The sequence below is a fragment of the Telluria sp. AC161 genome, assembly GCF_979258535.1.
In genome coordinates, this window is record NZ_OZ409861.1 from 2,108,678 (window position 1) to 2,224,020 (window position 115,343).

Sequence of the window (115,343 nt, forward strand, 5' to 3'; positions counted from 1 at the left end):
TGGCCGGTGTTCATCGCGCCCAGCATGTCCATCGCTTCTTCGCCGCGCACCTCGCCCAGGATGATGCGGTCGGGGCGCATCCGCAGCGCATTCTTGACCAGCGCGCGCTGCGTCACTTCGCCCTTGCCTTCGATGTTGGCAGGGCGCGTCTCCAGGCGCACCACGTGCGGCTGCTGCAGCTGCAGTTCGGCCGCGTCTTCGACCGTCACGATGCGCTCGTTATGGTTGATGAAGCCCGAGATCACATTGAGCATCGTCGTCTTGCCCGACCCCGTGCCGCCCGAGATCACGATATTGACCTTGGCCTTGCCCAGGCCCTGCAGCACTTCGGCCATGTCGGCCGTCATGCTGCCGTACGCAACCAGGTCGGCCAGGCGCAGCGGATCGGCCGAGAAGCGCCGGATCGACATCACGGCGCCATCGATCGCCAGCGGCGGGATGATCGCGTTCACGCGCGAGCCGTCCGGCAGGCGCGCGTCGACCATCGGGCTCGACTCGTCGATGCGGCGACCCACGCGCGAGACGATCTTGTCGATGATCTTCATCAGGTGGGCTTCATCGGTGAACGTCACGTCGGTCAGTTCGAGCTTGCCGCGCCGTTCGACATACACCTGCTTGTGCGTGTTGACCAGGATGTCCGAGACGGTCGGGTCTTCCAGCAGTGGCTCGAGCGGGCCGAAGCCCAGCATCTCGTTCTGGATGTCGCGCGTGAGCATCTTGCGCTCGGCGTCGTTGATGACGACCATCTCTTCTTCGAGCAGGCGCTCGACCAGCAGGCGCAGCTCTTGCCGGATCTGGTCGCCGTTCAGGCGCTGCATGCTTTCCAGGTCGATGCGGTCGAGCAGTGCTTCGTGGATGCGGGCCTTGAGCTGGTGGTAGGCGCGGTTGTCGATCGGCCCGCCGCGCACGGCGCCAACGCGCGGCACCGCGGTGCCGGTGGTCACGCGCGTCGGTGCGCTCGTTATCGTGCTGGTGCTGGTGCTGCTGCCAAGTGCGGCGCTGCCGAGGCGTTCGCGCAGCGAAGCGGATGGGATCATGTTCATGTCGTTGGACTCCTTGAGCAGTTCGCGGGTCATGCGTCAGTTCTGCGGCGCTTGAACAGGCGCGCCATCACGCTGGCCGCGGCTTGCGGCGCCGCCTCGCCCGTCTGGCTGCGCGCCATCGTCATCAAGGCCGCGCTCAGCGGGCTGTCGGGCGCCAGGCGCGTGATTGGCACGCCCTGGTTGACCGATTTGGCCGCCGCATCGTAGTGGTTCGGCATCGTGCGCAGGTGCGTCGTGTCGAAGGCCTGCTCGAGGTCCTTGAGCTTGATGTCGCTGTTGTTGTCGTGGCGGTTCACGACGATTTCGACTTTGTCGCTGCCATATTCGAGGTTGCGGAACACGTCGAGCAGGCGCTTGCCGTCGCGGATGTACGGCAGCGTCGTTTGCAGCACCGGGTAGATCGTGTCGGCATGGTCGAGCGCGCGGATCGTCACCGGATCCAGGCTGCGCGCGACGTCGAGCACGATGAAATCGTACTGGCGGCGCGCCAGTTTGATGATCGCGTCGATGTGTTCGGGCTTGACGTCGCTGGCGTGCGCCGGATCGGACGGCGCGGCCAGCACGCTGAAGTTGGGCGTCACGGCAACCATGCTCGACGACAAAAACGACGGGTCAAGCCGGTGGATCTGGGTCGCGACATCCGACAGCGTGGCCAGCGGTTTGCTGTCCGAAACGAACAGCGACGCGTCGCCGAACTGCAGATTCATGTCGATCATCGCCACGCGCTTGGTGCCGCCGGCGGACAACGCATAGGCCAGGTTCGTCGCCAGGAAGGTCGCGCCACTACCGCCCTTGCACGAAATGAAGGCCAGCACCCTGCCCTGCGCCGCGCCCTGGCTGCCGAACTTCTCGGCGATGTGGTCGACGGCCTTGATCAGGTCAGCGGCGGCGGGCGACGCCGGCAGCACTTCGCGCACGCCGGCACGCATCGCGCGCAGCAGAAAATCCTGCGACAGGTCACCCGACAGCACGATGAACGCCATGCGCGGAAACAGGTGACCGAGCCGCTCGAGCTGGTCGAGGTCACCCTCGTCGGCGCGCGGCTGGTCGACCACCAGCAGGTCGGGAATGGCGTCGTCGCTCATCGTCGACAGGCGCGCCGGGGTGCCGGCGATCATGTCGACTTCGTCGCTGCCCGGGCGTGCGCGCAATTGGCGCGACAGCTCGATCAGGTGGCGCTCGTCGCGCGAAAGGACTGCGATTTTCATGGTGGCCTCTTACTTGTTCCCGCCGAACAGCGTGATCTCGACCTGCGGCGCGGGTGCGGCAAACGAGCCCTGGTAATTCTTGTAGGCGAGGATCGCGGTGCCGGCGTCGCTGCCCGGCGCCGACGGCGTGGCCTGGGGCGCGATGACCTGGCTGGCCATGATGCTGCGCACGGTGGTGCCGGTGCCGGCGGGCGTATCGGTCGCGCAGCCGCCCAGAAGGAGCATGCAGGCTGCGGCGAGGATGGCGGTGGTGATGGTCTTCATGATCATTTCTCTTGTGCGACAGGAGCGGCGCGGCCTTCGAGCTGGCCGCCAAGCAGGAACTCGGCGCGGGTCGGCTGCACATACTCGTCGGTTGGCAACCCGGGCTGCGACTGCATCGGCTTGGCCAGGCGCGGCGTCACGATGAACACCAGTTCGGTGCGGTCATTCTGGAAGTCGCTGCTACGGAACAGCGCACCGAGTACCGGGACATCGCCCAGGAACGGGAAGCGCTTGATGGTGCTGGTCACGTTATTGCGGATCAGGCCGCCGATCGCGAAGCTCTGGCCATCCTGCAGCTGCACCGTGGTTGCCGCGCGCCGCGTCGTAAACGATGGCAGGATCGCGGTCGCGCTGTTGTTGCTCGAACCGGGCGTGGTGATGCCGATGCCCTCGCGATTGAGTTCCGATACCTCTGGCGCCACGCGCAGGTTGATGCGCCCGCCCGCCAGCACGGTCGGCGTGAACTTCACGGCCACGCCATACTCTTTTTCTTCGAGCGTGATCAAGCCCGCACCACCGGACGAAGTCTGCGCGACGGGGATGAAGATCTTGCCGCCGGCAAGAAAGCTCGCCTCCTGCCCGCTGATGGCCATGACGTTCGGCTCGGCCAGGATCTTGACCAGGCCATCGCGCTTTTCACCGTCGATGGTCAGTTGCTTCATGCCGTTACCCACGGCGCTGACGGCGCCGGCGCCGCCACTGAGCAGGCTCGATACGGCGGCATAGGTCCAGCTGCCGTTGGTCTTTGAAAAGCCCGCCTTGGCACCAAGCTGGTCGACGAGCGACTTCGAAATTTCGGCGATCTTCACTTCCAGCATGACCTGCTGTGGCGCCGCGATCGACAGCATGTTGAGCACTTTCGCGGCGGTCGCCGAGCCCGCGGCAGGCGCCGCAGCCGGGGCACCGACGGACAGGGGCGACGGGCTGCCGGCGCCGCTGTCGGCTTGGCCGCCCGCAGCAGGCGCGGCGCTTTCCTGGAACGCTGTGGCCAGATCCACCAGCTGGCTGGCCACGCCGACATCGCTGACCATGCCCGACAACACCACGGCATTGCCGCTGGCGCCGATGCGGATATCGCGCTCGCGCGGGAACAGCGTGTCGAACTGCGCACGCAGCGCCGACGTGTCGATCGCCACGTCCAGGTCGATCACGGTCGAGCGCTTGTCACGCCCGGACACGATCAGGTTCGTGCTGCCGACGCTGCGCGCGACGATCACGACTTCGCTCGCGCCCGGGACCACGACGTTGGCGACTTTCGGGTCGCCCACCATGACGGCGCCGGCCGGCGTGCAGAAGCGCTTGAGGACGGATTTGCCGCGCATCAGCTGCAGCCGCCCATTCGCACCGCCGCGCAGGTCGATGCAGTCAGCCGCTGCGGCGCTGGTGTCGGCGGCATCCACCTTGCCGGCGGGGGCCGCATGGGCATCCAGCGTCAGCGCAACGGCGCAGGCCAGCAGGGTTTTATGAGTCAATGTGGTCATGACGGATTCTTCAATCAAAAGCTTTGCGAAGCGGCGTCCAGGCCGCGGATCACCAGGACACCGTCGCGCGGCGCGCTTGGCTGACGTGGTGCTGTAGGAGCAACGTGCGGCGCCGGATCACGCACTGGGGCCAGCGCCTTCGCCGACAATGCCGGCAGGCCGAGCACCGATTCGCGCGTGGCGCCGGTGGTGTTGGCCGGTTGCGCTTCGATCTGGTTGCGCAGCACGAGCGACAGGGAGCCGATCGAGCGGGCCAGGTCGAGCTTTTCCACTTCATTCGGGGTCAGTTCCAGCGTGACCGCATTGACGACGCGCGGCTTGCTGTCGTCGACCGCCGATTCCTGCGCCACGGCCAGCACCAGGATGCGCTCGAGGACAATCTTCGAAATCGAGCCGGCGTTCTGCGCCAGGTCGCTGTTGGTGGGCGCCAGGTTCACGAGGATGTCGACATAGTTGCCCGGCAGTGCAAAGCCGGCCACGCCGACGACGTCGTTGACGCGCACGGTCATGGCGCGCTTGCCACTGGCCACCACCGCCGACAGGCCGCCCAGCGTGCCGGCCGGCGCCAGCTTCGATTCGAGCACCGGCTCGCCGCGTGCGATGTCGCCACGCGCGATGCGGCCTTCCAGCAGTTTGATGTCGGTGATGGCGCCAGGCGGCATCGAGCCGGCGGGCCAGTCGGTCAGTTGCAGGCTGGCCGGCAGGATGCGCGCGCCCTGCCCGATATCGGCGGCGGCCACCACCACGCGGGCACCGGCCGGGCCCTGCTCGCCCATCCACTTGGCTGCCAGTACCACGGCGCCCAGCGCCAGCAGCAGCGCCACGCCGATGATCAGGATCGCTCTCGAATTACGCATGCTCATACTCCGTCGTGCCGCGTTCGCGGCGTTCTTGTGATGCGGGCCGGCCTGGGGCGCCCGCGGCAAAATAGTTATCCCAGGCCCAGTCCAGGGTGCGGCGCGACAGTTCCGGCGCGCGGTCTTCGTAGCGCGCCAGGTCGCGCAACTGGCGCATCAGGTCGCGCGGGTAGCAGGCCAGCAGCGGCACGCCGCGCTCGCGGTGGCAGGCCAGCAGGTAGTCGAACGACGCGGCGTCGAACGCCACGCCGACGCTGTCGCACGCCTGCCGGAACAGGCGCGCGTATTCGTCGGTTGACGCTGCCGGCACTTCGATCTTGTAGCCGAGGCGGCGCAGGAAGGCGCCATCCGACAAACGCTGCGGCACGAAGTTTGACGAGAACACAACGATCACGTCGAACGGCACCTGGAACGTGTGGCCCGTGTGCAGCGTCAGGTAATCGACATTGCGGTCCATCGGCACGATCCAGCGGTTCATCAGGGCTTCCGGCGTGCAGCGCTGGCGCCCCAGGTCGTCGATGATGAAGATGCCGTTGTTCGACTTGAGGTGCGGCGGGGCCTGGTACAGGCGGGTGTGCGGATCGAAGCGCAGGTCGAGCATGTCCAGCGTGAGTTCGCCGCCGGCCAGCGCAGCCGGGCGACGCACGCCGCGGATCCAGCGCCCATCCGGCGCGCTGCCGCGGTCCAGGCTCGGTGCTTCCATCACCGCCGCTTCGGTCACGCAGTGCTGCACGTTGTCGAAGAACGGAATCACTTCGCCATCGACCATCAGCGCGTGCGGCACGGCGATCGTGCCGACCAGCAGGTCGCGCAGGCGCTCGGCCAGGTAGGTCTTGCCGCTGCCGGCGGCGCCGTGCAAAAACAGCGCGCGGCCCGAATTCATGCCGGCGCCGATCTGGTCGAGCACGACCGGGTTGACGACGACACCATCGAAGGTGGCGGCCATCGCACCGCGCGTTACCTGCATATTGGCCACGCTGTGCGCCGCGACCTGGGCCACGTAAGCTGCCAGCGTGACGGGCGCCGGGCCGGCGTAGGCATTGCGGCCCAGAGCGGCCTGGGCACGCGCGCGGCCGGCTTCGGTGAGGATGTAGCACAGGTCGGCATCGGTGCCGCTGTTGCCGATGCGCGCGACTTCGCACAGTTTTTCACTGCGCAGGAATGCGATCAAAGGATCGATGACGCTGACGTTGAGTTTGGTGTGCGCGGCCAGTTCGGCCAGGCGCAACTGGCCACGCTGAAACAGGATCTTGCCCAGCAACTCAGCCAGAAAAAGGAATGGCAACCCGGTCTCGTCGACCGTGCGCGGCGCCCTGGCATCGGCCGGCGCGTTCGCTGGTGCAGGCAGGACCTGGCTCACAGCGGCAACGCCCCGTGTACGCGTAACCACAGCACGCAGCCCACAGTGGCGACCGCAATCGCGATCGCATACGGCAGGCGGCCGCTGGCCGCTTCCGGCGGCACGGTCGGCGCGGCGACCACGCCGGCCAGCGCCGAGTAGGTCGTGTGCAGCGCCATGTGATACGCGTTGGCGACCAGGCGGCGCAGATTGCGCTGCCAGGCCGCAAACACCAGCGCCAGCACGCCGCCAGCCACCAGCGTGACCAGACCGACGGTGAGGATCTGACCGGCGCCGACAAAAGCGCCGACCATCGCCAGCAGCTTGACGTCGCCGGCACCCATGAGGCGCAGCGCATACATCGGCAGCAGGATCACCAGTCCCAGCCCGAAGCCGCCCAATGACGACAGCAGCCCGAGGCCGCCCATCGGCGTGCCGAACAAGCCCGGCCCGGCCGGCAGTGCAGCGTGCAGCACGAACGCCGCCAGCATACCGGGGAACACGACGGCGTTCGGGATGCGGCGCGCTTTGACGTCATGCCACACGGCGGCGCCAAGTAGCAAACACAACATCATAAGTGGCAAGATCGTCAAGGATACACTCCGGGTAAAAAAAATCCGGCGACGGACAATCCGCGCCGGATGAGGACCGCTTGAGGCGGGCCGTGCTGTATGCAATTACGTGGTCGGGGTCTTGATGCGAGCGGCCAGGTCGTTGAACAGCTTGCTGATGTTGCCACCCAGCAGGGTCACGGCGGTGATGATGACGCCGGCGATCAGCGATGCGATCAGTGCGTATTCGATGGCGGTGACGCCGTCTTCTTCTTTGATCAGGTTTTTGATGAAGTTCATGGTGGAGCCTTTCAAGGGTCGGTATTCAATCATTAGCAGGTTGGCTTTATGCGCTCGTCCATGCAGCCATTGCCGCGATGAAGCAGACGACTGCGAGCAGAACCGAGAGAACGACATACGACATGGCCGGATTGCTGCTGCTTTCATACTGCTGTTCCGGGTTGTCTTCTCTGTCGTGCACCGTTCGCTCCTGTTCGCTTGCCGCCGTACCGCATGTCACGATACGCAGCGCATGAGTTGAATCTTACGGACCAGCAACTTTGTTGCCATCCGTCAAAACTACCTTTTTGAAAGGTACGTTGCGCCATGGCAACCCGGTACATTTGTCCTGGGTCGCCCTGCGGCGCATTCTGACGGAGCGAAAAAAGGCGATGCCTCAGGAGAGACCGTGCTTGGTGGCGTAGACGTACAACTCGAGGCGGTTGGCGACGTCCAGCTTCTGGTAGATAGTGGTGAGGTGGTTGCGCAGCGTGCGCTCCGAGATGAATGCGCGTTCGGCCAGTTCCTTGTTCAGGGCGCCCTTGCCCTGCACGATCATGCCGATCACGTCGCGCTCGCGCGCCGTCAGCGTGCCGATGCGCTCGGCCTCCGGATCGGCTTTCGGCGCCGGCGCCACCAGTTGGCCCAACAGCGCCTGCATCAGCGACTGGTCGAGCCACAACTCGCCGCCGTGCACCTTGCGCACGGCCAGCAGCACGTCGTCGGTCGGCGCTTCCTTGCTGACCACGCCGCGTGCACCGGCCTTGACGGCAGCGGCCAGCGTGCTCTGGTCGCGGTTCGCACTCAGGATCACGACGCGCGTGCTGCCATTGGCCACCAGCATCGGCAGAAAATCGATGGAACTGCTGCCTTTCAGGTCGAGGTCCAGCAGCACGATGTCCGGGTGCAGTGAAGCGCACAGGGCCGTCGCTTCAGCGCCGTCACTGGCGCTGCCCACCAGTGTGAACGACGGGCCTTCGGCCTGGATCAGGCGCTCGAGACCCCACAGCATGGTCTTGTGGTCATCCACGAGCAGGATGCGGATCGTCATGGTTTCTCCATTACGTTGTGTGGGTAGTGATCAGACCGGGATGCGGACGCGCAGCAGCGTCTGGCGCCCGTCGGCCTCGACGTCGAGCGTGCCACCCACCGCGGCCACGCGCTCGGCGATCGAGCGCGGCACGAAGGGTTTCGGCGCCTGGGCGCCATCGGACACCGGGTTGAAGATATCGATCGCCAGCTGGCCGGCGGCGTCCTCGATCACGACGCCTGCCGTGCGGGCTCGCGTGTGCTTGCAGATATTGCTGATGCCTTCGGTTACGATCTGGAACACCTCGGCCGCCATGCGGTCATTGGCCACGCCCTCGCCCTGCACCTCGAGCATCACGTCCAGGCCATAGAAGGTTTGCACCTGGCGCAACTGACGGCGCAGCGCCACCAGCAGTTCGGGTTCTTCCTGGCGCCCGCTGCGAAAACGCTGGGCGAAGTCGCGCATGTCACCGATCACGTCCGAGCACATCGCCAGCAGGCGGTCGAGCTCGGGCGCAACCGCGCTGTCTTCACCGGCACTGTTGCGGATCGCCGCCACCGCGTGGCGCAGGCCGATATACGGCTGGATCGTGCTGTCGTGCAGGTCGCGCGCGATGGTCTGGCGTTCGCGAAACGCCGCTTCGGACGCCAGCCGGTCAAGGAGATCGATGGTTTCGATGACGGGAAACGCTTGCTGCACGATGTGCTTCAAAAACGTGGCGTCGCCACGGCGCAGTCGGCTGCCGGTGACGAAGATGCGCCCACTGCCCTTGCGCAGCGGCAGCGACACGCTGACGAAACCGTCGGTATCGAGCAGGTCGGCCACGTGGCCGCAGGCGTCCATGTCCGTTTTGCACCACTCTTTTTCGCCGGTGGCCAGGCGCACCGCGCACACGCCGCCCGGCAGCAGGCGCAGCAAGCCGGCGCCGGGGCCGCGGTACAGGATCGCGCCTGGCGCCAGCGCCAGTAACGGCTGCACGTCGGCGGCATCGGGCCGGCTGCGACTGATTGCGCGGCCCGCGCGGGGATGATGGGCCGTATTTAGGATCCAGCGCTGGTGGCTGTCCTGCATCAGCAAGGTGCAGGTGGTGGCGCCGTAGTAACGCAGGATCTTGTCCATCAGCGAATCGAGCGTGTGCTGCACGCCGAAGCGCGGATTGGACAGGCGGCTGACATCGCGCAGCAGCGCCAGCCGGCGCCGCTGGTCGACCGACAGGCCGCCCCAGAACGCAATCATGTAGCCCAGCGCGAGCAGGAACGTGGCGCGCAGCAGCAGGATGTGAAACGACTGGAAGCCCTGCACGAGCATCACCGACAGGGTCACGATGCCGACCGCACCCAGGGTGAGCCTGGCGCCGGCATCGAACCCGTGGCGGAACGACGTGGCCAGGATCGCGAACAGGAAGAACGAAAAGAACGGACTGGTGCCGCCACCGGTGGCGAGCACGATCGCCCCATACCAGACGATGTCGACCCAGTAGATGTTGGGACCGTGCCAGAAGCCTGCCCGGTAGCTCGCGATGACAAGCAGTGTCAGGCTGTGCAGCACATAGCCGCCGAGCACGATCCAGGTCCACGGGCTGGAGGCGACGACGCCACCAGGGCCGATGTACAGGGTCAGCAGCGCCGAGATCGACAGCAGCACGCGCATGCCGAACACCATCCAGGCTTCTGCCTCGGGCGCGGCGGCCGATGGTGCGGCGACGGGGGGCGTGCGCCGTGCGGCGGCGATCAAACGACGGATATCCGGGTTCCAACTCATGTTGTTGCGCGCCGACAAACGCGTTGACTCCTCGCTAAAACGGTTACAGGTGGTGATTGTTGCCCTGTAGAATCCTTGAAGTTTATCGCATACGACGCCCGAACCCCCTCACAGTTGCCCGAATATGTTGTTTAAGAGATTCCAGCGTCAATCTGGCGCCACACTTGTCGAGATGGCCATCATCGCGCCGGTGTTCATGCTCGTGCTCGTGGCGATTATCGAACTCAGCATGATGTTCTTTGCCACGCTGACGATGCAGTACGCGGTGCGTGAAGGCGCGCGCTTTGCCATTACCGGCCGCGCAAACGACGGCGGGACCAGCACCCAGCAGCGCTACGCCACCGTGATCGCGAAGATCCGCGACAACTCGCTCGGCATGTACGAGCGCATGAACTGCGTCGTGTCGGTCAATGGCAAGAGCTACGCGAGCACCAGCTACAGCAACGCCATGTTTGGCGGCGCGGGCGACATGGTGGTGCTGCAGCTTAACTGTGCCTGGCCGGTGACGACGCCGCTGCTCTCGACATTCTTCACCGGTGGCAAGAACAGCTTTGCCGTCGGCGCCACCATGCGAAACGAGTATTTCTGATGCGGCACATATCGTTTGCTGTCGTCCGCCATGCACGCCGCCAGCGTGGCGTTGCCGCCGTCGAGCTGGCCCTGCTGCTGCCGATGCTGGTGGTCCTGCTGCTGTGCGCCATCGACGGCGCGCGCGCCTTGCAGGCCAATATCATCATCACCAATATCTCGCGTGAAGGCGCGAACATCCTGTCGCGCAGCGGGGCCGATCTGGACGACAGCAGCCAGGACACCATCAACGCGCTGATGGCCAGTGCCCCGCCGCTGAACGTCAACCAGCTGGGAATGATGTACATCACCCGCGTGATGGGTGTGGTGACCAATGGTGTCTCGCGCAGTGTCGTGCTGGACCAGTACCGCTGGGACGATGCCGAGCGTTCGCAAGGATTTCGCCGGAGCGGCTACGCGCCGCAGAGCAAGGTGTATGGCTGCAGCGCCTGGAGCGGCACTGGCAAATGTTCGAGCGTCAATAGTGCCTCGCGCCCGGCGACCACGATCATGACCGGCAAGCTCGATCCTGGCGAAGTCGTCTTCGTGGTCGAGACGTTCTATCGCTTCGACATGCTGGTCAGCGGTTTCACCACCGGCAACAACACCCTGCCCACGTTCGGGCCCGACCTGTATTCCATGAGTGTGTTCTGAGATGAATCCGAATCTTTCCCGTCAGCGCGGCGCGGTCGCCATCATGGTGGCCGTGTCGATGCTCGTGCTGCTCGCGGTCGTGGGCCTGTGTGTCGATGCCGGACTGGCGTATCTGGTCAAGGCGCGCCTGAATGCGGCGGTGGATTCGGCGGCGCTGGCCGGCGCACGCGCGGTCACGACCGGCAATAATCAGACCGAGCAGATTGCCAGCGCGCGCGCCGCCGCGGCCGACTTCTTCGCTGCCAATATCCCGAACAATTACCTGTTGTCGTCGCCACGGATCACCAGCACGAACGTGACCTTCAACGGCGGCGAGGCGACGATCGATGTCAAGGCCGAAGCGCCGATGCCGGTGTCGATCATGCAGATCATGAATTTCACGACGCTGACGCCGGTGGCGGCGGCGCAGACGATTCGGAATGATCTGGATATGGCGCTGGTGATCGATACGTCGGGCTCGATCGGTGCTGCAGGGCCAGGTGTGCGTGCGTCAGCCAAATCGTTCCTGAACAAATTCAATGTGACGCAGGACCGTGTGGCGCTCATCCATTTTGCATCCGGCGCAGTTGTCGATACGCCAATCGCACTGTCAGCCCGTGGCTTTAATCGTAGCGCGATGAACACGAAGATCAACAGTTTCACCTTTGAAGATGGTACCGCGTCGGTGGAAAGCATGTGGAATGCGCGCGACCAGCTCAACAAGGTACCTCAGGGTAGCCGCTCCACCATGCGCGTCATCGTGTTTTTTTCAGACGGCGCGCCGACGGCATTCGGCTCTTACCTCATCTTCGACAACAAGGACAAGGACTGCATCGAACCCGGCACCCTCGATTCGGTCAGCCCAACCTATGCGCTCGGCGACCTCAACAGCGCGTCCTTCAATTACGTCAGCGACAAGTGCCGCTTGGTGCGGAATAACAGTTACGCGGCGCGGCGGCTGCCGAACTTCTACAATGCCCACGCACCGGACTGGAAGACTGCAACGGATGTGAACTTTACAAGCGAGTTTCCGGTCGTGACCAAGGGGCCGCGTGAAGTGACTGCCGACCTGTCCGGAAACTATGCACGCAACGTCGACCGGGCGGCGCGCAATCTGGCAGAAAGCGTCGCCGCCAAAGCGCGTGAAGAAGGCATCTATGTTTTCACGCTCGGCCTGGGCGCAGCGCTGAAAAGCACGAGCGCCCACGATACAGCGCACACCGGTGAGATGGTGTTGAAGTGCATGGCCAACACGGTGGATGCGCCGCTGCGCTGCCAAACCCCGAATCAGCCGGTCGGCATGTACTGCTACGCTGCGACTGACAACGACCTGACGCCCTGCTTCTCGCGACTGGCCTCGGCGATCCTGCGCATCACCAAATAGACGCAGGGTGCCTCATCGGCACCCCGCTTTATCGAAAGTGGGGTGCGCGCGCGCACCTTCAGTGCGATGCGCACAAGTGCATTTCCGGTTCTACTGAGCGAACATCACTCACCACTCACCACCGGGAGCAGCGCGCATGAGCACATTCACCACCAGGGACGGCGTCGAACTTTATTACAAGGACTGGGGCAGTGGCCAGCCCATCGTGTTCTGCCACGGCTGGCCCCTGAATGCGGACAGCTGGGAGTCGCAGATGATCTTCCTGGCCGACCACGGCTACCGCTGCATCGCCCATGACCGGCGCGGCCACGGCCGTTCGAGCCAGCCGTGGGACGGCAACGACATGGACCACTACGCCGACGACCTGGCCGAGCTGCTCGATCATCTCGACGTGACCAACGCCGTGCTGGTCGGCTTTTCGACGGGCGGCGGCGAAGTGGCTCGCTATATCGGCCGGCACGGTACAAAGCGCGTCGCGAAGGCCAGCCTGGTCTCGGCAGTGCCGCCCCTGATGCTCAAGACCGACGCCAATCCCGGCGGCTTGCCGATGGAGGTGTTCGACGGCATCCGCGCCGCACAACTGGCCAACCGCTCGCAGTTGTACCTGGATCTGCCGAGTGGTCCCTTCTATAATTTCAACCGCCCAGGCGCGACCGTGTCGCAAGGCCTGGTCCACACCTGGTGGATGCAGGGCATGATGGGCGGCCACAAGAACACCTTCGACTCGATCAAGGCGTTTTCCGAAACCGATTTTACTGAAGACCTGAAGCAGTTCACGATCCCCACGCTGATCATCCACGGCGACGACGACCAGGTGGTGCCGATCGACGCCGCCGGCCGGGCGTCGAAAACGCTGGTGCCGCATGCCACGCTGATCGTCTATCCGGGCGCACCGCACGGCCTGACCGAGACCCACAAGGACCAGGTCAACGCCGATTTGCTGGCGTTCATCCGGGAGTAGGCGCGGCCATGCGCTAGAATCGCCCTCTTCGGTGCCGCGCGCACCAGCATTTGCAAGGTGGATTCACGTGTTTGCCGTTCTTGCCCTCGACATGGGGGCCGCCATGAAAACGCTGGTGCTCACGCTCGACCTGGTGGGCACCTTTGTGTTTGCGCTGTCCGGCGCCACCGCCGGCGTGCGGCGCCATCTCGACCTGTTTGGCGTGCTCGTGCTGTCGTTCGTGGCATCCACCTCGGGCGGCATCGTGCGTGACCTCTTGATCGGCGCCACGCCGCCGGCCGCGTTTTCCGACTGGCGCTATCTTGGCGTATCGCTGCTGGCGGGCGTGACGATCTTCTTCTGGCATCCATTCATCCACCGCGCGCGCAATCCGGTGCTGCTGTTCGACGGGGCGGGCCTCGCGCTGTTTTGCGTGGCGGGCGCGCAAAAGGCGCTCGTGTTCGGGCTGGAACCCGTGATGGCTGCGCTGCTGGGCATGTTGACCGGTATCGGCGGCGGCGTCGCGCGCGACGTACTGCTGTCGAACGTGCCGGCCGTGTTCCGTTCGGATATCTACGCGGTCGCAGCGCTGGCGGGTGCATCGGTGGTGGTGATCGGCGACGCCCTGCAGTGGCCCACGACGCCCACCGCCTGCGTCGGCGCAGCCCTCTGCTTCGGCTTGCGCCTGGCCGCGATCCGCTATGGCTGGCATCTGCCGACGGCGCGCGGGATCGAGCCGCCGGACGCCAATGACCACAATCGCGACGGCCGCTGAATCCAACCCGGCAAAGGCATGCACTACAATGGGGGCCAGCCACGCCCCCCCACTGAATCGACATGAGCGCCACCGACCTGCCCTACCGTGCCACCCTGCTCGAAGCCTGCACCTGGCTCGAACAACAGACCGCATCACCCTGGACCCTGGCACGCCTGCTCGAACACGCGGTCACGCCGTATGTCTGGCTCGACTACGACCCGGCCCATGCCGACTTGTTCGGCGATGCGAATGGCGGTTACGCGGCGCCAATCTTCTTTCAGGACGACATCGCGCGCCTGCTTGCCGGCAGCGACGACGTGTTGATGACGATGACCAAGGACGCCTACAAGATCGTGGCGCACCTGCCGCCGCCGGGTTTCAGACGCCCACTCGATGCGCTGCGGTTCCAGAAGAAGGACCTGACGCAGCTGGTGGTCAGGCTGGAACGCGAGGCCCAGGCGGCCATCGCTGCAGCGGCCGCGCCGCCACCGGAACCGAAAGCGCCGGCCGAATCGGCCTTCGGCATCAACAAGGCGCAGGTACTGGAAGCCTTTGCCGCCCATGCGCGCATGGATCTGGGCGCGGCGCTCGACCATGCCATCGGCATCTTTGGCGACGATGGCGCGCGCGTGAAGGCCAGCGTGCGCAAGTCCAAACGCAACGCGGTGTGGAACCCGGTGACGCTGGCGCTCGGCCTGCATGACCTCCACCGCGTGCCACTGGGCCCGTTACGGCGCGCGTTCCAGACCCACGATTTTCTGCTGGACTGGGAAGACGACTGGGACCAGTCGCTGCGCCTGCTGGGCAAGTAAATCAGGTCACGCGCGCGCCAGCAGGCGGCGCAGCTGCGCCGCCTGGTACGCGCCGAAGGTATCGCTGAACAGGCAGCGGATCAGCGGATCGTCGACGACGTCAACGTCCAGCAACGCTCGCTCAGCGTCGGCATCGAAACGGGCATCGTTGATGCGCATGTACATCGTGGTGAGCGACTCGCCCTGTTCGAGCGCGCCATACAGTCTGGCAGCCGGGATTTCCGTCGTCCAGCCAAGCGGGCCGGCCTCGGTCACGAGCGTGGCCACATCACCATCGAGCAGGTAATCGAAGACGCTTGCCTGGCCCTGGTGGTCGTACACCGACAGCCGCCAGTAGCGCGGGCCGTCGAAGTAGCTTGATGCTGCCTCGACCTCACCGTATTTGGCAGGTACACCCGCGCGGCAGTAATCCACGACGCGCGCCATCTGCGCTTCGCTCAGGGCCGCAAAATGCTGTGCGATCGACGCCGTTGACGGCGGCGCCGCATTGCCTTCATAAACGTAATCGACATCCTGCGGCCCCACGGGTTCGAGCCACGCCAGCGGCGCCGCCGGCTGCAGCACGGCGCCGTCCAGCCGCACGGCCGTGCCGGGATCGAGCCGCACGATCGATGCCTTTGGTAACGCCGCGCCCACCTCGCGCGTAAACTGCGCATAGGTGATCGGAAAGAACGCGCGGTTGTACCACGACCACGGCTCCTGCACGAACTGGCACGAACTGGGCACCACGTAGCGCGGTTGCAGCGCCTGAAGCTGCGCGATCCATTCGGCCGGCAGTTCGGGCGGCGCGGCTACGGCGCGCGACGGCGTGAGCACCTCGATTTCGCGCATCGTCTGGTACGGCCACAGCACCATGTCCCACGGCCCCAGTCCGACCAGCTGGGCCAGCGTGTCGTCGTCGATCCATGAATCGACGACATTGAGCACATTCTGCCCGGCCGCCTGCACCTGGAACATCGAATCGACGTCGGCGTCCATCGCCTCGCGCGGGGTCACGGTGAACGGGCCGACCGTGACCGGGGTGTTCAGGCGCAGCGGGTGCACGTGCGTGAACCCCAGCTGGCGCACCATCTCGAACAGTTCATCGAAGATGCAGTAGATGTACAGGGGCGTCGCGCGGTCCAGCAGATCGAGGCTGTCGAGCGAGCAGTGATCATCATGGAAGTGCGAGATGAAGACGGCGTCGAACCGCTGGCGGCGTATCGCCGCGACATCGAAGCGCACGTCCGGAAAGGCATGGCAGTTGCGGCTGAACGGGTTCTCGAAGATCGTATCGAAGGCAATCGTCGCGCCCTCGCAATCGAATACGTACCCTGCATGCAGGATGCGCGAAATAATCAAGCCTGGCGTCGTCATTGGTCCCCCTTTGGAGGCGGCATTCTACAGGGCGCGCTTCGGGACGGCGCTTGTTGTTGCCAAACCGACCCGCTACACTGCACCACCCCAGCGTTTCCGAAAGTAGCCGATGATCATGAGCCGCCCCGTTCCCCGCGCCCTCCTTGCCGTGTGCGCGTTGCTGGTCACCGCATGGGGCGCGCTGGCGCTGTGGTTCCAGCTCTCCAGGCCCGGCGGCTACGCCGCGATCGCACTGTGGTCGCTTGCCGGCCTGGCCGCCACCATCGCCATCGCGCGCGACCCGGGCAAGTGGCCGGGCGCCAGGGCGCTGGTCACCGGCGCCGTCGCGCTGGCCGTGCTGCTCGGCTGGTGGTGTTCGCTCACGCCATCGCACGAGCGCGTGTGGGCCGACGACGTGTCGCGCATGCTTGTCTCGCATGTCGATGGCGATCGCCTCGTGCTGCAGAACGTGCGCAATTTTGAATGGCGCACTGAAACCGACTACACGCCGCGCTGGGAGACCCGTGACTATGACCTGGCTGGCATCGTGTCGGCCGACCTGATCCTGTCATACTGGATGGGTCCACACATCGCCCACACGCTGGTGACGTTCGGCTTCAAGGATGGCAAACAGCTGGTGTTTTCGCTTGAAATCCGCAAGGAGCGCACCGAAACGTTCTCGGCGGTCGGCGGCTTCTTTCGCCAGTTCGAACAGGTCATCATTGCCTCGGACGAGCGCGACCTGATTCGCACGCGCAGTAATGCACGCGGCGAGCAGGTCTACCTGTACCGCCTGCGCGCCACGCCCGGGCAGCTGCGGGCCGTGCTGCTGGCTTACCTCGAACGCGCCGACGCATTGCGCCGCCAGCCCGAGTTCTACAACACGCTCACCAGCAACTGCACAACGATCCTGTACGAACTTGCGCACCGCATTGCACCCGACCTGCCGCTCGACTACCGTTTGCTGGCATCGGGCCACTTTGCCGAATACGCGTACGACCAGGACGCACTGACACCGAACGTGCCGTACGCGGTGCTGCAGCAGCGCGGCCACATCAACGCGCGGGCGCGCCAGGCCGATATCGATGGCAGCGATTTTTCGCACGCGATCCGTGTCGGGGTGCCCGGCATTCGCTGAAGGCTACCGCGCTGGCTCTCGCAATAGTTGCCGCAAGTCAAATCAGGACCGAAAGCTTCCACTAGTATCGACCATGGTCGAATGCGACGAGGGGGCAACCATGGCTGGGCACTACAAGCAATCGCGCAGGTCGGCGACAGGCAGCGTCGCAGTCGAGATGGCGCTGATCCTTCCGCTGTTCCTGATCCTGCTCGCCGGGCCGCTGTACATCGCCCGTGCTGCATGGTTTTACAGCGTGGGGCAGAAAGCGGCGCACGATGCGACGCGCTATATCGCGACCGCGACGCAGGCCGAACTGCGCACCGGTGGCGGGGGCTTCAACGAAGCACGCGTTCCCGCGATTGCCCGCTGGATCGCCCAACAGGAACTGGGCGAAATTGTGCCATTTACCGATAGCATTCTCATCACGATTCTATGCGACGGCGACAATTGCGGTCTGCTGACGCCTGTCAGGGTTCGCACCGCCGTGCGTATCGGGTTGCAAGATAATCTTCTCGGCAGCCTGACGGTGGACTACCTTGGTTCTACAAATATGACCTTGTCAAGCGAAGTCACGATGCGCTATGTCGATCGTTAAAGCCGCTTGCCCGACACGCCAGTACCTGAAAGGCGCGTCGCACCGCACAAAACAGACCGGCTCAATCAGTGTGATGTTCGTTGCCGCCCTGATCATCATCTTTGGGTTTCTCGCCCTGGCCCTCGACCTGTCCCTGCTCACGCACCGCAAAATGGAGCTTCAGAATGTCGCCGACACCGCTGCGTTGTCGGCAGCCCACGAACTTGACGGCACCCCAAGTGGCATCACGAAAGCACTGGACATGGCGTCGAACCGCTTCCTGCAAGGTGCCAACCGATTCACCTACAGCTATGGCAAGGCGACGATGACCTGGTCGGATACTGCCATCGAATTCGCCCGCAGCCCGTCCGGCCCGTGGCGCCCGGTCGGCGACGCCATGACAAACCCTGTCGATCTGCTGTATGTACGGGTCGATACTGCAGGGCTGGATACCGAATACGGAACGGTCGCCACCCTGTTCCTCTCGACGTTCACGGATCTTTCTGACGCCTTCACCAGCGCCCGCTCCGTCGCCGGCCGCTCTGCCATCAAGGTCACGCCGCTTGGCATCTGCGCCATGCGTGACGAAGCCCACCGCAACCATGGAGGCGAACTGGAGGAATTCGGGTTTCGCCGGGGCGTGAGCTACAACCTGCTGGACCTGAACCTGCCCGGCGCCACCACCGGTCAGACCTTCATCGTCAATCCGGTTGCGCAGGCCATGCCCATCACCGACGTCGCGACGCTGGCGCCGTTCGCCTGCACCGGTACGCTGGCCATGTCACGGCTGTCCGGTGGCACGGTCAAGGTATCGCCATCGTTCCCGATCGACAAGCTCTGGCAGCAGCTCAATTCCCGCTTTGGCATCTACGGGACGGGTGCTACCGCATGCGATGCCCGCACGGCGCCCGCCGACACCAATATCAAGGAATTCACCTTCAACGGCGGCACCCCCTGGATGGGCGCGACGCCCGCGCAGCAGTCGGCCACGCTGTTGAATACATCCGACCGCCGGTGGACGGTTGCCGGCCCCGACACGGCGCCGGCCGGCACACTGGCCGCACAATTTGGCCCGCTCTGGTCGTACGCAAAGGCGGTTCCGTATGCAGCATATGTCAGTGCGGGCGCGCCGGAACCGGCAACCGGCTATCCAACCTATGGCGTCACTGCATGGAGTACCCTGTACACACCGGGTCAGCCGACCACCTCCTCGACCACGCCCTATCCCGAGACCGCGGAAACGCCCACGCCCTACTCGTACACGACCGGCACCCAATTCTTCAAAAACCCATCGGGAAGTAACAAGAGTCTCGCCAGGCGCCGGGTTCTGCACCTGCCCTTGCTCGCCTGCCCGGTCACTGGCAGCGACGCCACGGTGCGTGGCATCGGCCGATTCTTCATGACCGTTCCCGCCACGCAGACCTCCCTGTACGGCGAGTTCGCAGGCCTGGCGACCGAGCAGTCCCTGGGCACCCGCGTTGTCCTGTACCCTTGACGGATGGACCTGACATGACCCGCCAATCGCCAACGCGGCAACGTGGTGTCGCCGCCGTCGAGTTCTCCGTGGTGGCCGTGATTTTTTTCATGCTCTTTTTCGGCATTGTCGACATCATCCGCGCACTCTATATCTGCAATATTCTGCAGGAGGTGACGCGGCGCGCGACGGCGCTGGCCGTCAATACTGACTTCACCGATGCGGCGGCGATGGCGCGGGTGCGCACGCAGGCCGTGTTTCGCACGACACCCGGCATGCTTGCATTTGCCGATCCCATCTCCGACGCCCACGTCAAGATCGATTATCTGCAGATCCCGGCGACGGCCAATCCCGTCCCGATCGGGACAGGAATGCCGGCAAGTCCCCAGCAAAACCGGATCAACTGCACGTCCAATCCCAATGCAGCGAACTGCATCCAGCTGGTCCGGGTGCGGATCTGTTTGCCCGGTGGCGCCAGCGATGTCTGCGATCCAGTGCCATACCAGCCCCTGGCGTCGTTCGTCCCGTTTTCATTCGGCCTTCCCAGTGCGACCACGATCGCCCGGGCGGAGACCCTGGGGATGCCGCCCGGCGTGCCAGTGCCGGCCGGCGGCGGCGGCGGGTAGCGCTTACAGGTCGTCGGCCGCTGTGGCGCCAGCCACACGGGAAATCGCGACCCGCGCAATGCGGCGCTCCTCGACCGCGACGACCTCATAGCGCCAGCCATCGAGCTCGATGGCCTGGCCCGGTTCGGGCATCGAGGCGAAGCGCGCCAGCAGAAAGCCGGCCAGCGACGTGTAATCGTCATCGCCCACCAGAGAATCGGTCTCGAGCACTTGTTCCAGCTGGTGAAGGTCGGCCGCGCCATCGGCTTCCCACAGGTCAGGGCCCAGCGGCCGGATGGCCAGTTGTTCGTCCTCGTCCGGGAACTCACCGGCAATCGCCTCCAGGATGTCCACCGGCGTCAGCAGGCCCTGGACGATGCCGAATTCGTCGGTGACCAGCACCGGCTGGCCGTGGGCGCGCTTGAGCGTCTCCATCGCGCCCAGCACACCGGCTGTGTCGGGCAGCAGGATCGGCGCGCGCAAGATGCCGCCGTCGGGCGCGGCGTCGATGCGCCCGTGCAGCATCAGCGCGCTGACCAGGTCCTTGGTGCGCGCAATGCCCACCAGCTGGTCCAGCTGGCCGCGAGCGACCGGCATGCCGCTGTGGGGCGATGCCTGCAACTGGCGCAGGATCGTGTCGGCATCGTCGTCCAGGTCGACCCAGGTGAGTTCGGAGCGAGGCGTCATGATCGAGCGGATCGACCGGTCGGCCAGCGCCAGCACGCCGCTGACCATATTGCGCTCCTCGGCGCCGAACGCTTCCGGCTCGGTCACCGGCTCGGCCTGCGGTTCGGCATCGGCATCCACGTGCGCCCGCTTCTTGCCGCCCATCAGGCGCAGCACCGATTCGGCAGTGCGGTCGCGCAGCGGCACGCGCGCTTCCTGCTTCAGGAAGTTACGGCGTGCAAACTGGTTCAGCGCCTCGATCAGGATCGAGAAACCGATGGCCGCGTACAGATAGCCTTTCGGGATATGGAAGCCCAGGCCTTCGGCAACCAGCGACAGGCCGATCATGAGCAGGAAGCTCAGGCACAGCACGACGACGGTGGGATGCGCATTGACGAAACGCGTCAGCGGCTTGGAAGCCAGGATCATGACGCCGATCGAAATGATCACCGCGGCCATCATCACGTACAGGTTGTCGACCATGCCGACGGCAGTGATGACGGCATCGAGCGAGAACACGGCGTCGAGCACGACGATCTGCGCGACCACGGCGCCAAAGCTCGCATACACCCGCGACTCGGTCTGCACGTGCGTGACGCCTTCCATGCGTTCATGCAGTTCGACGGTGGCCTTGAACAGCAAGAAGACGCCGCCCAGCAGCAGGATCAGGTCGCGGCCGGAAAACGCCATTGACCCGAGCGCAAACAGCGGCGTCGTCAGCGTGACGAGCCACGAGACGATCGTGAGCAGGCCAAGGCGCATCAGCATGGCGAGCGACAGGCCGATCAGGCGCGCCTTGTCGCGCTGGTGCGGCGGCAGTTTGTCCGCCAGGATGGCGATGAAAATCAGGTTGTCGATGCCCAGGACGATTTCCAGGACAACGAGCGTGAGCAGACCCGCCCAGATGGTGGGGTCGAAAAGCCATTCCATGTATTACCTCTTGTTTGAATCAGTATGAACGTGCAGCTGCATCACGCCGCAAAGGCGCGCAGCAGGGACATGCCGCAAAAGCGGCACAGGCAGGCCGTCACACCGCGCGCGGGGGCTTGAACAAGGGGTGCCAGGATCGGCTGGCATGGGACAGGAATGGGGGTGCGGGCGCGCCGCCGCGCACATCGGCCAGGCGCAGCGAGAGCTCTTCGTTGATGGTGTCGTGCACGTCGGCGCCGGCCGGCGGTTCATCGGGATCGATGTCGCAGCTGGACTGGCAGTCGTAATTATCGGGCAGGTAGGCGTCGGCGAAGACGGGTGCGGACGTCGGCTGCACCACTGGCGCGGCGTCGGCAGCGCGCTGCGCTGGCGCGGGCGGCAGCATCGCGGATGCGGCCATGGCCAGGGCAAACATGTTCAGAGGGAGCAGCAGAATCAGGCAGATGACGAATACTCGTCTCATAGATAGGAGGGAACTGCAGCGGAGAAGTCAATGACCCGCTCATTCTAGCATGGCCCGCGCACGCCATTCGTGCGCGCCACACGCACGGCAACCCTCTTGTACAATGGCCGCCACCTTACCCACCGGCCCTGCCGGGAAGCACCCGATGCACACATCTGCCCAGCGCATGAGCGCGCTGCTCGACTATCTCGTCGAGCAGGCCAAAGACATAGACCCTTCCGCGTTCACACTCGCGAAAGTCACCGAATTCAAGAAAACCTTTACCGACCTGGCGACGCTGCCGTGGATCGAATTCAACGTCGAGACCGAGCAGGATGACCTGTGGCTGCGCGTGCATCGGCTCGAGTCCACATTGCCGCCGCTGCTGGCCGATCCGGCGCTGGCGCCCTATCTGCTGATCGGCGCCGACCCGTCCGGCAATCCGCCGGCGCTCAATGACGCCACGCTGGCAGACGCCCGCCATGAAGACGCCGCGCATGCCACCGATGACCAGGCGAAGCAGCGCGTTGAAGAACGCGATGCAGAGCGCCGCGCCCGCGCCGCGCAGGGGCTGGCTGCCTACCTGCCGCCTTGGCAGGAGTGGGCGGCGCGCGAGCGCCCGCGCCGCCAGGTGATCACGCTGTATGCGGACCTGTTCGCGCTGAAGGCCCGGCTCGAATCCGAAGAAGCGGCGCGCCCGCTGGAACTGGTCTGGGGCATGGGCCTGTCGTCGTGGCAGATGCGCACCCCGGCGCCTGTCGACTTCCATTACCCGCTCATCACGCAGGCGCTGGAAATCGACATCGACCCGACCTCGCACGCCATCGGCCTGCGGCCCCGCCAGCTCGACGCGCACCTGGAACTCGATGCATTCGCGGCCTGCGGCGTGCCCGGTATCGGCGACGTCGAACGCGCCGCGCGCAGCCTGCTGGCCGCACGCGGCGACAGCACGCTCTCGCCGTTCGCACCCGAGATGATCGAGCCGATCCTCAAGCTGATCGCCGGCCAGGTCAGCGCCGACGCGCGCTACGACATGGCCGCCACGCAGGCGCCGCCCGCAGGCGAGCGCCTCGTCGTCACGCATGGCTGGGTGATCTTCGCCCGGCCGCGCGCGACCCACTTCCTGATCGACGACATCGCGCGCCTGAAAGACCGCGTGGACGATGCCGACGCATTGCCGGACGGGCCGCTGAGCCTTGTCACGCCACCCGGCAGCGCGGTGCTCGAACACGAGCCGATCGCGTTTCGCGGCCTGTCCGGCGGCGCCGTCAATGCCGGCGAGCCGCGCGAGCTGTACTTCCCGCTGCCATACAACCGCGAGCAGGAAACCATCGTCCAGCAACTGGAACGTTCGCCCGGCGTCACGGTCCAGGGCCCGCCCGGCACCGGCAAGACGCACACGATCGCCAACATCATCAGCCACTACCTGGCCTCGGGCAAACGCATCCTGGTCACATCCAAGGGCGAGCCGGCGCTGAAGGTCCTGCAGGAGAAGATTCCCGAATCGATCCGGCCCCTGACCGTCGCCCTCCTCTCGGGCGACAAGGAAGGCATGCGCCAGTTCCAGGCATCGATCGAAGCCATCATTCACACGCTGTCGCATCTGAACCCGCAGCTCGAGACCGAGGCGATTGCCGCGTGCCGCGTCGCGCTCGACCGCGCGCACGCCGAAACCGCCGCCATCGACACCCGCATCGACGAGATCGCGCATGCCCAGCTGGCCGCCGTCAGCGTCGACGGCGTCGAGATGCGCGCGCAGAAGATGGCCGAACTGGTCATCGACGGCAGGGAGCGTTTCGGCTGGTTCGACGACGATTTGTCACTGGCACCGCACCACGCGCCGCCGTTCGGCGATGAACAGGCGATGGGACTGCGCGAGGCGCGGCGCCGGCTTGGCGTTGACCTAATCTACTGCAATGCGCGGCTGCCCGCAGCCGATGCCCTGCCGACGCCACCGGCCATCGGCCGTCTGCACGACACGCTGCTGGCCATGCGCGACATCGAGCGCGACGAAGCCAGTGGCGCCCTGCCGCCACTGCGCGCGACCACGCCCGACGTGTTTGCCGCCGCCCAGGCGTTGCAGACGGCACTGACCGGCGCGATTGCCACCGCCGCCGAGGTCGAGGCTTCGGGCGTCGACTGGGCGCACGCCGTGCGCCTGAAATCCCGCCAGTCGCAGTTCGTCACCGAGCGCGGCGCGTTCGAGGCGCTGCTCCCCGAGATGGATGCGCTGCTGCGCGCACGCGCCGAATTCATGCAGCGCCCCGTCACGGCGCCGACCGAAGCACTCGGCAATCCAAAAGCTGTCGACGCCATCAACCGCGCGGTCGATACGGGCAAGCCGTTCGGCCTGCTGTCATTCGGCGGCGGCGACGTCAAACAGCAAATTGCCGCGATCCGCGTGGCCGGCCTGGCGCCAGCCTCCAGCGACGACTGGGCCCACGTGCAGCGTTACGCCGCGCTGCAGAACCGCCTGCACTCGTTCGCCGTGCGCTGGAATGCGTTTGCGCCCGACCTGTCGCTGCCGGTCCTGGTGGCCGACGTGGCGCAACTTCGCGCCATCGAGCAGATCCTGACCACGGCCCGCGCCGCGCATGCCCAGGCAACCACGCACGACGTGCAGTTACCGAGCCTGGCCCAGGCCGTGTTCAGCCAGCCGCCGACGAACGATCTGCTGGGCCGCGAGGCCGATCTGCTGCGCGTGCGCGACTACCTGGCGCGGCACCTGGCACGCGCCAATCTCGAACAGGCCCGCACCGCCATGGCCGCGCTGCATGGCTTGCTGGCCGGCGCCGATGGCCCGGTCGGCGTGCGTCTGCGTGAATTCGCCGGCCAGACGCTGGGCACACCTGGCCTGGCGGCCGACACAGTCAGTGCCGACTATGCCGCCCTGCTCGCGGAGCTGCGCCGCATCGCTGCGCTGGCGCCCGACCTGGCCACCGTGCGCGACCTCGCCGAGCAAGTGGCGCAGCATGGTGCGGCGCAGCTGGCGACACGCTTGACCACCATCCCGGTCGACGCCCACGGCGACGACGCCGTATTCCCGGCGCGCTGGCGCGATGCCTGGACCTGGGCACGCCTCAAGAGTTACCTCGACGGCATCGATGCCCGCGACGAGATGCTGGGCCTGGCCGAGCGCCGCCACGAACTCGAACGGGGCCTGGCGCGCCTGTACGAGCAACTGGTGTCGAAATCGTCCTGGCTGGCCACGCGCCGCCTGGCCGGCCAGAACGTGCTGAGCGCACTGGAAACCTACCGCACGTCGATGCGCAAACTGGGCAAGGGCACGGGCGTGAATGCGGGCCGCTACCGACGCGACGCGCAGGAAGCGATGGTCAATGCACAGGCCGCCGTGCCGTGCTGGATCATGAGCCATGCCCGCGTGTCCGAAACGCTGCCGGCCAACCTTGGTGCGTTCGACCTCGTCATCGTCGACGAGGCCAGCCAGTCCGACCTGTGGGCGCTGCCGGCGGTCCTGCGCGGCAAGCAGCTCCTCGTGGTTGGCGACGACCGCCAGGTCTCGCCCGAAGCGGGCTTTGTTTCGGCTGCCAAGATCACCGACCTGCGCCGGCGCTTTCTGGCGGGCCAGCCATTCGAAGCGGTGCTCACGGCCGACATGTCGCTGTACGACATCGCCTCGACCGTGTTTGCCGCCTCGAAGGTCATGCTGCGCGAGCATTTCCGCAGCGTCGCGCCCATCATCGCCTACAGCAACCGCGTGTTCTACAAGGGCTTCATCCAGCCGCTGCGCATTCCCAAGGCGTCCGAGCGGCTCGATCCGCCGCTGATCGACGTGTTCGTGGCCAACGGCTACCGCGAAAACAAGGGCTTGAACCGCCCCGAGGCCGAATTCATCGTGGCCGAAATCGACGCCATCCTGCGCGATCCCGCCTATGCCGGGCGCACGCTGGGCGTGGTGTCGCTGCTGGGGCCCGAACAGGCGCAGCTCATCGACAAGATGGTGCGCTCGCGCTGCGACATGGCCGAACTGGTCAAGCGCAACTTTGCCTGCGGCGACGCGCGCCTGTTCCAGGGCAGCGAGCGCGATATCATGTTCCTGTCGATGGTCGCCGACAGCAAGCAGCACCACGCGCTGTCCGGCGTGCAGTTCGACCAGCGCTTCAACGTCGCCGCCTCGCGCGCGCGCGACCGCATGTACCTCGTGCGCTCGGTGAAGCTCGAAGAACTGTCCACGCTCGATTTGCGCCGCACGCTGGTCGAACACTTTGCCAAGCCGCTCGAAGCCAATGAAGAAGCCACGAGCCTGATCGAACTGTGCGAATCCGGTTTCGAGCGCGACGTGTACACGGAGTTGTTCGAGCGCGGCTACCGCGTCATTCCGCAAGTGCCGGCGGCCGGCTACCGCATCGATATGGTGGTGGAAGGCGCGCACGACCGGCGCCTGGCGATCGAGCTCGATGGCGACGACTTCCATGGGCCGGACCGGTGGCAGGCCGACATGGGCCGCCAGCGCGTGCTCGAACGGGCCGGCTGGACCTTCTGGCGCTGCTTTGCGTCGACCTGGTCACTGCAGCGCGCGACGATCCTGGCCGAGCTGCTGGCGCGCCTGACGGCGATGGGCATCGAGCCGCTCGGGGGCATGGCGCGCACGCCGCTGCTGGTTGAGTACCGCGAATGGGGACGTGACGCGCTTAGCGAGGAAACGCCACCGTTACCACACAGCCTTGACCATCTGCCTTCCGGGCAATCATGACCGTAGCCCCGTGCTGATCGGCGATCTGGCGCACGATGCTCAGGCCCAGGCCGGCGCCCGACTTGCCACCGGCCTGTAGCCGGTAGTAGGGACGGAACACGTTTTCCGTTTCTTCGTCGGGCACCGGGTCGCCATCGTTGGATACGCGCAGCAGGCATTGGCCCTCGCTGCAGTCGATGGCCACGTCGATGTCGCCGCGCGCCAGGCCATGCCGGGACGCGTTCTCGATCAGGTTGCGCAGCAGTTGCTGCAGCCGGTACGGGTCGCCCTGCACGCTGCAATCGTGCGTTGCGGACAAGCCGAGTGACTGGCCGCGCCGGTCGAGCAAGGGTTCCTGCAGCGCCATCACGTCGCGGCAGACTTCGGCCAGCGAGACCTGGCGCTGCAACTGCATGTCGGTGCCGGACGCCAGCCGGCTGAACGTCAGCAGCTGCTCGGCCAGCTGCGTCGTGCGCTCGAGCGCCCCCACCGCCTCGCCAAGCGACGCTTCGCACTCGGCCTGATTGGCTGCACGCAGCGCGTTTTGCACATGCAGCTGCACCGCTGCGATCGGCGTGCGGATCTCGTGCGCCGCCGCATCGATGAATTGCTGCTCACGCTCGAACGCCGCAGCCACCCGCTGCAACAGGCTGTTGAGTTCATCGACCACCGGCGCCAGCTCGCGTGGCAGGTCGGGCAGTTCGACGGGCGCAAGCGACTCCGGCTCGCGCCGGGCGATGGCGTCGGCCAGCGTGCGCAGCGGCGCCAGGTTCGTCGCCAGCACCAGGTTGACCGCCAGCACCAGCAGGATGCCGCCAATGATGACGGGCGCCAGCACCGACGCGCCGAGCTGCTCGACCATCTCTTCGCGTACCTCGTCCTTCTCGGCCACGACCACCCACACATGGCCCGATTTGAGTGCGAACACCTGCCACAGGGTCTCGCCCAGCAGCTTGCTGGTATAACCTGCCGCCAGGGGCCCGAGCGGCGCTTCGGGCGCCGACGCCGAGCGGGCCAGCAGGTGCCCTTCGGCGTTCCAGACCTGGAACGCGATCTTGTGTTCGTAAGGATGACCATACGGCGTTGAGCCGCCCGAGTGGCCGAGCCGCCGCGGAATCGGGACCACGATGGGCGCGCCGATGGTGGCGGTCTCGAGCTGGTGGGCCACCAGAGTCTCGAGCACGCGCGCAGAACTGGCCAGGCGCGCGCTGAAAAATTCTTCGGACTCGTAGCGGGCGAACCAGTGGGCGGCCAGCGAGATACCCCCGAGGATCAGGAGCATGCACGCCATCGTGCGAACGATCAGGCGCTGGCGGATCGAATAGCGGCGCCCGCTCATGTGGCAGGATTGCCGATGCGGTAGCCAAGCCCGCGCACCGTCTTGATCAGCTCAGGATCGGTCTTGCGCCGCACATGGTGCACGTAGACGTCGATGGCATTGCTGGCCACGCCCTCGCCCCAGCCGTACAGCGACGCTTCGAGTTCGCTGCGGGTAAACACTTTGTTGGGCTGCTCGACGAGCCGCCTGAGCAGCATGAATTCGCGGTGCTGCAGATCGATCGGCTGGTTTTTCCAGCTGACCGCCATGCCCGCGAGATCCAGTGCCAGGTCGCCAAAGCGCAGCTGGTTGACCGACAGGCCGGCACGGCGCCGCTCGAGCACCCGCACCCGCGCCAGCAATTCGTCGACATCGAACGGCTTGATCAGGTAATCGTCGGCGCCCAGGTCGAGTGCGACGATCCGGTCGCGCACCGCATCGCGCGCCGACAGCACCAGCACCGGCACGGCGTTGCCGGCGCGCCGCACCCGTGCCAGGACGTCGATGCCGTCCAGGCGCGGCAGGCCAAGGTCGAGGATGGCCAGGTCGAACGCATTGTGCTCCAGCGCGGCGACCGCCGCCACGCCATCGCCCACGTGTTCGACCGTGTAACAGGCCCGCCCGAGGGCGAGCTTCAGGCCCGATGCCAGCGATTCGTCATCTTCGACAAGTAGTATTCGCATCCCGCGCGTCTCCAGCAGCTTGTTATTTGCGCTTGGCCGCGACCTGCGCCAGCAACGCTTCGGCTTCGGCACGCCGGCCTGCATCGGCCAGCTTGCGGCCAGGCCGCGCCGGCGCCTGCAGCGCCTTGCGCAGGCAGCGCTCGGCGCCGGCAAAATCACCCTGACGGTATAAAAAGTCGCCCAGGAAGTAGTTGGCGTCGATACCGTCCGGGTTCAGCGCCAGCCCCTGCTGCAGGTACTCGCGCGCCTTGTCCTTGTCGCCAAAGCCGATCGGCCACCCCGGCACCTGATAATACAGGCTCCCGAGGCTCGTGTACGCAGAACCGCCCAACGCCTTCGGGTCGGCCTGCAGCGCCGCTTCGAAATCCTTCTTCGCTGTTTTGGCCAGGCCCAGCGCGCCCAGGCCGCCCTTGGCGCCGGCGTGACTGGCCACAACGATGCCATGCCAGATCAGCACGCCGGCGCTGTCGGGATAGCGCGACAGCACCGTGTCGGCTTCGGCGCTCAGCGCCTCGAATGCGCGCTCCTGCCCACCGGCGGGCGCGCCGTACTTCACTTGTTCCCAACGTTGTTGCAGCGTACTGACGGCGTCGTCGGCGGTTGCGGCCAGGGCAACGTTAAAGGCTGCCATGCCCAAGACGAATGTGGTGAGTGTGCGATGCGCTATTTTCATGATGACCTCGGTTGTGCGCGCCGGACTGGCGCCGGCATGTGTTTGCGAATGACAGGTAACTGGCCGCGGATGGCCCGGTCGGGCAAGGCAGGCAGCAGGTGGTTGAGCAGGACCAGCAGCGCTTCCTTCAGCCCCGGCTTGTGCTCCCACGCCGAGCCTTCGATGAACGCGCATAGCTGGCGCGCCACATCGGCCGGCTCGTCCAGCGCCACGCCCATCTCGGCATTCATCGCCTCGACCGGGCCGGCATTGATCGGCGTGCGGGTCGCGCGCGGGATGAAGTGCCGCACCTCGACGCCGGTATCGGCCAGCTCGCGCCGCAGCGCCTGCGTGAAACCGCGCAGGCCGGCCTTGCTGGCGCAGTAGCCGGCAAACCCGGGGTAGCCCAGATAGCCGAACAGCGAGCCGACATTGATGACCTGCGCGCTCGATGCGTTGCGCAGCTGGGGCAGCAGACGCTGCGTGAGCAGCATCGGCGCCAGCAGGTTCACCTCGAGCAGGTTGCGCAGCGCCGCCGGATCCTGGCTCTGGAACGCATGGAAGTCATTGATGCCGGCGTTGTTGATCAACAGATTGACGCCACCCAGCTCGTTCGCTGCCGCGACCACGGCATCGAGCGTCGCTGCTTGCGTGGCGTCGCCCACAACAATGCGCACCAGGTGCGGCCCAAGCCGTGCACGCAGCGTCTCGAGCACGCCGCGGTTGCGGCCAACGAGGACCATCGACGTGCAATACGGCGCCAGGGCCACCGCAAGCGCCTGGCCAATGCCCCCGCTCGCGCCGGTCAGGACCAGCAGCCATTTCATGTGCGCCATGCTAGACCCCGGCCAGGCTGGCGCTGCGCTGCGGCAGGCTGCGGAAGATGTCGCCGTACAGGCGATACATCATGCGCGCGCTGTGGATGATCGCCTCGCGGTCGGCGGCCCGCTCGACCCGGTTCATCAGGCTCACGAAGAACGCGACATGGGCCAGGTCGAGACTGCCGTGCGACGTCAGGTAGCTGAACGCGGCATCCGGCAGATCCAGGCGCAGCTGGATGGTCTGCGCGGCCTGCGTCGCCAGCGCGGTGCTGGTGCCTTCCAGCACGTGCACCATGCCGAAGAAGCCGATCGGGTTGCCGCGGTCGATCCCGTGGTAGGCGTAGGCCACCATCAGTTCGGTCGCCGGCAGCGGCCGTGAATTGCGCGCCAGCGTCGGGTCGCCGCCACAGGCAGCGATATCGGACAGAATCCACTCCTCGTGGCCGATTTCTTCTTCGATGTATTCGGCGATGGCCTGGCGCAGCCACCCTTGCTCGTCACCCAGCCGGCTGCCGCATGCCATCATCAAAGGAACCGTGTGCTTCACGTGGTGATACGCCTGCGTCAGGAAGGCCACGTACTGGGCCAGGTCGATGTCGCCCGTCAGTGCCTGCTGTATCAGCGGCGTGCCAAGCAGTTGCTGGCGCTGGGGTTCGGTGTGCTGACACAGGATGTCGTAGAACTGCATACATTGCTCCTTCAGGACTGGTAAATTTGTTCGATGTGCGCCGCGCAGCGCAAGCGCGCCGTGTCGCGCCGCAGGCGCCCGTTGACGGTCGCGGTGCCATCGGCTTCGCTGAACGGCGTGGTGCGGAACCACGCGCCGATGCGCGCATAGTCGGGCAACTCCCGGTTGACCCGTTCGACGGCGGCGTCGATCACCGCATCCGGCGCATCCGCCTGCAGCGGCACGATGGCCGCCGCCAGGTAAGCGCGCGCGTCGCCGACCACCATCGCCTGGGCCATGACGCCCGTGCCGAGCAACAGCGACTCGGGCCACTCGGGCGACACGTTGCGCCCGTAGGCGGTGACCAGCACATTGTTCTTGCGCCCGTCGATGTGCAGGTAGCCGTCGGCATCGAGATGGCCGATGTCGCCGGTGCCCAGCCAGGTGTCCTGGCCAGGCGCGTGGTCTCCGGAAGCCTGGCCCAGATAGCCCGCCATGACACCACCACCGACTTCGATCTCGCCGTCCGGCGCGATGCGCACGCTGCGATTGGGCAGCGGCTTGCCGGCGCTGCCGATCCGCGCCTGCCCCGGCAGATTGAGCGACACGACCGAGCCGCACTCCGACAGGCCGTAGCCTTCGTACACGGGGAAACCCCTGGCCTGCGCCGCCTCGATCAGCGCCTTGGGCGTTCTTGCCCCGCCGACGGCGATGAACTTGAGACTGGCAATGCGTGGATCGTCCGGCCGGACCGCTGCCACCAGCGCCTGCAGCATCTGCGGCAACAGGATCACGCTCTCGGCGCGCGTGGCGGCAATGGCGGCAAGGCAGACGCCGGGATCGAACGACGCCGCGCCGCGCAGACCGGTCATGGCCAGCGGCAGACTGATATTGCGCGCGCCCGACAGCATGGCCGTGTAGGTACCGGCGATGTTTTCAAGCAGGACCGACAACGGCAGCAGATTCAGATGGCGCCGGATTTCTAGGCCTGCCAGCGCGTCGGCCAGCACCTGCGCCAGCGCCCACTGCTGGCTGGAACCCAGGCACACGCCTTTTGGCTGGGCCGTGGTGCCCGACGTGAACGTCACTTTCTGCACGCCGTGCGGCACGGTACCCGGCAATCTGGCGCCCGCATACAGTGACAAGGCGCCGGGGGTGGCGACCGCCATGGTGTAGCCCAGCGCGCCGGCCAGCGCCGCATCGACGCAGAACAGGCCATCGACGGCGGCCTGCGTCAGCGCGTGGCGCCACTGGGGCGGCGTGAAGAACGATGGCAGCGGCACCAGCGTCATGCCCGCCTCGTGCACCGCCAGGTCGATGGCAATCCATTCGGGACCGTTGTCGGCCAGGATCGCCAGCGCAGCGCCCGGGCGGAACGTCGCGCGCAGCATCTGCGCCAGCGCCTCGACGCGCTCGATCAGCACGCTGGCGCTCCAGCTGCCGTGCGCGCCTTCCAGCACGGCGCCGCTTGCGGTGAGATTAGCGCGCCAGTTGATCATGACCGAATCCAATATTGCCGAACATGACTTGCGGATGGGTGGCGTAATAGCTGCCCCATGCCCCCTGCGCCTGCCCCAGGCGCGCCGGGTCGGCGTCCGCCAGCACCGACGGCGCCAGCCGCAGCCGCGCAAATGAATTGAGCAATGCGCGCGTGGCGGTGAACGTGACCCAGACCAGGCCCTGGCAATGCAGCTGGTGCGTCATGGCCACGATCAGGGCGCGCGCGGCGCCCGCATCGGTACTGGCCAGATTGCCCACTTCGACGATGCTGCCGCGTGCGACCGGCCGGCCGGTGCGTACGCCGATTTCGTTCTCGACCGGGCCGTCCAGATAATGTTCGAGAAACAGCCGGCCTTCGCCCGCCAGCGAATAACCGAGCGCTGCCACCCAGCGCCCGGCGCTGTCGCGGCAGCCGGCGAGCGTATGGCAAAAATGCTGCAGCGTGGCGCCGTAGACGCGGGCAAACTCGGCAGCGATGAAGGCTTCGAGCGATGCGCGTTCCGGATGGTCCGGCGCCACGAGTTCAAGAGTGCGCCCGGCCCCGGCTGCGGCGGGTGGCGTGGCGCTGGCGCGAGTCGCGCATGGCATGGTGGTCGACACTGGTCACTCCTTTTGTTGTTCCCATGGCGAAACTTATGGGGGCAACATTAAGGCCAGATTAATCGACGCTGGCAGTGCGAAGGGTCAGCGGGACAGCGCCCGGGGCCGGTGCTTAGCGCCAGGTGCTGTCGGCCCCCGCATCGAAGACGAGAAAGCGCGACGGCCCATCCCTGAAATTATTATCCGAGGCGATCACCAGCGAACGGTGGCCGTTGGCCAGCCTGGGCCCCCATGCCATCGCCTCGTAATTGTCGGACCACCCAGCCGGCAGCTGCGCGTTGCCCAGCAACCGGCGTTTGACGGCCGGCCGCACGCCGGCGGCAATCGGCGCGTCCGGGTCGAGCACGGTGGCGCCCTGCAGGTCGACGTCGTACACGCGCACATCGAACATGAAATCCTGCGCCGTCTGGCGCCCGGCGCGCTCGATCACCAGCAACCGGCGCGGCCCGATGGCCAGGATCTCGGCAATGCCGTTTTCGCTGTAACCGCCCGGGCGGCCCGGCGGCAACACCGGCTCGAGCCGGTATGCGTACTGCGCCAGGATGCGGCCCTGCCGGTCCAGCAGACTCAATCGCGTCAACGCGCCCTCGCCCGGCGCCGACGCCTGGCCGTCCTGGATCAGCGCACCTTCCATCGCCAGCCACAGGTGCTGGCCATCGGCACTGAAGCTCAGGCCCTCCGGGCCCGCATTGCTGCGCCCACCGGCTTCTTCATCGGGCTGGATCTGCAGCGCTGGGGGAAATGGCGGCGCGCCCAGGGGAGTGCCATCCATGCCGGTGCGGGCCAGCAGCATCGGCGAGCGTGCGGCGCGATCGCCTTCGCCGGCAAACCACAGACTGCGCTCCAGCGGATCGATGCGCAGCGTCTCCAGATCGGCCACCTGCCCGGGCTCGCCGCGCCGCGCATACGGCGCGCCGCCAGCCTGCACCAGCGGTTGCATGCCGGTGATCTGCACGCCCGCGACGCGTTGCGCGTCGTAGTCGATGCGGGCGCGATAGAAACGCGTCGGGCCATGCACGCCCCGATCGTCGCTGATGATGAGCCATTGCCTGGTCATGCTGTCGTAATCGATGCCGGACAAGCCCCCGACGCGCGTCTCGCCGACGCGCATGTCACCTGCCAGTTGCGCGGTGCCGATCAAGCGCAGGTTGGGAGAAGGCGTGCTGCAGGCAGTGAGCAGCAGCGCAGCAGAAATGGCGAAAAGCCGGCGAATGAGGGTCATGGCGGTTTGCGAAAATTCCGGCGTATTCGCCGGCAAACGGCCATTATCCCTCAAGCGCCGGCCCTGCCGCCAGCCCGCCCTGCCTTACATCCTGAAGCGCAGGCTCACGCCATACGTCGTCGGGTTATACCGGATATCGCGCGGCTGGTACTGCCCCAGCGAGCTTTCATACTTCGTGCGCGTCAGGTTGATGGCGTCAAATTGCAGCGACACGTTGTCGTTGATCTCGTAGCCGATGCTCAGGTCGACGAAGGTCGCAGCCTTGACCACGCGGTCCTGGCCGAACGGGGCTTCGGCGATCTGCTCGACATAATCGCCCCGGCGCGTGGCGGCCAGGCGGCCGGTGAAGCCGCTGCCTTCGTACAGCAGCGCAAAGTTGTAGCTCTGGCGCGAAACGCCGGTGAGCGCCGTTGTCGTGAACTGGTCGCTGTCGAACGCCGTGCGTGACTGGTTGTCGCCATCGATGTACGTGGCATTGAACTGCGCACCCAGGCCGCTCCAGGCGCCCGGCAAAAAGTCGGCAAACTTCTGGATGCCGAATTCAGCGCCGCGCAGGCGGCCCTTGCCCGAATTTTGCGGGCGTGTCACGCGATACAGCTGACCGTCAATCGTTTCATCCTGCGTGAAACTTTGCTGGTAGCCGTCGATATCGCGGTGGAACAGCGCGATCTGCGCGTAACCGTTTTTCTTGAAGTAGTACTCGAGCGTGGCGTCGAGATTGGTCGATTTGGTCGGCTCCAGCAACGGATTGCCGGCCCCGCCGCTGCCCGCCACGTTGACCGTCGGCGCAATCAGGGACAGCGACGGATTGAGCGCGCCGAACTCGGGCCGCGTGATCGTCTTGCCGACCGACAGGTGCGACTGCAGGTTCTCGCGCCAGCCGATTGTCGCCGTGGCGCTTGGCAACACATTGGTTTCCGACGTCGACTGGTCGATGTCGGTGATCACGTCGCCAATGCGGCTCTGGCCGCGCAAGTCGCGGTTCACGCGCACGACGCGCACGCCGGCTTCGCTCTTGATGCCCACGCCAGCGATCTCATGGTCCCAGCGCCCCGCCGCATACAGCGTGACGTTCTTTTCTTTCTGGTCGAACGCGCGCGCCGGGTCTTCGGCAATGCGTCCGCTGGCCAGGCCATAGCCACTGCGCACCGCGTCGGCCTGGTCGATCAGGAAGTCAGCCGAGGGTGCACTCCAGGCGCCACCCAGGCGATCCAGCCCCGGCACCAGATGCTGGAAGGCCGGGCCGAAGGCGCCGATCGGCGTCGGCCGCGCGCCGGTAAAGTCGGCATGCCCTTCGGCGCCGTGGTAGCTCGCCTTGCGCGTCGACAGCCGCACGCCGCCCAGCAATGCTTTGAAGGCGCCATCGCCGGGCACGCGGTACACCGCGTCGGTGCGCCACTGCAGCTGGGTGCCGGCCTGCTCGTTCCAGTTCTGCACCATCCCGCGCAGCACATAGGCGTTCGGGTCTTGCAGCACGTTGGCGTTGCCGCCCTTGGTGATGGCATTGAAGCCGCCATGGCCGTCGGCGCCATACGCGTACACATTGGCGCTTACGCCAGGCGCCTGCTGGTCAACGATCAGCGTGTCGTTGACGAATTTCGAGCGCGTGTAGCCCACCTGCGACTCAACCGACAGCGGGCCCTCGAGGTACTTCAGGCCCAGGTTCAAGTAGTGCGTGGCGGTACGTTCGTTCTGGCCCCAGGTGCTGGTGGCCGTGTACGGCTCCCAGTCGTTGGCGCCGCCGAACTGCGCGGCCGGCGCGGTCGCCGACAGGATCGGGCAGATGACGCCCAGCGACGTCGCGCAGCCATTGGACTGCTGGCCCAGCGTCACGCCGCTCAGGCGCGGGGCCGAACCGACATTCGAGAACGCATAGTTGACGGCGTTGCGCCCCTGGTAACCCATGCCCAGGTATTGCGCGGTGGCCGTCGTGCGCGGATTGATCTTCCACTGGAAGGCGCCGTGCACGCTCTGGCGTTCACGCGCGCCTTCGTTGTAGGTGCCGCCGATATGCGGCAGCTGGCCCAGTACCTCGCCAGGGGCGAGCGGTGCAAACGGCGCCGATTCGCCCAGGCGCGTGGCGCTGCCGTCGGGGCGCACCGAGAACACGTTCGACGGGCGGTCGTTGTACTGCACCGGATAGGCCCAGTTGTCGCGGTTGACGGCGACGTCGAACAGCGCGCCCATCTCGCCAAAATCGGTGTCCCAGCGATTGCTGACCAAAAAGCCGCCGCCCGGGCTGTGCTTGTCGGCCGTATTGCCGCTGCCGTTGATCTGGTTGACGCGGTCTTCGACGTAGCCGGTGGCCACGAAGCCCTTGGCGTCGAACGGTGCGCGCAGGCGGATATTCACGGCGCCGGCGATGCCGCCTTCAAACTGGTTCGCGGTGGCCGATTTGTAGACTTCCATGCCGCCGATCGACTGCACCGGCAAATCCTGGTACGCCAGACGACGCCCGGCCGCAGTGAAGATCTCGTTGCCGTCGAGGGTCGTGGCGACGTCGGGCAGGCCGCGGATGGTGACGTTGCTGGTCTCGCCGCGATCGCGCCCGACCTGCACGCCCGCCACGCGCTGCAGCGCGTCGCCCGCATGGCGGTCGGGGAACTTGCCGATATCGTCGGCGTTGATCGCATCGACCACCTGCGCTGCATCGCGCTTGATGTCCTCGGCCGAGCGCAGGCTCTGGCGCAGGCCCGTGACCTTGATGACGGTGGGTGCGACTGGCGCTGCCTGGGCTGCATCAGCAGGTGCTTCCGGCGCTTGCGGGGCCGGCGTCTGTGGTGCCGGGGCCGGCGAGTCGGTGACGGCCTGCGCGAAGGCTGGTGCGCCATACGAAGACAACAGCATGATGGCGGCACATACCGGCGTGAGGTTCAAACGGCGCATTCGTTCTCCTGAAGTCTGCATGGATCGGGCGCGCCGCGACCGGCGGCGCCTGAAATGTGTCTTCATAACGCAGCATGATGCCATCCAGTTGACATAAATACACCAGAAAAATTTCTCTCGGATTGATTCGCTGGTGAAATGTGAGAATGTGCGAATAACGGACACACGGCGCTGACTATACTGGGCGGATATGTACTTACGTCCGCTATCGTTGTCATCTTCCGAGAATCGCGTCCTGGGCATCGGCGTGGCCATGCTGCTGCACGCCGCCTTGCTGGCCGCATGGCAGGCAAGCCGCCAACGAGCGCCCGAAGACGAGCGACAGGCGGTCTTCACCCAGTGGATCCAGGTGCCTGACAGCAGGCCGCAGCCTGCCACACGTGGTGTCCCCGCTCCCGCGGAACGCAGGCACGTCACTATCGAGGCACCCGCCGCCCGGACTAACCAAGCGGTAGCGTTGGGCATCGAACAGCCCAGCGCCGAGCCGGACGTCGCCCTGCCAGCCGGTGGTATTGACGTGACGCGTGTCGAAGGGGGCGCGCGATTGAGCGTCGAGCAAGCCCTGCGCGAAGCGGGCGCCATCGAGCGCACGCTGCGCAAGAGCAGCAAGGCGTATATCGTCGCGCCACCGGACAGCCCGCAGATCCGCATGGCCCGCGGGTTTGCCGAGGCGGCCGCAGTCGCGCCGGGCCGCTGGTACGAAGCGCCCAAGATCGTTGAACTCGTCAATGATGGCGGCGACGGCGCGCGACGCACGCGCGTTGTCACGGCTGGCGGTATTTATTGCATCACCGAGCGCTCCCCGGCCACGAGCATCGACATGATCGAAAAATTCGGCAAACAGAGGATCACGAACTGCGGGCATGAACACGAGCAGCCTGTCAATGCGCAGGAATGGCGTACCGCGCGCGATTGATGCTGACCGGGCCGCGGGTCAACCCGACGTCTTGATGTCCTCGAGCGACTTGCCGGCGGCAAGCCATGCCTTGACCCAGGCCGGTTGACGGCCGCGACCGCTCCATTGCTGGGCAGGATCATCGGGATTGGTGTAGCTGACGGCAGTAGCGGCCGGCTTTCCTGAGGCCGGCGCTTTGATCGCCAGTACCTGTTTCTCGCTCAGGCCGGCATTGCGGGCGATATGGAGGATCTGTTCGCGCGCCTTGCTGATGCTGAGGAAATGGTGGGTTTTGAGCGCATCGTTGACCTGTTCTTCAAGTGCGCGAAGTTTGGCCAGCGAATATTTGGAGAGGTCTTGCATGGTTGCAGGTTGCTTTAAGGTGGATGAAAACAGCACCCTAACATGCCGGGCCACCTGTTGGCGACCCGATCGGATGCTGCTCATCGTTCCTACTGCAGGCGAACCGCCACATCGAACAGCCACGTTCGGCGAATTTCCACCACATCGTACTGGCGCGCCAGCGCCGGCGGGAACGGTCCATAGGGCGCGTGACTGGCAACGATCTGACGGATTGCCTCGTCGACGGCAGGCACGCCGCTCGATGTCACGAACGTCACCCGCTCCACCGAACCGTCACTGCGCACGGCGACGGTCACGAGCGGCTGCCGGTGCGGCTGCCTGACGATATCGCGCACGGCGTTCAGGCTCATGTTCAGCTCGATCTTGCGGCCCATGGCTTCCGCGTACGCCACGAGGTCGGCGTTGGCGTCGGCACGGCCCATCAACCACCCGCGACGCTGCCCGCCGGCGGCGTCACGCTGTGCGGCCTCCTGGTTCAACTGCCGGCCGATCGCGCGCAGGCGCTCTTCACGCTGCGCTTCCTGCGCGCTTTGCACCGGTGCCGCCGGCGTTTGCGACAACGGCGCGAGGCGTCCTGCTTCCTGCTTGATCGCGTCCTGGCGGGCTGCTTCCTGACGTGCTGCTTCCTGACGTGCTGCTTCCTGACGTGCTGCTTCCTGTTGGGCCAGTCGCGCTTGCTCCTGTCGGGCCGCTTCAGCACGTGCAGCGTCAAGACGGGCTTGTTCCTGACGCGCCGCTTCCCGTTTGGCCTGTTCCTGCCGGGCGACTTCTGCGCGGGCAGCCTCACGCTGGGCCGCCGCATTGCGGTTCGCTTCCTCGAGGCGCTGTGCATCGGCACGTTCGGCGTCGCGTTGCGCCGCCTCGGCGCTGGCCAGCGCGTCGCGCGCAGCTTGCTCGCGTGCTTGTGCTTGTGCTTGTGCCTGTGCCTGTGCCTGTGCCTGTGCCTGTGCCTGTGCTTGTGCCTGCGCTCGTGCTGCCAGGTCGGCAGTCCGCTGCTGTTCAGCCGCTACGGCTGCCGCTGCGCGCGCGGCCTCGCGCTGAACAACCTGCTGGCGCACGCGTTCTTCCTCGATCGCCGTCTCCCGCTTGTCGTCATCGAGCGCAATGATGCGTGCACCCGCCGCGTCGTCGTTCTGTAGTGTCGGCGCTGGCGCTGGCTGGATCCTGGTGACCGGCGCTTGCGGTACCGAGGGCGCAGGCGCGGTTGCTGCTGGAACGGCTGGCGGCGTCTGCTGGCTCGCGGCGACCGGTGCTTCAGCCTTCGCCACGGGTGCGGGCGGCGGCGCTGGTGCTGCGGCTGGTGCTGCGGCTGGCGCCGGCGCCAGCCTGACATTCAATTCAGTCGCGGCCAGGCGCCGCTCTTCCCACGGCATGCGCAATCCTGGGAGCCCGAACACATCGCCCTCGAGCGGAATGCTCAGCAGCAGAGCGTGGATCACCAGGGATATTAGCAGTGCCAGGCGCATTCGCCAGGAAAAAGCAGGCGTGTCGGAAGGGGTTCTCACATTGTCGGATCGGTCGGGGTCGGCGTGATGGAGGCGAGTTGCCAATGGTGCAAGATCAGCGGCGATGCTATCACACCGCTGACGCCGTCGCCACGCGCCCTGAACACGACCGACCTGTGGCACTATCGCTGCTGACGCCACGGCAGTGCGGCGCAATCGCCCGGTATTGCCCCCTAAAAGCGAAGGACCGTCTTCATGCCCCGGATATCCCACGTCGTCGGCACCAAAACGTATTGGTTCGCCGATCTGCGCGACCTGCTGGCCAAGGCCACGCCCGCGCGCTCGGGCGACCATCTCGCCGGTGTTGCCGCAGGCAGCGCCGAAGAGCGCGTCGCCGCGCAAATGGCGCTGGCCGACCTGCCCTTGCGCACCTTTCTGAACGACGCCGTCGTGCCGTACGAAGCCGATGAAGTCACGCGCCTGATCATCGACAGTCACGACGCTGCCGCGTTCGCGCCGATTCGCCACCTGACCGTGGGGAGTTTCCGGGAGTGGCTGCTGGGTGACGCGGTCGACGGGCCCGTGCTGGCGCGCGTCGCCCCTGGCATCACACCCGAGATGGCGGCAGCCGTATCGAAAATCATGCGCATCCAGGATCTGGTGCTGGTAGCACGCAAGTGCCGCGTGATCACCCGCTTTCGCAACACGATCGGCCTGGCCGGTACGCTGTCGACGCGTCTGCAGCCGAACCATCCTCTCGACGACCTGTCGGGCATCGCTGCCAGCCTGTTCGACGGCCTGATGCATGGCAGCGGCGACGCGGTCATCGGCATCAACCCGGCCACCGACAATGTCGCGCAGGTGGTCAAGCTCGTCACGATGCTGGACGATGTCATCAGCCGCTACGAGATTCCCACCCAGTCGTGCGTATTGACGCACGTGACCAATACGATCGAGGCGATCGGGCGCGGCGCGCCGGTCGACCTGGTATTCCAGTCGATCGCCGGCACGCAGGCGGCCAACGCCAGCTTCGGCATCGACCTGGCGCTGCTCGGCGAAGCCCGCGCCGCTGCCCTGTCGCTGGGCCGCGGCACGGTCGGCAACAACGTCATGTATTTCGAGACCGGCCAGGGCAGCGCGCTGTCGGCCAACGCCAACCACGGCGTCGACCAGCAAACCTGCGAAGCGCGCGCGTATGCCGTGGCGCGCGAGTTCGACCCGCTGCTGGTCAACACCGTGGTGGGCTTCATGGGGCCGGAATACCTGTACGACGGCAAGCAGATCATCCGCGCCGGCCTGGAAGACCACTTCTGCGCGAAGCTCCTTGGCCTGCCGATGGGGTGCGACGTCTGCTATACCAACCACGCCGAAGCCGACCAGGACGACATGGACGTGCTGCTGACGATGCTGGGCGCGGCCGGCTGCACCTTCGTGATGGGCATTCCCGGTGGGGACGACATCATGCTCAATTATCAGACGACGTCGTTCCACGATGCGCTGTATGCGCGCCGCGCGCTCGGCCTGCAACCGGCGCCCGAATTCGATGCGTGGTTGCGCGCACTGGGTATTTTCAAGGGCGCGGGTCAAGCCGAGCTGGGGCGGACCGTGCCCCCGGCATTCCAGCGCGCGCTGCTGCAGTCATCCTGAGGTTGCTTTTATGTCCGATTCGACCGACGACTTTGATGCCGTCCCCGCACCCTGGCAAGCCTTGCGTAAATTCACGGACGCCCGCATTGCGCTGGGCGCCGCCGGCATCAGCCAGCCGACAGCCGCACAGCTCGACTTCCAGCTCGCGCATGCGCGGGCGCGCGACGCGGTCCACCTCCCCCTCGACGTTGATGCGCTCATGCCTGCACTGCAGGCAGCGTGGCCGCACGCCGGCCCGCCCCTCCTGCTGCACAGTGCTGCTGCCAATCGCAACGTCTATCTGCAGCGGCCGGATCTGGGGCGGCGGCTCGATGCGCCATCACGCGCGATCCTGGCTGATATCGACGATGGCAACCGCCCCGTTGACCTGGCGATCGTTGTGGCGGATGGCCTGTCGTCACACGCGATCGCGCAGAATGCCGCGCCCTTTCTGGCAGCACTGCATTTGCAGCTTGCCGCCGAAGCGTGGACGCTGGGTCCGCTGGCGATCGCCCAGCAAGGCCGCGTGGCCGTGGGCGACGAAGTCGGTCAATTGCTGGGGGCGAAGATCGCCGTCGTGCTGATTGGTGAACGGCCGGGCCTGAGTGCACCGGACAGCATGGGCATCTACATGACGTGGGGGCCACGCGTCGGCCTGACGGACGAGCGCCGTAACTGCATCTCGAACGTCAGGCCTGCGGGGTTGGGTTATGCCCAAGCCGCCGCCCGGCTGCATTATTTGCTCGGGCAGGCGCAGCAACGGCAGTTGAGCGGCGTGGCACTCAAGGACGAGACGACGCAGGATGACGTGCTGCCGGGTGGCGGCGGGCCGGCGTTCCTGCTGTGACTTTTCGAAACAGATGTGACGTTTTGGAAATTGCTGCAACCACTGGCTGTGAATGGCGGAGGCAACTAATCCTTGCTGATGTTAACTAGCCGGATTAAGTTCTGCTTTCGGCCAAAACCAGCCGGTCGAGATTGGCAAAAATTCATGCTCACGGTGCGCTTCCGGCGAATCGCTCGTCAAGGAATCTGACTGTTAATGAAAACTCTAAAAGAAATACTTTCGCCACCTGCGATTTGCGCTGAGGAGGACCGGCAGGCGTGGGCCCGCGTCGAAGAACGTCTGGGAACCCGCCTCCCTGCCGATTACAAAGCATTTATCGATGCGTTCGGGTTAGGATCAATTGATTCTTTCATCTGGATTTTTTCGCCGTTTACTCGCAACCAGCATGTCAACCTGGAGCGTAAACTGGAGGTCGTTGGCGATGTCCTTGCACAGTTGGCCCAATGCGGTGAACAGATCCCATTTCTCTATTTCCCAGCGTCGGGCGGTTTATTTCCTTTTGGATCGACCGACAATGGGGATTCCCTTTACTGGAAGACAGACGGCGAGCCTGACTTGTGGCCGGTGGTCGTGAATGAAGCGCGCGGTCCGCATTGGGAAATGTACAACCTTTCTATGACAGCGTTTCTATCGCAGGTTCTTAGTGGCAAGCTTGTTTGTACCGTATTCCCGGATGACATTCCCAGTCACTCGCCAACATTCAAGGCTGCGGACGACGCATGATCGGTAACGCGCCGTGCTCAAGCATGCCGACTGGTCACTCCGGGTCGGATGCGGCGTACCGCGCCGGTCCCTGCTTTTCATGTTGTCAACCTGGTATGCTTGACCGATAGGCCGGGTTCGGCCAGAAGCGGTCATTCACAAGATGCACAAATAGGCTTGGATACTTAATGTTGCATAACTGGTTTTTCTTGATCGAACCTCGTAAGGAGACATCAGCCGAGCTTGCTCAGCGCCTTACAGAAGATGAGCTTTTGCTTTGCTGTTCGTCTCAAGTAATGAGTCACGAATTTGGTGATAAGTCCGCCTGGACAGAGGCCAGCATACGAGCGGTTGTGAAGCTTGCTTATCTTGCGCAGACATTAGAAATCTTTCAAGACGAAAACAAGCGCGCTCACATATTCGGACTAGCAGATATTTCCGAAGCAGTATTCGACCGTTGGTGGTCGTTGAAACAAGTCGAGTACCTTGGGCGAGCCGTCGAGTCGAGTCAGGAACTACTATCCTTTTCGAGCAACCTGCAGGCAGGCGAGAACCCAGTAGTTGCAAGGTGGCTGGAACAAGTGCTGGCTAAATGAATGCAAGGTCCGCTGCAGGTAAGGTCCGGTATGGGTCGAAACCGGAAGTTCGGATGCCTTGCGGCTTGAGGCGGTCGGCCTCCTAAGTGGACAGGAAATAGAACGGAAAGCAATGGGGCGATTGCTGCCTGTCGTGACAGTCCGTCACTTGCAAGCGGCCATCCCTTCGGGACGCAAGACCCGGATAAATCGCTCTAGACGTGTCGCAAACTCCGCGCCCCGCCCATTGCTCAACCGGGCTAGTGTGCCGGCCTCGATGCTAAAGCCACAGGTCAGCACACTTAGTTAAAAGCGTCTGCAGGAAGAGCGGTAAATCGCGCGGCGATAGCTGTTCTAGCCAGTTTCAGGCCCCGCCACGGCGTTTCACGTTGAGGTACATGTCGCCGCATCCATCTCACTGGCGTTAGCTCCGAGCAAAGCGTCGTCGGCGAGGAAGAATGTGTATGCTTAGCAGGGCGTTGCGGCGTGCAGTTGGCCGAAGTGCCTTTTTTCTATCGCGAACACGGGAGGTTTTGAATGGAATCGAGCCGGCTGGAACAATTGGAGCAGGGTTTGCGCAACGTGCTGCGCCTGATCGAGCGCGACGAGACGGGACAATCCGGCGAACTGGCGCGCGAGCACCCGGCCGCGCGCGCCGCCGAGGAATGCGAAGTGATGCTCCCGGAGCCGCTGACCCTGGCCGCGTTATCCGAGACTGTGCGCCATAAAATCGACACGGTGCAAGTGCTCCTCACCCGCGCGCGCGAACACGAGCAGTTGCAGCCGGACGCGCAGCTGGCCGCCGATGAGGGCTACATGGTTAGCACCGACGAGCTGGCAGACGCCAAGGCGGCGCAGAAGGGTTGAGGATCGCCAGGAATGATCATCGCCGCCTCGATTCACCTTATCGTACGATTTCCGTCTCTTCCTGTAGAGGCTTTTGGCTGAGCATCAAGATCGTTGTCGCGTGCAACGAGGCTGGCATACGAGCCCGGTTGAGCGGTGGGCGGGCTGAACGATAAAAAACAGCGCATCCTCAAAGAAGCGGCCGAAATTCTCTCCGTTTTGGCGACCCGGTTCGACGGCGCGGGGAAGGAAAGGAAGAAAGTGCTCGACGCAAGGGGGCAATGGAAGTGAAGGTACGCGCAGCCATGCAAGGAAACTTTGCTACGCTCACTTCCGTTCCGGACCACGTGGCATTCGTTGCCACGCCTTCGGAATATCAGATCAGGAATTTGCTCACGTTCGCCGATCTGAAGGATGCCATCAAGTAAAACGGCGTCTGTGACAATCCGTAGATTTTTCCGTTTTGCAAGCTGCTAACCTAGTGCGACAGGCCGCTTTCGCCCAAAGGCGGACCATCGAGCATGAGAAAAATTGACCAAATTACTGATCTTTATCAGGGAAAATCAGAGGTTCGACGTTGAGCTTACAATCAACGCTATCGTGGCCATGAATGGCGTAAGAAACGCCAAACGTGGAAACTTCATCGGCGCGGTCTTCGAGTATGAGTACGGCTGTGCAGGAACGATCATGGTCATCCGACTGAGCAAAGAAGCGGAAACCGTCACCGCTGAGTCTCTCGACACTTGCGCCTTATCTTTTGCGCTTGAATTACAGAGAGCGCTTGCGGTAGACCTACGTGCCATCGACATGGAATACAGCTTCAACGTAGCGCTCCGTGCTTTTCAAACTGTCGAGCAATTAAGGCAAGCGGTCTCTGATTGACTGTCCGCTAAGGGTCGAAAGCTGCCGAACACTGTGCGGCCAAGATCGGCCAGTAACAGTCGCTTGCAACCGCTTGCGTTGCAAGTTGTAGAACTAGAAATGAATAATGGAGACTGCACATGCACGGCCCAAGCCCAGACACGGTGTATCCGATGGATGGTTTTCCTCAGATCTGCTTCCTGAAAAACGCCGTTACCCGTCCGAACATCGAAATCGGCGACTTCACGTATTACGATGATCCCAATGGCGTAGAAAACTTCGAAAATAACGTGTTGTATCACTTCCCTTTCATTGTGGATCGGCTAATCATCGGTAGATTTTGCGCAATCGCGCGTGGCGTCAAATTCATCATGAATGGCGCCAATCACCAGATGAGTGATATCTCAACCTTCCCGTTCTTCATTTTTGGCAACGGTTGGGAAGTTGCTCGTCCAGCTGCGGGCGAACTTCCGTACAAAGGCGATACCATCATCGGCAACGATGTATGGATTGGTTACGATGTATTGATCATGTTTGGCGTGACAATCGGCGATGGCGCCATCATCGCTGCGCGTTCGGTGGTCACGACCGATGTCCCTCCTTACACGGTCGTTGGCGGAAACCCTGCTCAGGTCGTGCGACGGCGCTTCGATGCTGACAGCGTGCGGCGTCTGCAATCGGTTGCGTGGTGGAATCGTTCCCCAGCGTGGATCACGGAGCATCTCAATCAGATTCAAGCCGGCGACATTGATGCTCTCGAACGCGCAGCCACTGCCGATCTGTCCGAGTAGCCCGTTCCTTTTGATCACTTTCGGTTGATTTCGGCGTCAGCTTCTCAGGAACGGGCTGCCGTGGACTGCCAAGTAGAGACTGGCCAGAAACGGCCAGGGTGGGTCGACAGCGGCTTGCCGAGACAGTCAGTGACATCTCAATTTGGCCACCTGCTATGCTCGCTTGATCGGTCGGGTTCGGCAAAAGCAATTAGTGCGAAACCACACCTTTCGCCCCTTGACCCGCACCAACCTACGAATCAAATGTCCAATACGAGCGTACGAACTGAGATAGCCGAGCTTGAACAGCTTGGCCCCCTGCCATCGGAGGATGAAGCGGAAGTTGCCCAGCTCGCCAGGTTCGAAGCGCTTTACCGAGCCATTGCAAAGCCAATAACGGATAACGAGGCCTGCGTACTCGTCGAATTGTTCGGCCCTGATGGCTGCTTTGGACTTGCCTCCTCGTTAATGCATCTGATCGAGACGGCACCTGGGTGGCCGCTCAAAGACTGCCTCGCACAACTAGACAGCGATTGGAAAATCGAACTACGGAACCGCGCAATCAGAGGCGGCCATCAGTTTTTGGGCTGAGGCCCGCCCAGGGTTGAAAGCTGCCGGTCACGATCCTGATCCCAAGGCCAGTTGAAGCGATTGGCAAAATCAGCCAGGCTTAGCCCGGCACCGCAGCACTTCGCGTCACGTCTATTTCCGCAAATCCTATTTGCTGTAGACAGCGACGCGAACCGCCCTGCCACCAGCTCAGCGGGCTGCCGCCTTCGCGCGCGCTGCGTGCAGCTTCTTGTAGCTGTCGATCAGGCGATGATGACGGTCGAGGCCCTCCAGCGCCATGCTGGTCGGGCTCAAGCCATGGAAGCGCACGCTGCCGTCCACCGAGCCGAGCACGGCGTCCATGCGCTCGTCGCCATACATGCGGCGGAAGTTGGCAACATAATCGTCCAGTTCCAGATCGTCGTCGAGCGAGACTTCCAGCACCACGTTCATCGCCTGATAGAACAGGCGGCGTTCGACGGTGTTGTCGTTGTACTGCAAGAACGCACCGACCAGTTCATGCGCATCCTCGAGCTGGCCGAGCGCCAGATGAATCAGCAACTTGAGTTCGAGCACGGTCAGCTGGCCCCACTCGGTATTCTCGTCAAACTCGATACCGATCAGCGTGGCGATATCCGAGTACTCGTCGAGCTCACTGTTTTCCAGGCGATCGATCAGCGCTTCGAGACTGTCGTCGTCGAGGCGATGCAGATTCAGGATATCGCTGCGGAACAGCAGCGACTTGTTCGTGTTATCCCAGATCAGGTCTTCGACCGGATAGATTTCGGAATAACCCGGCACCAGGATGCGGCACGCGGTCGCGCCAAGCTGATCGTACACGGCCGTATAGACTTCCTTGCCCATGTCGGCGAGGATCGCCAGCAGCGTCGCCGCTTCTTCGGCATTGGCGTGTTCGCCCTCGCTCGAGAAATCCCATTCCACGAAATCAAAATCGGCTTTGGCGCTGAAGAAGCGCCACGAGACGATGCCGCTCGAATCGATGAAGTGTTCGACGAAGTTATTTGGCTCGGTGACTGCATTGCTGGCAAAGGTCGGCTGCGGCAGATCGTTCAAGCCTTCGAAGCTGCGGCCTTGCAGGAGTTCGGTCAGGCTGCGCTCGAGCGCCACTTCGAAACTCGGATGCGCGCCAAACGAGGCGAACACGCCACCCGTCTTGCGGTTCATCAGCGTCACGCACATGACGGGGTACGTACCGCCCATCGACGCGTCTTTCACCAGCACCGGGAAGCCCTGCTCTTCCAGCGCCGCGATGCCGGCCACGATCCCCGGATATTTCGCCAGCACTTCTTGCGGCACATCCGGCAGCGCCAATTCGCCTTCGAGGATTTCGCGCTTGACGGCGCGTTCGAAAATCTCGGACAGGCACTGCACCTGGGCTTCGGCCAGCGTGTTACCGGCGCTCATGCCATTGCTGACGTACAGGTTCTCGATCAGATTGGTCGGGAAGTACACGACCTCGTTGTCCGACTGGCGCATGTACGGCAGCGCGCAGATGCCGCGCGCGGCATTGCCCGAATTGGTATCGATCAGGTGCGAGCCACGCAATTCGTCGTCCGGGTTGTAGATGGCGAGGCTGTAAGCGTCGAGAATCTCAGCCGGCAACGCGTCGTTCGGACCCGGCTTGAACCAGCGCTCGTTCGGGTAATGGACGAACGACGCATTGGCGATGTCTTCGCCCCAGAACGCGCCGGCGTAGAAGTGATTGCAATTGAGACGTTCGATGTATTCGCCCAGTGCCGAGGCCAGTGCGCTTTCTTTCGTCGCGCCCTTGCCGTTGGTGAAGCACATTGGCGAATGGGCATCGCGGATATGCAGCGACCACACGTTCGGCACGATATTGCGCCACGAGGCGATCTCGATCTTGATGCCCCAATCGGCCAGCATGCCGGACATATTGGCGATGGTCTGTTCGAGCGGCAGGTCCTTGCCGGTGATATAGGTGCGCGAGTCGGTCGATGGCTGCAGCGTGAGCAAGGCCTGCGCATCGGCGTCGAGATTCTCGACTTCTTCGATGACGAACTCCGGGCCGGCCTGCACCACTTTCTTGACCGTACAACGGTCGATCGAGCGCAGGATGCCTTGGCGGTCCTTGTCCGAGATATCGGCAGGCAGCTCGACCTGGATCTTGAAAATCTGCTGGTAACGGTTTTCCGGGTCGACGATATTATTTTGCGACAGGCGGATATTTTCGGTCGGGATGTTGCGCGTATCGCAGTACAGCTTGACGAAGTACGCCGCGCACAGGGCCGACGAGGCCAGGAAATAATCGAACGGGCCCGGCGCCGAACCGTCACCCTTGTAGCGGATGGGTTGGTCGGCAATCACCGTGAAGTCATCGAACTTCGCCTCGAGACGAAGCTTGTCGAGAAAGTTGACCTTAATTTCCATCGCAGATTTCCTCAGTAACGCTCAAAATCGTTTAAAAACATAAAGCCCTGTAAAAACAGGGCTTTATTATTATTCACACACTTGCAGGTGGGGTGCCAGTCGCCGGTGCCACGCACGCAGCGCGCCATTCTAGCATTATTGCGGTGCCAGATCGTCGCTGGCGGACGTGATAATCACGTGATCTGGCCACAGTTCCACGTGCCCCGAAGTCGGCCCCGCTGCTAACGCGGGGTTGATGTTTTCGTCAATTTACACGTTGGTTAGTTACATTTTATGATAGCCAGATTGCCCCTTCTCTCTTGATCGGGGGCCATCTTTACCAGCGATTGCCGTGATCAGGTGTCAGCCCGCTCAACGCTACTTGCCCGAAAGCGCTTGCGGTAGTCGGACGGCGATGTGCGCAGGGCTGCCTTGAAATGCTGCCGGAGCGACAGCGCCGTGCCGAACCCGGCTGCGTGCGCGACGCGCTCGATTGACAAGTCCCCTGCCTCGAGCAGTCGCTGTGCATGGATCAGTCTCTGATTCTGCAACCACTGCTTGAAAGAGGTTCCGGTCGCAAGACGAAAATGACGTGTGAAATTGCGCCGGCTCATGGCAGCACGCTCGGCCAGCATGTCGATGCTGTGCTCCTCGTGCAGATGTTCACCGACCCACTCGAGCAACTGGGCGAACCGCCCTGCCGCAGCGTCGTCCGGCAACGGCCGCTCGATGAACTGGGCCTGCCCGCCGTCACGGTGCGGCGCGACCAGGATGTGCTTTGCGACACGATTGGCGACCTCGGCGCCGCACAGCCGCCGCAGCAGATGCAGGCAGCAATCGAGGCCGGCGGCAACACCCGCCGACGTCAGTATGTCGCCATCATCCACGTACAGCACGTGCCGGTCCACGGCCAGTCGGGGATAGTGTTGCGCGAGCATGTCTGCCGCCTCCCAGTGCGTTGCCACCGTCCGCCCATTGAGCAAGCCGGCCTGTGCCAGCGGAAAGGCGCCCAGGCACAAGCCGACGACCGTGGCGCCGCGCGCATGGCCGCGGCGCACACTGTCAAGCAGGTTGTCCGGTGCGCTGCGCCCGTCTGCGTGCCAGGACGGCATGACGATGATGTCAGCCTCGTCGACTGCCGAGAGATCGGCATCGATTGCGATCGCGAATCCGGCAGAGGTCGACAATGTGCCCGCCTGCGGCGCGCAGACAGTGATCGCGAACGACATCGCATCGGTGTCGACCACACGGCTACCGAACACCAGACAAGGCACCGACAGGTGAAACGGCGTGATGCCCTCGAAGGCGATGACGGCGACTTTTTTGCAAAGTGCGGCAGGTGTCGTAGCAGGCATGGCCCGATTATATCGAAAGTTAGCCTGCGGGCCAATGTTCGGTGGTGACCGTTGCGAGCACAATCGGTGTTTTGGCTTGCCCGACGCGTGCACGATATTGTCGTTGGGCGCCTCATTTCAATGAAAGGAACACCACCATGAACAAACGTGCCGTCGTCGTCGTCGACCTCCAGAACGAGTATCTCCCTACCGGAAAACTGGCCCTGGCCGGCATCCATGACGCATTGGCCAATGCAGCGCGCGTGATCGCCGATGCCCGTAACAAAGGCGACCTGCTCATCCATATTCGCCACGAGTCCACGGACCCGGACGCGCCCGTCTTCACGCCGGGAACGGATGCCGTCCAGATCCACGACACCGTGGCGCCGGCGCAGGGCGAACGGGTCATCGTCAAGAACTTCCCGAATGCTTTTCTCAAGACCCATCTCAAGGCACTGCTGGACGACCACGGCGTCGATGAGGTGACAGTCATTGGCGCCATGAGTCATATGTGCATCGATGCGACGACCCGTGCAGCGTGCGACTTCGGGTACAAGACCACGGTCGTGCACGATGCATGCGCCACGCGCGACCTCGAGTTCGGCGGACAGACCGTGCCGGCCGCGCAGGTGCACGCCGCGTTCATGTCGGCACTGGCATTTGCCCACGCGTCGGTGGTGTCGGTCGACGACTACCTGGCGGGCTGACAAGCCGCTGATCCCGGACAGGCTGGCGCGGGCGTTGGGCGGCTGGTAGCCCGATGCCATGCGCAGCGGCCTGCCCCGTCCCTGGCACTCTCGCATTCGTTCACGACCATCCGCATCCCCGCTGAACACGGCCTCGTCCCGAAGCCACATCGGGGATAACCCTTCGCCCCCGGTCACCCGTTCTCACACCCCTCCCCTCGCGCATCCAACCGGTTCGGCACTGTTCGATCGCGCCGCCGACCTGCCTGTGCACAGGCGCACCTCACGAAACAAAAATCGCCAGCGAACTTACTTTCGAATGAAAGAATTTTCGTGAAATACGTTAACACAACGGAAATTCGAAAAAACGAAAGATGTTTTGTATTACACGTAATTTCGCTATAGACTTGGTGTCACAGCGACGGTTCGAGCAATGTCAAAGACTTTCGATATCTCTCAACCGAAACCTGTACGCTGAGGATTCACGCAATACGAAATAAAACGAAAGATAGAGACAAGTCGCATCAGCTGGTCTGCACTCCGGCTCGTGAAGGCAGTGATCGCAACTCAACAGCCTTTTCGTTTGCCAGCCATCGCCACGCTGCTCCAACAACTTATAAAGGAAGCGTTTCATGAATTCTCCTTCACAGTGCCGCTCGCGCGCCAATCGTCAGGATCGGTTTGTGCTCAATCCGCTCACGTCTGCCTGTCTGCTCGCGCTTGCCACACTTGCGACACCGGGCCGCGCACAGGAGGTCATTGCGGCCGATGCCGGCAAGCTGGAGCAAGTCGTCGTGACCGGCACCCGTGCCAGCCTGCAGCAGTCGCTGGAACTCAAGCGCAACGCCGCTGTCGTACAGGACAGCATCAGCGCGACGGAACTCGGGCGCTTCCCCGATAACAACGTGGCCGACTCGCTCAGCCATATCACCGGCGTCTCGATTTCCCGCACGGCCGGCGGTGAAGGCCAGCGGGTCAGCATCCGCGGTCTGGGTCCTGACTACACGCTCACTACCTTCAACGGTCGCCTGCTGGGCACCGACAGCGCGGGCCGCTATTTCGCGTTCGATGTGCTGCCGGCCGATGTGATCAGCGGCGCCGACGTCGTCAAATCGACCCAGGCGCAGCTCGTCGAAGGTGCCATCGGCGGCCTGGTGAATCTGCGTTCGGCCAGCCCGTTCGATCAGAAAGGCCAGCGTGGCCTGGTGCGCGCCGAGGCTGACCACAACGATATGAGCAGCCTGAACGGCAAGAAGCTGTCCGCCACCTACAGCAACACGTTCGACAACAAGGTCGGCGTGCTGCTTGGCCTCGTCTATGCCAAGCGCGACGTGCGCACTGACACCGCCGGCAACGACGGCGGCTGGTCGCGCAACCCCATCCCGAGCGACCCGAGCCAGTTCTGGGAATCCGGCAATACCTGGGGCGGCCCCATCGATCCGAACGGCAACGGCGTACTCGATCCCAACGAAGAAGGCCTGATCGGGCCTGGCCAGTTCCGCTTCGGCTCGATCATGGAGAAAAAGGAGCGCATCGCGCTCTCGGGCAAGGTTGAGTGGCGGCCCAGCAGCGACGTCAAGGTCATCTTCGACGGCTTCAAGACCAGGCTCGACTCGCCGCAGGTGGGCTACCAGCTGTCGTACTACCCGCTGTATGCGCCGGGCCGCTGGTCCGACGTGAAGGTCACCAACAATGTCGTGACCGACCTGACCTTGAACAGCAGCGACCCCGAGCTGCGCCTCAATCCCGAAGTGCTGAACCGGACCGAATACCGGGTCGTCGATACCGCAATGTACGGCACGCGAGCCGAATGGCGCATTTCCCCGACGCTGAACGTGGCCGGCGACGTCTATCTGTCGACGTCGAAGCGTGACTCCGGCGGCAAGGACAGCTATGTCGTGCTGCGCATGAACCAGCCGAACACGACGCGCATCCGGCTCAACGGCGGCGCCGTGCCCGATGTGACGACCACACTGGCCGATGGCCGCGACCTGCAGAGCGGCCTGGCCCAGGGCCTGTTCAGCGGCAAGGACTTCAATACCCACTTCTACAGCCGGGCCGGCGACAATATCGACGACCGCATCGGTGGCGCGACGGTCAACGCCGACTGGAAGGTGGACCGGTACAGCATCGACTACCTCAAGTTCGGTCTGAGCCAGACCAACCGCAAGAAGTCACGCGACATGATCAACAACGCGTTCAACTCGGGCCAGGATCACTATGCCGGCGAAAACGCGATCAACGTGGGCGCCCTGGGCGGCAACGTGATCAACCAGACCTTGAGCCCCAAGGGCTTTTTGTCGGGCGTGAACGGCAACTTCCCGCGCAGCTTCCTCGGCTTTGACGTCGACAGCTACGCGCAGGCACTGGCCGGCTACGACGGCAAGCCACGGCCGGGCGGCGGCGTCTACAGCTCGACCTTGTCGGCGCCCGCTTTCAACCCGCTGGAAAGCTACCGCGTCGAAGAAAAGACCTCGACCGCATTCGTGCAGGCCGACCTGGCGGGCGAACGCTGGTTTGCCGACGTCGGCGTGCGCTTCGTGCGCACCAAGACCAGCGCGCAAGCGTGGGATGCCAAGATCAACGAGATCGTGCAGAACGGCGCATTCAACTTCACGCCCATCTACGCCGACCCGTCGGTCGTGCGCCAGGATGCCACCTACAGCTTCGCCCTGCCGTCGGGTAACTTCACCTATTCGCTCACGGACAAGCTGCAACTGCGCGTTGGCGCGGCCAAGACGATGGCACGCCCGTCAGTCGACAAGCTCGCGCCGTCGAGCACCACGGCCAGCATCTCGTGGGGCGACTTCACGCAGATCTATGGCGGCAATGCCGATCTGAAGCCATACACGGCGCACCAGGCCGATGTGTCGCTGGAATGGTATTACGCCAAAGGCTCCGCGATGACCTTCGCCGTCTACCAGAAGAACATCAAGAACCAGATCACCAACCTCTGGCTGACTGGCCAGGACATCGGTGCGCCGGGCGGACGCCTGTTCAACGTGCAGCGCCCGATCAATGGCGACAGCGCCAAGGCGCGCGGCATGGAGATCGGCATGCAGCACCTGTTCGCCAACGGCTTTGGCGTGCGCGCGCAATACACGCGCAACCTGTCGAGCAGTTGGGTTGCCGGCGTCGAACGCCCGCTCGAGGGCGTTGCGCCAGCGAGCGCGTCGCTTGGCGTTCTGTACGAGCGCGGCCCCTGGAGCATGAGTACTACGGCTGACTTCACCGACTCCTTCGTCACTGCCTCCAACGTGATCGGTTCCGGCTTCAACGAAGTGACCAACTCGGTGACCTGGGTCACGGCCCAGCTCGCCTATGATGTCAACAAGTCGCTGCGCATCAGCATCGAAGGCAACAACCTCACCGATGCCGAGCAGGCGCCCCGCCTGACCAATGGCACCGTCAGCCTGCCCAACGGCTATTACCGCTACGGCCGTTCCGTGACCCTGGGCGCCAGCCTGAGGTTCTAATGCAGCACGCGGCGCCATGGTACGTGGCGCCGCACAGCCCATCGCCAGCGCGGGCCGGCCTGGCAGTTCACCGGCCCGCAACACCGAGAACTGGAATCCTGATGCACACTTCTGTTTTTTCCCTTGCCGTCCTGCTCGCCGGGGCCATCCCTTTTTCCGCGTACGCCGTAGACAAGTCCAGCTACACGATGGCGGACTATGCCAGCGTTGCCAAGATCGACGCCCACCTGCACCTGCACAATGCGGCGCCGGCGTTCATGGAAGCTGCCCGGCGCCAGAACTTCAAGATCCTGTCGATCAACGTCGACTACCCTGACTTTCCACCGCTCGATGACCAGCAGCGCGTCGCCATCGCGCTGAAAAAGCAATTCCCGCAGGACGTCGCATGGGCAGCGAGCTTCTCCGTCGATGGGTCCGCCCAACCTGCGTGGCTCGCCGCCACCCGCCACCGCATCGCCGCGTCGATGGAAGCCGGCGCCGTGGGCGTGAAGGTCTGGAAGAACATCGGCATGAGCCTGCGCGGCGCCGATCAACAACTGGTGATGATCGACGACGCGCGCTTTGCGCCGCTGTTCGACGACCTGGCCCGCCAGGGCATCCCGTTGCTGGGCCACCAGGGCGAGCCGCACAACTGCTGGCTGCCGTTAAAACGCATGACGGTCAACAACGACCGCACCTACTTCAAGAACCACCCGCAATACCATATGTACCTGCACCCCGAGATGCCGAGCTGGGAAGCGCAGATGGCCGCGCGCGACCGCATGGTGGCGGCGCACCCGACACTGCACTTCGTCGGCGTGCACCTGGCGTCGCTGGAGCGTGACGTGGACGAACTGGCCGCCTTCCTGGACCGGTTCCCGAACGCCGTCGTGGACGCGTCGGCGCGCATCGGCCAGCTGCAGTACCAGAGCCAGCGCGACCGCGAAAAGGTGCGCAACTTCTTCATCAAGTACCAGGACCGCATTCTCTACGGCAGCGACATGGCGCAAGAGCCTGGCCAGGACGGGGCGGCACTGGGACGCGAGGCCGAAGGCGTGTGGCGCATGCACTGGCGTTACTTCAATACAGCAGAGTCGTTCAAGGTCGCCGATCTGGACAAGCCCGTCCAGGGACTGGCACTGCCACGCGAGGTCGTGGACAAAATTTACCGCACGAATGCCGAGCGCGCCTTCCCCGACGCCTGGAAAGGCCAGCCATGACCGCGCGCCGGGCATTTCTCGGATGGCTCGGCGCGGCGCCGCTGGCAACGCAACTCCCGCTGGCCCAGGCAGCGCCTGCCTCCGCCTCCGTCGCCGGCAAGGGCCATGTACGTGTGCAGGACGCCGCCGTGTCACTGCAGTTCGACGAGCAGTTGCGTTGCCGTATCGTCAGCCTGCTGGGCAAGCAGCCCGTCGCACTGACGGGCTTCGACACCAGCGAGCACCTGGTCGTCGGCGGCAAGCCGCTCGGCCGCTTCACGCTGCAGAAGGCCGAGCCGGCCCCGGCCACGACGCCGTTTGGCGCCGGGCAGGCGCTGCACCTCGTTGGCCGCTCTGCGGAGGGCATCGAGAAACGCGTTACCGTGACGCTGCTCGACGAGCATCCGGGTGTCGCGTTGCTGGATGTGCACTACATGAATACCGGCGCCAAACCGCTGACGATCGACGCCTGGGTAAATGGCGCGCACCGCCTGGCCGCCGCGCCGCGCCACGCGGGCGGCTACTGGACCTATTCCGGCGCCAGTCACGCCGACCGGCGCGACTGGGTGCAGCCCGTCAAGCGCGGTTTCGAGCAAGGCAACTTTTTGGGCATGAACGCGTCGGACTACGGCGGCGGCACGCCGGTGGCGGATGTCTGGCGCCGCGACGTTGGCCTGGCCGTCGGTCACCTGGCGCTGCAGCCGCTGCTGGTGTCACTGCCCGTCAAGGCGGTCGGCAATGCGGTCGACATCGCGCTGCGCGGCGACGCCCCGCAGACGCTGGCGCCAGGCGCCACGCTTGCCACCCCGCCCACGTTCATCGCCGTGCACCGTGGCGACTTCTATGTGCCGCTGGACCGCTACCGCCGCCTGATGGCCGCGCAGGGCCTGGCCGCGCCCGAGCCACCGCAAAGCGCCTACGATGCGCAGTGGTGCGCCTGGGGCTACGAACGCGATTTTTCGCTCGACTATGTGCGCGCCACGCTGCCCAAGGTGCAGGAACTGGGCTTCAAGTGGGCCGTGCTGGACGACGGCTGGCAGGTCAAGACCGGCGACTGGACGCCCGACCTGGCCAAGTTCCCGCGTGGTGGCGAGGACATGAAGGCACTGGTGGCCGACATCCACGCACGGGGCATGAAGGCGCGACTCTGGATCGCGCCGCTTGCCGTGGCGCCCGGCAGCGACGAGCTGCACGAACATACCGACCTGCTGCTGCTCGACGAGACCGGCGCGGCCCAGGACGTGACCTGGTGGAACTGCTTCTACCTGTGCCCGGCCTACGAAAAGACGCAGACGCGCCTGGCTGCGACGCTGCGCATGATCATTGCGGACTGGGGCTTCGATGGCCTCAAGGTCGACGGCCAGCACCTCAATGGCGTGGCCCCGTGCTTCAATCCCAAGCACCAGCACAAGCGCCCGGAGGAATCGGTCGAGGCAGTCGCCGACTTCTACAAGGTCATGCACGACGTGGTGCATGCGGCCAATCCGGAAGCGGTGCTTGAGGTATGCCCGTGCGGGACCAGCTACGCCTTTCACAATATGCCGTACATGGACCAGGCGCCGTCGTCCGACCCGCTGTCGAGCTGGCAGGTGCGCCACAAGGGCAAGACGCTCAAGGCGCTGATGGGCCCGTGGTCCGCCTACGCGGGCGACCACGTGGAACTGAGCACGGGCGGGCAGGACTTCGCTTCCAGCGTCGGCATCGGCGCGGTCGTCGCTACCAAGTTCACGTGGCCGGTGGACCCGAAACCCAAGGACTCGTTCCTGCTGACACCCGAGCGCGAAGCGCACTGGCGCAAGTGGGTGGACCTGTACAACAAGGGACGCCTGGCCGAAGGCCGTTACCGGGGCGAGCTGTACGACCTGGGTTTCGACAAGCCGGAAACCCACGTCGTGGAGCAGGCTGGCGCGTTGCACTACGCGTTCTATGCCGATCGCTGGGATGGCGTGGTCGCATTGCGCGGCCTCGGCCCGGGCACCTGGACAGTGCGCGACTCGCTCAGTGGCAGCGTATTGGGCAAGGTGTCGACCGACAAGCCAACGCTGCCGCTGCGCTTCACGCACAGCCTGCTGATCGAAGCGCGGCCCGACCTTCCCGACCAGTTGCCTGTTGCGTTTGCCAGCAACGTCAAGGCCGTGGGCGCGGACGGCTTCCCCCACGCCTCGCAATGGGCCGATGCACCCACGACCTTCTTCCGCCACGACTGGCAAGGCAAGCCGCTCCCCGGTCCGCAATCGACCCGTGTCCAACTGTTGCGGGGCGCTGGCCACCTGTACCTGCGCTTCATCTGCAAGTACGAGACGCTCACCACCTTTGATCAGGCCGGTCCGGCGGGCGCCATCTGGCCACTGTGGGAGCGCGACGTCGTCGAAGTCTTCCTGCAGGCGCCCGATCGCGCCGGACTGAAAAGCTATCGCGAGGTGCAGGTCGCGCCCAACGGACTGCTGCAGGAAATCGCGATCGAGGTGTCGGGCAAGCGGCGCATCGACGGCGGCAGCAGCGCCAGGGCGCACGTCGATACGGGCAACAAGGTCTGGACAGCCGAACTGGCCATACCGATGCAGGGTGGAGATGGCTGGCGCCTGAACCTGTTCCGCATCGAAGGCCCCGAAGCTGCCGGCGACAACCGCGTGCATTCGGCGTGGAGTCCGACCCGCACCGCCGCGCCCGACTTCCACGTGCCAGGCGCGTTCGGCCGGTTGCTGATCGGCGCATGATGCTGCAGCGCCTGCGTCCACTCGCGCTACTTGTCATGCTGTCGGCGCACGCCCATGCCGTGCAGTCGGCAGACCGCCAGTCAGGCGATCCTGTCGAAACAAGGTTCAAAGCGTCGGCCGACGAGATTGCCAACCCCGAGCGCGGCATGTATGTCTGGGCGGCCGACAACCTGGCGGCGTGGACGCAGGCGCAAGCCGATGTGCAGTTTGCGGCCGGCTACCGGATCGTCTATGCGCCGGTGCGGCTGGACGCGCATGCCGGCCACGCGCTGCCTGCGACGCTGCTGGGCGAATTGACCGACGGCTTTGCGGTCGCCCGCCGCGCGGGCCTGAAAGTCATTCCGCGTTTCATGTACAACTTCCCGGCAGGCGAAACTGCTTACCGGGCGGCGCAGGATGCCCCCATAGATCGCGTGCTGGAACATATCGGGCAAATCAAGCCGGTCCTGGCGGCCAATGCCGATGTCATCGCGTATCTGCAGGCTGGCTTTGTCGGCGCCTGGGGCGAATGGCATACCTCGTCGAATAACCTGACCTTGCCGGCGCAGCGCACGCAGATCCGCGACGCGCTGCTGGCCGCGCTGCCACCCGACCGCTTCCTGCAAGTGCGCTATCCACCTTATCTGATGGCGTGGGCGCCGCAAGCGCCGCGCTGGCGCGACGGTTTGAACGCGTCACGGGTCGGTGTGCACAATGACTGCTTCCTGGCCTCGAACACGGATGTCGGCACCTACAGTGAAAACCCGGCGACCCGGAAGCGCGAGCGCGCCTACGTGGCCGCGCTGTCGACGGCAGCGCCATTCGGCGCCGAAACCTGCAATCCGGCCGATGCGGCCAATCCAACGCCACGCACGAACTGCGAGGACATCCTGCGCGAAGGCCGGCGCTTCGGCCTGACGTACCTGAACGACAGCTACTACCGCGACCTGTTTCACCAGCGCTGGCAGGCGCAGGGTTGCCTCGCGCAGGTCAAGCGCAGCATGGGCTACCGGTTCGAACTATCGAAGTTACGGCACAGTTCACGCATCGTGGCTGGCCAGTCGGGCGAGCTGGTGCTGAACGTGCGAAACAGCGGATGGGCGCGCGCTTTCAACCCGCGAAGTGTGCAGATGGTGCTCCGGCACCGCGCTACTGGCCAGGTCGTGCGGCTGGCCCTGGCGTCGATCGATCCCCGTGCCTGGCTGCCGGGGCAGACCAGCACCGCCACCGCGCGGGTTGCGATCCCGGGCGGCACGCCCACTGGCGCTTACGACATACTGCTGGCCTTGCCGGATGGCGCAGCGTCGCTGGCCGGCGATGTGCGCTACAGCGTGCGGCCTGCCAATGCCGACGATGCCGCCAAAGCGCAGGGCTGGGATGCATCGCTGGGCGCATTCCGTACCGGGACGACGCTGACTATTCTCTGAAGTTCTGCCACCCCGTGGGCGCGTGGCCGGCTTACTCGGCGATCAGGAGTTCGATGCCCGCCTCGCGCAGGCCATCCCGGTATTGCGGACTGATATCGCCGTCGGTGATGACGGTGTGAACGCGGTCGAGCTGCACGATACGGTGCAGGCTGATGAACCCGAACTTCGAGGAATCGGCGAGCACGATGACTTTCCTCGCGCGCTCGACCATCTTGTGGTTCAGGCTCGCTTCCGCCTCGTGGTGGGTCGTCACGCCGAACTGCAGGTCGAGGCCATCGACGCCCAGGAACAGCTTGTCGAAACTGTAGGCCTGCAGGCACGCTTCGGCCTGCAATCCCTGAATCGACAGCGCCTGCTTGCGCAGCAGGCCACCCGTCAGAATGAGGTCGACGCCGGCTGCGTTGACCAGCTCCCACGCGATATTCAGGCCATTGGTCAGCACCGTCACGTTCTGCACGTCGCGCAGGTGGCGCGCCAGCGACAGCGTCGTGGTGCCCGAATCGATAATGATGTTTTCGCCCGGCTTGACCAGGCGCGCAGCCAGTGCGCCGATGCGCTCTTTCTGCTCGTGATTCAGTGCGTCTTTTTGCGACACCGTGTGTTCGGTCGGCGGCATGCGTGCCAGCGTGGCGCCGCCGTGGCTGCGGATGGCCAGGCCCTGCGCCTCGAGTGCACTCAGATCGCTGCGGATCGTCACCGCCGAGACGTTGAGTTGCTTGACGAGTTCGCTGACCTGGACCGAGGCTTGTTCGGTAAGAGCTTTAAGAATGGTGTCGCGGCGCTGACCGGTTTGACCCATGATTGGATACGCAGATTTAATAAAAAAACAGCTTACCAGATTGGCGCACCGCCGGCACGCCATCTGCTTGCCGGCGCATCATTGCGTGCCTGCCAGGCGGTCGAGCGCTGCAGGGTTCAGCGGTATGCCCACCTGGTGCGCTGCGTACACGGCGGCGCCGAGCACGGGCGGCAGGCGCGGCGCCATCAAGCGGTAAGCGCCAGCGCTGCTGGCCGCAAGCACGCGCGCGAAAGGCGCGCGTAATGGCCCATCCTCGCCGAACAACCCGCCCGAATACGAGACCGTGACCTCGGTGCCTGGATCGACCCCGAGCTGGCCCCGTACCGCGTCGACCAGTGCAGCCACCTCCAGCGCAGCCGACTCGAGGATCGCTGCCGCCTGGGCATCGCCGAGCGCCGCCGCTTCGGAGACGAGGCGCGACAGCGCGGCCACCTTGCTGCGCTCCCCTTTGAGCTCGCCATAGACGACTTGGCACAGGTCCAGGTCGTCCTGCAGCGCCAGGCGCGTGCGCATCAAACCATGCAGCGGCCCGCGTGGCGCGCGGCCATCGCTCATGCGCGAGAACAGCGCGAGACCGGCCCGCGCAATCCAGTAGGCCGAGCCTTCGTCACTGAACAATTCGCCCCACCCGCCGGCACGCGCACCCTGCCCGCCAATGCGCCCGTAGGCCATCGAGCCAGTACCGGCGATGACGCTGATGCCATCGGCGCAAGCCAGCGAGCCGGCCCAGCTGCACACCATGTCGTTGTCGCACAGGTAGCGCGCGTGGCCCAGCACGGCGCGTGGCAGCGCATCCAGTTGCGCCTGCACGACGCGGTCTTCGCCGTACGCGGGCAAACCAAAGAACGCGAATGTGACATCGGTCGCGGTGACGCCGGCTGCCGCGAACAACTCGGAGCACCCGCGAGCCAGCACACCGGCTGCACCTTCCATGCCCACTTCGAGGTAATACGCGCTGCTCTGTTGATTGCGCGCCAGGACCTGACCCTGCCGGTCGATCAGCGCGAACGCCGTCTTGGTGCCGCCGCCGTCAACCCCGAGAAACATCGCTGTCCTCCGCCAGTGGATAGATCGTCACGCCCTGCACCACGCGATTGACAGTGCCAGACACGCTCGGGGTATCCGGACGCAAGCCCAGCGCCAGTGACTGCAGCAGCGCGAAGGCCTGGCAGAACACGATGTACGGCAGCGCCAGCGCCAGATCCGGGGCCTGCCCGACGCCATCGAGCGTGATGCAGGCGTCACCCAGCGCCGGCTCGTCGCGCCCGCTCAGCGCGAGCACACGGCCGGCACGGCCATCACTCCGCAGCTCGCGCAGCAGGTCGAGGTCATAGCGGCGGGCACGGGCATCGTTCGACAACAGCACGACGACCAGCGTGTCGGCATTGACGATCGTCTTCGGGCCATGGCGAAAACCCAGCGGCGAGTCGAACAGCGCAACGACCTGGCCATCGGTCAGCTCCAGCAGCTTGAGCGACGCTTCACGGGCCAGCCCGCGCAGCGCATTGCTGCCAAGGTAGACCACGCGGCTAAACTTCTGGGCCACCAGCCCGTCCAGCAGCGGCAGCATCGACGCCAGCACCTGCGCAGCCGCAGACGATGGCCCGGCGGTGGCGCCCGGCGCCAGCACGCCGAACGCGCCCGCCGCAGCCAGCAGCATCGAGGTGAAACTGGTGGTCATGGCGAATCCGCGGTCGTGCGTGGCGTCGGGCAGCAGGATCGCATACGCATTGGCGCGGCCCTGCGCCATCCGGCACAGAGCGCCGTCGGCATTGCAGGTGATGACCAGGTGGTAGATCTCGTCCACGACCCCGTCGGCCAGATCGACCGCCGCAACACTTTCCGGGCTATTGCCCGAGCGGCCGAACGATACCAGCAGCGTCGGCACCTTTGGCTGCAGGAACTGACGCGGGCCCGACACCAGATCGGTGGTCGGCACAGCGTCTGCGCGCCAGCCGCCGCCCAACAACGCCGGCGCCAGGCATTCGCCGATGAAGGCCGAGGTGCCGGCGCCCGTCAGCACGATGCGCAGGTCGGGCCGCGCGAGCAAGGGTCCGAGAAACGCGTCGAGCGCGCTGCGCTGATGGGCGACCAGTGCCTCGATCTCGGGCCAGACGGCCGGTTGCTGCGCGATTTCGCGCGCGGTAGCACCGGCGCCGGCGGCATCGAGCCGCTCCGCGCCAATGCCGAGAATATTCCTGTCAGCGACTAACATGCTTCCAACTCCTTCGTTGCGGCGCCTGCCATGCAGGCCGCCATGTATTGGCGCAGCACCCTGGCCACGCCCTCTTTGAGCAGATCGACCGGCTGGTTGTTCAGCCGTCCTTCACGCACGGCGTCATACTGGAACGGCAGGTACTGGCTCAGCAGCGTGAGCGGCGGCGGCGTGCGCTCCAGACTGGCCAGCAGGCGCGCCTGCGCGGCCTGGATGGCCGGATGCGGCCAGTAGTAGCGGATCCGGTCACTCAGGCTATATTGCTGGTCGAAGCGGGCGCGGCGCGGCTCGTTGTCGTAGTACTTTTGCCACTGCGCCGGCTCGGCACGCATCACGTCCAGCACCGTGTCCTTGAACCCGGAGCCCTTGCCATCGCCGGCCATCGCGGCTTCGATATCGGCCAGCGCCCACAGCGTTTCACGCAGCGCGAAGGTCGCGCCAGGGCCCACCTTGAGGATCGCAAAATGGCCGGCGACGAGCGCCGCCAGGTTGGCCGCCGTCTGGTAGTCGGTCGAATGGGCTTCGTAGACCAGCGTGGGCACGTCTTCGATCATGCGGCCGAGGTCCACGGCGCGCTCGGGCAGGAAGTCGATCACCTTGTGGTGGTCGAATTCGACGCCCGGCTGCACCACGAGGCCAACCACGCGCAGCCACGCCCCATCCAGTCCGGCGGCAGCGAATGCGGCGCGGTGCGCCGCGATCGTCTGCGTCGCCGCGGCGGGCGTGGTGACGCTCAGTTCGGCCAGGTCTTCATGCGCGCCACCCGGCACCGGCACTTCGGTGCCCACCACATACACGGGCGCTTCGCCGCCAGCCGCCTGCCAGGCCCGCTCGGCAACGGCGCACAGGCGCGCAGCCCGCGCAGCCACCACGTCATCCTGCAGCGGTACCGGATCGCCAACGCACGACATCGAGCAATCCAGATGGATCTTGCGAAAGCCCGCCGTGACGTATTGTTCGATCAGCACCTCGGCCTTCGCCATGGCGGCATCCGCGTGCTCGCCCTGCCAGGCATTGGGCCCCAGATGGTCGCCACCCAGCAGCACGCGCTCGTGCGCCAGGCCGACCCGGTCGGCGATGGCGTAGACGAAATCACGGAACGCGCTCGGGGTCATGCCCGTGTAGCCGCCATCCTGGTTCACCTGATTCGACGTGGCTTCGATCAGCACCGGCTGCGCCGGCCCTGCCGCCAGTGTGACTTCCATCGCCGCCTCGATCACGATCGGATGCGCCGAGCACACCGCGTGGATCCCGACCGCTTCGCCGGCCTTGTGCCGGCGCACCAGATTCAACATGTAGTCCATTTGTCAGGCTCCTTCGGTTGATTCGGCAGGCGCGACGCTATCGTCCGCCTGCAGCGCAAGAAACAGCGCGGCCGCCAGCGCCAGGCCGATGCCGGCCAGCCGGTAGCCGCCCGGCACCGCGCCGGCCAGCGCCATCGCGATCACGGTGGTCAACAGCGGCGCGCCGGCATTGACCAGCGGCGACACCGTCAGTGCCTTGCCATGCCGGAAGGCATACACCAGCGTCAGTGCGCCGATGGCATTGAGCACCTGGGTAGCAGCGGCCAGCAGCGGCCCGGATGGCCCGTAATTGATCGGCTGCGAGAAGTCGGTCATCGCCAGCGCCACCGGAATGCACAGCAGCGCACTGGCGGTCATGTAGAAGAAGATGCTTTCGGCATCCATACGCGTATTGGCCAGCTTGATGAAGTACGCCTGCAGACCCCATGCGACCAGCACGCCGATCGCCAGCACGAACCACAGCCCGTACTGCTGCGGCGCGCCGCCCGGGTTGAAGTCAAACAGCGGCAGCGCGCATACGGCCAGCACGATCCCGGCCACGCCCATGCGGCCCGTACGCTCATGCAGGAACAGCAGCGAGAGCACGATCGTGATGACGGGAGAGAGCGAAATTAGCGGAAAAATCAGGTAGGCCGGGCCGGCCTTGACTGCGTAGAACAGCACCATCTGACCACCCGCGCCCAAGAGGCCAATAGCCAGCCCGTAGCCGACCGCAGTGCGGTCGCGGCGTATCCGCCAGCCGGAGCGTGCCAGCACGAACAGCGCCGGCGGCACCATCGTCAGCGCCCACACCACATACACGAGGGTTTCAGGAAAACCGTTCTGGGTTGGCAAGCCTGCGAAAGCGCCCCACACGCCCCACAGCAGCGCTGTTGCCAGCGCGTAGCCAAGCCAGCGCGGCCTGGCAGCACCGGTGGCGGCTTGTTCAGGCAAACTCGTCTTTTCCAGGGTGTCTGCGGGATTCACAGGGCCACCCATGCTGCCAGCCCGGTCATGCAGTACGCAACGCCATCGCTCGATGTGCTTTTCATCCGTGTCTTCCTCCGCCAGGTGCGTTTGTTTCAAACGTTTTCGTTGCCATCGATGTGATAGTAAAGAAGTGACAAACGAAAAGCAAAGTCTTTCCAAATATTTTCGATATAGCGTGTTTTTAGTGACAAAATCGCGCCTTTTATTTTCGATTGCTTTCGATTACCATCTGGACAACGGATGTACGTGCCGTCCGACCTTTTCCGCCCGCAGACAAATTCATCGTCAGGAGATTTGCATGAACCATCGCTGGAGTAAGCCACGTGAAACCAAACCCTGGGCCGTTGTGTGCGGCAGTCTGGCTGCTGCCCTGGCGCTGTCGCTGCCGGTAATGCAGGTGCATGCAAAATCTCCCGATGATCCCCTGGCTCCGGCAGGCCGCTGGGAAGGCAACACGAGTGGCAGCGCCAGCACGCCGCCGATGGGCTGGAACAGCTGGAATGCGTTTCGCACGGAAGTCGACGAAGGCAAGGTCATGGGCGCGGCGCAGGTGCTTGCCGACAGCGGTCTTGCAAAGCTCGGCTACAACCATGTCATCCTCGACGATGGCTGGTGGATGAAGCGCCGCGCCAGCGATGGCCGCCTGCAGATCCGCACCGGCATCTTCCCGTCTGCCGCCACCGGTGGGCCGGACGGCACCAGCTTCAAGCCGTTCACCGACAAGCTGCACGCGATGGGCTTCAAGGCGGGCATTTACACGGACGTCGGCCGCAATGCGTGCTCGCAAGCCTACGACCTGCATTCGCCCAACCTGCCACAAGGCACGACCGCCGAACGCGAAGTGGGCCTGGATGGCCACGTCACGCAGGACATCAACCTGTATTTCAAGGAATGGGGCTTCGACTACCTGAAGATCGACGCCTGCGGGCTGGCCGATTTCATACCGGGCTCGGACCTGGTCAAGAAGCAGAGCTATCGCGGCATGGCGGCGCTGATCGAACGCGGGTCGATCAACCGCACGGATATCGGCGCCGTGCGTGCCCGCTACGAAACCGTTGCTGCGGCAATCAAGGCCGCGCGCCCGCTGGGTGATTATGTGATGTCGATCTGCGCCTGGGGCATGGCCAATGTGCGCAGCTGGGGCAAGGATGTCGGCAACCTGTGGCGCACCAGCGCCGACATCACGCCGAGCTGGACCAGCATGCTGCACAACTTCGACAGCGCGGCCAAACGCGCGCTGTACGCAGGCCCCGGCCACTGGAACGATCCCGACATCCTGCACATCGGCCATGGCGACTTCGATGCCAACAACCCGGTCGAAGTGCGCTCGCATTTTTCGCTGTGGGCGATGATCAATGCGCCGCTGCTGGTCAGCTATGACTTGCAGCATGGCCCGGCGTCGCTGCTCGCGGTCCTGGGCAATGCGGACGTGATTCGCCTGAACCAGGACAAGGCCGGCCACCAGGGCATCGTCGCCTATGATTCGAACGATGCGCAGATCATCGTCAAGACGCTTGGCGACGGGCAGCGCAAGGCAGTGGCGCTGTTCAACCGCGGCGCATCGCCCGCACCGGTGACGCTGCTGGCGATGCACCTGAAACTGGCGGATGGCGCGCCGGTCACGCTACGCAACCTGTGGACGAAGGAAACCTTGACCTTTACCGGCGAGAAAGCCTTCACGCTCGCGCCGCACGAGACGCTCGTGTTCGAAGTGCACGGAAAGCGCCAGCTCGAAACCGGCGTGTATCTGTCGGAGATCCCGGGGTCGATCAATGTGGCGGTTGATGGGACCCGCCAGCCGCAACTCGATCCGACCGTGCACCGCATGATCGATCCGTGGTCGAGCACCCGCTCTGGCGGCTCACGGCCACAATATGCGGGCTGGGGCGGCGCGCAGCCGGATGCAACGCCGTTTGGCCAGAGCCTGCAGGTGGCCGGCCAGGTGTTTACGTCGGGACTTGGCGTGCTGTCCAATTCGCGCCTTCAGGTGAAGAACGATGCCCGCTACGCGCGCTTGACCGCGTCAGTTGGGGTGGATGATTCGACTGAAAACACCAAGGAGCTGGTGCGCTTTTACGTGTATGGGGATGGAAAACTGCTGGCGGAAAGCGCGCCGGCAAAGTTTGGATCGAAGGTTCAGCCATTGACGGCCGATGTGCGTGGCGTGAAAGTCATTGAACTGGTGGTGCGGGATGCCAAAACCGGCAACGCGGTGCCTGTCGTCGCGACGTGGGGCGACGTGCAGCTGACGCAGTCTGGTGCCGCTGTGCCGGGTCCGCGAACCTCTAGCAGCGACCGCATCTGAGTGCCGGGACACGACACGATATGACCTCATTCACCAGCCTCGATACCCTCGTCTTCCTCATCTACTTCGTGGCCATTTCGGCCTACGGCATTTGGATCTACTGGAGCAAGAAACGCTCGTCCGGCAAGGCCACCCACGACTTCTTCCTGGCCGAAGGGTCGCTCACGTGGTGGGCCATCGGCGCCTCGCTGATCGCATCGAACATCTCGGCCGAGCAGTTCATCGGCATGAGCGGCGCGGGCTTTCGCATCGGCATGGCGATCGCGGTGTATGAGCTGATGGCTGCGGCGACCCTGGTCATCGTCGCCGTGTTCTTCATGCCGATCTATCTGAAGAACCGTATCTATACGATGCCGCAATTTCTCGAGCAGCGCTACGGCCCGGCGGTGGCGGCAACGATGGCCGTATTCTGGCTCGGCCTCTACGTGGTGGTCAACCTCACCGCCATCCTGTACCTGGGCGCACTGGCGATCAGCAGCATCGCCGGCCTGAATGTGCTGGCCTGCATGCTGTTCCTGGCCGTGTTCGCGACCGTGATCACGCTGGGCGGCATGAAGGTGATCGGCTACACCGATGTGATCCAGGTGCTGTGCCTGGTGATCGGCGGGCTCGTCACGACCTGGATTGCGCTCGACCTGGTGGCGGCGCTGGCCGGCGGTCAGGGTGCGGTGCGTGGCCTGAGCGAACTGTATCTGCGCGCCGGCGAGCATTTCAATATGGTGCTCAGGCGCGACGATCCCAACTACATGGACCTGCCCGGCATGTCGACCATCATCGGTGGCATGCTGATCGTGAACCTCAACTACTGGGGCTGCAACCAGTACATCGTCCAGCGCGCGCTGGGCGCCAACCTGCACACGGCGCGCAAGGGCCTGCTGTTCGCGGCGTTCCTCAAGCTCCTGATGCCGGTGATCGTGGTCTTGCCCGGCATTGCGGCCTACGCGCTCGACAAGTCCGGCACGCTTGGCGACGCGATGCGACCCGGTGGCGAACTCAATCCAGACCGCGCTTACCCCACCCTGCTGGCACTGCTGCCGGCCGGGCTCAAGGGGCTGGCATTCGCCGCCCTCGTTGCGGCAGTCGTCGCGTCGCTGGCCGGCAAGGCCAACAGCGTCGCGACGATCTTCACGCTCGACGTCTACAACAAGCATGTCAACCGCGGAGCCAGCGAGCAGCGCATGGTCTGGATCGGCCGGATCTCGGTGGTGGCGGCGATGGCGATCGCCGTGCTGCTCGCGCCCTTGCTAGGGATCGACAAGAAAGGCGGCTTCCAGTACATCCAGGAATACACCGGCTTCGTGTCGCCCGGCATCCTGGCGATGTTCTTGCTGGGCTTTTACTGGCGCAAGACCACGGCCGCGGCGGCCATGTTCGCGACGATTGGCGGGCTGGTGTTCTCAGTGTTTCTCAAGTTCTTGCCAATGGTGATGGACCTGGGGTTTCTGGCGCCGATCGGTTTTGCGGTCAGTAACGGCGCCGGTAGTTACGAAATTCCGTTTCTTGACCGGATGCTGATCGTGTTTGTCATGGTGGTCATCGGCATGGTTTTGTTGAGCACGACGGCGCAGCGTGACGGCAGCCACAAGCGCATGGTGATCGACCGGTCGATGTTCCGCGTTGATCGCGGATTTGCGGTTGGGTCGGTGGTGATTTTTGCGGTGCTGGTGGCGATTTATGGAGGTTGGTAGTTTGAAGGCACGTTGTTGCGCTGGTCCGATTTGTCATTCGAAGAGAATGAGTTCAGCAGCGCGCGCATTTTCACAGCCGGGTCCGTGTCCGAATGTCAGACCTGACCCCGGCTTGCTACTGATATAGCAACCATGTTTCATCGCAAAAAGCAATTGTCCTTTGACATGATTGCTGCTATAATTGCGGCCCTTTTACAACAAAACCCCCGGTAGCACACCTGCTATCGATCGCTTTCCATGCCGTGCATGGGGACCGAACCTTGGGCCTACCGCCCGCATCAAGCAACGTTCGCCGCATGGCGGTTGAACGGCACTCAGCGTCATTAACACGCACACAGCACCCGGCACGCGTTGCGCACACCGCAAGCGCCGGCACGCCTTTGGCATTGTCGCCGCGTCGACAGGCCAGGCACCGCTGTCTGCATCACCACCATGTCGCGATCTCCGCCGCGGGCCTCGATGCCTGCGGCGATTTCATTTCATTCGACAGATCGAGGGAGAACCACACCGTGGCAAAACAAATAATCATCGACCAGGTCTTCAAAGTCTTCGGCGACAAGCCGGAAGCCGCCCTGGACCTGGTTCGCCAGGGCGCCAGCAAGCAGGACATCCTGGCCCAGACCGCCTGCACCATCGGCGTATTCGACGCCAGCTTCACGATTGAAGCCGGCGAAATTTTCGTCATCATGGGTTTGTCCGGGTCGGGCAAGTCGACCATGGTGCGCATGCTCAATCGCCTGATCGAGCCGACCGCCGGGCGCATCCTGATCGACGGCAATGATATCAACACCCTGCCTGACGCCCAGTTGCGCGCGCTGCGCCGCAAGGACATCAGCATGGTGTTCCAGTCGTTCGCGCTGCTGCCACAACTCACCGTGCTCGACAACACGGCGTTCGGGATGGAACTGGCCGGCACGCCGAAGGCCGAGCGCCATGCGCTGGCCTTGCAGGCATTGGACCAGGTGGGCCTGGCCGGGTACGGCGCCAGCTATCCGGACGAACTATCGGGCGGCATGCAGCAACGCGTGGGCCTGGCCCGCGCGCTGGCATGCGATCCCGCCATCCTGCTGATGGATGAGGCGTTTTCGGCGCTCGATCCGATCATGCGTACCGAGATGCAATCGGAGCTGCTGCGCCTGCAGCAGATCAAGCGTCGCACCATCGTGTTCATCTCGCACGACCTCGACGAAGCGATGCGCATCGGCGACCGGGTTGCCATCATGAAGGACGGCCATGTGGTGCAAGTGGGCACGCCCGAAGACATCCTGCGCCAGCCTGCCAACGACTACGTACGCAACTTCGTGCGCGGCGTCGATGCCGCAGCCGTGTTCAAGGCTGGCGATATCGCCCGTAAAAGCCAGATCGTGGTAGCGGAGTCGCCGGCGCGCGGTTCGCGCGCCGCGCTGTCGATGCTGGAAGAGCAGGATCGCGCCTACGCCTATGTCGTCGACCCGCAGCAGAAATTCCTGGGTGTGGTCTCGGCCGACTCGCTGCGCAGCGCGCTCGACGGCCACGTCGGCCCGCTGGGCCTGGCGCATGCCTACCTGCCCGATGTCACCACCATCGACGCCGATGAACCAGTCGCCGGCCTGTTCGGCCAGGTCGCGCAGATGCCGTATGGCGTGCCCGTTGTGACGAACGACGGTAAATACCGCGGGGCTATCAGCAAGACCACCCTGCTGAAGTTCCTCGACCGCGATACGCCGCCCATCGCCGCACCAAACAACCCGAAAGGACAAGCATGAATTCCGGCACCGCTATCGCGACCGCGACCCAACCGGTCGCCCCACAAGCTGAGCAGATCAATCCATGGCTGCCGACGCCACCGCGCGATACCTCCTGGCTCGACGCCGCGCCGGCCGCCTCGCCCGATCAGGCCAGCGTCGGGCTGTCCGACCTGCTGAACGGCTCGCTGTCGCTCCAGTCCGGGATCAATGACGCCTTGGGCTGGGTAGTCGAACACTTCCGCCCATTCTTCCAGATCGTGCGCGCGCCCATCGACGCCACGCTCGACGCCGTCAGCGCCCTGCTGCTGGCTGCGCCAGCGCTCGCAGTGATCGCCGTCGTCGGCCTGCTGGCCTGGCAATTCACCACCCGCACGCTCGCCATTGGCACCGTGGTGGCGCTGCTGATCGTGTCGATGCTGGGCATCTGGTCCGACGCCATGATCACGCTGTCGCTGGTGCTGACCTCGCTCGCTTTCTGCATGGTGATCGGTTTACCGCTGGGGATTTTCCTGGCCAGCAGCGACCGCGCCCAGAACCTCCTGCGTCCACTGCTCGACGCCATGCAGACCACGCCGGCCTTTGTCTACCTGGTACCGGTGGTGATGCTGTTTGGTATCGGTAATGCCCCGGGCGTGATCGTGACCATCATCTTTGCCCTGCCGCCGCTGGTGCGCCTGACCAATCTCGGCATCCGCCAGGTGCGGCCCGACCTGATCGAGGCAGCGCGCGCTTATGGCGCCTCGCCGTGGCAGTTGCTGAGCCGCGTCCAGTTTCCGCTGGCGATGCCGTCGATCATGGCCGGTATCAACCAGTCGCTGATGCTGTCGCTGTCGATGGTCGTGATCGCTTCGATGATCGCCGTCGGTGGTCTGGGCCAGATGGTCTTGCGCGGCATCGGCCGCCTGGACATGGGCTTGGCAACCGTGGGCGGACTGGGCATCGTGCTGCTGGCAATCACGCTGGACCGCTTGACGCAATCGATGGGACAGCCGCGTCGTGGCGTACGCCACTGGTACCAGACTGGCCCGGCCGGCCTCATCCTGCGCCTGACGCGCGGCAAGCAACCATCATAATAAAAGGACCACGAATGCATCGCATGAAAAAATTTACGATCAAACACCAGTCACGACGCATGTTTCGCTGGATCGCCACCATCGCGCTGGGCGCCCTGGCGCTGACGACCCACCTGGCCATGGCGCAAACGCCGGCAGACGCCCTTCCCGGCAAGGGAATGAAAGTGCAAGCGCTGCAAAGCCCGGTTGCCGAAGAGACGTTCCAGACCATGCTGGTCGACCGTGCGCTGGCAGCGCTGGGCTACGCACCGCAACCCATCAAGGAAGTGGAATACCCCACGGCCCACATCGCCATTGCCAACGGCGACGCCACGTTCCTGGCGGTGCACTGGGATCCCTTGCACAAGGATTTCTATGACAACGCCGGCGGCGATGCCAAACTGCTGCGCATGGGCGAGTACGCCGGGCCGGCCGCCCAGGGCTACCTGATCGACAAGGCCACCGCCGACAAGTACGGCATCACCAATATCGGCCAACTGCGCGAGCCGCGCCTGGCAAAGCTGTTTGACAACGATGGCGATGGCAAGGCGGACATGGCCGGTTGCAATCCGGGCTGGGGCTGCGAAGCGATGATCGAGCAGCATATGGACGGCTTCAAGCTGCGCGGCACGGTTACACATGTGCAGGGCAATTACTCCGCACTGATCGCCGATACCATCGGCCGCTTTAAGCGCGGCGCCCCGATCCTGTACTACGCCTGGACGCCCTACTGGGTCAATGGCGTCCTGATTCCGGGCAAGGATGTCGTGTGGCTGCAGGCACCGAAGACGGCGTATCCGGGCAAACCCGATACACGCCTGCCCGATGGCAGCGACTACGGCTTTGCCATTAACACAACGCGCTTTGTCGTGAACCGTGCCTGGGCCGAGAAGAACCCGGCAGCCGTGAAGCTGTTCCAGGTGATGCGCTTGCCGATTGCCGATATCGACGCGCAGAATGCGCGCATGCGTAGCGGTGAGAATGCACAGGCCGATATTGCGCGTCATGTGTCGGGGTGGATCAAGTTTCACCAGAAGGAATTTGATGGGTGGATTGCGCAGGCGCGGGCGGCGGCGACGCCGTGACGTTGCTGCGGTCATGGCGTAGTGCCGTCGGGATGCCGGTGGTTGCTCTCGGCCTGAAGGCGGCTGCCCGGCCCTGCGTGGGCCACCAGTAGAATTCCGTGATCCAGACCGGGCTGGTGGAAGTGTCGCGGCAGGTTTACTGCAGTTCGGGGGCCTGGCTACCATGGTCGCCAACGTACAGCGGCTACGGCATCTGCAGCGCGACTGGGCGGTGAACGGGGCTTGCCGAACGTCGCAAGCCTCAGCCTCAATGCCCGTGCGGCCTGCACGACGACTCAGTTCGCTGATATCCCAAAGCCAGCGAGGTTCCGGCCCGCGCCCGGTTCGGCATGGGCGCCAACGAAGCGATGCGCTGCACCGATCGCCCGGTCAGGCTGCCCGCCCGTGTCGATAACGTAGTGGGCCGAAACCGAAAGTCGGGGGAGCTATCCGCACATCGACTACCAGGTGTTTGCTGCGTCGCGCACGTGCGCGCTGTCCGCGAAGGCCGAGCTCCAGGCAACCGGTCCGTTCTGGCAGCACGCTGCACAGCCCGAGCGTCCTGCGAAGTTGGTCATTTAAGGCGCCCCCGTCCCTGCAAGCCTGGTTGATTGGCTGAGAAATTACTGTAAGTGTTGGCTGTGAAGTTATCCGTTTTTTGGCGCACTCTATGTTGGTTAGTTACATGTTTACTCAGCTTTGCGTTAGTTTCCAGCCCACTCCAGTCGATTCCCTGATCACTCCACGTGTGCCTGCGCGTCGATTCGCGCTCACCCTCCATGATTTAGATTGTCGGCAGACCACAGTTGGATCGTGTGTCACGAGGTCTTTGGGCAGGCGCGCATCATTCCTGGGCGTATCGCCAGAGCCAGGTCGAACAGGATCTCGTACTTCCCGCTTGAATCACCGAATGCCGCCGGATCGCCGGCATTGGCGCCGACGTTCGCACACGAAAGGACAAAACCGCCCAGTCCACCCTGAAGCAGCATGCACGCTTCCCATTCGAGATCACGCAACTGTGCGTGGCCTCGCTTTAGGACATTCCTGAGCCATCCGCCCTGCTCTCGGTAATCGACGCACCATGCCAGGCTATTGATCTTGCATTTGGCAACAATTGGAATGACTTCGAATCTTCCATCCTGCGGAGACATGCTCGTCCGCCGAGGCCAACCGCCGCGAAAAGCAGGACGGTCCAACCGTAGACGTACATTTGTGACTTCAGCAGAGAGAGGCCGCAGGCACCCACTCCTCATCCTACAGAGGCTTTGTCACCCAGCAATACTGCTCTCCAGCAATCCGATAGGCTCGACGATCCAACCCATCAACATCTAGGAGGGGGCATCAATGCTGCATGCACATCAAGCCGCGACGAAAGGAATCCTTGCCATTGTCATCGTCTGTGCGAACTGTATGGCCTACACTGCCGAATGGACTAACTCAACCGCGCCGCCAGAGGGTGCAACACCCGTGCTGCAGGGTGGGCTGGACAACCCGGCCTTCCTGGCCTGGCTCGGTCCGGTGCCACCCGGCCTGACACGGGATCAGGTCGGCCAACGCAGCACCGCCGTGTTTGATCTTGTAGTGAAGGAGATGGCTGCCGACCATGACCTGAAAGCCTTCACCTGCAAGACGCCGGCCGAAGTCGGCCCGGTGCCGATGATGGACGCGGTGGAACGCTATATCGACGGACTGCCGGAAAGCCAGGACGATGATGCCCTGTTGCATGGGCTGAACCAGGCTGCCCGTGCCGGCAACTGGATTGCGCGCGCCAACCTGTTTTTCCTGATGAGCCAGCGGCAACAGTTGGATCTGGTAGGGGAGCTACGGATGATCCAGCTGCTTGAATGGATGCATAAGCGCAGGCTTGGCGCCCTGTATGCCTTCGTGGGCGACGCGATCATGGCGTCAGGTATCACCAATGGCCTCTCGGGAAACGGCCCCACTGCGATGGATGAATTCGCGGCGCTGCGCAACAGCTACCAAGCCCAATACGAGGTCGGGCAAGACCTCAAGAAAAGCGCTGACCCGGACAAGGTCCGGCTGGGCGAACGGATGATCGCCTGCGCGCTCGGCTCTTCCCCGGCCTATGCGCGTGTGTTTACCGGTGAAGCGAAAAAGCGACGCGATGCCCTCTATGAGAAAGAGCACGAGGCCAGCTTTTCGCCACTGCACCGTGCGGTGCGTGACGGTGACGTCGCGCAGGTGGAGAAGCTGCTGGCAGTGCCCGGCACCGACGTCAACGCCAAGAGCAGCCGCGATCAGACTCCGCTGGATATGGCATTTCTCGGCAAGGTACAAGAAGCCCGCATCGTCGAGGCGCTGATCAAGCGGGGAGCGAACGTGGCCGGAAACGGCGCGGTCGACAAGCGCGCCGGACGCTACGATCAGGACGAGGTACTGAATCGCGCGATCAAAGCGAACCCGGCGGACCTGCACGTCGTCGAAATGCTGGTGAAGGCAGGAGCAGAACCATTCGAACGGACAGCAGTGCATGAAACAATTATTACCACCCCGTTTAGCGATTCATTCGACGCCTACGAGTCCGGTAGCCAACCGGCGATACTCGAATTTCTCCTGTCGACGAGAAAGCTGGACCCACGATCGGCGCTGGCGGGTGACTACCTTGAACACGCGGTCAGCCATCCGAAGGTACTGGCGCGTCTGCTCGGCTACGGCATCAAGCCCGAGCATGCGGACGATCTACTGTTCGAGCTAGCGAGCGCCAGTTCGTATCCCGCTACCCTGGCGGTGCGTCAGCAGTACCTGGCGATCGCTGCCGATCTGGTCCAGCACTACCCAAGCATGGCGAAAGCGATCAGGGGTGAAGATGGATACCGCAGCATGAAGCGGGCAGTTTCCATCTGCAACCTCGAATTCGCAAGTTGGCTTCTCGACAAGGGGGCATCCATGCGTCCCACCGATGGTGATGACCCGGGCGCACTCGTCTCGGCGGTTGTCGATCACTGCGACAAGACGTATTCTCCATCACCTGATACAGATTCGTCGGCTGACCGCGACCACTGGCGCATGGTATTTCTTGAAAAGCTCAAGGCCAAGAGCTACGACTTCAACGTCGAGGCAAACGGATGTCCGGCCTGGTCGTACGATGGCAGCAGTTGCCTGGGACCCGAAGACGACAATCTGACATTGGCGCTGCTGGCACTGGGTGCGGATCCGTACCTTTGGTATCCTCGCCAGGACCGCGGTGCGCTTGCCTGGGCCATTGACCGCTGCAAGACAGTGGTGCTGGATGCAATGTTGGCGAAACCACCGAGCAAGCTCGACGCACTGACCATGAAAGGACTCGACGCCGCACTGGAAGCGACGTTAAGAGAACCATGGCCGGGCCTGAACTGCCCCACAGACTTCATGGGCAAGACAGCGAGCAAGCTGATCTCGTACGGAGCGCGTCGGGATGCAGGCAAGTGACAGCATTTACGGCTGCGGCAAGTCTCGATGAGGGCCGGGTTGTAGACCACCACTTCTCGATTGGCAGCCCCAAAAAAAGCGCCATGCCACCATGGATTGCTTCCTGTGCCCGCCACGGAGCGATCGACCTGTGTTGTACCAGTCAGACGCACGACATCCAAATTATTTGCGTTACCACATACTCGCGACGCGTGTCGGCGCAATAATTTCCCTTAGTAAAAATCCGATCCAGACTTGCCCGCTGCGGTCATGCATGCCACGCCCATGCCGTCCTGTCCTGTTCTGGGAACGAATAACGGGAGCGCTTAAAGATGGTGAAGTACACTTCCAGTGTGTGGGACCGGCTGATCGCGCCAATCCCCGCATGCGCCGCCGAGCGCCGACCGCTTCAGCTAACGCTGGCGCAACACAAGCTTGCGATTGCACGCGACCTCGAAGCCCTGCTCAACACCCGCGTTGCCATTTCCCCGGAAGAGCTGGCGACGTACCCTGCCTGCAGGGAATCCATCGTCAATTTTGGCCTGGCTGACTTCGCCCAGCTGTGCCTTACCAGTAGTACCGACCGCAAGAAAATTTGCGATCTGCTCACCGCGGCCATCGTGCGCAACGAACCGCGGCTGGCACAGGTACGTACCCGGCTGGTCGAAGAATCCGGCAAGGTAAACCGACTCAGTTTCGCCATCTCCGGCCAGTTGCGCACACTGGCCAATGACGACCGCGTGCAGTTCGACATCATGCTCGAACCCTCGAGTCTGCAGTACGCCATTCGCTGATCCCCGGAGTGCCAGATGAAGAGACTCCTGAAAGCGATTCGCCTGTATTACGAGCGCGAACTCTCCACCATGCAGTCCTTCAACGCCGAGTTCGCCGCCGAATTTCCTGCCCAGGCCGGTCAGCTTGGTATGGAAGGCGGGCAACGCAACGATCCCCATATCGAACGTTTTATCCAGGCCACGGCATTGTCGAACGCTCGTATCGCCAAGCTGATCGATGACAATGATTACAAGGTGAGTGAGGCACTGCTGCAGCTCAATTATCCTCATTACTTGCAACCTTTTCCATCCACCGCCATCGTGCGCGTCGATCCCAGCGCCGGTCTTGCGACGATGACGGCGCCAGGGCTGATCCCCCGTGGCGCCACGCTGGTGGCACGCTCGGCCGACGGACCCTCGTGCCGGCTGCGCACCGTGTTCGACGTGCACATTACCCCCCTGGTTGTGGCAAAGGTGGCCTTTCAATCGTACTTCAACTTGCCGCCAGCGATGCTGCGACCAGCCGCTGTCACCACAATGCTTTCCATCGACATCGAATCAAAAGCGGCCACCCTGAGCCTGGGGCTGGTGCAGTTGGACAGACTACGCCTGTTCATCGATGCCGAACCGTCTCTGTGCGCGACCACACGCGACCTGCTGTTCATGCATGCCAAGGCGGCGTACCTGGAGATCGACGGTAATTGGCTGGCTCTGCGCACCGTACCGCTCAAAGCGGTGGGATTCGATCCGCACGACGCAGTTCTTCCGCGCAGCAACTTGTCGCATCCCGCCTACCTGTTGCTGAGCGAGTACTTTGTCAATCCTGAAAAATTCAATTTTTTCGACATTGACTGGCATGCACTGGCGCCCCACCTGCCGGCCACGTGCCGGCGCCTCACCCTGCACTTGGGGCTAGCTGGCGTAGCTGCCGATACACACACTGGCCGCGCCCTGAGCCAGCTCTCGAGCGAGAATTTCGTGCCCGGCTGCACACCGGCGGTGAACCTCTTCAGGCACCCGGCCTGCCCTATCGAACTGACGCACATGACTTCTGATTATGCATTGCTCGCCGATGGCGCCTACGCCGACGTCTGCGACATTTATAGCGTCGACAAGGTGACCACAGTGCAGAAATCGCGCCACGGCCAGTCTTTGACAGAATTCCGGCCGTATTACTCGCTGCGGCATGGCGAGGCTGGCGGGCGCCAGGGCCGCTACTACGTGGTGCGCCGCGACGAGCTGGCAGCGCTGCGCCACCCCGGTCACGCCACGCGCATCGCGCTTGTTGACCTGGACCTTGATCCACTGGATATAGCCGACGCCAGCGTGTCGATAGAACTCACCTGCACCAACCGCGATTTACCCAGTCGACTCTGCTACGACACCACAGGCGGCGACCTCAAGCTTGAGCAGGCGACTGATGGCTATCCGCTGCGTTTCCTGCGCCGGCCAACTCCCCAGTACCGCTTCAATGCGCAGGACCATTGGCGCCTGATTGCCCACCTGTCGCTCAGTCATTGCGCACTCTCTGCCGACGGCCTGCATCTTCTTCAAGAAACGCTGACGCTGTACGACTTGCCACAGTCGTCGGTATCACAACGGCAGATCGCCGGCATCGTTGCCCTGGAACAGCGTGAGACAAGCCTCTGGCTGCGCGACGACGGTCATAGCGCCCTGGTGCGGGGTCTTGCGGTGCGCGTTACGCTCGATGAGGACGCCTTCGCCGGCACCGGCATCGACTTGTTCGTATCAGTGCTCGATCATTTTTTTGGTCTCTATGTGCACTGCCAGAGCTTCACACAGTTGACGGTTTTTTCGCAAGCGAGCGGAAAGGAGCTGATCCGATGCCACCCACGCAACGGCGCGCGCAAGCTGGTCTGATCGACCGGTTGATCACGCAGCCATGCCGGTTTCATTTTTTTCAGGCCGTGCACCTGATCGAGCTGTGGCTGCAGCGCGATGCGGCTTCGCATGGCAAAAAACTCGAGACGATACTGCGCTGTAAAAACAGCGTCGCACTGGGCTTTCCGTCCAGTCAGATCGAGGCACTCGCCATTAACGCCGACGCCGCCGAGATTTCGGCGACACCAGACGGACCGGTTGCAGCGCCGGTGGGCCGCCTGCGCCACGTCCGCCTCACGCCCGCCTTCATGGGTTTTCTGGGCGTGCACGGCGTGCTGCCCTACGATTACACCGCCACGATCGCTGCGCAGGTTGCCTTTGAAAAAAACCACGCCGGCCGCGCTTTCTTTGATACCTTTTCGCACCGCATGATGGTCTTGTTCTACCGGGCCTGGGCCGCCTGCCACATTGAATCCGGCGCCGACGCCGACGGCCGCGACCGTTTTCTGGAGGCGCAAGTGGCCCTGGCGGGCGGGCCCCGGCGCCCACAAACAGCACCAGCAGGCAAGACCACCACTGTCATCCCCGCTGAAGTCCTGGCCCGCTATGCTGCGTTGATTCGTCATCGTCCCATGCAGGGCGAAATGATCGCCGGCGTGCTGACCGACTTTTTTGGCGTGCCCTTTCGCACCGAGCCGCTGGTGGGTTGCTGGGTCGATACTGGTCAAGACAATCGCACTGTCCTCGGTGTGCAAAACCATGTGCTCGGCTTTGGCAATATGCTCGGCCCCCGCTACTGGCGCCGCGACGCCCTGGTGCGCCTGTGGGTTGGCCCGCTCACGCGCCTCGACTTTGACCGTTTTCTTGCCGGGGGCAGCGCCGGCCCGGCGCTCAGGGAAATGCTGGCCCTGTTCGCCATGCCTGCCGTCGAATTCGAGGTGCGCCTCATTCTACGGGCCGCCGATGTCCGCCCGATCGCCCTCGACAACCGCGCCCGGCTGGGTCGAGCCTCGGTCATGCTCACCGCGCCGCGAACGAAAGACCATGCCGACACCCGCTACCTGATCGCCTTTTAATTGCAGCCAGGATGGAGATACCCGTGGACCATGACAACGATTTTGACGTTGCCGACGAACTCAACAAAATCCTCACCGCCAGCAACCGCCCGCTGCGCATGCAGCTGGGTTTTCCGGACGGCGTGGCCAGCGACGTGCTACTGCCGCAGCGGATCGAAGGGGTTGAGGCGATCTGCGACGGCATCGAGATGCGCATTGACTGCCTGGCGCTCGACGCGCACCTGCAACTTGACACGCTGATCGGGCTACCTGCGCAAGTGCAGATTGTGACTGACCAGGGACAGCTGCGCAGCATTTGCGGCATCGTCGCTACAGCCAGTGCCGGCGAAAGCGATGGCGGCCTGGCCAGCTACCAACTACTGTTGCGCGATGCGCTGGCCATCCTCGACCTCGATGTCGGCACCCGTGTGTTCCTCGACCAGACCGAGCTCGATGTCGTCAAAACCGTGCTCGGCGAGGCGCGCCGCGCCAATCCGGGCCTGGCCGCGATGTTCGAGTTCGAACTCGAAACGGCGCTGGCGATGCGCGACTTTCCAGTGCGCCGCCAGATCGTGCAATACAACGAAGGCACGGGCGCTTTCGTGCGCCGCCTGCTCCGGCGCCGCGGTGTTTCGTGGTTTTTCCGTCCAGGTCGCGCCGGGGATGCAAGCGAACCTGCGGCGGCCGACGGATCGGCCTTGGCGCCAGCGCACACCATGGTGCTGTTCCAGGACGCCAGGCGGCTCAAACCAAGTAGCGCCGGCACCATCCGCTTTCATCGCGACAGCGCCACCGAAGAGCGCGACTCGATCACCGCGTTCGGCGCAGTGCGCGCCTTGCGCCCGGGCCGGGTGAGCCGTCACAGCTGGGACTACGCCAATCCGCGCGGCACCGATTTCATGAGCGCCAGCTTTGCCAGCGCCGACGATCAGGGCTTCAAGGGAAACAAGCTGGCCGCCACGCTGGACCACTATCTCACCGAGGCGCCGCACGTGCGCGACACCTACGAGGACCTCGAGGCGCTGGCCCGCCAGGCGCTGGAGCGCTCGAATTTCGAGGCCAGGTGCTTCCACGCCGAGGGCGGCGTGCGCGACTGCACCGCCGGCGAATATTTCATCCTGGCCGGCCACCCCGAGATCGACCGCCACCCGGACGCCGAGCGCGAGTTCATCGTGCTGTCCTCCCATATCACCGCGCAGAACAACCTGCCCAAGGAATACGATGTACGCGTCGCGCGCCTGTTTGCGCGCAACCGCTGGCATACCGATGCCGCCGACCTGCCCCTGGCGGCGCAGAACTGGTTCGATTCAAGCCAGTTTCGCTTCCAGTGCCGCCTCACCTGCGTGCGGCGCGACATCACCTTCGTGCCGGCCTGGGACGCCCGCGTCGACGTACCGCAGGCGCAATTGCAAAGCGCCATTGTCGTCGGCGCCCCGGGCGAGGCCGTCCATTGCGACGCCCAGGGCCGCGTCAAGGTGCAGTTTACCGCCATGCGCGCGGCCGACCATGCGCACGCCGAGGGCGCCGGCGCTTCAGGCACTGACCGCGACTCGGCCTGGGTGCGCGTGGCCAGCAGTTGGGCCGGCACTGGCAGCGGCATGCATTTTGGCGCTCTGGCGCTACCCCGCCCCGGCACCGAGGTGTTAATTGGTTTTCTGGGCGGCGACCCGGACAAACCCATCATTATCGGTCAGTTGTACAACATGCTGGCCCGCCCGCCTTATCTGGGCGCTGGCGCCTTGCCCGGCAATAAATATTTGTCCGGCATCAGAAGCCTGGAAATCAAGGGGAGTCGCGGCAACCAGTTGCGGTTTGACGATACGACAGGCAAGATCAACGCGCAACTGGCAAGCGATCATGCGGCGTCCCAGTTAAACCTCGGGTACCTGGTCCAGCCGCTTTGCGATGGCCATGGTGAATTTCGTGGTGAAGGGGCAGAACTACGCAGCGATGCTTCAGTTGCCGTGCGCGGCGCCAGGGGCGTGCTGATCAGCGCTGCAGGGAGCCATGATGCGGCCGGCGGCCAACTTGACCGAGAAGGGCTGGTGGGCGTCGCCGACGTATTGCAGAGCGTCGCGGAACAGTTGGCCAAATTCGCCAGCCTGCACGCAAAGGACGCTGACAGCGGCATGGAACTGCCGCAACTGCTCGACAAACTGCGGCACTGGACCGCCCCTGGTGCAACTGGCGGTTCACCCATCCTCGCCGCTGCAGCGCCTGCCGGTATCATCGTGGCCAGTGAGGCCAATTTGGTATTGGGCGCCGTGTCAAAGATCGATCTCGTCAGCGCCGGCAATACCGATATCGCCACCGGCGGTGCGCTGGCCCTACGCGGTGCGCGCGAGGTCAGCGTGTTTGCCCACCAGGATGGCATGAAGTTCGTCGCTGCCACCGGTGACATGCGCAGCGAAGCGCAGCACGGCGACATCAAACTGAGCGCCAGCGGCGAGATCACGCTCTCGGCCGGCGTGCGCATCACGCTCTCAGCGCCTGACATCCGGCTCGTTGCCACCGGCGTTCAGGTCGATTATGGCAGCGGCAACATCAGCGCGCAGTCGAAGGGCAAGCACCTGATCAAGGCAGCCAGCTACGCCTTCGTCAAGGGCGGAGCGGGTGTGCCCATCGAGCTGGCGTTCCCGGCATCAACCTTGGTGACAGATGAACGTGTAATCCTGCAGCACCAGTCGACCGGCGAGCCCTTGCCGCACCGGCGTTACGAGTTGACGTTGGAGAACGGCAGGATCATCCGCGGGGTGACCGATGAACTCGGCCGCACCTCACTGGCCACTAGTAACTCCTACGGCAAGATCGACATTTGCATTTTCCCCGAGGATGCGCCTGCATGAGTGCGCGCCATCTTTTCCCGAGTCGCAATCACTGATCTAGAAAGGCCGTCATTATGTCCGCCAATAATGCGCAAGCTGAACCCACCCGCCCTTTGCCCGCTGCGCAACCGGATTGCGACGGCAACTTCCGCGCGACTGCACACTTGTCGTCGATGGACTGCAAGACGCGCGCGCTTCTAAAGATTCCCTCCTCGAAGGTGATTCCCGTCATCGTGATCCCTGGCATCATGGGCAGCAACTTGTGCGCCACCAAAGACCCGGCGAAGCCTGCCAACAAGGTGTTGAAACCCGGCGAAGCGGCCTGGCGGCCACCCAATGGCGGTACGGAAGGTCTCAAGGAAGCGAGTACATGGAAGGAGCGCGGACCTAAACTGCGTCAGCAGATCCTTGATGCCGAGACGCTGGACGTTGACGATACGGGATTATTGCCCGGGACGCCGGATATACATGTGCCGTTCGACGCTGCAGTACTGAAGGAACGTGGCTGGGGGCAGGTCCATGCCAGCAGCTACGGCGCCCTGCTGAGTAATCTTGAGTTGCATCTTAATTCGGTATTCCGCCCCGTATTGGGGAAGCCTGTGCTCTTGACGAAATGGTTTTCCCTCGGCAAATGGGACCGGAATTTGTGGAATGTGCAACGGGACGGAGGCGTAACCGCCGAATTGACCGTAGAACAATTAAAGCAGTTTGCCCAGTTCCACTATCCGGTCTACGCCATGGGCTACAACTGGCTGCAGTCGAATGCTCTATCGGCGGATCGTCTGGAAAAACGTGTCGACGAGATCATCAAATTCTGGCGCGACAGGAAGCAACTGTGCAGCCAGGTCATCCTGGTGACCCACTCGATGGGAGGGCTGGTCGCCCGCGCATGCGCCAAGCGCATTCCTGACAAGATTCTGGGTATCGTGCACGGCGTCATGCCCGCACTCGGCGCGCCGGTGTGCTACCGGCGCATCGCCTGCGGGACTGAAGCTGATGGCTATGTCGGCGGTAAATTTGCCGATATTGCCGGGCGCAAAGAAGAGGACACGACCCCTGTCATGGCTACTTCCCCAGGGCCACTCGAACTCCTGCCGAACAACCGATATCCGAAACCGTGGCTCTACGCGACCTTTGAAACTGGCGAAGGAAAGCGCTTCACCCACTTGAGCTTGCCAAGCGGCAATGTCTATGACATGTACCGCGATATGGCCTCGTGGTATCGCATGATCGATCCGGCGCTGGCTGATCCGGCGAACAAGTTCTTAGGCCCTGACAAAGTTACTGCTGAAATCAAGAGTGCAATTGCGCAGGCTGAACGTTTTCATACTACTTTGCTCGGTGACTACTACCATCCCAACAGCTACGCCTTCTACGGCGACGACCCTGGCCATCTTTCGTTCGGCACCTGCCGCTGGCACGCAGTCAACACAGCGTCTGCGCCCGAAAACAGCGTGCTTGCTTCAGGGATGCTTATCAGCCGCACCCCCGAGACCGGCGGCCGCACGGTGAAATTTTCAAATGGCAGCACTGTGCAGTTTACACATTCGGTTCAGGATGGCCCCGGCGACGGTACGGTGCCACAGCAATCGGGCATGGGACCAGCGCAAGGCGTCAAGCAACTGTTTCGCACCAGGGGCTACGACCACCAAGGCAGCTACTCGAATGAGTCGATGCTGGCCCTTACCATGCAACTAATCGTCAGAATCGCACTGGCCGCGAAATGAACAAAGTGCTTACGCGCAAGCACGGGAAGTGGTTGGCCAGGCTAATCATCGCTGGCTGTCTCATCCATGCCTGCATCGCCCTCACGCGTAAGGTGCAAGCAGCATTTCTCAACTACCAGGTGACAACCATGACGGCTGAAATGAACAACCTCAAGACGAAAACCATGTGCGTCGGCCGATTCCTGATCGACATGCCTGCCGATGCGGAAGTGTCGTACCGGGGCGCGATGATCGCTGGCTGGAGCATCGTTACTTATGACGAAACGGATGAACAATTCACGGCGCGATTGGAGAAAAGGGAAATTCAGTTACGGGGTGAGAAAAATGAACGGGGGATGCCCAGCCTAGAAAGCGCTCGTCCATTTGATAAACATGGAGTTCACGGCAAGGTTCGCGTGTTCGGCAGGGAGTGGATTCCCGGCTTGCCACACGAACCAATCACCGAAGTCGTCAGGGCCGAGGCAATGATTCGTGTGCAAAAACACAGTTTCAATCTCAGTAGGAAATATGTCGCCGACAAGGATCTCAAAGAATTTGCCGAACTGGTCAGTCAGTTCAGATCGCGCGGAGAAAACGAAATCCCAACCGAGGCTGGTTTCTGTTTTGACGGGGGGTTTATCACAGAACCATTACAGGTAGAACAGAGCGAACGCACCACCATGTTCGTTGGTCTCAATAGGCACCCCGATGTATCGATAGCGCTGGACATGACGGCAGGCATTTCTACGGGAGAGACATTGCTTGAACGCCACGATAGAACCTCAGCTGGAGACGAATTCCGTTCGCGCTTCCATTTGTTCAAACGAGGTACGCGTATGCTTAATGGCCAGGCGGGCGATGAACTTCTTGAGCGCGTACACGAACTCAATGGCAATTATGGGCACAAATTCATGTGGGAAGCCGCCCACAATCGAACCGATAGCGTTTTTTTTCCACTCATGTCATTCGAGCTGAGCACCGGCAATAGTCAACCCGGCACCACCGTCGATTCCAGTCTGACGGACGCCCAAGCGCTGGCACTATGGGACAAGATGCTGTCCTCGTTGCGTGTGCGACCCGTGGTGGTCGTGGAACCGGTCGCCGTCGCGCCTACCCAAGCAGCTATCGGCACACGTGCCAACAGCGGCATGGCGTGTCCTGCCAGCGGCTGGTGGCATTGCCTCAATGTGCTTGCGCAGGACAATACCCGGTGGTTTCAACGTGGCCAGATATTGCCGAAAGCGTCCGTGCAAAAACAACAGTCACTCCTGGACCGACTCAAAGGCTCACCGGACCTCACAAGCAAACCGACCGTCTGGGAATTCGTCCGGATTGACGACGGTGCGAAAGACAGTCCGGGACAAGCGCTTGGGCGTGGCAGCACTGACAAGCCGGCGTAACAGACACCACGACATCCCGTATCCCCGCCACCAACATCAAAGGACCACCATGCCCAACGTCATCCGACTCGGCGATCCAACCTCCCACGGCGGCAAGGTCATCTCCGCCAGTGCCAGCGACTACCTCGTGGACGGCATTGCCGTTGTGCGCGTGGACGACCAGTGTAGTTGTCCAATTCCGGGACATGGCGTAACCAAGGTGATGGAAGGCGATGCTGATTACATCGTCGAGGGCAAACCGGTTGCGCTTGCGGGACACAAGACTGGTTGTGGCGCGCAGTTGATCTCGACAATCGGCAACTACGAAATCGGATGATCGGACCGGCTCAGCGCGAGCATCAGTGAATGCAATAGAAGGCTGAGGCGGCCATCCAAACAGAAAAAAGCCCCTGAAATCAGGGGCTTTTTTCACTTCAACCGCCGGAGCTTGCCAGCTCCCGCCGAGCCGGGAATCACTCCCACTCAATCGTCGCCGGCGGCTTCCCCGAAATATCATAGACAACGCGGTTAATCCCCCGCACCTCATTGATGATGCGGTTCGACACCTTGCCCATCAATGCATGCGGCAGATGCGCCCATTGCGCCGTCATGAAGTCCAGCGTCTGCACCGCGCGCAGTGCAACGACATATTCATACGTGCGGCCATCGCCCATCACGCCCACCGATTTCACCGGCAGGAACACGGCAAACGCCTGGCTCGTTGCCTCATACCAGTTCAGCGGCGCCTTGCCCGCATCGATGCCCGGCACGTGCGGCACCTCGAATGGCGTGTTGCGCAGCTCTTCAATAAAGATCGCATCGGCTTCACGCAGCAGGTCAGCGAACTCTTTCTTGACTTCGCCCAGGATGCGCACGCCCAGGCCTGGGCCCGGGAACGGGTGACGGTAGACCATGTCATGCGGCAGGCCCAGCGCGACGCCGAGTTTGCGCACTTCATCCTTGAACAGCTCGCGCAGCGGCTCGAGCAGTTGCAGGTTCAGGGTCTCTGGCAGGCCGCCCACGTTGTGGTGGCTCTTGATCGTCTGGCCCTTTTTACCTTTACCAGCCGACTCGATGACGTCCGGGTAGATCGTGCCTTGCGCCAGCCACTTGGCATTGGTCAGCTTGCCCGCTTCGACCTGGAACACTTCGACGAACTCGCGGCCGATGATCTTGCGCTTCTGCTCGGGATCGTTCACGCCGGCCAGGTGGCCCATGAACTGGTCTTCGGCATCGATGCGGATCACTTTCACGCCCAGGTTCTTTTCGAACATGCTCATGACCATCTTGCCTTCGTCCTTGCGCAGCAGGCCGTGGTCGACGAACACGCAGGTCAGCTGGTCACCGATCGCCCGGTGGATCAGCGCGGCAGCCACGCTCGAGTCGACGCCGCCCGACAGGCCCAGGATCACGTCGTCGGTGCCGACCTGTGCGCGGATCTTTTCGACGGCTTCGCCGATGTAGTCCGGCATGTTCCAGTCCGACTTGCAACCGCAGATCTCGTGCACGAAGCGACCGATGATGGCCTCGCCCTGCGTCGTGTGCGTCACTTCGGGGTGGAATTGCAGCGCATAGAAACGACGCTCTTCGTCGGCCATCGCGGCGATCGGGCAGCTGTCGGTCGAGCCCATCAGCTTGAAGCCTTCGGGCATGTCCAGGACCTTGTCGCCGTGGCTCATCCAGACCTTGAGCATGCCGTGGCCTTCGTCGGTCACGAAGTCATTGATGCCGTTGAGCAGCGCGGTATGGCCACGGGCGCGCACTTCGGCGTAGCCGAATTCGCGCTTCAGGCCGTTTTCAACTTTACCGCCCAGCTGGGCCGCCATGGTCTGCATGCCGTAGCAGATGCCCAGCACGGGCACGCCGGCTTCGAACACGGCCTGCGGCGCGCGTGGCGAGTCGCCTTCGAGCGTCGAATTGTGGCTGCCCGACAGGATGATGCCCGAGGCGCCGTAGTTGCGGACGAATTCATCGCTGACGTCGTAGGGGAAGACTTCGGAGAACACGCCGGCATCGCGCACGCGGCGGGCGATCAGCTGGGTGACCTGGGAACCGAAATCGAGGATGAGGATTTTCGAATGCATAGGGAAGCTTAATGTGGTCGGTGGTGAGCGAAACGTATGGTGGCTGGCATCGCCACCCACCATAGAAAACGCGGCCATCAATGGCCGCGTCGAAGGTCGATTACTCCGAACGGTAGTTCGGCGCTTCTTTCGTGATCTGCACATCGTGCACGTGCGATTCGCGCATGCCGGCCGACGTGATCTCGACGAATTCGGCTTTCGAGCGTAGCTCTTCGATGGTGCTGCAACCGCAGTAACCCATCGACTGGCGCACGCCGCCGATCAGCTGGAAGATGATCGCCAGCACGCTGCCCTTGTAGGCCACGCGGCCTTCGATACCTTCAGGCACGAACTTGTCGGCCTTGCTCGACGCTTCCTGGAAATAGCGGTCGGCCGAACCGTCTGCCATCGCGCCCAGGCTGCCCATGCCGCGGTACGATTTGTAGCTGCGGCCCTGGTACAGGATGACTTCGCCCGGTGCTTCTTCGGTACCGGCAAACATGCTGCCCATCATCACGGTGTGCGCGCCTGCAGCCAGTGCTTTCGAGATGTCGCCCGAGAAGCGGATGCCGCCGTCGGCGATGCACGGCACGCCGGTGCCTTCAAGCGCTTCGGAAACATTGGAGATCGCGGTGATCTGCGGCACGCCCACGCCGGCGACGATGCGGGTGGTGCAGATCGAGCCAGGGCCAATGCCGACCTTGACCGCATCCGCGCCCGCTTCGACCAGCGCCAGCGCGGCCGATGCGGTAGCGATATTGCCGCCGATGACGTCCACGTGCGGGTAACGTTCCTTGATCCAGCGTACGCGGTCGAGGATGCCCTGCGAGTGACCGTGGGCGGTGTCGACCACCAGCACGTCCACGCCGGCCGCGACCAGCAGTTCAATGCGCTCTTCGTCGCGCTCGCCGACGCCGACAGCGGCGCCCACGAGCAGCTTGCCCTGCGAATCTTTCGAGGCCAGCGGGTGTTCGTGCGACTTCTGGATATCCTTGACGGTGATCAGGCCACGCAGCTCGAAGTTGTCGTTGATGACGACCACGCGCTCGAGGCGGTGCTTGTTCATCAGGCGCTTGGCTTCGGCCGTGTCCGCGTCTTCCTTGACCGTGACGAGCTTGTCGCGTGGCGTCATTTTCGCGCGCGCTTCGGCTTCCAGGTCTTCCTCGAAACGCAGGTCGCGGTTGGTGATGATGCCGACCACCTGGTTGCCCTCGACCACCGGGAAACCGCTGATGCCGTGCTGTTGCGACAGCGCCAGCACTTCGCGGATCTTCATGGTCGGTGGAATCGTGATCGGATCGCGCAGCACGCCCGCTTCGAAGCGCTTGACCCGCGCGACTTCGCGCGCCTGGTCGGCTGGACGGAGATTCTTGTGGATGATACCGATACCGCCCTCTTGCGCCATGGCGATCGCCAGGTTCGCTTCGGTCACGGTGTCCATCGCGGCGGACAGCAGCGGAATGTTCAGCGTGATATTGCGGGTGAGCTTGGTGCGCAGGGAAGTTTGGGCCGGAAGAACGTTGGAGTAGGCCGGGACGAGCAGCACGTCATCGAAGGTGAGTGCTTTTTGGAGGAGACGCATAGTATTTCCTATAGGCGCAAAAGCGAATTATACAGAAACCCGTGATTTCCGTCGCCGGCCTGGCCCAAATTTAGTTGGTGCGGTACGGTTTGCGATTGACAGCCGGACCGAAGCATGGCGAAATCTGTTAATTCTCAGGAGCAATTTCTATGTCGCAGATGCCGTACCGCGCCCTCGGCGCCACCCTGCTCTTTCTTGCCGCCACGGCCGCACAGGCCCAGTATGTCTGGATCGGCCCCGGCGGCACGCGCCAGTATTCGGATCGCCCGCCGCCGCCCGGCACGCCGGCCAGCAAGATCGTCAAGGCGCCGGGCCGCGCGCCCCCCGAACTGGCACCCGCGCCCCCTGCCGCCACGCTAACGGATGGGACAGCCACCGATCCAGCCGCCAAGCCGATGCCGCCGAAAGGCCCGCCCACATTGGCCGAGCAGGAAGCCGCCTACCGCGCACGCACCAAGGCACGCGACGAAGCCAATCTGAAAGCACAGGAAGATGCGCAGCGTGTGCGCCAGCTGGCCGAGCGCTGCAACGCCGCGCGTGAAACGCAGGCGCAGCTCGCGTCCGGCACACGCATCGCGCGCTACGGCCAGGATGGCCAGAAAACTTATATGACGGACGCCGAGCGGGCCACGCGGGGCGCGCAGGTCAATCAGACGCTGCAGGACTGCCGCTAGCGCCTTCCCGCTTGGCCGCGCGCTTACGGCGCGACTCTTTCGGGTCGGCCACGAGCGGCCGGTAGATCTCGATGCGGTCGCGCTCGCGCAGCACCGTGTCGAGCGTCTTCTTCTTGGCGTAGATGCCCACCGGCTGCGTCGTCAGATTGATATCCGGGAAGGCCTCCAGCACGCCGCTGCGCTCGATGGCCATGCCGATCGTCGTGCCGGGTTCTACCTGCAGCTCGCGCAGCCATTCGACCTTGTCGCTGGCATAGCAGACCGAGATGCCCAGCAATGCCGGCGCGGGCGCGACATCAGCCATACACGACCTCGGCCCGTTTGCAGAACGAGTCGACCATGCTGTTGGCGATCATGCCGAACACGGGGCCGACGATCTGCGCCAGGATCATGCTGGAGAACTCGTACTGCATGTCGAACTCGATCTTGCAGGCATCGGCGCGCAGCGACTTGAAGCTCCAGGTGGCTTCGAGCAGCTTGAACGGGCCGTCGACCAGGTGCATCTTCATCTGGGTCGGGCGCTGGTTGTGGTTCGAGGTCGTGAAACTCTGCTTGACGCCATGAAAATTAATTTGCAGGGCCGCGACGAGCTTGTCATCGGTGCGTTCGACGATGTTCACGCCACTGCACCACGGAAGAAACTTGGGATAATCTTCGACTTTGGCAACGAGGTCGAACATCTGTTCTGCGCTATAGCCAAGGAAAACTGATTTGTGCACTACTGCCATTGGTCAACCGTTTGTTATGATGGGGGTCGTTTGCAAGTGGCGCCACCGTTGGCGCAATAGCAGTAGTTTAACCGACACGCGAATTTTCGCCTTTTCATGAGCATCGCTGACAATAAAAAAGCATTTTTTGACTACTTCATCGAAGACCGCTACGAGGCAGGTCTCGTGCTGGAGGGTTGGGAAGTCAAGGCCATCCGCGAAGGGCGGGTGCAGATCAAGGAAGCCTACGTGCTCGTCCGTGACAACGAGCTGTACCTATTCGGTGCGCACGTCAGTGCATTGACGACCACGTCGAGCTTCAGCCATCCCGAGGCGCTGCGCTCGCGCAAGCTGCTGCTGCACCGCGCCGAGATCGATAAGCTGATCGGCAAGGTGGAGCGCTCCGGCTACACGCTGGTGCCGCTCAATCTGCACTTCAAGAAGGGCAACGTGAAGTGCGAGATCGGCCTGGCCAAGGGCAAGAAGCAGCACGACAAGCGTTCGACCGAGAAAGACCGCGACGCCAAGCGCGAGGTCGATGCGGCGATGAAGACCAACCGGCGCTAAGCCGTTCTACGCGTCCCGTGCCGACAGCTCCAGCACGCGGGCGCCGGTCAGCGCGATCAGGTCGCGGTCATGGGTCGAGAACAGAACCAGGTGTTCGTGCGCCCGCGCCCTCACCTGCTCTGCTCATCCACCAGCACGACCTGCGCCTCCCCCGTCAAGCCGGCATGCCGATCGCGGGATCACGCCGGAAGTGCAGTATCGGCGCGGCCAACAGCGTGCGCCGCACCGCCATCACTCAGACCGCAACGCCGGCAGGTTTGACCGCCATGAGCACCGACAAGCGCCAGGCAGCAAAGCTCAGCGCCAGCCCGGCCGCCACGCCCAGCGCCAGGTGCAGCGCGCTGTGGAACAGCAGCGGCGCCACCAGGCCAGAGACCAGCGCGAATGACATCATCTGGATGAAGCCAATCATCGACGAGGCGAGGCCGCGATTATGCGGGAACAGGCCCAGCGCGGTGATCTGGATCGCCGGCATGGCGACCGACAGGCCGAACGTGTAGACGAACAGCGGCAGCACGGCCCACGGCACGGCGGCGGTGAACACCGCGTTATAGCCGACGTTAAAGGCCGCGCCCAGCGCCATCACGCCGAACCCCAGCCACATCATGCGGGTCGGCGTGCTTTTGTGCGCGTGCTTGCCGCCCCAGGCCGAGCCAACCACCATGCCGCCAACGAGCGGGATGAACATCCACGCGAACGCCGTCTCGGGCAGCCCGAGGATCACCATCACGAAATTCGATGCCGAACCGATATACAGCGACAGACCCGAAAACGCGAGGCCCAGCGCGAGCGACAGCAGCACGAACTGCGGATGGCGCAGCACCTTGACGTAGTTGCGGCCGATCGTCCCCGGATGGAAGACCTGGCGCTTGTCACGCGGCAGGCTCTCGGGCAGGAACTTCAGGCACACGAGGATCAGCAGCGCGCCGAACACCGCCAGGAACACGAACGACGAGCGCCAGCCGAAGGTCACGTGCAGCCAGCCGCCCAGGACCGGGGCGATCGCCGGCGCGAGGCCGAATACCATCATGATGTGCGACATCATGCGCTGCGCCTGCGCGCCCGAGAAGCGGTCCTGCACGATGGCCTGGCCGATCACCGAGCCTGCGCCGGCCGACAGGCCCTGCAACGCGCGAAACACGAGCAGCCAGCCGAAGCTCGGTGCCCACGCCGCGCCAATCGAGGCCAGCGTGTAGACCGTCAGCGCAGTCAGGATCACGGGACGGCGGCCGAACGAATCGGACAGCGTCCCGTAGAACAGCATCATGAACGCAAACGTAAACAGGAACACGCTCAGCGTCTGCTGCACCGCGACCGGGCCGACTGCATATTCGGCGCCGATGGCCGGCATCGATGGCAGGTAGGTGTCGATGGCCAGGGCCCCGACCATGCCGAGGCAGGCGAGGATGACGGTGAGGAGTTTTTGCATGGACGGCGCTTTCGGAAAACCTGCCGGCGCTGCACGATGCACGCTGCATGGAGCCGGATGACGGGCATTGGAGGGCTGCGATTGTAATCGATTTCGGCCTTCCCGATCTGCCGCTGCCCTGTTTTCAATCGGCGCGTAGCGCCATGCCGAAGCGCTCGAAACGGGGCATCCAGTCGTGCTGATAGTCAGCCGAGACCAGGATGCGTTCAGCGCGGCCAAGCAGCTTCGCACGCGGCACCAGGCCGATGACGCGCGAGTCGGCGCTGTTGTTGCGGTTATCGCCGAGCATCAGGTACTGGCCAGTCGGTATGCGGAGCAGCGCGATGTCTCTCAGCGCGGGCACGCCAGGCAGCAGTTGTACGCGCTGGTGCGTGCCGCCCACGGATTCGCTGAGGCGGACGGCGTCGACCTCGCGGCCGCCAGCCAGCTCACGTGCGGTCCCGGCCAATGTGTAGGCGGCCCCTTTCCCGTTGATGCTCAAGCGGTCGTTGCGCATCTCGACCAGGTCGCCCGGCAGCGCCAGCACACGCTTGATCAGGCGCGTGCCATCGAGCGGTGAATAAAACACGACCACGTCGCCGCGGACAGGATCGCCAAGGTGCGCCACTTGCCGTTCAGTCAGTGGTATCTTGAGGTCGTATGCCAGCCGGTTGATGAACACCACGTCGCCCTCGAGCAGATTGGGCCGCATCGACCCGGATGGAATCGGGCTCCAGTCAGCGACCGCGGTGCGAAATACGCCGAACAGCAGCAGAAACAGCAGAAAACCCTTGTTGGCGCGGATGAGTTTGGTCACGGACTGCTCCTGATTGGGTGATGGAGTCATGGATGGTAAATGTCGATCAACGGTCAATGCTTAGCCTTTCGTTAACAACGCAATCCTGACAGCAGTGTCACTACGCTGTCATATTCGACAACTAGACTGATTGCGGGACGACTACGACCGCAGACCATGGATATGAAAAAAAAGGCCACCGAGGCTGACTTGAAACAATTTTCCGACGGCAGCGCCTATTTGAATCGCGAGCTGTCGCTGCTTGAATTCAACCGCCGCGTGCTGGCACAGGCGGAAGACCCCACCGTACCGCTGCTCGAGCGCCTGCGCTTTTTGTGCATCGTCGCGAGCAACCTGGACGAGTTCTTCGAAGTGCGCGTGGCCAGCCTGCTCGCCACCTACCAGATCGACCGCAACGACAGCGAACTGCCCGAGACCCTGGCCGCCGACCTCGAGCGCGCGAGCGCCGAGTGCCGCCACCTGATCGCGCGCCAGTACGCGCTGTTCAATCAGGAGATCCTGCCGCAGCTGTCCGAGCAAGGCATCCACCTCCTGCACCGCAGCGAACGCAATGCGGCCCAGCGCGCGTGGGTCAAGCAGTATTTCGACCGCGAAGTGCGCCCGCTGCTCACGCCCATTGGCCTCGATCCGGCGCACCCGTTCCCGCGCGTGATCAACAAGAGCCTGAACTTCATCGTTGAATTGAGTGGCAAGGATGCGTTCGGGCGCGGTTCGGGCATCGCCATCATGAAGGCGCCACGCGTGCTGCCGCGCGTGATCCGCCTGCCGGACGACCTGTCGGACAAGCCGGGCAGCTCGTACTGCCTGCTGTCGTCGGTGATCCAGTCGCACATGGCCGATCTGTTCACCGGCCGCGAAGTGGTGTCGTACTCGCAGTTCCGCGTCACGCGCAACAGCGACCTGTGGGTAGACGAAGAGGAAGTGAAAAACCTGCGCCAGGCGCTCCAAAGCGAGCTGCATGGCCGCCAGTACGGCTTTGCCGTGCGCCTCGAAGTGGGCCGCTCATGCCCGGCGCACCTGGCCGATTTCTTGCTGAACCAGTTCCACATCGACCGCAGCCGCCTGTTCACCGTCGATGGCCCGGTGAACCTGGGGCGCCTGCTCGAAATCGTCAACCAGCACGACCAGCCAGACCTGAAATTCCCGTCGTATGTGTCGGGCTATCCGGGCAAGCTGTCAGGCGCCGACATGTTCGCCGCACTGAGGAAGCAAGACGTGCTGCTGCACCACCCGTTCGAATCGTTCCAGCCGGTGATCAACTTCATCCAGTGCGCGGCGGCCGATCCCAACGTGGTGGCGATCAAGCAGACCATCTACCGGGCGGGCAGTAATTCCGAACTGGTCGAGGCGCTGATCACGGCTGCGGAGCGAGGCAAGGAAGTCACCGTCATCGTCGAACTGATGGCGCGCTTCGACGAAGAGGCCAATATCAACTGGGCGGAGAAGCTCGAGAAGGCAGGCGCCCAGGTCGTGTATGGCGTCGTCGGATTGAAAACGCACGCCAAGATGGCACTCGTGCTGCGCCGCGAACCGAGTGGCCTGCGCCGCTATGCGCACCTCGGCACCGGCAACTACAACCCGACCACCGCCCGGTTCTACACCGACTTCGGCATCCTCACATCCGACGACGACCTGACGTCGGACGTAAACGAAGTCTTCATCCACCTGACCAGCATGACGCGGCCCAAGCAGCTGGCCAGCATCTGGCTGGCGCCGTTCTCGCTGCACAAGGAAATCGTGCGCGCGATCCGCAACGAGACCGAGCTGGCGAAACAGGGCAAACCGGGGCGCATCATCGCCAAGATGAATTCCCTGACCGACGAATCGGTGATCAAGGCGCTGTACGACGCGTCGTGCGTGGGCGTGAAGATCGACCTGATCATCCGCGGCGCCTGCGCGCTGCGTCCGGGCGTCGAAGGGCTGTCCGAGAATATCAAGGTGCGCTCGATCGTCGGACGCTTTTTGGAGCACACGCGGATCTACTACTTCCGCAACGACCTGAAACACGACACGTACCTGAGCAGCGCCGACTGGATGAACCGCAATCTGTTCCGCCGGGTCGAGGTGGCATTCCCGATCCGCGCGCCGCTGCTCAAGCGCCGCATCATGCGCGAAGGCTTGCTGCCCTACCTGAAGGACAACGTGAATGCGTGGGAACTGGGCAGCGATGGGCGCTACCGCCGCCGCCGGCCGCGCGGCAAGCAGGTTGGCTACAGCGCGCAGCAGGCATTGATGGACACGCTGGGCGCCGAGAGCGTCCCGAACAAGGAAATCGACAATGGAACTGATCCTCTGGCGCCACGCTGAAGCCGAGCCAGGCTCGCTTGAACTGGCCGACGAACACCGCGCGCTCACGCCGAAAGGCCAGCGCCACGCCGCCCGCATGGGCGCGTGGCTGGAGCGTAAGTTGCCGGCCGACTGCCGCATCCTGGTCAGCCCCGCCACGCGCTGCGTGCAGACGGCCGACGCGCTGGGGCGGCGTTACAAGGTGGTGGAAGCATTGAGCACGGCGTCGAGCGCGGAAGCGATCATCGAGGCCTGCGGCTGGCCGGCGCACCGGCAGCCGGTGCTGGTCGTGGGTCACCAGCCGCTGCTGGGTGACGTGGCCTCGCTGTTACTGTGCGGGCAAAAGCAGGACTGGCGCATCCGCAAGGGCGGCGTGTTCTGGATCGAGCACAAGGCCAGCGATGGCATGCCGTACATCCGGCTCGTCGCCGGGCCGGATGTGATCGGCAAGCTGCGTTAAATTTGGCGCACCTGGAACGGCACCCCGACCTCACTCCAGGCCTGCACTTCTTTCTCGAGCCATGGCGCGAGCGTCGGGTGCTTGCGCATCAGCTCCGCCGGCAGATCCAGGTCGATGCGTGAGCGCATGCGCAGGCGCAGGCCGGCGATATCGTCATCGGCGCGTGCGTGCATCAGCACGATCGCCAGGCGCAGCGCCAGCACGGCCTTGGCCAGGTCGGCCTCCACCAGCGTTTCACGGATCTTGCGCAGATTGCCTTTCTGGCCCAGCACCAGCGTGGACAGCATGCGCTGCTCGCGCGTCGTGAAGCCGCCCAGATCGGCGTGTTCGACGATGTAGGCGCCATGCTTGTGCGCGCCGCTCATCGAGATCGCCAGGCCGATTTCGTGCAGCATCGCGGCCCAGGCCAGGTACGGCCGGTGCGTCTCGCCCTGCGGCTGCAGGCGTTCGAACAGCTGCGTCGCGATGCCCACGGTGCGCAGTGCGCGCCCGCTGTCGACGCGGAAGCGCCCCATGCAGGCACGGATTGCGGCGTCGCGCCGGTCGCGCCGGTTTGCGCGCAGTTCGAGATCGGACAGCACGCCCAGGCGCAAGCCCGCATTGATGGCGGTGAGCCGCTCGACCTTCAGCTCTTGCATCGCGCCGATCAGCACCGTCAGGCCGCCGACCATCACGGGCACGCGCTCGCGCTTGACGCCCGGGAGCACGAAGGCATCCACGTGACCCAGGTCGAGCAGGATCGCGCGCAGCGCCTGCAGGCTGTGCTGCGAAACCGTGCCGTCGCCGATGGCGTTGCGCGAGATGACTTCGGAAATCGCCCGCATCGTGCCCGACGAGCCGTAGGCGGTATCCCAGCCCTTGGCGTGGTACAGCGAGGCGGCGTCTTCGAAGCGGGCGCGCGCGGCGGTGACGGCGGCGTCGAAATTGTGCGCCGTGATGCGGCCATCCGGGAAGTAGGCCAGCGTTTGCGGCTGGGTGCCGATGCCGAAGGATTCGACTAATTGAATGTCGCCCCCGGTGCCGGCGATGACTTCGGTCGAGCCGCCACCGATGTCGATCACCAGGCGCCGCTCGTCGTGACGCTCGATCGCGCGCGCCACGCCCATGTAGATCAGGCGCCCTTCTTCCTCGCCCGAGATGATGTCGATCGGATGCCCGATCGCGTTCTCGGCCAGCGGCAGCAGCAGGTCGGCGTTCTTCGCCACGCGCATCGTGTTGGTGGCGACCACGCGCATGGCGTCGAGCTGGTATTCGTCGAGGATCTTGCGGAACTCTTGCAGGCAGTGAATCGCGCTGCGCATTGCCGCTTCGCTGAGCATATTGTCGGCATCGAGACCGGCCGCCAGGCGGATCGGATTGCGCGCGGTGCGCACGATGTGGATGCGGCCACCGGCGGGCTCGCCGATGTGAAGGCGGAAGCTGTTGGACCCGAGGTCGACTGCTGCAAACATGAGGCCCTTTCGATGATGACCGGATGCCTGGGCGGGCAAGGCGCCGACCAGGTATCTTCATGCGACCGAGTATACAGCCTGGGCCGGTGTGCGCCTAGAGCGCGCTGCGCTGGGCCGGCGTACGGCGCATGCCGAACCAGAAGCCCAGCAGGCACGGGATGCCGAGGGCGACGGCCGAGACGGCGTCCCAGATGCCATCACCCAGCAGCGCCGAGATCAGGCCGATCGTGGTGAGGATGCCGAGCACGATCGGCGCGCCCCAGATTTGTGATGGTGTGCGGATCATGGTCGTTCTCCGGTGAGTGTTGGCGTTGCGGGTAGCGGGTGCGGATGCGCATGCGCGGCCACCTTGGTGGTGGCGTTGCCCGTCTTGCCGCGCTTGAGCCACAGGTACAGGCCCGTGCCCAGCAGGATGATGGTGGCGATGTCCAGCAGCGCCCACAGCAGCTTCATCGCCTGCCCGCCGTAGTCGCCGAAGTGCAGCGGCTGCGAGACCAGCAGCGCTTTCAGATACCACGGCAGTACCGGCGCGTCCGTCAGCTGGCCCGTGTTCGCATCGATCAGCACGGGCCGGTACATGCGCGAGCTGAACGCCTCGTTGCCATTCATGTAGATGCCGTAGTGATGCTCGCTGCTGAAATCGGTGCCCGGGAACGCGACAAACGCCACGCGCATGCCTGGCAACGCCGCCCTGGCCGTCTCGATCGCATCGTGCACCGACGCGGTGTGCGGCAGCGGCTTCTTGCCCTCGTACTGCTTGAGGATCTGCGCCAGCTCGTTCTTCTGGTAGTACTTGTACATCAGGTCGGCCCAGGTATTGATCATCCCGGTGCCGCCGACGACGAACAGCCAGACCAGCGTGACGATGCCCAGCATATTGTGCATGTCGAGCCACTTCAGACGCGCGCTGCGCTCCTTGCGCACGGTGCCGAAATCGAGCTTGCGCATGAACGGCGCATACAGCACGACGCCACTGACGATGGCCACCAGCAGCAGCAAGGCCATGAAGCCCAGGAACAGCATCCCGGGCAGGCCCATGAACAGGTCGACGTGCAGCGCCAGCATCGTCGACATGAAGACGCCGCCCTCGAAGGCCGGCTCGGTAATCACTTTTGTGGTGCGTGCATCGACCGCGATCGGCTTGTAGTTCGGGTCGTGCATGTGGTCGGCCAGCGTGACGTTCCAGATCTCGGGCACGTCGGCTTCCTGCGAGATAAACATCGGCTTCTTGGCCGGGTACAGCTCCTTGGCCGACGCGATCACGGCGTCGACGTTCCCCTGCGGCATCGGGGTGGACAGCACGGGCGGCTCCACCTCGGTGCCCAGCAGGTGGCCGATTTCGTGGTGGTAGATCAGCGGCAGACCGGTCAGGCACAGCAGCAGCATGAAGATGGTGCAGATCAGGCTGCTCCACTTGTGGATCCAGCCCCAGCGGCGCAGGGAGACGGGTGACATGATGGTTGCGCGTGCCTATGGCAAGATTCAATGAGTCCAGAATAATAATCGTTCTCATTTACATTGGCAAGTCGTGGAGATAGAATGCGCGCTACCCACCATTTATCCAGACTGCATCACATGACCACTCGCCGTTTCGCCCTGACCCCGGCCGCATGCGCCGCCGCCCTCCTCGTTGCAGGTACCGCATTCGCCCAGGACGGCGCGCCGGCCACGGACGACAGCGCCGTCCCGACCGTCGTCATCAGCGCGTCGGCCGACGCATCGGCCCAGGGCCTGCCGGCCGCCTACGCTGGCGGCCAGGTCGCGCGCGGCGGCCGTCTGGGCCTGCTGGGCAACGTCGACATCATGGACACGCCGTTCAACAGCACCAACTACACGCATGCGCTGATTCAGGACCAGCAGGCGCGCAGCGTGGCCGACGTCGTCCAGAACGATCCGTCGGTGCGCGTGGCGCGCGGTTTCGGTAACTACCAGGAGCTGTACATGATCCGCGGCTTCGCGGTCGGTTCGGACGACACCGCGTACAACGGCCTGTATGGCCTGCTGCCACGCCAGTTCGTCGCGACCGAACTGGTCGAACGCGTCGAAGTCCTGCGCGGCGCCCACAGCTTTATCAACGGCGCGGCCCCTGCCGGCGGCAGCATCGGCGGCTCGATCAACCTGCTGCCCAAGCGCGCCCCGAATCAAGACCTGAGCGAAGTCACGCTCGGCGTCGAGACGGGTGGCCAGGGTTACGGCGCCATCGACCTGGGCCGCCGCTTCGGGCCGGAAGGCCGCGCTGGCGTGCGCGTCAACGTCGCGCACCGCAAGGGCGACACCGCGGTCGATCGTGAAGGCCGTGAACTGAGCGTGTATTCGCTGGGCGTCGATTACCGCGGCCGGGGCTTCCGCCTGTCGGCCGACATCGGGGCGCAGGACCACGAACTGACCAATGCACGCCCGAGCGTGACGCTGGGCGCCACCACCCCGATGATTGCCGCGCCAAGTGCTGACCGCAACTTCGCGCAGCCATGGACCATCTCGGAAGAGCGTCACACCTTCGGCACCGTGCGCGCCGAAGTCGACCTGGCTGGCGGCGCCGTCGCCTGGGCCGCGCTGGGCGCGCGCAGCGGCCAGGAATACAACATCCTGTCCTCGATCACGGTCAACAACGCCAATGGCGACGGCACCATGACCCGCTTCGACAATATCCGCAAGGACCAGGTCCGCACCGGCGAAGTGGGCGTGCGCGGCGCATTGCGCACCGGCTTCATCAAGCACATGCTCAGCGCCTCGGCCTCGGGCTTCCACAGCGAGTCGCGCAACGCCTATGCCCTCAGCGACTTCGCCGGCTTTGCGTCGAACGTCTATATGCCGCGTGACGTGGCAGCGCCATCGTCATCGTTCTTCACCGGCGGCGACATGGGCAACCCACTCGTGACGTCCAAGGCAATCCTGTCGAGCCTGGCCATTGCCGACACGCTGTCGCTGCTGGACGACAAGGTACTGGTCAATCTGGGCCTGCGCCATCAGCGTATCAAGGACTTCGGCTACGACTATGGCACCGGTCTGGAAAACTCGGCCTACGAGGCCAGCGAGAACACGCCATTCGCCGCCGTCGTCTACAAGCTGCGCAAGGACCTGTCGGTGTACGCCAACTACAGCGAAGGCTTGCAGCGCGGCGCGGTTGCCTCCGGCGACCAGATCGTCAACCAGGGCCAGGTCTTCGCACCGTATGTCTCGCGCCAGCGTGAAGCGGGCGTCAAGTTCGACAGCGGCCGCTATGGTTTGAGCGCCGCCGTGTTCTCGACCAGCCAGCCAAGCGCCTATGTGCAGAACCGCGTGTTCGGCGTGTTCGGCGAGCAGCGCAACCGCGGCCTGGAGCTGTCGGTGTTCGGCAATCCGGTGCGCGGCCTGCGCGTGCTGGGTGGCCTGACGCTGATCGACGCCGAACAGCGCATCACGGCCGGCGGCATCAACCAGGGCAAGGATGCGATCGGCGTGCCGGAAACGCAGCTGAACATCGGCGCCGACTGGGATGTGCCGGGCGTGCAAGGCCTGGCACTGAACGCCCGCACCGTCTACACGGCAACCCAGTACGCCGATGGCGCCAACACCCAGAAGCTGCCGTCGTGGACCCGCGTCGACCTGGGCGCAACCTACCGCACGAGCTTCATGGACCGTGACCTGACGCTGCGCGCCCGCGTGGACAACGTCGCCGACAAGAACTACTGGGCCTCGGCCGGTGGCTACCCGGGTTCGGGCTACCTGGTGCTGGCGGCGCCGCGCACCGTGGCGGTGTCGGCAACCGTCGGCTTCTAACACAGGTTCATCGGCACGTTCATCGCTGCGCCTTGACGATCTGCAGGGCGCTGGCGATGGCGGTGCTGATGTCGCCCATATTCGCGGGCACGATCAGCGTGTTGTTGGTCTTGGCCAGGTTGGCAAAGGCGTCCACATAATGCTCGGCCACACGCAGGCTGACGGCGTCCATCCCGCCCGGTGACTGGATGGCATCACCCACCTGGCGCAGCGCCGATGCGCTGGCTTCGGCCAGCGCGACAATCGCCGTCGCCTCGCCCATCGCGCGGTTGATGGCGGCCTGCTTTTCCCCTTCCGAGCGCGCAATCGACGCCTCGCGTTCACCACTGGCGATATTGATCTGCTCCTGGCGCCGGCCTTCCGACGCCGCGATCAACGCGCGCTTTTCGCGTTCGGCCGTGATCTGGGCCTGCATCGCATGCAGGATCTCGGCCGGCGGGGTCAGGTCCTTGATCTCGTAACGCAGCACCTTCACGCCCCAGTTGGCGGCCGATTCGTCGATCGCATTGACGATGTGGGTGTTGATATGGTCACGCTCCTCAAACGTCTTGTCCAGTTCCATCTTGCCGATCACCGAGCGCAGCGTGGTCTGGGCCAGTTGCGTGATCGCCTGCAGATAGTTCGATGAACCGTACGATGCGCGCATCGCATCGGTGACCTGGAAGTACAGGATGCCGTCGACCTGCAACTGCGTGTTGTCGCGCGTGATGCAGACCTGTGGGGGCACATCGAGCGGGATTTCCTTGAGGCTGTGCTTGTAGGCGACACGGTCGACGAACGGCACCACGATGTTCAGGCCCGGCGCCAGCGTGGCGTGGTATTTGCCGAGACGCTCGACGACCCAGGCGTTCTGCTGCGGCACGACGTTGATGGTCTTGAAGACGAAGACCAGCGCGACGATGAAAATGATCAGTGCGACGATGCTGAGGGTCGATTCCATGGGGTTCCCTGTGAGGTTGGTGTGAATCCGGATTGGCTGAAACGGGGCTCGCCTACTGGCGCGCCACGATGAGGCGATTGCCCTGCACTTCGACGATCTCATGCTCGCCCGGCTGCGCGTCCTGGCCGCTCTGCAGTTCGACGTCCCATAGCGCGCCGCGGTACATCACGCGCGCGCGCCCACCATGCCACTGCGGCACGCTGACGCGCTGGCCGATGTCGAGGTTGATGCTCGGGTCATTTGCGGCCGGACGCCGGCCGCTGCGGGCAAAGCGCGTGCGGCGCAGAACCAGCGTGGCGGCAATGCCAATCGCCGCCGCAATCACCGTCTGCAGCGCGCCGCTCGCGCCCAGCCACGCAGCCAGTGCGCCGAACACGAGGCCCAGCGCCATCATCAAGAGGTAGAACGTGCCAATGAACAGCTCCGCGACGATCAATATGCCGGCTCCGATCAGCCAGTAGGTCCAGTCGGCCATGTGTGTCTCCTTTTTATTGTGGTGAAAAAAAACCCTCGCTACCCGGAATGGATAGCGAGGGCCTCGCGAGCACCGGGTGCCCGCCCTTGCTTACATCTTCGCCAGCTTCTGCCAGGTATCGATCACCGAGTCAGGATTGAGCGACATCGACTCGATGCCCTCTTCCACCAGCCACTGCGCGAAATCAGGATTGTCCGATGGACCCTGGCCGCAGATGCCGATGTACTTGCCCTTGGCGCGGCAGGCCTTGATCGCCATCGACAGCAGCGCCTTGACGGCCGGATCGCGCTCGTCGAAGTCCTTGGCCAGCAGCTCCATGCCGGAATCGCGGTCCAGGCCCAGCGTCAGCTGGGTCAGGTCGTTCGAACCGATCGAGAAGCCGTCGAAGAACTCGAGGAACTGCTCGGCCAGGATGGCGTTGGATGGCACTTCGCACATCATGATCAGGCGCAGGCCGTTCTCGCCGCGCACCAGGCCATTCTTGGCCAGCAGGTTCACGACTGCCTCGGCCTGGCCGAGCGTACGCACGAACGGGATCATCAGCTCGACGTTGGTCAGGCCCATCTCGTTACGCACGCGCTTCATGGCCGTGCACTCCATCGCGAACGATTCGGCGAAATCGTCGGCCAGGTAACGCGCCGCGCCGCGGAAGCCCAGCATCGGGTTTTCTTCGTCCGGCTCGTAGCGCGAACCGCCGATCAGCTTCTTGTACTCGTTCGACTTGAAGTCGGACAGGCGCACGATGACCGGCTTTGGCCAGAACGCGGCAGCGATCGTCGAGACACCTTCGACCAGCTTGTCGACGTAGAAGGCGCGTGGCGATGCGTGGCCACGGGCGACCGATTCGACGGCCTTTTTCAGGTCGGCGTCGATGTTCGGGTACTCGAGGATCGCCTTCGGGTGCACGCCGATATTGTTGTTGATGATGAACTCGACGCGCGCCAGGCCCACGCCGCTGTTCGGCACCGACTGGAAGTCGAACGCCAGTTGCGGGTTGCCGACGTTGAGCATGATCTTGGTCTTGATCGGTGGCAGTTCGCCACGCGCGACTTCGGTCACTTCGGTTTCGAGCAAGCCGTCATAGATCATGCCTTCGTCGCCTTCGGCGCACGAGACGGTGACCAGGGTGCCGTCCTTGAGGACGTCGGTCGCGTCGCCGCAACCGACGACGGCCGGCACGCCCAGCTCACGCGCGATGATCGCTGCGTGGCAGGTACGGCCACCACGGTTGGTGACGATCGCTGCGGCGCGCTTCATGACCGGTTCCCAGTTCGGATCGGTCATGTCGGCCACCAGCACGTCGCCCGGCTGGACGCGGTCCATTTCGGACGGGTCGGTGATAACGCGCACGCGGCCGGCGCCGATCTTCTGGCCGATCGCGCGGCCATGGGTCAGCACGGTGCCGGTGCCCTTGAGGTGGAAGCGCTGCTGCGCGTCGGTCGACTTCTGCTGCGACTTGACGGTCTCGGGACGCGCCTGCAGGATGTACAGCTTGCCGTCGCGGCCATCCTTGCCCCACTCGATGTCCATCGGACGGCCGTAGTGGTTTTCGATGATGACGGCGTACTTGGCCAGCTCGATGATTTCTTCTTCGACCAGCGAGTAGCGGTTGCGCATTTCGATCGGCACGTCGACGGTCTTGACCGAACGGCCGGCCTTGGCTTCGGCGGTGAATTCCATCTTGATCAGCTTGGAGCCGATATTGCGGCGGATAACGGCCGACTTGCCCATCTCGAGCATCGGCTTGTGGACATAGAATTCGTCCGGATTCACGGCGCCCTGTACAACGGTCTCGCCCAGGCCGTAGCTCGACGTGATGAAGACGACGTCCTTGAAGCCCGATTCGGTGTCGATGGTGAACATGACGCCGGCGGCACCGGTGTCCGAGCGCACCATGCGCTGCACGCCCGCCGACAGCGCGACCTCGGCGTGGGTGAAGCCCTTGTGCACGCGGTACGAGATCGCGCGGTCGTTGTACAGCGACGCGAAGACGTGCTTCATCGCCTCGAGCACGTTGTCGATGCCGACGACGTTCAGGAACGATTCCTGCTGGCCCGCGAACGACGCATCCGGCAAATCTTCGGCGGTGGCCGAAGAACGCACGGCGAACGAGACTTCGGTTTCCGAGTCGGCGAACAGGCGCTCGTAGAAATTGCGGATCTCTTGTTCGAGACGCGGCTGGAATGGCGTGGCGACGATCCATTCGCGGATCTCGGCGCCGGCGACGGCCAGCGAGCGCACGTCGTCGATGTCGAGATTGTCGAGGCGGCGCGCAATGCGTTCGCCAAGCGACGCGCCGCCGTCGATGCTGTGATCGAGGAAGTCGCGGAACGCATCGGCCGTGGTGGCAAAGCCGGTCGGCACGCGCACGCCGGCGCCGGCCAGTTGGCTGATCATTTCGCCGAGGGACGCATTCTTGCCGCCGACCGACTCGACGTCGGTCATGCGCAAGTCTTCGAACGATGCGACGTAGACGCGGTCGGCCTGCCCCGGTTGGATCGCTGCAGTAGCTGGATTGGTCATGATAAAAAACACCTTACTTGATGATGGAAACCTGTGGGCGCATCGGTGCAGGGCGGGGGCGCGATTCGCGTATTCTTGTTATTCTGGCCCGCGTGCAGCACAATGCAAAATCCGTTGCCGAGCATTCTACCCCGCAAGACGGGGATGTGCAGCGCACTTTACATGCAACTCTGTCAGCAAAGCTTAACAAACCGACCATGATCGACGATCCCCAGTCCCTGCCCGCACTGGCGCCGGCCCCTTCCCGCACCGTGTTCTTCGTCTCCGACGGCACCGGCATCACTGCGGAGACGTTCGGTCACGCGGTCCTGAGCCAGTTCGAGATGCGCTTCCGGCAGATCCGCCTGCCCTTCATCGACTCCATCGAAAAAGCGCACGACGCCGCGCGCCGCATCAACGACAGCTTCGCGCTGCATGGCCAGCGCCCGATCGTGTTCTCGACCCTGGTCAAGCACGACCTGTCGAGCGTGATCCGCTCGGCCAAGGGCATGCACATGGACCTGTTCCAGACGTTCGTCGCCCCGCTTGAGCAAGAGCTGGACGTCAAGTCGACGCACACGATCGGCCGCATCCACAACGCGGTCGACAGTGAAGAATACAAGAACCGCATCGAGGCCATCAACTTCTCGCTGGCGCACGACGACGGCCAGTCGCACAAGAACCTGGCCGATGCCGATGTCATTCTGGTTGGGGTGTCACGCTCGGGCAAGACGCCAACGAGCCTGTACCTGGCGATGCAATACGGCCTGAAAGCCGCCAACTACCCATTGATCCCGGACGACTTCGAACGCGGCCGCCTGCCGAGCAACCTGCCGCCGTACAAGGCCAAGCTGTTCGGCCTGACGATCACGCCCGAACGGCTCTCGCAAATCCGCAACGAACGCCGCGCCGGCAGTAAATACGCGTCCATCGAAAACTGCCGCTACGAAGTCAACGAAGCCGAACTCCTGATGCGCCGCGAAGGCATCCGCTGGCTGTCGTCAACGACAAAATCCATCGAAGAAATCGCGACAACGATCCTCCAAGAAATCGCCCCCGACCGCCGCGAATACTGAACAATTAGGGTCAGAGTCGAATTATTGAGCAATTTCTTTTCATCCAGGCGGTTTCAGGCCGGGATGACATCAACTTGCCCAAAAACCCTTGAAACCCAATTAGGGTCAGAGTCGAATTGTTTGACAACTTTTTAAAGCAGAGCGGCCTCAATAAGATGAGGCCGCTATTTTTATGAGAAATTGCTCAATAAATCGACTCTAACCCTAATTGCAGATTAATTGGCTAGAGACTAAGAATTGGCATGTAAGACCTTGGGTCACCTATCTGATGTCCCGCTCGAGACTTAAAGGCACAACAGCTATTGAGGAAGGGAATATACATTAGGCCCGGCACTCAAACTGGAGCACGCCGGCAATAAATAATGAGGGTCAGAGTCGAATTGTTTGACAACTTTCTTGAATTAAACAGCCTCAATTAGATGAGGCTGTTTAATTGAAGATAAATTGCCCAACAATTCTACTCTGACCCTAATTATTAACACTTCAAAAAAAGAAATTGCCCAACAATTCTACTCTGACCCTAATTGTTGGGCTATTGCGTGGGGGTTAGAAGTATTGGCGCCAGTCGCTTAGCCAGGCGGGGAAGGCCGTGGCGGGCATGGGGTTGGCGATGTGGTAGCCCTGCGCGTAGGTGCAGCCGAGGGCTTGCAGGAAGTCCCAGTCGCGGCGGGTTTCGACGCCGACGGCGACCGATTTGCGGTCCAGGCTGTGGGCCAGGCTCAGGCAGGAGCGCAGCAGCGTACTCAGCGGCAGGCGGCGTGAGGCGCCGTCGACGAAGCTGCGGTCGATCTTCAGTTCGGTGAACGGGATGCGCGCCAGCAGCTGCAGGTTTGAGCGGCCGGTGCCGTAGTCGTCGATGGCGAGGCCAAAGCCCATCATCCGCAGCCGGACCAGGCGCTCGATGAAGTCGGGGTCCGTGTTCAGCACCGACGATTCCGAGATCTCGAATGTCACGTCGGTCGCGGCGACCCCGTGGCGCTCCAGGCACGCCGACATCTGGCGCACGAACGCGGGATGGGCCAGCGTTTCGGACGCGATGTTCAGCGAGATCGGGATCGCGATGTCCTGGTCCTGCAGCCAGCGCTGGCGCTCGACCGACAACTCGATCATGCTCCAGTCGAGGAAGTCGATGCGGCCGCTCTCGCCCAGCGCATCGACGAACGAGGCTGGCCCCAGCACGCCATGCTCCGGATGATTCCAGCGTGCGAAGACTTCAAGGCCTTTGACCTGCCCCGTCGCCAGCTCGATCTTGGGCTGAAAGTACGGCTCGAACTGGCGCTTTTGCAGGCCGATGCCCACTTGCTGGAACGTGAAACGGGGCTCGGCTGGCACTTGAGTGAAACGCGGCAGCGGCGTGTAGTTCTCGAGCACCGGCTTCAGGCTCACTGCGCTGACTGGTCGGGCGATCGCGCCGAGCAGCTCGATGCCGAAGGCTTCGGCCAGCGTCTCCACGGAAAACAGCAGATCGGCCGGCTGCGCGCCCGTCACGATCAGGCGCGCGGCGCACTGGATCTCGCCCAGGCGCCGCAGCAGCGTCAAGCCGTCCATGCCAGGCAGGTCGAGGTCGATCAGCGCGACGTTGACGCGGGGCGTGGCCCCGGCGTCCAGCGCCTGCAGCGCAGCGGGGCCGTCGGCGACGTCGGTGACCTGGCCGGCGCCGAGTTGGCCAAGCAAGGCCACCAGCGCCCGGCGCTCGGAAAGGTCGGCTTGCGCCACCAGAAAATGCAAATGCGCGATATCCATCGTTACTCCACGTTACAAGCCGCTAGCCTACTGGATGGCGCTGGCGCCGTCTATGCCTGCAATGCCTGCTGCTGGCGCAGGCCTTCAAAGAAGCACACGGCGGCGCAGGCCGCGACATTGAGCGACTCCACCTGCCCCAGATGCGGCACCGCGACGCGGTGCGTGGCCAGGCCCAGCACCTCGGTCGAGACGCCCTGCCCTTCGTGCCCCAGCACCCACGCCACAGGTAGCCGCAGGTCCAGCGTGTACAGCCCTTCGGCCGCATAGCCGCTGGTGGCCAGCACCGGCACCTGCGCCGTGCGCACCAGGTCCGGCAGCTCGACATGCTCGAAAATCTCGAGCACGAAGTGCGCGCCCATCGCCGCGCGCAGCACCTTCGGCGACCAGCAGAAGGCGGTGCCGGGGCTGCAATATACCTGCCTGATGCCGGCAGCAGCGGCGCTGCGCAGGATCGAGCCGACGTTGCCCGGGTCCTGCACGCCATCGAGCAGCACGCTGGCCATCACCAGCGCCGGCGCCGTCGCCGGTTGCGGCGTATCGATCACGAACAGCAGATGCACGCCATGCTCGACCTGGCTGACGGCGTTGAACAGCGCATCGGGCAGCGCCGTCACCGGAGCGTTCACGGCGCCGCAGCGCGCCACGATGGCCTGCACTTCGGGATTGCCCAGCGCGCCCTCGGACACCACGCAGTGGCGCGGCGCACCGCGCAGGTCGAGCCAGGTCTGGCACAGGTGCACGCCGTCGAGCAGGCTATGGCCGGCCTTGCGCCGCGCCTGCGAGCTGGTGGCGAGCCCCTTGATCTCTTTATAAAACGCGTTATCGCGCGAGGTGATGGTCTTCATGCGCTCACCCCATTGCCAGCCATGGCGCCAAACAGGTCGGTCTGCAGCATCCCGCGAACGGGCGCGAACGAGCGGCGGTGCGCCGGCGACGGCCCGTGCGCGCCCAGGCGCTCCAGGTGCAGCGCCGTGCCGTAGCCCTTGTGCTGATCGAAGCCGTATTGCGGATACTGTTCGTGCAGCCGCACCAGCGCCGCGTCGCGCGCGGTCTTGGCCAGGATCGACGCGGCCGAAATCGCATTGACCTTGTCATCGCCCTTGACGATCGCGTGCGCGCGCACCGTCAGCTCGGGACAGCGGTTGCCGTCGATGAGCGCGATGGTCGGCGCATGCTGCAACGCCTCCACGGCGCGGCGCATCGCCAGCATGGTCGCCTGCAGGATGTTGATGCTGTCGATTTCTTCGCACGAGCATTCGGCCACTGCCCAGGCCAGCGCTTGCTCGCGGATCAGCGGCGCGAGTTCGTCGCGCCGCGCGGCAGTCAGCTTTTTTGAATCGCGCAGGCCATCGATCGGACGGCGCGGATCGAGGATAACGGCGGCCGCGAACACGGGCCCTGCCAGCGGGCCGCGGCCCGCTTCATCGACGCCGCACACGATGTCCAGTGCGGTGAACGGCCGGCCCCTGGTGGGCAGGCCGGGATACAGATTGATTCTGGTTTTTGTCATCTACGTGGTGCGGGCGCCGTGCGCCCGATAATCTGCAGCACCGCCTGTGCGCTCTCTTCGGCGCTGTTGCGCAGCAGGCTGTGGTGCATGTCGAGGAAGCGCTGCGCCAGGCGCTCGCGCCCTGCCGTGTCTTCCAGCTGGCGCCAGACAGCGTCGGCCATTGCTTCGGGCGTGGCCGCATGCTGCAGCAGCTCGGGCACGACGAATTCGCGCGCCAGGATGTTCGGCAGGCCGATCCACGGCTGGTAACCCATGTGCCGCATGATTTCCCAAGAGGCGCGCATCACTTTGTAGGCGATGACCATCGGTTTCTTGAATAGCGCCACTTCCAGCGTGGCCGTGCCGGAGGCGACCAGCACCGCATCGGCGGCGGCAATCGCCGTGTGCGAGCCTTCGGCAGTCACCATCAACTCCACGCCCTGCAGGCCGGCGGCGGTGACGATCTGGTCGAAATACGCCCGCTGGCGCTCGCCGACCATTGGCACGACAAAGCGCAAGCCCGGATCGCGCGCCGCCAGCAGCTGCACGGCGCGCACGAACGGCTCGGCAAGGTATTTCAGTTCGCCCATGCGGCTGCCCGGCATGACGGTGACGACGCGCGCATCATCTGGTAACCCCATTGCGCGGCGCGCACCGGCCACGTCGGGCGCCAGCGGAATCGTCTCGGCCAGCGGGTGCCCGATATACGTCACCGGCACGCCCGCAGCGCGGTAGATCGCTTCTTCGAACGGGAAGATCACGAGCATGTGCGACACGGCGCGCTGGATCTTCTTGATGCGGCCACCGCGCCAGGCCCAGATCTGCGGCCCGATGAAGTGCACCGTCGGAATGCCAGCGGCGCGCAACTGCTCTTCGAGCCCCAGGTTGAAGCCAGGATAGTCGGCGCCGATGAAAGCGGCCGGCCGTTCCGCGATCAGCCGGTCGCGCAGGCGGCTCTGGATACCCTTGAGTTCACGGTAGCGGGGAATGACTTCGAACAGGCCGCGCACCGTCAGCAGGTCCATCGGGACGTCGCTGACCATGCCCTGCTCGATCATGCGCGGCCCGCCGATGCCGTGGAAGCGCGCTTCCGGCAGGTGCGGGCGCAGCCCGGCCAGCAGGCGCGCCGCCAGCATGTCGCCGGACGCCTCGCCCGCCACCAGGGCCAACGACAGGTCGCTGGCCGCGGCGGACGGCACGCCGTCAGCGAACGATGCCACGGCTCGCGGTGCCGAGGAAATCGCGCAGCAGGCGAATGTCGTTTGCCGCTGCCGGCAGGCGTTCTTCTTCAGCCTGCAGCGCGGCTTTCGATTCTTCGAGCGTCAGGCCATTCCGGTACAGCAGCTTGTAGGCGCTGCGGATGCCATCGAGCTGCTCGCGCGTGAAGCCGCGGCGCTTGAGGCCTTCGAGGTTGACACCGCGCGCACCGGCCGGATTGCCCGACACCAGCACGTACGGCGGCACGTCCTGCGTCAGGCTCGTGTACATGCCGATGAACGCGTGGGCGCCGATCTTGCAGAACTGGTGCACGCCGACGAAACCGGACAGGATCGCCCAGTCGCCCACGTGCACGTGGCCCGCCAGTTGCGCGTTGTTCGAGAAAATCGTGTTACTGCCGACCTGGCAATCGTGCGCGAGGTGGACGTAGGCCGAAATCCAGTTGTCGTTGCCCAGGCGCGTGACACCTTCATCCTGCACCGTGCCCAGGTTGAAGCTGACGAATTCGCGCACCGTGTTGCGGTCGCCCACTTCCAGCCGGGTCGGCTCGCCCTGCCACTTCTTGTCCTGTGGCGCAGCGCCAATGGAGCAGAACTGGAAGAACTTGTTGTCCTTGCCGATCGTCGTGTGGCCGTCGATGACGACGTGCGGCCCGATGACGGTACCGGCATCGATGCGCACGTTCGGTCCGACGATCGAGTAGGCCCCGACTTCGACCGAGCTGTCGAGCTGCGCCTGCGGATCGACGATCGCGGTTGGATGAATCTTGCTCATCACGTCTCCTTACTCGGGCGTGGATGCAGCCGGTGCCGCCTCGGCGCCTTTCATCGGCGCTTCGGCGGCGCCCCGGATCGTGCACATCAAGTCGCCTTCGACGGCGACCTTGCCGTCGACCGTGGCCACGGCCTTGTACTTCCAGATGCCGCGCGAGACGCGCACGATTTCCACTTCCATGCGCAGTTGGTCGCCCGGCTCCACCGGCCGCTTGAAGCGCGCATTGTCGATGCCGACGAAGTACACGACCGAGTTCTCGTCCGGCTTGACGCCCATCGTCATGAACGACAGGATGGCCGCGGTTTGCGCCATCGCTTCGATCATCAACACGCCCGGCATCACCGGCTTGTGCGGGAAGTGGCCGTTGAAGAATTCTTCGTTGATGGTGACGTTCTTGATCGCGACGATGCGCTTGCCCAGTTCGACGTCCAGCACGCGGTCAACCAGCAGCAGCGGATAGCGGTGCGGCAGGTATTGTTTGATCTGATTGATGTCGAGGGTGGTGAGTTCTGGCGTAGTCATTGTTGTTGTTCTGTGAGGGTTTTGATGGTTTTCTCGAGCGCGCGCAGTTTTTCGCGCATCGAGCCCAGGTTGCGCACGATCGCTGCGCTGCGTTCCCATTCGGCGTTCTTGGCCAGCGGGTAAAAGCCCGTGTACTGGCCCGGCTGGAGCACCGAGCGCGATACCATGCTACCCGATGAGATATGCACGTTATCGGCGATCTCGAGGTGGCCCAGCACCATGGCGGCGCCGCCAAACGTGCAGCGGCTGCCGATCTTGGCGCTGCCGGCCACGCCGACGCAGCCGGCCATCGCGGTGTGCGCGCCGATGCGGGTGTTGTGGCCGATCTGGATCTGGTTATCGAGCTTGACGCCGTCTTCGATGATCGTGTCTTCGAGCGCGCCGCGGTCGATCGTCGTGTTGGCGCCGATGTCGACGTCGTCGCCGATCAGCACGCGGCCGGTCTGTGGAATCTTGATGTACACGCCGCCTTCGTTGGCAAACCCGAAGCCGTCGGTGCCAATCACGGCGCCCGAATGCAGAATGCCCCGCTTGCCGATCTCGCAGCCGGCGTGGAACGTCACGTTCGCGAACAGGTGCGTGCCTTCGCCGATGACGGCGTTGCGCCCGACGTAGCAGCCGGCGTCGATCACGGCCTGCGCCTGAATGACTGCGCCTTCATCGATCGTCACGTGCGGCCCGATGTGGGCGCTTGGGTCAATCACGGCGCTGTCGGCAACGACGGCGCTCGGGTGTACGCCCGCAGCCGGCACATGGTCGGTCAGCGATGCAAAATACTGCGCCGCGCGGGCGAAGTATGCGTAAGGGTTGGTGGTGACGATGCGCGCGCCTTCATAGGTCGCGGCCACCGTCGGGTCGTCCAGCGGCGACAGGATCAGGGCCGCGGCCCCGCTTTGCGCCGCCAGTGCGCGCAGCTTGCTGTTGGAGAGGAAGCTGATGTGCGAAGCGCCGGCCGTGTCCAGGGGGGCAATCGCCGTAACCTCGAGGTTCGGGTCGCCCACCAGCTGTCCGCCGAAGCGCTCGACCAAATCGCCTAGTCGAATGCCCATCTCGGTCTTTCAGTGTGAGTCAAAATCGGTAAAGCAGAAAAACACTGCCAACAAGCTTACTTGTCGAGCAGCTTGAGGATCTTGTCGGTGATGTCCACGCGTGGATTCACCCATGCCGCTTCGACCAGCACCGCGTCAAGCTTTTCGGCTTCGGCATACTGCTCCACGAGCTTGTAGGCCTTCTGCGCGATTGCGGCGCGTTCTTCGTTCTTGCGCTGCTGCAGGTCTTCCTGGAACTCGCGCTGCATGCGTTCGACGTCTTTCTGCATGTTGAACAGCTCGCGCGCGCGGCGCGTGCGTTCCAGCTCGGCCAGGCTACTCCCTTCGGCATCGAACTTCTCGGATGCGCCCTTGAACTTGCCGACCATCTCTTCGACGGCTTTCTGACGCTTGGAGAATTCGGCCGCCAGCTTGGCGTCGGCCGCCTTGGCCATCTTGGAGTCGGTCATCAGGCGCTCGGTGTAGACAAAGCCGATGCGGCCCGTCGCCACCTGCGCCTGCGCCTGCGCCAGCGGCGACGCGCACACCGCGGCCAGCAGCAAGGCTGGCGCCACGGTGGGCTTGAAGCCGTCAGGCAGCGAGGCAATCAGATTTTTCAACATAAAGTCTCTCGCAATCGTTCTTCAGGACGCAGTGGGCCGGTCAGAAGCCAGTACCCATCTGGAACTGGAAGCGCTCCAGGCGGTCGCCCGGCAGCGAATTCAGCGGTTTAGCATAACTCAACTTGAGCGGACCGACCGGGGAAATCCAGGACAGACCGATACCGGCCGAGTAGCGGAACTCGCCGACGCGGATCTTCGCGTCCTCCTGGAACACCTGGCCGCCGTCGGCGAAGGTGAACCAGCGCAGGCTGCGGTCGGTGCCGCTGCCCGGGAACGGGAACTGCAGTTCAGCGTTGACGATGATGCGTTTCGAGCCGCCGATCGCATCGTAGTAACGCTGGTCGACCACGCCCAGCGACGAGCTTTCGTAGCCGCGCACCGAACCGATGCCGCCGGCATAGAAGTTCTTGAAGACCGGGTAAGCGCTGCCGCCGATGCCCTTGCCGTAATCGAACTCGCCGCGCAGGGCCAGCGTCATCCAGCGCGTAACCGGCTTCCACCACTGGTGTTCGTACACGAGGCGGTAGTACTTGGCGTCGCCGATCGCATCGACTTCGAAGTTGGCGCGCTGGAAGCGGCCGCGGCTCGGGGTCACGGCGCTGTCGCGCGTGTCGCGGCCCCACGCCACTGTCAATGGAATCGCGTTGGTGGTGGCCGAACCGACACCGCTGGCCGGGCCGCCGTTCTGGCGCACGAACGTCTGATAAATGGTCGGAGACGATTCGTCCGTTTCCAGTTCGGTGCGTTCCAGGCCCGCACCGAAGTAGACGGTATCGGACTCGGAGAACGGCACGCCGAAGGTCATGTTGCCGCCGGTCTGACGCACCGTGTACGAACCGACGTTCAGCGCCGGTGGGCGCGACGTGCGCAGGTACAGCGAGAATGCGCGCGAGACGCCATCATCGGTGAAGTACGGATTGGTCTGCGAGAACGCGATCGTCCGGTTGTACTTGCTGGTATTGAGTTCGATGCCGACCGTGTTGCCGCTACCGGCGAAGTTGGCCTGCGAGATCGACGCGGTGAACGTGAACTTCTCGGACTGCGAGAAGGCGCCGCCGATCATGAAGTTACCGGTCGGTTTTTCTTCGACGGCGATGTTCACGTCGACCTGGTCGGACGTGCCTGGCGACTCTGGTGTTTCGACCTTGACGTCCTTGAAGTAGCCGAGACGGTCGACGCGGTCACGCGAGAGCTTGACGCGGTTGGCGTCGTACCACGAGCTCTCGAACTGGCGGAATTCGCGCCGGATGACTTCATCGCGGGTCACCGTGTTGCCGGAAATATTCATGTGGCGCACGTAGGCGCGCTTG

98 protein-coding genes (2 of these 98 running past the window's edge) are annotated in these 115,343 nt (G+C 64.0%); 44 read left to right on the forward strand and 54 right to left on the reverse strand.

The genetic code is table 11. The annotated features are described in order from the left end of the window. From ACZ0AJ_RS09470 to ACZ0AJ_RS09515, 10 genes are all read right to left on the reverse strand, one after another. On the reverse strand, positions 1–1,076 hold the 5' portion of the coding sequence (locus tag ACZ0AJ_RS09470; protein WP_499454106.1) for a TadA family conjugal transfer-associated ATPase. The gene continues 376 nt to the left of window position 1, outside the view; only the first 1,076 of its 1,452 coding nucleotides appear in the window; it begins with the start codon at positions 1,074–1,076; its stop codon lies beyond the left edge, outside the window. Beyond that, positions 1,073–2,251 (reverse strand): CpaE/TadZ family protein, encoded by a 1,179-nt coding sequence (locus ACZ0AJ_RS09475; RefSeq protein WP_499454107.1) that lies wholly within the window; start codon positions 2,249–2,251, stop codon positions 1,073–1,075. The genes ACZ0AJ_RS09470 and ACZ0AJ_RS09475 overlap by 4 nt, the downstream gene beginning before the upstream one ends. 9 nt (positions 2,252–2,260) lie before the next feature. Then, positions 2,261–2,515, reverse strand: a complete 255-nt coding sequence (locus ACZ0AJ_RS09480) for a hypothetical protein (RefSeq protein WP_499454108.1) — start codon at positions 2,513–2,515, stop codon at positions 2,261–2,263. A 2-nt stretch (positions 2,516–2,517) separates the two neighbouring features. Next, positions 2,518–3,996, reverse strand: a complete 1,479-nt coding sequence (locus ACZ0AJ_RS09485; RefSeq protein ID WP_499454109.1) for a type II and III secretion system protein family protein — start codon at positions 3,994–3,996, stop codon at positions 2,518–2,520. Between the two features lie 14 nt (positions 3,997–4,010). Then, the gene (gene cpaB, locus ACZ0AJ_RS09490) at positions 4,011–4,853 is read right to left on the reverse strand and encodes a Flp pilus assembly protein CpaB (RefSeq protein WP_499454631.1); all 843 of its coding nucleotides are present in this window, start codon (positions 4,851–4,853) and stop codon (positions 4,011–4,013) included. Next, on the reverse strand, positions 4,846–6,213 hold the full coding sequence (locus ACZ0AJ_RS09495) for a DUF8689 domain-containing protein (RefSeq protein ID WP_499454112.1): 1,368 nt from the start codon (positions 6,211–6,213) through the stop codon (positions 4,846–4,848). The genes cpaB and ACZ0AJ_RS09495 overlap by 8 nt, the downstream gene beginning before the upstream one ends. After that, a complete protein-coding gene (locus ACZ0AJ_RS09500; protein ID WP_499454633.1) occupies positions 6,210–6,767 on the reverse strand; it encodes an A24 family peptidase in 558 nt (185 codons plus the stop codon). Before ACZ0AJ_RS09500 ends, ACZ0AJ_RS09495 begins: the two co-directional genes overlap by 4 nt. A gap of 102 nt (positions 6,768–6,869) precedes the next feature. Beyond that, positions 6,870–7,043, reverse strand: coding sequence for a Flp family type IVb pilin (locus tag ACZ0AJ_RS09505; RefSeq protein WP_499454115.1), 174 nt, complete (start codon positions 7,041–7,043; stop codon positions 6,870–6,872). A gap of 376 nt (positions 7,044–7,419) precedes the next feature. Further along, positions 7,420–8,073 (reverse strand): response regulator, encoded by a 654-nt coding sequence (locus ACZ0AJ_RS09510; protein ID WP_499454118.1) that lies wholly within the window; start codon positions 8,071–8,073, stop codon positions 7,420–7,422. A 30-nt stretch (positions 8,074–8,103) separates the two neighbouring features. After that, a complete protein-coding gene (locus ACZ0AJ_RS09515) occupies positions 8,104–9,813 on the reverse strand; it encodes a sensor histidine kinase (RefSeq protein WP_499454119.1) in 1,710 nt (569 codons plus the stop codon). A gap of 124 nt (positions 9,814–9,937) precedes the next feature. Here ACZ0AJ_RS09515 and ACZ0AJ_RS09520 point away from each other — a divergent pair, with 124 nt between their 5' ends. The 6 genes from ACZ0AJ_RS09520 (at position 9,938) to ACZ0AJ_RS09545 (ending at position 14,906) form a co-directional block, all read left to right on the forward strand. Beyond that, the gene (locus ACZ0AJ_RS09520) at positions 9,938–10,402 is read left to right on the forward strand and encodes a TadE/TadG family type IV pilus assembly protein (RefSeq protein WP_499454120.1); all 465 of its coding nucleotides are present in this window, start codon (positions 9,938–9,940) and stop codon (positions 10,400–10,402) included. Further along, positions 10,402–11,034: a TadE/TadG family type IV pilus assembly protein gene (locus ACZ0AJ_RS09525; protein WP_499454122.1), complete on the forward strand. Its 633-nt coding sequence runs from the start codon at positions 10,402–10,404 to the stop codon at positions 11,032–11,034. Before ACZ0AJ_RS09520 ends, ACZ0AJ_RS09525 begins: the two co-directional genes overlap by 1 nt. Position 11,035: 1 nt before the next feature. Then, positions 11,036–12,397 (forward strand): vWA domain-containing protein, encoded by a 1,362-nt coding sequence (locus tag ACZ0AJ_RS09530; protein ID WP_499454124.1) that lies wholly within the window; start codon positions 11,036–11,038, stop codon positions 12,395–12,397. Positions 12,398–12,533: 136 nt separating this feature from the next. Beyond that, positions 12,534–13,358, forward strand: a complete 825-nt coding sequence (locus ACZ0AJ_RS09535) for an alpha/beta fold hydrolase (RefSeq protein ID WP_499454125.1) — start codon at positions 12,534–12,536, stop codon at positions 13,356–13,358. A 67-nt stretch (positions 13,359–13,425) separates the two neighbouring features. After that, entirely contained in the window at positions 13,426–14,112 is a 687-nt protein-coding gene (locus ACZ0AJ_RS09540) for a trimeric intracellular cation channel family protein (protein WP_370660799.1), read from the forward strand. Between the two features lie 62 nt (positions 14,113–14,174). Then, entirely contained in the window at positions 14,175–14,906 is a 732-nt protein-coding gene (locus ACZ0AJ_RS09545; RefSeq protein ID WP_499454127.1) for a hypothetical protein, read from the forward strand. Positions 14,907–14,912: 6 nt separating this feature from the next. On the opposite strand, the gene ACZ0AJ_RS09550 is transcribed toward ACZ0AJ_RS09545, so the two are convergent. Then, positions 14,913–16,262 (reverse strand): MBL fold metallo-hydrolase, encoded by a 1,350-nt coding sequence (locus tag ACZ0AJ_RS09550; RefSeq protein ID WP_499454638.1) that lies wholly within the window; start codon positions 16,260–16,262, stop codon positions 14,913–14,915. A gap of 115 nt (positions 16,263–16,377) precedes the next feature. Here ACZ0AJ_RS09550 and ACZ0AJ_RS09555 point away from each other — a divergent pair, with 115 nt between their 5' ends. From ACZ0AJ_RS09555 to ACZ0AJ_RS09570, 4 genes are all read left to right on the forward strand, one after another. Further along, entirely contained in the window at positions 16,378–17,379 is a 1,002-nt protein-coding gene (locus ACZ0AJ_RS09555) for an Lnb N-terminal periplasmic domain-containing protein (RefSeq protein WP_499454640.1), read from the forward strand. A gap of 100 nt (positions 17,380–17,479) precedes the next feature. After that, entirely contained in the window at positions 17,480–17,956 is a 477-nt protein-coding gene (locus ACZ0AJ_RS09560; protein ID WP_499454642.1) for a TadE/TadG family type IV pilus assembly protein, read from the forward strand. Beyond that, a complete protein-coding gene (locus tag ACZ0AJ_RS09565) occupies positions 17,943–19,430 on the forward strand; it encodes a pilus assembly protein TadG-related protein (protein ID WP_499454134.1) in 1,488 nt (495 codons plus the stop codon). Before ACZ0AJ_RS09560 ends, ACZ0AJ_RS09565 begins: the two co-directional genes overlap by 14 nt. A 14-nt stretch (positions 19,431–19,444) precedes the next feature. Further along, positions 19,445–20,035: a TadE/TadG family type IV pilus assembly protein gene (locus ACZ0AJ_RS09570; RefSeq protein ID WP_499454136.1), complete on the forward strand. Its 591-nt coding sequence runs from the start codon at positions 19,445–19,447 to the stop codon at positions 20,033–20,035. Positions 20,036–20,038: 3 nt separating this feature from the next. Here ACZ0AJ_RS09570 and ACZ0AJ_RS09575 read toward each other — a convergent pair whose 3' ends face one another. Both ACZ0AJ_RS09575 and ACZ0AJ_RS09580 read right to left on the reverse strand, forming a co-directional pair. After that, the gene (locus tag ACZ0AJ_RS09575; protein ID WP_499454644.1) at positions 20,039–21,610 is read right to left on the reverse strand and encodes a TerC family protein; all 1,572 of its coding nucleotides are present in this window, start codon (positions 21,608–21,610) and stop codon (positions 20,039–20,041) included. A gap of 97 nt (positions 21,611–21,707) precedes the next feature. After that, the gene (locus tag ACZ0AJ_RS09580) at positions 21,708–22,073 is read right to left on the reverse strand and encodes a hypothetical protein (RefSeq protein ID WP_499454137.1); all 366 of its coding nucleotides are present in this window, start codon (positions 22,071–22,073) and stop codon (positions 21,708–21,710) included. Between the two features lie 145 nt (positions 22,074–22,218). Between ACZ0AJ_RS09580 and ACZ0AJ_RS09585 the strand changes: the two genes are divergently transcribed. Beyond that, entirely contained in the window at positions 22,219–26,766 is a 4,548-nt protein-coding gene (locus ACZ0AJ_RS09585; RefSeq protein WP_499454646.1) for a PDDEXK-like endonuclease domain-containing protein, read from the forward strand. On the opposite strand, the gene ACZ0AJ_RS09590 is transcribed toward ACZ0AJ_RS09585, so the two are convergent. The 10 genes from ACZ0AJ_RS09590 to ACZ0AJ_RS09635 form a co-directional block, all read right to left on the reverse strand. Beyond that, positions 26,705–28,084 (reverse strand): sensor histidine kinase, encoded by a 1,380-nt coding sequence (locus ACZ0AJ_RS09590; RefSeq protein ID WP_499454648.1) that lies wholly within the window; start codon positions 28,082–28,084, stop codon positions 26,705–26,707. The two genes, ACZ0AJ_RS09585 and ACZ0AJ_RS09590, sit on opposite strands and share 62 nt — an antisense overlap. Continuing rightward, on the reverse strand, positions 28,081–28,746 hold the full coding sequence (locus ACZ0AJ_RS09595; protein WP_499454142.1) for a response regulator transcription factor: 666 nt from the start codon (positions 28,744–28,746) through the stop codon (positions 28,081–28,083). Before ACZ0AJ_RS09595 ends, ACZ0AJ_RS09590 begins: the two co-directional genes overlap by 4 nt. Positions 28,747–28,768: 22 nt before the next feature. After that, positions 28,769–29,419 (reverse strand): tetratricopeptide repeat protein, encoded by a 651-nt coding sequence (locus tag ACZ0AJ_RS09600; RefSeq protein ID WP_499454143.1) that lies wholly within the window; start codon positions 29,417–29,419, stop codon positions 28,769–28,771. Continuing rightward, on the reverse strand, positions 29,416–30,234 hold the full coding sequence (locus tag ACZ0AJ_RS09605; protein ID WP_499454145.1) for an SDR family oxidoreductase: 819 nt from the start codon (positions 30,232–30,234) through the stop codon (positions 29,416–29,418). Before ACZ0AJ_RS09605 ends, ACZ0AJ_RS09600 begins: the two co-directional genes overlap by 4 nt. Position 30,235: 1 nt before the next feature. Next, positions 30,236–30,907 carry an iron-containing redox enzyme family protein gene (locus ACZ0AJ_RS09610; RefSeq protein WP_499454147.1) on the reverse strand — a complete coding sequence of 224 codons (672 nt, stop codon included), beginning with the start codon at positions 30,905–30,907 and terminating at the stop codon, positions 30,236–30,238. A gap of 11 nt (positions 30,908–30,918) precedes the next feature. Further along, positions 30,919–32,385: an AMP-binding protein gene (locus tag ACZ0AJ_RS09615; protein WP_499454149.1), complete on the reverse strand. Its 1,467-nt coding sequence runs from the start codon at positions 32,383–32,385 to the stop codon at positions 30,919–30,921. Further along, positions 32,366–32,986, reverse strand: coding sequence for a thermostable hemolysin (locus ACZ0AJ_RS09620; RefSeq protein WP_499454150.1), 621 nt, complete (start codon positions 32,984–32,986; stop codon positions 32,366–32,368). The genes ACZ0AJ_RS09615 and ACZ0AJ_RS09620 overlap by 20 nt, the downstream gene beginning before the upstream one ends. Before the next feature lie 112 nt (positions 32,987–33,098). Continuing rightward, positions 33,099–34,208 carry an esterase-like activity of phytase family protein gene (locus ACZ0AJ_RS09625; protein WP_499454651.1) on the reverse strand — a complete coding sequence of 370 codons (1,110 nt, stop codon included), beginning with the start codon at positions 34,206–34,208 and terminating at the stop codon, positions 33,099–33,101. A gap of 84 nt (positions 34,209–34,292) precedes the next feature. Then, positions 34,293–37,094 (reverse strand): TonB-dependent receptor, encoded by a 2,802-nt coding sequence (locus ACZ0AJ_RS09630; RefSeq protein WP_499454154.1) that lies wholly within the window; start codon positions 37,092–37,094, stop codon positions 34,293–34,295. A gap of 214 nt (positions 37,095–37,308) precedes the next feature. After that, positions 37,309–37,506, reverse strand: coding sequence for a hypothetical protein (locus ACZ0AJ_RS09635; RefSeq protein WP_499454155.1), 198 nt, complete (start codon positions 37,504–37,506; stop codon positions 37,309–37,311). A 45-nt stretch (positions 37,507–37,551) separates the two neighbouring features. Between ACZ0AJ_RS09635 and ACZ0AJ_RS09640 the strand changes: the two genes are divergently transcribed. Then, entirely contained in the window at positions 37,552–38,010 is a 459-nt protein-coding gene (locus ACZ0AJ_RS09640) for a hypothetical protein (protein WP_499454156.1), read from the forward strand. A gap of 18 nt (positions 38,011–38,028) precedes the next feature. Here ACZ0AJ_RS09640 and ACZ0AJ_RS09645 read toward each other — a convergent pair whose 3' ends face one another. Both ACZ0AJ_RS09645 and ACZ0AJ_RS09650 read right to left on the reverse strand, forming a co-directional pair. Then, entirely contained in the window at positions 38,029–38,436 is a 408-nt protein-coding gene (locus ACZ0AJ_RS09645; protein ID WP_499454653.1) for an H-NS histone family protein, read from the reverse strand. A 5-nt stretch (positions 38,437–38,441) separates the two neighbouring features. Further along, on the reverse strand, positions 38,442–39,791 hold the full coding sequence (locus tag ACZ0AJ_RS09650; protein WP_499454159.1) for a TonB C-terminal domain-containing protein: 1,350 nt from the start codon (positions 39,789–39,791) through the stop codon (positions 38,442–38,444). 261 nt (positions 39,792–40,052) lie between these two features. Here ACZ0AJ_RS09650 and ACZ0AJ_RS09655 point away from each other — a divergent pair, with 261 nt between their 5' ends. The 8 genes from ACZ0AJ_RS09655 to ACZ0AJ_RS09690 all read left to right on the forward strand — a co-directional run bounded on the left by ACZ0AJ_RS09655 (position 40,053) and on the right by ACZ0AJ_RS09690 (position 46,615). Then, positions 40,053–41,444: an ethanolamine ammonia-lyase subunit EutB gene (locus ACZ0AJ_RS09655; RefSeq protein ID WP_499454160.1), complete on the forward strand. Its 1,392-nt coding sequence runs from the start codon at positions 40,053–40,055 to the stop codon at positions 41,442–41,444. 10 nt (positions 41,445–41,454) lie between these two features. Next, positions 41,455–42,270, forward strand: coding sequence for an ethanolamine ammonia-lyase subunit EutC (gene eutC / locus ACZ0AJ_RS09660; protein ID WP_499454161.1), 816 nt, complete (start codon positions 41,455–41,457; stop codon positions 42,268–42,270). Positions 42,271–42,465: 195 nt separating this feature from the next. Next, entirely contained in the window at positions 42,466–42,993 is a 528-nt protein-coding gene (locus tag ACZ0AJ_RS09665) for an SMI1/KNR4 family protein (RefSeq protein ID WP_499454656.1), read from the forward strand. Between the two features lie 167 nt (positions 42,994–43,160). Then, positions 43,161–43,568, forward strand: coding sequence for a hypothetical protein (locus ACZ0AJ_RS09670; RefSeq protein WP_499454164.1), 408 nt, complete (start codon positions 43,161–43,163; stop codon positions 43,566–43,568). A gap of 516 nt (positions 43,569–44,084) precedes the next feature. Then, on the forward strand, positions 44,085–44,414 hold the full coding sequence (locus ACZ0AJ_RS09675) for a hypothetical protein (protein ID WP_499454165.1): 330 nt from the start codon (positions 44,085–44,087) through the stop codon (positions 44,412–44,414). A gap of 510 nt (positions 44,415–44,924) precedes the next feature. Next, entirely contained in the window at positions 44,925–45,275 is a 351-nt protein-coding gene (locus ACZ0AJ_RS09680) for a hypothetical protein (protein WP_499454169.1), read from the forward strand. A gap of 119 nt (positions 45,276–45,394) precedes the next feature. After that, the gene (locus ACZ0AJ_RS09685) at positions 45,395–46,045 is read left to right on the forward strand and encodes a Vat family streptogramin A O-acetyltransferase (protein ID WP_499454171.1); all 651 of its coding nucleotides are present in this window, start codon (positions 45,395–45,397) and stop codon (positions 46,043–46,045) included. A 243-nt stretch (positions 46,046–46,288) separates the two neighbouring features. Further along, positions 46,289–46,615 carry a hypothetical protein gene (locus ACZ0AJ_RS09690; protein WP_499454173.1) on the forward strand — a complete coding sequence of 109 codons (327 nt, stop codon included), beginning with the start codon at positions 46,289–46,291 and terminating at the stop codon, positions 46,613–46,615. A gap of 168 nt (positions 46,616–46,783) precedes the next feature. On the opposite strand, the gene ACZ0AJ_RS09695 is transcribed toward ACZ0AJ_RS09690, so the two are convergent. Both ACZ0AJ_RS09695 and ACZ0AJ_RS09700 read right to left on the reverse strand, forming a co-directional pair. Then, positions 46,784–48,982, reverse strand: a complete 2,199-nt coding sequence (locus tag ACZ0AJ_RS09695) for an OsmC domain/YcaO domain-containing protein (protein WP_499454174.1) — start codon at positions 48,980–48,982, stop codon at positions 46,784–46,786. A 335-nt stretch (positions 48,983–49,317) separates the two neighbouring features. Beyond that, a complete protein-coding gene (locus ACZ0AJ_RS09700; RefSeq protein WP_499454176.1) occupies positions 49,318–50,316 on the reverse strand; it encodes a GlxA family transcriptional regulator in 999 nt (332 codons plus the stop codon). Positions 50,317–50,453: 137 nt separating this feature from the next. Between ACZ0AJ_RS09700 and ACZ0AJ_RS09705 the strand changes: the two genes are divergently transcribed. From ACZ0AJ_RS09705 to ACZ0AJ_RS09725, 5 genes are all read left to right on the forward strand, one after another. Beyond that, entirely contained in the window at positions 50,454–51,002 is a 549-nt protein-coding gene (locus ACZ0AJ_RS09705; protein ID WP_499454177.1) for a cysteine hydrolase family protein, read from the forward strand. 611 nt (positions 51,003–51,613) lie between these two features. Then, positions 51,614–54,457 (forward strand): TonB-dependent receptor, encoded by a 2,844-nt coding sequence (locus ACZ0AJ_RS09710; RefSeq protein ID WP_499454178.1) that lies wholly within the window; start codon positions 51,614–51,616, stop codon positions 54,455–54,457. 101 nt (positions 54,458–54,558) lie between these two features. Continuing rightward, positions 54,559–55,656, forward strand: a complete 1,098-nt coding sequence (locus ACZ0AJ_RS09715; protein WP_499454180.1) for an amidohydrolase family protein — start codon at positions 54,559–54,561, stop codon at positions 55,654–55,656. After that, complete coding sequence (locus ACZ0AJ_RS09720) at positions 55,653–58,352, forward strand: alpha-galactosidase (protein WP_499454181.1); 2,700 nt, start codon at positions 55,653–55,655, stop codon at positions 58,350–58,352. Before ACZ0AJ_RS09715 ends, ACZ0AJ_RS09720 begins: the two co-directional genes overlap by 4 nt. Next, a complete protein-coding gene (locus ACZ0AJ_RS09725; protein WP_499454182.1) occupies positions 58,349–59,758 on the forward strand; it encodes a DUF4832 domain-containing protein in 1,410 nt (469 codons plus the stop codon). Before ACZ0AJ_RS09720 ends, ACZ0AJ_RS09725 begins: the two co-directional genes overlap by 4 nt. Positions 59,759–59,789: 31 nt before the next feature. Here ACZ0AJ_RS09725 and agaR read toward each other — a convergent pair whose 3' ends face one another. From agaR to ACZ0AJ_RS09750, 5 genes are all read right to left on the reverse strand, one after another. After that, entirely contained in the window at positions 59,790–60,557 is a 768-nt protein-coding gene (gene agaR, locus ACZ0AJ_RS09730; protein ID WP_183552891.1) for a transcriptional repressor AgaR, read from the reverse strand. Positions 60,558–60,635: 78 nt separating this feature from the next. Then, a complete protein-coding gene (locus ACZ0AJ_RS09735) occupies positions 60,636–61,604 on the reverse strand; it encodes an N-acetylglucosamine kinase (protein WP_499454661.1) in 969 nt (322 codons plus the stop codon). Next, the gene (locus ACZ0AJ_RS09740; RefSeq protein ID WP_499454186.1) at positions 61,588–62,772 is read right to left on the reverse strand and encodes an SIS domain-containing protein; all 1,185 of its coding nucleotides are present in this window, start codon (positions 62,770–62,772) and stop codon (positions 61,588–61,590) included. Before ACZ0AJ_RS09740 ends, ACZ0AJ_RS09735 begins: the two co-directional genes overlap by 17 nt. Next, positions 62,766–64,076 (reverse strand): D-tagatose-bisphosphate aldolase, class II, non-catalytic subunit, encoded by a 1,311-nt coding sequence (locus ACZ0AJ_RS09745; protein WP_499454663.1) that lies wholly within the window; start codon positions 64,074–64,076, stop codon positions 62,766–62,768. The genes ACZ0AJ_RS09740 and ACZ0AJ_RS09745 overlap by 7 nt, the downstream gene beginning before the upstream one ends. Before the next feature lie 3 nt (positions 64,077–64,079). After that, the gene (locus ACZ0AJ_RS09750; RefSeq protein WP_499454665.1) at positions 64,080–65,009 is read right to left on the reverse strand and encodes an EamA family transporter; all 930 of its coding nucleotides are present in this window, start codon (positions 65,007–65,009) and stop codon (positions 64,080–64,082) included. A 334-nt stretch (positions 65,010–65,343) separates the two neighbouring features. Here ACZ0AJ_RS09750 and ACZ0AJ_RS09755 point away from each other — a divergent pair, with 334 nt between their 5' ends. From ACZ0AJ_RS09755 to proX, 5 genes are all read left to right on the forward strand, one after another. Then, a complete protein-coding gene (locus tag ACZ0AJ_RS09755) occupies positions 65,344–67,350 on the forward strand; it encodes an NPCBM/NEW2 domain-containing protein (protein ID WP_499454667.1) in 2,007 nt (668 codons plus the stop codon). 20 nt (positions 67,351–67,370) lie between these two features. After that, positions 67,371–69,038, forward strand: a complete 1,668-nt coding sequence (locus ACZ0AJ_RS09760) for a sodium:solute symporter family transporter (protein WP_499454194.1) — start codon at positions 67,371–67,373, stop codon at positions 69,036–69,038. A gap of 509 nt (positions 69,039–69,547) precedes the next feature. After that, on the forward strand, positions 69,548–70,783 hold the full coding sequence (gene proV / locus ACZ0AJ_RS09765) for a glycine betaine/L-proline ABC transporter ATP-binding protein ProV (RefSeq protein ID WP_258834426.1): 1,236 nt from the start codon (positions 69,548–69,550) through the stop codon (positions 70,781–70,783). After that, positions 70,780–71,838: a glycine betaine/L-proline ABC transporter permease ProW gene (gene proW / locus ACZ0AJ_RS09770; RefSeq protein ID WP_499454195.1), complete on the forward strand. Its 1,059-nt coding sequence runs from the start codon at positions 70,780–70,782 to the stop codon at positions 71,836–71,838. The genes proV and proW overlap by 4 nt, the downstream gene beginning before the upstream one ends. Positions 71,839–71,897: 59 nt before the next feature. Beyond that, the gene (gene proX / locus ACZ0AJ_RS09775; RefSeq protein ID WP_499456765.1) at positions 71,898–72,902 is read left to right on the forward strand and encodes a glycine betaine/L-proline ABC transporter substrate-binding protein ProX; all 1,005 of its coding nucleotides are present in this window, start codon (positions 71,898–71,900) and stop codon (positions 72,900–72,902) included. A 797-nt stretch (positions 72,903–73,699) separates the two neighbouring features. Here proX and ACZ0AJ_RS09780 read toward each other — a convergent pair. Beyond that, positions 73,700–74,032, reverse strand: a complete 333-nt coding sequence (locus tag ACZ0AJ_RS09780) for a hypothetical protein (RefSeq protein WP_499454196.1) — start codon at positions 74,030–74,032, stop codon at positions 73,700–73,702. A gap of 193 nt (positions 74,033–74,225) precedes the next feature. On the opposite strand from ACZ0AJ_RS09780, the gene ACZ0AJ_RS09785 reads away from it, so the two are divergent. From ACZ0AJ_RS09785 to ACZ0AJ_RS09820, 8 genes are all read left to right on the forward strand, one after another. After that, the gene (locus ACZ0AJ_RS09785) at positions 74,226–76,310 is read left to right on the forward strand and encodes an ankyrin repeat domain-containing protein (protein ID WP_499454197.1); all 2,085 of its coding nucleotides are present in this window, start codon (positions 74,226–74,228) and stop codon (positions 76,308–76,310) included. A 311-nt stretch (positions 76,311–76,621) separates the two neighbouring features. Then, on the forward strand, positions 76,622–77,083 hold the full coding sequence (gene tssE / locus ACZ0AJ_RS09790; protein ID WP_499454198.1) for a type VI secretion system baseplate subunit TssE: 462 nt from the start codon (positions 76,622–76,624) through the stop codon (positions 77,081–77,083). A 15-nt stretch (positions 77,084–77,098) separates the two neighbouring features. Beyond that, positions 77,099–78,943, forward strand: a complete 1,845-nt coding sequence (gene tssF / locus ACZ0AJ_RS09795; RefSeq protein WP_499454670.1) for a type VI secretion system baseplate subunit TssF — start codon at positions 77,099–77,101, stop codon at positions 78,941–78,943. Further along, positions 78,907–79,980, forward strand: a complete 1,074-nt coding sequence (gene tssG, locus ACZ0AJ_RS09800) for a type VI secretion system baseplate subunit TssG (RefSeq protein WP_499454672.1) — start codon at positions 78,907–78,909, stop codon at positions 79,978–79,980. Before tssF ends, tssG begins: the two co-directional genes overlap by 37 nt. Positions 79,981–80,003: 23 nt before the next feature. Beyond that, positions 80,004–82,805, forward strand: a complete 2,802-nt coding sequence (locus ACZ0AJ_RS09805; protein WP_499454202.1) for a type VI secretion system Vgr family protein — start codon at positions 80,004–80,006, stop codon at positions 82,803–82,805. A 53-nt stretch (positions 82,806–82,858) separates the two neighbouring features. Next, complete coding sequence (locus ACZ0AJ_RS09810) at positions 82,859–84,511, forward strand: lipase family alpha/beta hydrolase (protein ID WP_499454674.1); 1,653 nt, start codon at positions 82,859–82,861, stop codon at positions 84,509–84,511. Continuing rightward, positions 84,508–85,890, forward strand: a complete 1,383-nt coding sequence (locus tag ACZ0AJ_RS09815; protein ID WP_499454206.1) for a T6SS immunity protein Tli4 family protein — start codon at positions 84,508–84,510, stop codon at positions 85,888–85,890. Before ACZ0AJ_RS09810 ends, ACZ0AJ_RS09815 begins: the two co-directional genes overlap by 4 nt. A gap of 49 nt (positions 85,891–85,939) precedes the next feature. Beyond that, positions 85,940–86,206, forward strand: a complete 267-nt coding sequence (locus tag ACZ0AJ_RS09820; RefSeq protein WP_499454208.1) for a PAAR domain-containing protein — start codon at positions 85,940–85,942, stop codon at positions 86,204–86,206. Between the two features lie 136 nt (positions 86,207–86,342). On the opposite strand, the gene guaA is transcribed toward ACZ0AJ_RS09820, so the two are convergent. Beyond that, a complete protein-coding gene (gene guaA, locus ACZ0AJ_RS09825) occupies positions 86,343–87,953 on the reverse strand; it encodes a glutamine-hydrolyzing GMP synthase (protein ID WP_499454210.1) in 1,611 nt (536 codons plus the stop codon). 100 nt (positions 87,954–88,053) lie between these two features. Then, positions 88,054–89,514, reverse strand: a complete 1,461-nt coding sequence (guaB, locus tag ACZ0AJ_RS09830; protein WP_499454211.1) for an IMP dehydrogenase — start codon at positions 89,512–89,514, stop codon at positions 88,054–88,056. A 149-nt stretch (positions 89,515–89,663) separates the two neighbouring features. Between guaB and ACZ0AJ_RS09835 the strand changes: the two genes are divergently transcribed. Further along, the gene (locus ACZ0AJ_RS09835) at positions 89,664–90,188 is read left to right on the forward strand and encodes a DUF4124 domain-containing protein (protein WP_499454214.1); all 525 of its coding nucleotides are present in this window, start codon (positions 89,664–89,666) and stop codon (positions 90,186–90,188) included. Here the strand turns inward: ACZ0AJ_RS09835 and ACZ0AJ_RS09840 are convergent. Together ACZ0AJ_RS09840 and ACZ0AJ_RS09845 are read right to left on the reverse strand one after the other, a co-directional pair. After that, entirely contained in the window at positions 90,160–90,492 is a 333-nt protein-coding gene (locus ACZ0AJ_RS09840) for an RnfH family protein (RefSeq protein WP_499454215.1), read from the reverse strand. The genes ACZ0AJ_RS09835 and ACZ0AJ_RS09840 overlap by 29 nt on opposite strands. Beyond that, complete coding sequence (locus tag ACZ0AJ_RS09845; RefSeq protein WP_258834442.1) at positions 90,485–90,916, reverse strand: type II toxin-antitoxin system RatA family toxin; 432 nt, start codon at positions 90,914–90,916, stop codon at positions 90,485–90,487. The genes ACZ0AJ_RS09840 and ACZ0AJ_RS09845 overlap by 8 nt, the downstream gene beginning before the upstream one ends. 96 nt (positions 90,917–91,012) lie before the next feature. Here ACZ0AJ_RS09845 and smpB point away from each other — a divergent pair, with 96 nt between their 5' ends. Then, positions 91,013–91,462, forward strand: a complete 450-nt coding sequence (gene smpB, locus ACZ0AJ_RS09850; RefSeq protein ID WP_343028481.1) for an SsrA-binding protein SmpB — start codon at positions 91,013–91,015, stop codon at positions 91,460–91,462. A gap of 235 nt (positions 91,463–91,697) precedes the next feature. On the opposite strand, the gene ACZ0AJ_RS09855 is transcribed toward smpB, so the two are convergent. Both ACZ0AJ_RS09855 and lepB read right to left on the reverse strand, forming a co-directional pair. Continuing rightward, entirely contained in the window at positions 91,698–92,891 is a 1,194-nt protein-coding gene (locus ACZ0AJ_RS09855; protein WP_499454218.1) for a multidrug effflux MFS transporter, read from the reverse strand. 124 nt (positions 92,892–93,015) lie between these two features. Beyond that, a complete protein-coding gene (gene lepB / locus ACZ0AJ_RS09860; RefSeq protein ID WP_499454220.1) occupies positions 93,016–93,687 on the reverse strand; it encodes a signal peptidase I in 672 nt (223 codons plus the stop codon). Positions 93,688–93,843: 156 nt separating this feature from the next. Here lepB and ppk1 point away from each other — a divergent pair, with 156 nt between their 5' ends. Both ppk1 and ACZ0AJ_RS09870 read left to right on the forward strand, forming a co-directional pair. Next, positions 93,844–95,994: a polyphosphate kinase 1 gene (gene ppk1 / locus ACZ0AJ_RS09865; RefSeq protein ID WP_499454222.1), complete on the forward strand. Its 2,151-nt coding sequence runs from the start codon at positions 93,844–93,846 to the stop codon at positions 95,992–95,994. Next, on the forward strand, positions 95,966–96,433 hold the full coding sequence (locus ACZ0AJ_RS09870) for a SixA phosphatase family protein (RefSeq protein ID WP_499454223.1): 468 nt from the start codon (positions 95,966–95,968) through the stop codon (positions 96,431–96,433). The genes ppk1 and ACZ0AJ_RS09870 overlap by 29 nt, the downstream gene beginning before the upstream one ends. Here ACZ0AJ_RS09870 and ACZ0AJ_RS09875 read toward each other — a convergent pair. The 3 genes from ACZ0AJ_RS09875 to ACZ0AJ_RS09885 form a co-directional block, all read right to left on the reverse strand. After that, positions 96,430–97,884 carry a Ppx/GppA phosphatase family protein gene (locus ACZ0AJ_RS09875; RefSeq protein ID WP_499454225.1) on the reverse strand — a complete coding sequence of 485 codons (1,455 nt, stop codon included), beginning with the start codon at positions 97,882–97,884 and terminating at the stop codon, positions 96,430–96,432. The two genes, ACZ0AJ_RS09870 and ACZ0AJ_RS09875, sit on opposite strands and share 4 nt — an antisense overlap. Before the next feature lie 94 nt (positions 97,885–97,978). After that, positions 97,979–98,170, reverse strand: coding sequence for a hypothetical protein (locus ACZ0AJ_RS09880; RefSeq protein WP_183552938.1), 192 nt, complete (start codon positions 98,168–98,170; stop codon positions 97,979–97,981). Continuing rightward, positions 98,167–99,339 (reverse strand): PepSY-associated TM helix domain-containing protein, encoded by a 1,173-nt coding sequence (locus tag ACZ0AJ_RS09885; protein WP_499454226.1) that lies wholly within the window; start codon positions 99,337–99,339, stop codon positions 98,167–98,169. Before ACZ0AJ_RS09885 ends, ACZ0AJ_RS09880 begins: the two co-directional genes overlap by 4 nt. Before the next feature lie 120 nt (positions 99,340–99,459). On the opposite strand from ACZ0AJ_RS09885, the gene ACZ0AJ_RS09890 reads away from it, so the two are divergent. Continuing rightward, positions 99,460–101,643 carry a TonB-dependent receptor gene (locus ACZ0AJ_RS09890; RefSeq protein WP_499454228.1) on the forward strand — a complete coding sequence of 728 codons (2,184 nt, stop codon included), beginning with the start codon at positions 99,460–99,462 and terminating at the stop codon, positions 101,641–101,643. Between the two features lie 19 nt (positions 101,644–101,662). Here the strand turns inward: ACZ0AJ_RS09890 and ACZ0AJ_RS09895 are convergent, their stop codons facing one another. The 3 genes from ACZ0AJ_RS09895 to ppsA form a co-directional block, all read right to left on the reverse strand. Next, positions 101,663–102,583, reverse strand: a complete 921-nt coding sequence (locus ACZ0AJ_RS09895; RefSeq protein ID WP_499454681.1) for an SPFH domain-containing protein — start codon at positions 102,581–102,583, stop codon at positions 101,663–101,665. A gap of 52 nt (positions 102,584–102,635) precedes the next feature. Beyond that, on the reverse strand, positions 102,636–103,058 hold the full coding sequence (locus ACZ0AJ_RS09900) for an NfeD family protein (protein WP_499454232.1): 423 nt from the start codon (positions 103,056–103,058) through the stop codon (positions 102,636–102,638). Positions 103,059–103,148: 90 nt separating this feature from the next. After that, complete coding sequence (ppsA, locus tag ACZ0AJ_RS09905) at positions 103,149–105,581, reverse strand: phosphoenolpyruvate synthase (RefSeq protein WP_183552948.1); 2,433 nt, start codon at positions 105,579–105,581, stop codon at positions 103,149–103,151. Between the two features lie 197 nt (positions 105,582–105,778). Between ppsA and ppsR the strand changes: the two genes are divergently transcribed. Next, positions 105,779–106,636 carry a posphoenolpyruvate synthetase regulatory kinase/phosphorylase PpsR gene (gene ppsR, locus ACZ0AJ_RS09910; protein ID WP_183552950.1) on the forward strand — a complete coding sequence of 286 codons (858 nt, stop codon included), beginning with the start codon at positions 105,779–105,781 and terminating at the stop codon, positions 106,634–106,636. Between the two features lie 546 nt (positions 106,637–107,182). Here the strand turns inward: ppsR and ACZ0AJ_RS09915 are convergent. The 9 genes in view from ACZ0AJ_RS09915 to bamA are tightly spaced (at most 56 nt apart) and all read right to left on the reverse strand, a layout consistent with a single transcriptional unit that may run on beyond the window. Next, positions 107,183–108,379 carry an EAL domain-containing response regulator gene (locus ACZ0AJ_RS09915; protein WP_499454234.1) on the reverse strand — a complete coding sequence of 399 codons (1,197 nt, stop codon included), beginning with the start codon at positions 108,377–108,379 and terminating at the stop codon, positions 107,183–107,185. 50 nt (positions 108,380–108,429) lie between these two features. Further along, entirely contained in the window at positions 108,430–109,224 is a 795-nt protein-coding gene (locus tag ACZ0AJ_RS09920; protein WP_499454235.1) for a TrmH family RNA methyltransferase, read from the reverse strand. Then, the gene (rnhB, locus tag ACZ0AJ_RS09925) at positions 109,221–109,889 is read right to left on the reverse strand and encodes a ribonuclease HII (protein ID WP_499454685.1); all 669 of its coding nucleotides are present in this window, start codon (positions 109,887–109,889) and stop codon (positions 109,221–109,223) included. The genes ACZ0AJ_RS09920 and rnhB overlap by 4 nt, the downstream gene beginning before the upstream one ends. After that, entirely contained in the window at positions 109,886–111,088 is a 1,203-nt protein-coding gene (gene lpxB, locus ACZ0AJ_RS09930) for a lipid-A-disaccharide synthase (protein WP_499454236.1), read from the reverse strand. The genes rnhB and lpxB overlap by 4 nt, the downstream gene beginning before the upstream one ends. Continuing rightward, positions 111,072–111,860 (reverse strand): acyl-ACP--UDP-N-acetylglucosamine O-acyltransferase, encoded by a 789-nt coding sequence (gene lpxA, locus ACZ0AJ_RS09935; protein WP_258834502.1) that lies wholly within the window; start codon positions 111,858–111,860, stop codon positions 111,072–111,074. Before lpxA ends, lpxB begins: the two co-directional genes overlap by 17 nt. 9 nt (positions 111,861–111,869) lie before the next feature. Continuing rightward, on the reverse strand, positions 111,870–112,382 hold the full coding sequence (fabZ, locus tag ACZ0AJ_RS09940) for a 3-hydroxyacyl-ACP dehydratase FabZ (RefSeq protein WP_499454238.1): 513 nt from the start codon (positions 112,380–112,382) through the stop codon (positions 111,870–111,872). After that, positions 112,379–113,431, reverse strand: a complete 1,053-nt coding sequence (gene lpxD, locus ACZ0AJ_RS09945; protein WP_499454239.1) for a UDP-3-O-(3-hydroxymyristoyl)glucosamine N-acyltransferase — start codon at positions 113,429–113,431, stop codon at positions 112,379–112,381. Before lpxD ends, fabZ begins: the two co-directional genes overlap by 4 nt. A gap of 56 nt (positions 113,432–113,487) precedes the next feature. Then, positions 113,488–114,033, reverse strand: coding sequence for an OmpH/Skp family outer membrane protein (locus tag ACZ0AJ_RS09950; RefSeq protein ID WP_332531605.1), 546 nt, complete (start codon positions 114,031–114,033; stop codon positions 113,488–113,490). A 40-nt stretch (positions 114,034–114,073) separates the two neighbouring features. After that, positions 114,074–115,343, reverse strand: the 3' portion of a protein-coding gene (gene bamA, locus ACZ0AJ_RS09955) for an outer membrane protein assembly factor BamA (protein ID WP_499454240.1). The gene runs 1,079 nt beyond the window's last position; the window shows 1,270 of its 2,349 coding nt (coding positions 1,080–2,349); the start codon falls outside the window, past its right edge; the stop codon is at positions 114,074–114,076.

Excerpts from the sequence above, each read along its gene's own strand:
- ACZ0AJ_RS09600 (WP_499454143.1), bottom strand. The coding sequence starts at position 29,419 with ATGAAAATAGCGCATCGCACACTCACCACATTCGTCTTGGGCATGGCA.
- ACZ0AJ_RS09615 (WP_499454149.1), bottom strand. The coding sequence starts at position 32,385 with ATGATCAACTGGCGCGCTAATCTCACCGCAAGCGGCGCCGTGCTGGAA.
- ACZ0AJ_RS09555 (WP_499454640.1), top strand. The coding sequence starts at position 16,378 with ATGAGCCGCCCCGTTCCCCGCGCCCTCCTTGCCGTGTGCGCGTTGCTG.
- ACZ0AJ_RS09710 (WP_499454178.1), top strand. The coding sequence starts at position 51,614 with ATGAATTCTCCTTCACAGTGCCGCTCGCGCGCCAATCGTCAGGATCGG.
- ACZ0AJ_RS09605 (WP_499454145.1), bottom strand. The coding sequence starts at position 30,234 with ATGGCGCACATGAAATGGCTGCTGGTCCTGACCGGCGCGAGCGGGGGC.
- ACZ0AJ_RS09520 (WP_499454120.1), top strand. The coding sequence starts at position 9,938 with ATGTTGTTTAAGAGATTCCAGCGTCAATCTGGCGCCACACTTGTCGAG.
- ACZ0AJ_RS09585 (WP_499454646.1), top strand. The coding sequence starts at position 22,219 with ATGCACACATCTGCCCAGCGCATGAGCGCGCTGCTCGACTATCTCGTC.
- ACZ0AJ_RS09920 (WP_499454235.1), bottom strand. The coding sequence starts at position 109,224 with ATGAAGACCATCACCTCGCGCGATAACGCGTTTTATAAAGAGATCAAG.
- ACZ0AJ_RS09785 (WP_499454197.1), top strand. The coding sequence starts at position 74,226 with ATGCTGCATGCACATCAAGCCGCGACGAAAGGAATCCTTGCCATTGTC.
- ACZ0AJ_RS09755 (WP_499454667.1), top strand. The coding sequence starts at position 65,344 with ATGAACCATCGCTGGAGTAAGCCACGTGAAACCAAACCCTGGGCCGTT.
- ACZ0AJ_RS09625 (WP_499454651.1), bottom strand. The coding sequence starts at position 34,208 with ATGACCCTCATTCGCCGGCTTTTCGCCATTTCTGCTGCGCTGCTGCTC.
- proX (WP_499456765.1), top strand. The coding sequence starts at position 71,898 with ATGTTTCGCTGGATCGCCACCATCGCGCTGGGCGCCCTGGCGCTGACG.
- ACZ0AJ_RS09500 (WP_499454633.1), bottom strand. The coding sequence starts at position 6,767 with ATGATGTTGTGTTTGCTACTTGGCGCCGCCGTGTGGCATGACGTCAAA.
- ACZ0AJ_RS09855 (WP_499454218.1), bottom strand. The coding sequence starts at position 92,891 with ATGCAAAAACTCCTCACCGTCATCCTCGCCTGCCTCGGCATGGTCGGG.
- ACZ0AJ_RS09900 (WP_499454232.1), bottom strand. The coding sequence starts at position 103,058 with ATGGCCGACTGGACCTACTGGCTGATCGGAGCCGGCATATTGATCGTC.
- ACZ0AJ_RS09505 (WP_499454115.1), bottom strand. The coding sequence starts at position 7,043 with ATGAACTTCATCAAAAACCTGATCAAAGAAGAAGACGGCGTCACCGCC.
- ACZ0AJ_RS09575 (WP_499454644.1), bottom strand. The coding sequence starts at position 21,610 with ATGGAATGGCTTTTCGACCCCACCATCTGGGCGGGTCTGCTCACGCTC.
- ACZ0AJ_RS09875 (WP_499454225.1), bottom strand. The coding sequence starts at position 97,884 with ATGTTTGCAGCAGTCGACCTCGGGTCCAACAGCTTCCGCCTTCACATC.
- ACZ0AJ_RS09535 (WP_499454125.1), top strand. The coding sequence starts at position 12,534 with ATGAGCACATTCACCACCAGGGACGGCGTCGAACTTTATTACAAGGAC.
- tssE (WP_499454198.1), top strand. The coding sequence starts at position 76,622 with ATGGTGAAGTACACTTCCAGTGTGTGGGACCGGCTGATCGCGCCAATC.
- ACZ0AJ_RS09630 (WP_499454154.1), bottom strand. The coding sequence starts at position 37,094 with ATGCGCCGTTTGAACCTCACGCCGGTATGTGCCGCCATCATGCTGTTG.
- ACZ0AJ_RS09880 (WP_183552938.1), bottom strand. The coding sequence starts at position 98,170 with ATGATCCGCACACCATCACAAATCTGGGGCGCGCCGATCGTGCTCGGC.
- ACZ0AJ_RS09670 (WP_499454164.1), top strand. The coding sequence starts at position 43,161 with ATGTTGCATAACTGGTTTTTCTTGATCGAACCTCGTAAGGAGACATCA.
- eutC (WP_499454161.1), top strand. The coding sequence starts at position 41,455 with ATGTCCGATTCGACCGACGACTTTGATGCCGTCCCCGCACCCTGGCAA.
- agaR (WP_183552891.1), bottom strand. The coding sequence starts at position 60,557 with ATGGGTCAAACCGGTCAGCGCCGCGACACCATTCTTAAAGCTCTTACC.
- ACZ0AJ_RS09815 (WP_499454206.1), top strand. The coding sequence starts at position 84,508 with ATGAACAAAGTGCTTACGCGCAAGCACGGGAAGTGGTTGGCCAGGCTA.
- proW (WP_499454195.1), top strand. The coding sequence starts at position 70,780 with ATGAATTCCGGCACCGCTATCGCGACCGCGACCCAACCGGTCGCCCCA.
- ACZ0AJ_RS09645 (WP_499454653.1), bottom strand. The coding sequence starts at position 38,436 with ATGAGCAGCATCCGATCGGGTCGCCAACAGGTGGCCCGGCATGTTAGG.
- lpxD (WP_499454239.1), bottom strand. The coding sequence starts at position 113,431 with ATGGGCATTCGACTAGGCGATTTGGTCGAGCGCTTCGGCGGACAGCTG.
- smpB (WP_343028481.1), top strand. The coding sequence starts at position 91,013 with ATGAGCATCGCTGACAATAAAAAAGCATTTTTTGACTACTTCATCGAA.
- ACZ0AJ_RS09655 (WP_499454160.1), top strand. The coding sequence starts at position 40,053 with ATGCCCCGGATATCCCACGTCGTCGGCACCAAAACGTATTGGTTCGCC.
- ACZ0AJ_RS09550 (WP_499454638.1), bottom strand. The coding sequence starts at position 16,262 with ATGACGACGCCAGGCTTGATTATTTCGCGCATCCTGCATGCAGGGTAC.
- ACZ0AJ_RS09725 (WP_499454182.1), top strand. The coding sequence starts at position 58,349 with ATGATGCTGCAGCGCCTGCGTCCACTCGCGCTACTTGTCATGCTGTCG.
- ACZ0AJ_RS09610 (WP_499454147.1), bottom strand. The coding sequence starts at position 30,907 with ATGCAGTTCTACGACATCCTGTGTCAGCACACCGAACCCCAGCGCCAG.
- ACZ0AJ_RS09810 (WP_499454674.1), top strand. The coding sequence starts at position 82,859 with ATGTCCGCCAATAATGCGCAAGCTGAACCCACCCGCCCTTTGCCCGCT.
- ACZ0AJ_RS09700 (WP_499454176.1), bottom strand. The coding sequence starts at position 50,316 with ATGCCTGCTACGACACCTGCCGCACTTTGCAAAAAAGTCGCCGTCATC.
- ACZ0AJ_RS09760 (WP_499454194.1), top strand. The coding sequence starts at position 67,371 with ATGACCTCATTCACCAGCCTCGATACCCTCGTCTTCCTCATCTACTTC.
- ACZ0AJ_RS09885 (WP_499454226.1), bottom strand. The coding sequence starts at position 99,339 with ATGTCACCCGTCTCCCTGCGCCGCTGGGGCTGGATCCACAAGTGGAGC.
- ACZ0AJ_RS09545 (WP_499454127.1), top strand. The coding sequence starts at position 14,175 with ATGAGCGCCACCGACCTGCCCTACCGTGCCACCCTGCTCGAAGCCTGC.
- ACZ0AJ_RS09665 (WP_499454656.1), top strand. The coding sequence starts at position 42,466 with ATGAAAACTCTAAAAGAAATACTTTCGCCACCTGCGATTTGCGCTGAG.
- ACZ0AJ_RS09845 (WP_258834442.1), bottom strand. The coding sequence starts at position 90,916 with ATGGCAGTAGTGCACAAATCAGTTTTCCTTGGCTATAGCGCAGAACAG.
- ACZ0AJ_RS09715 (WP_499454180.1), top strand. The coding sequence starts at position 54,559 with ATGCACACTTCTGTTTTTTCCCTTGCCGTCCTGCTCGCCGGGGCCATC.
- rnhB (WP_499454685.1), bottom strand. The coding sequence starts at position 109,889 with ATGACAAAAACCAGAATCAATCTGTATCCCGGCCTGCCCACCAGGGGC.
- ACZ0AJ_RS09895 (WP_499454681.1), bottom strand. The coding sequence starts at position 102,583 with ATGGAATCGACCCTCAGCATCGTCGCACTGATCATTTTCATCGTCGCG.
- ACZ0AJ_RS09890 (WP_499454228.1), top strand. The coding sequence starts at position 99,460 with ATGACCACTCGCCGTTTCGCCCTGACCCCGGCCGCATGCGCCGCCGCC.
- fabZ (WP_499454238.1), bottom strand. The coding sequence starts at position 112,382 with ATGACTACGCCAGAACTCACCACCCTCGACATCAATCAGATCAAACAA.
- ACZ0AJ_RS09565 (WP_499454134.1), top strand. The coding sequence starts at position 17,943 with ATGTCGATCGTTAAAGCCGCTTGCCCGACACGCCAGTACCTGAAAGGC.
- ppk1 (WP_499454222.1), top strand. The coding sequence starts at position 93,844 with ATGGATATGAAAAAAAAGGCCACCGAGGCTGACTTGAAACAATTTTCC.
- ACZ0AJ_RS09705 (WP_499454177.1), top strand. The coding sequence starts at position 50,454 with ATGAACAAACGTGCCGTCGTCGTCGTCGACCTCCAGAACGAGTATCTC.
- ACZ0AJ_RS09580 (WP_499454137.1), bottom strand. The coding sequence starts at position 22,073 with ATGAGACGAGTATTCGTCATCTGCCTGATTCTGCTGCTCCCTCTGAAC.
- ppsA (WP_183552948.1), bottom strand. The coding sequence starts at position 105,581 with ATGACCAATCCAGCTACTGCAGCGATCCAACCGGGGCAGGCCGACCGC.
- ACZ0AJ_RS09530 (WP_499454124.1), top strand. The coding sequence starts at position 11,036 with ATGAATCCGAATCTTTCCCGTCAGCGCGGCGCGGTCGCCATCATGGTG.
- ACZ0AJ_RS09695 (WP_499454174.1), bottom strand. The coding sequence starts at position 48,982 with ATGGAAATTAAGGTCAACTTTCTCGACAAGCTTCGTCTCGAGGCGAAG.
- ACZ0AJ_RS09515 (WP_499454119.1), bottom strand. The coding sequence starts at position 9,813 with ATGAGTTGGAACCCGGATATCCGTCGTTTGATCGCCGCCGCACGGCGC.
- ppsR (WP_183552950.1), top strand. The coding sequence starts at position 105,779 with ATGATCGACGATCCCCAGTCCCTGCCCGCACTGGCGCCGGCCCCTTCC.
- tssF (WP_499454670.1), top strand. The coding sequence starts at position 77,099 with ATGAAGAGACTCCTGAAAGCGATTCGCCTGTATTACGAGCGCGAACTC.
- ACZ0AJ_RS09735 (WP_499454661.1), bottom strand. The coding sequence starts at position 61,604 with ATGTTTCTCGGGGTTGACGGCGGCGGCACCAAGACGGCGTTCGCGCTG.
- ACZ0AJ_RS09675 (WP_499454165.1), top strand. The coding sequence starts at position 44,085 with ATGGAATCGAGCCGGCTGGAACAATTGGAGCAGGGTTTGCGCAACGTG.
- ACZ0AJ_RS09835 (WP_499454214.1), top strand. The coding sequence starts at position 89,664 with ATGTCGCAGATGCCGTACCGCGCCCTCGGCGCCACCCTGCTCTTTCTT.
- ACZ0AJ_RS09780 (WP_499454196.1), bottom strand. The coding sequence starts at position 74,032 with ATGTCTCCGCAGGATGGAAGATTCGAAGTCATTCCAATTGTTGCCAAA.
- tssG (WP_499454672.1), top strand. The coding sequence starts at position 78,907 with ATGCCACCCACGCAACGGCGCGCGCAAGCTGGTCTGATCGACCGGTTG.
- cpaB (WP_499454631.1), bottom strand. The coding sequence starts at position 4,853 with ATGCGTAATTCGAGAGCGATCCTGATCATCGGCGTGGCGCTGCTGCTG.
- ACZ0AJ_RS09690 (WP_499454173.1), top strand. The coding sequence starts at position 46,289 with ATGTCCAATACGAGCGTACGAACTGAGATAGCCGAGCTTGAACAGCTT.
- ACZ0AJ_RS09570 (WP_499454136.1), top strand. The coding sequence starts at position 19,445 with ATGACCCGCCAATCGCCAACGCGGCAACGTGGTGTCGCCGCCGTCGAG.
- guaB (WP_499454211.1), bottom strand. The coding sequence starts at position 89,514 with ATGCGTCTCCTCCAAAAAGCACTCACCTTCGATGACGTGCTGCTCGTC.
- ACZ0AJ_RS09510 (WP_499454118.1), bottom strand. The coding sequence starts at position 8,073 with ATGACGATCCGCATCCTGCTCGTGGATGACCACAAGACCATGCTGTGG.
- ACZ0AJ_RS09840 (WP_499454215.1), bottom strand. The coding sequence starts at position 90,492 with ATGGCTGATGTCGCGCCCGCGCCGGCATTGCTGGGCATCTCGGTCTGC.
- ACZ0AJ_RS09560 (WP_499454642.1), top strand. The coding sequence starts at position 17,480 with ATGGCTGGGCACTACAAGCAATCGCGCAGGTCGGCGACAGGCAGCGTC.
- ACZ0AJ_RS09485 (WP_499454109.1), bottom strand. The coding sequence starts at position 3,996 with ATGACCACATTGACTCATAAAACCCTGCTGGCCTGCGCCGTTGCGCTG.
- ACZ0AJ_RS09525 (WP_499454122.1), top strand. The coding sequence starts at position 10,402 with ATGCGGCACATATCGTTTGCTGTCGTCCGCCATGCACGCCGCCAGCGT.
- ACZ0AJ_RS09480 (WP_499454108.1), bottom strand. The coding sequence starts at position 2,515 with ATGAAGACCATCACCACCGCCATCCTCGCCGCAGCCTGCATGCTCCTT.
- ACZ0AJ_RS09685 (WP_499454171.1), top strand. The coding sequence starts at position 45,395 with ATGCACGGCCCAAGCCCAGACACGGTGTATCCGATGGATGGTTTTCCT.
- ACZ0AJ_RS09590 (WP_499454648.1), bottom strand. The coding sequence starts at position 28,084 with ATGAGCGGGCGCCGCTATTCGATCCGCCAGCGCCTGATCGTTCGCACG.
- ACZ0AJ_RS09595 (WP_499454142.1), bottom strand. The coding sequence starts at position 28,746 with ATGCGAATACTACTTGTCGAAGATGACGAATCGCTGGCATCGGGCCTG.
- ACZ0AJ_RS09950 (WP_332531605.1), bottom strand. The coding sequence starts at position 114,033 with ATGTTGAAAAATCTGATTGCCTCGCTGCCTGACGGCTTCAAGCCCACC.
- ACZ0AJ_RS09870 (WP_499454223.1), top strand. The coding sequence starts at position 95,966 with ATGGAACTGATCCTCTGGCGCCACGCTGAAGCCGAGCCAGGCTCGCTT.
- ACZ0AJ_RS09475 (WP_499454107.1), bottom strand. The coding sequence starts at position 2,251 with ATGAAAATCGCAGTCCTTTCGCGCGACGAGCGCCACCTGATCGAGCTG.
- ACZ0AJ_RS09820 (WP_499454208.1), top strand. The coding sequence starts at position 85,940 with ATGCCCAACGTCATCCGACTCGGCGATCCAACCTCCCACGGCGGCAAG.
- ACZ0AJ_RS09745 (WP_499454663.1), bottom strand. The coding sequence starts at position 64,076 with ATGGACTACATGTTGAATCTGGTGCGCCGGCACAAGGCCGGCGAAGCG.
- guaA (WP_499454210.1), bottom strand. The coding sequence starts at position 87,953 with ATGCATTCGAAAATCCTCATCCTCGATTTCGGTTCCCAGGTCACCCAG.
- ACZ0AJ_RS09915 (WP_499454234.1), bottom strand. The coding sequence starts at position 108,379 with ATGGATATCGCGCATTTGCATTTTCTGGTGGCGCAAGCCGACCTTTCC.
- ACZ0AJ_RS09740 (WP_499454186.1), bottom strand. The coding sequence starts at position 62,772 with ATGTTAGTCGCTGACAGGAATATTCTCGGCATTGGCGCGGAGCGGCTC.
- ACZ0AJ_RS09720 (WP_499454181.1), top strand. The coding sequence starts at position 55,653 with ATGACCGCGCGCCGGGCATTTCTCGGATGGCTCGGCGCGGCGCCGCTG.
- lpxA (WP_258834502.1), bottom strand. The coding sequence starts at position 111,860 with ATGAGCAAGATTCATCCAACCGCGATCGTCGATCCGCAGGCGCAGCTC.